Source organism: Tianweitania aestuarii (genome assembly GCF_018457165.1).
GTDB lineage: Bacteria > Pseudomonadota > Alphaproteobacteria > Rhizobiales > Rhizobiaceae > Tianweitania > Tianweitania aestuarii.
Genome location: NZ_JAFMNX010000003.1, coordinates 396,269 through 511,611 on the forward strand (window position 1 = coordinate 396,269; position 115,343 = coordinate 511,611).

Consider the following 115,343-nt stretch of genomic DNA (forward strand, 5'->3'; position numbering starts at 1 on the left):
GAAACAAGCTTGGTTTTCGTAAACGCATTCATTGTTCAAAAGTGAAAGAAGATGGCAAAACGTCAAGAAATTCCAACAGCTACCTACGCAGGTAAGGCGCGATTGGTTCTCTCCGATCTGCGACTAGCTATGCGGCTGTTTGATGAGGCGTTAATCAGAAACAATAAGCAAGAGATCCGCATCCAATGGATCACATGCTTAACACTGGCACGAGCGGTTGGACACGTGCTTAAAAACAAGGATGTCCTTAGGTCGGAATGGCTAAGAAATGCTATTGAGAAAAATTTCAATAAAATAAAAGAAGATGAATTTCACAACCTTATCTATTGGGAGTTTATAAACAAAGAGCGAAACCTCCTTCTTAAGGAGTATGGCTCAGCCTTGAGTCTGGACAATCCCGAGTACAAGGGTGGGGAGCATTCAGAGGTCAGGCATCTGCTTATCGGTGATAGATCATATTCACCCACTGAAGCATTAAAAGCTGCTGCATGCTGGTGGCAGCACCACATTTCCGAAGTCGAAAGCAATGCTCTTGCAGAGAGATTCAAAACAAAAACTCAATCAAGGACACCCTGAATAAGTAAAACACTGAAAGAATATTGATAAATCACAATGCAGAGCTTGGCGCCTTGAAGGCCTTGCCTGGTATGGAGGCTTGGTTGCCCATCGGATCGATAGCTTTGAACTAAGCCGAGAACACGGGGCGCTTCCATGCGGAAATGGTTCGGCCCTAAATTTCAGCGCCGTTGCTGTGCGTTGAACTTTCACAATAAAGCCGATGGCTCTCTCGGATCAGTTCATCCAGATCGATATCTGTGCTCGCCAACGCCTTGAGCCGGGCGTAGAACGCCTCTGCGGTTTCGCGTGGCGCTTCCCGCATTTCGTAGGCCTCCAGAGCTCGCTCGACAATATCGGTGATCGAGCGGTTTTCCCGCTTTGCCAAGCGATGCGCCAGATCGTGAGCCTTGGAGCTCCGGCCGGAGAGGTATGGTTCAGCCATCACTTGTTCCTCGCCAACAGGTGCACGATCAATGAGCGAAACCTGCCGCCCGACCTGCCACTGAGCCGGCTGGCGACCTGCCATTGAGCCGGCCGGCGATTGCCGAAAACGACCGCCGACACTCCGCATCCTCGGTACGATCGGAACAGGCGGGAAGCAGGTTCCCGCCCAGATCAAACGTCCAGGTTGGCGACCGAAAGGGCGTTGTCCTGGATGAAGTCGCGGCGGGGTTCGACGTCGTCGCCCATCAGACGGGCGAAGAGGCTGTCGGCGTCGGTGGCATCGTTGACCTTGACCTGCAGCAGCGAGCGGACGTTCGGATCGAGCGTTGTTTCCCAAAGCTGCTCGGCGTTCATCTCACCGAGGCCCTTGTAGCGCTGCATGGCGAGGCCCTTGCGGCCTGCGGCGAACACGACATCGAGCAGATGCAGCGGGCCGCTGATCGTTTCGTTGATGTCCTTGCGGCGCAGAACCGGCGGGGTTCTGTAGATCTCGCCGAGGCGATCGGCATAGCGATCAAGCGCGCGCGCATCGGCCGAGCTCAAGAGGTTGGCATCGAGTGTGGCCGTTTCCTTCACGCCGCGCACGGTGCGCTCGTAAACGAAACCGCCTGAACCTTCGTTGGACGGATTGATGCGACCGGTCCAGCCGCGCTCGGTTTCTTCCGAGATGGCGTCGAGACGCTTGGCCACTTCTTCCGCCAGCGCGTTGGCGCGGCCGAGATCATCGAGGAGATCGGGCTTGAGCGCGCCGGCGATCGCTGCCTGCTCCACCACCATTCGGTTGTAGCGCGAATGCAGACCGTTGATGAGACCGCGAACCTGCAGCGCATCATTGACCACGGAAGCGAGATCGCCGCCGGCGCGCACTTCGCCGGATTCAAGCGTCAGCGTCGCGTCGTCCAGGCCGCCATCGATCAGATATTCTTCAAAGGCCGGCTGGTCCTTAAGATATTGCGAGCTCTTGCCGCGCGTCACTTTGTAGAGCGGCGGCTGCGCGATGTAGAGATGGCCGCGCTCGATCAGCTCCGGCATCTGCCGGAAGAAGAAGGTGAGCAGCAGGGTGCGGATATGGGCGCCGTCGACGTCGGCGTCCGTCATGATGATGATCTTGTGATAACGCAGCTTGTCGGCGTTGAACTCGTCCTTGCCGATGCCGGTGCCAAGCGCGGTGATCATGGTGCCGATCATTTCGGACGACAGCATGCGGTCGAAACGGGCGCGCTCGACATTGAGGATCTTACCGCGCAACGGCAGGATCGCCTGGTTCTGCCGGGAACGGCCGCCCTTGGCCGAGCCGCCTGCGGAGTCACCCTCGACGATGAAGATTTCGGACTTCGCCGGATCCTTTTCCTGGCAATCGGCCAGCTTGCCCGGAAGCGAGGTGATCGACAGCGTCGACTTGCGCGTCATTTCGCGCGCCTTGCGGGCGGCTTCGCGCGCGGCTGCGGCCTGGATGACCTTGTCGATCAGAACCTTGCCTTCGGCCGGATGTTCTTCCAGCCAGGTGCCGAGCGCCTCGTTGACGAGACCTTCCACCACGGGGCGGACTTCCGAGGACACCAGCTTGTCCTTCGTCTGCGACGAGAACTTCGGATCGGGCACCTTCACGGACAGAACGGCGGTCAGGCCTTCGCGGCAATCGTCGCCGGTGAGCGAAACCTTTTCCTTCTTGGTCAGGCCCGAGCTTTCGCCATAGCCGGTGACCTGGCGCGTCAGGGAACCGCGGAAGCCGGCCAGATGCGTGCCGCCATCACGCTGCGGGATGTTGTTGGTGAAGCACAGCACGTTCTCGTGGTAGCTGTCGTTCCACCACATCGCGACTTCCACCGTGATGCCGTCGCGCTCGGCCTTGATGGCGATCGGCGAGGGGATCAGCGGCTTCTTGGCGCGATCGAGATATTTGACGAATTCCTCGAGGCCACCTTCGTAGAGCAGTTCGGTGGTCTTGACGTCGGCCGGACGGCGATCGGTCAGAAGGATGCGCACGCCCGAATTGAGGAAGGCGAGTTCGCGCAAACGGTGTTCGAGCGTGTTGTAATCGAACTCCACCATTGTGAAGGTTTCGGACGACGGCAGGAACGTCACTTCGGTGCCGGTTTCATCGCCCGCATCGCCCGTGACCACGAGCGGCGAATCCGCCACGCCATGGGTGAACGAAATGTCGTGGATCTTGCCCTTGCGGCGGATCTTGAGCTTCAGCCACACCGAAAGCGCGTTCACCACGGAAACGCCCACGCCATGAAGGCCGCCGGAGACCTTGTAGGAGTTCTGGTCGAACTTACCGCCGGCATGAAGCTGGGTCATGATGACTTCGGCAGCCGAGACGCCTTCTTCGTGCATGTCGGTGGGAATACCGCGACCGTTGTCGGTCACCGTGCAGGAGCCGTCGGCATTCAGCGTCACCGTAACAAGCGTGGCGTGACCGGCCAGCGCTTCGTCGATGGCGTTGTCGACGACCTCATAAACCATGTGGTGCAGGCCCGACCCGTCATCGGTGTCGCCGATATACATGCCTGGCCGCTTGCGCACGGCATCCAGGCCCTTCAGGACCTTGATGGAATCGGCGCCATATTCGGCTGGAACGCCGTTTGCTTCGGGCTGGTCAGACATCAATACTTCCGCTTCGAGGCCGTCAGAAATGACGCGCGCTGGGCGCATCGCAATTCTTGTGGCGAATCGCTCCTGAATGTCATGAGAATATAGGGTTTCGCGTCGCTTTTTCCAAATGAACACGGGACTTTCTCACAGCTGCCTCTATCCTGTTGCGACAGGAGGATCAGCAGACCGCAGCAGCTGTGTGGAATACTGGAACGCGACCCGTCATGAGACGTTGGCGTGCACCGGACTCATGGCTCTTCGTTCGTGCCTCCGACCTAAAGAGCAGTAACCCCCCGCGACGAGTATCATGCACAATCGCATTATCGCCAACGACAGAACGAAGCTGCCGCAGCACATGGCAGAAAGCTTCATGCATGATCTGATCGACGGGTTCGACTGGTCGAAAACGCCGCTCGGACCGGTTTCGTCCTGGCCGGAAGCCATCGGCACGACCGTGCGCTTCATGCTGGCATCCGATACGCCGATGGCGCTTCTGCTCGGACCCGAAGGGGTGCTGCTGTTCAACGATGGTTATGCGGAATTTGCAGGCGCGCGTTACAAGACCCTGATCGGTTTGCCGGCGGTGGATGCCTGGCCGGAAGTCGCCGACTTCAACCGGGATAATGTTGTCCGTTTGAGCAGAGGCGAGACCTTCAGCTACAAGGAGATGAAGCTTCAGCTCAATCGGACGGGCGAACTGACCGATGTCTGGCTTGATCTCGAATATATCCCGATCACGGACCGAACGGGCGAGGTTCTCGGCGGTTTTTGCATCGTCCAGGACATCACGGAACGCATGGAAACCGAGCGCGCGCTTGCCGCCAGCCGGGAAACCATGTCGTTTGCGCTCGATGCGGCCGGTATCGTCGGCACCTGGGATTGGAACATTCCGGACGACATCATCACGGCCGATCGCCACTTCGCCGAGCTTTACGGGGTCGATCCCGTTGTGGCCGCGCGCGGAACGCCGATCGGCACCTTTTTTGACGGCATTCATCCCGCCGATCGCAAGAGCGTGCAGGCGTGGATCGAGACGGCCATTGCTCGATGCGGACCGTTTCGCGGTGAATACCGGGTGCGCGATCGCGACGGCGTCGAGCACTGGGTGCTGGCTGTGGGGCACGTCTTTTGCGGGCCGAGCGGCGAAGCAACGCGGCTTCCCGGAATTTCCGTCGAGATCACCGAGCGCAAAGCCACGGAAATGGCTCTGATCGACAGTGAAGCGCGATTTCGCGCCATTGCCGATACGATGCCGCAGATGGTGTGGTCGACGAGGCCCGACGGCTATCACGACTACTACAATGCGCGCTGGTACGAGTTCACCGGCATGCCGGAAGGCTCCACCGACGGCGAGGAATGGAACGGCATGTTTCATCCCGACGATCAGGAGCGCGCCTTTGCGCAATGGCGGCATTGTCTGGCAACGGGCGACCCTTACGAGATCGAATACCGGCTGCGCCACCGCTCCGGGCAATATCGCTGGACATTGGGGCGCGCCTTGCCGGTGCATGACGCCGAAGGCGCGATCATGCGCTGGTTCGGCACCTGCACCGATATTCATGAAAGCAAGATCGCGGCGGTGGAGCGCGAGATCGTTGCGCAGGAACTCAGCCACCGCATCAAGAACATCTTCGCGGTTCTGACCGGCCTCGTTTCGCTATCGGGCCGCGAACATCCCGAGCTTGCGCCGGTGGTGGGCGAATTGCGTCAGCGCATTGCAGCACTGGGACGCGCGCATGATTTCGTGCGCCCCCACAGCCATGTGTCGCGTGTGGCTGGGGTGGAAACCACGATGCATGCGCTCGTATCCGATCTCCTGTCGCCCTACGCCACCAACCAGAACCGGCTGGTCTTTCGCGGCGAAGATGTGCCGATCGACGATCGTGCCGCCACGCCGCTCGCGCTGCTGTTCCACGAATTGGCGACCAATGCCGCGAAATATGGCGCGCTGGCCAACAGCACCGGCTCGATCGCGCTCGAAACGCGGATCGATGCGCCGAGCGAAACCTATCGCATGACCTGGATCGAAAGCGGCGGGCCGAGCGTGGCTGAAGGCACGACCCCGTCCGGCTTCGGAACCAAGCTGATGGCGCTCAGCGTCAATGCCCAGATGGGCGGAACGCTGAGCCCGACCTTTTCGCCAAACGGACTGCGCATGGAGATCGCGATCCCCTTGCGCAGTTTGACGCGGGTTTATCAGTCGCCGCCGAAGGCCGAGGGTTAAAGCTCGGCCGATTTCGTCCAGAGATTGATCCCGGCGTCCACCGCATAGCGGTCGATCTCGGCGAGTTCTTCACGCGTGAAGTCGAGCTGCTTCAGCGCCCCGACGCAGTCGGCCACCTGGGACGGCCGGCTGGCGCCGATCAGCGCCGACGTCACGCGATTGCCGCGCAGCACCCAGGCAATCGCCATCTGCGCCAGTGTCTGGCCGCGACGCCCCGCGATCTCGTTGAGGGCGCGGATATTGGCAAGGTTTTCTTTGCTCAGCGTATCGGGCTTGAGCGACTTACCCTGCGTCGCACGACCGCCTTCTCCTTTGCCTGAAATGTATTTGTCCGTGAGCAGGCCCTGCGCCAGCGGCGTGAACACGATGGAGCCGGCGCCGACTTCGTCCAGCGTATCGAGCAGGCCATCATGCTCCACCCAGCGGTTGAGCATGGAATAAGACGGCTGGTGGATGAGGCAGGGCGTGCCGAGTTCCCTGAGGATTGCGGCTGCCTCGCGGGTGCGCTTGGAATTATAAGACGAGATGCCGGCATAAAGCGCCTTGCCGGACCGCACGGCGTGATCGAGCGCGCCCATCGTTTCTTCAAGCGGCGTGTCGGGATCGAAGCGGTGCGAATAAAAGATGTCGACGTAATCGAGGCCCATGCGGGCCAGGCTCTGGTCGAGGCTGGCCAGAAGATATTTGCGGCTGCCGAACGCGCCATATGGTCCCGGCCACATGTCATAGCCGGCCTTGGTGGAAATGATCAGCTCGTCGCGAAAGCCGGCAAAGTCGGTGCGCAGGATCTGGCCGAACGCGGTTTCGGCCGAACCGCCGGGCGGGCCGTAATTATTGGCGAGATCGAAATGGGTGATGCCGAGGTCGAAAGCCTGCTGGCAGATCGCGCGCTTGGTCTGATGCGGCGTGTCTTCGCCGAAATTGTGCCACAGGCCAAGCGAGATGGCCGGCAGCTTCAAACCGGAGCGGCCGCACCGGTTGTAGATCATGGCGTCGTAGCGCGTGTCAGCGGGGTGGTAGGTCATGCGTGGTCTCCCAGGGTTCGACCACGCATGGTGCCGTCTGGCGCGCACAAAGGCCAGACGTCAGTGCTTACCCAGCGTTCATCGCCCACGGTCCGTGGAATGCGCCCGGTCTGTCGATGCGCTCGAAGGAATGAGCGCCGAAGTAATCGCGCTGGCCCTGGATCAGGTTGGCCGTGCCGCGACCCTGGCGATACATGTCGAAGTAGGACAAAGCCGATGACAGAGCCGGCACCGGCAGACCAGCCGTGGCGGCGCGGGCGACCACCCGGCGCAAACCGGCCTGCGCTTCGCTCATCATCTCCACGAAGGCCGGCACGAGCAGGAGATTGCTTTCCTTTTCCGCGCCTTCGAACGCTTCGGCGATCGTGGACAGGAACTGCGAGCGGATGATGCAGCCAGCGCGCCAGATGCGGGCGATCTCCGGCAAAGGCAGGTCCCATTTGTAATCGCCGGATGCGCCGCTCATCACCGCAAAGCCCTGCGCATAAGCGGCGATCTTGCCGGCGAGCAAAGCGAGTTCGAGGTCTTCCAGCGGGCCTGCGTCGCGTTTCAGCGTTTCGCCGAGCGCGCCATAGGCCTTTTCAGCGGCTTCGCGCTCATCCTTGCGCGCCGACAGGCTGCGGGCGGCAACCGCGGCTTCGATGCCGGTGGCGGGAATGCCGAGCTGCTGCGCTTCGATCGCCGACCAGCGGCCGGTGCCCTTCTGGCCGGCACGGTCGAGGATGATATCGACGATCGGCTTGCCGGTTTCGGCATCTTCCGTGTCGAGCACGGCGGCCGTGATCTCGATCAGATAGGAGTTCAGGCGGCCTTCGTTCCAGCCGGCGAACACCGGCGCCATTTCCTTGGCCTGCATGCCCAGACCATCGCGCATGATGCCGTAGATTTCGGCGATCATCTGCATGTCGGCATATTCGATGCCGTTATGAATGGTCTTCACGAAATGACCGGCGCCGTTTTCGCCGAGCCATGCGCAACAGGCCTGGCCCTCGTATTTGGCGGAAATGTCCAGCAACACCTGCTCGACGCGCTTGTAGGAGGCTTGGGCACCGCCGACCATGATCGACGGGCCATGACGTGCGCCGACCTCGCCCCCGGAAACGCCCATGCCGATGAAGTTCAGCCCGGTTCCGTCGAGCAGCAGGTTGCGGCGGATCGTATCGTGGAAATTGGCATTGCCGCCGTCGATCAGGATGTCATCATGCGACAAAAGCGGCTTGAGCGCCTCGATCTGGTCGTCCACCGGCTCGCCGGCATTGATCATCAGGATGATGGGACGCGGCGGGCGGATCGCGCCAACGAATTCCTCGAGCGTGGTGCAGGGGATGATCTTGGAGCGCAGCGCGCCCGCTGCTTCAAAAAACGCGCCGGTCTTTGCCGTGGTGCGGTTGAACACCGCAATGTCGTGACCTTTTTCGGCGATGTTGAGGGCGAGGTTGGAGCCCATTGTTCCGAGCCCGATCAGGCCGATTTCCGCTTGCATGGCTATCTCCTTTAGTTCCGGCCAACAGACGCCAGCACGGGTCAAGGTCGGGATGGGGGATGTTGGGCACCATATCCGCTACGTCAACCAGCGGGAGCGGGCAGGAGCTATGCGCGATTGCGAAAGACGCCGTTTTGCAGCGGTTTCAGCGCCGGTCGCGGCTTCGCGCCTCCGGCTCTGCGAGCAGGCCGGAGGCAAGGGCGCGAAAGGCGGCGATCGCCTTGGGCAAAAGCACTTCCCGCTCGTCGCTGGCCGCGATCCAAAGCGCTGCGTTGAAAGCGGCACTCGATAGAAGACGCGCGCTGGCTTCCGCATCCACCGGCTTGAGAAGGCCCTTGTCGATCAGGCCTTCGATCGCCGTGCGTGTGACGGCCAGGCAGTTGTTCTGGCTCGGCCATTGCGATGGATCGCCAAGCACGGCCGGCCCATCGAGCAGAACGATGCGCTGGATTTCGGGGTCCAGGGCCATCTCGATATAAGCGGCCCCTTCCGCCACCAGGCACTCCCAGTCATGGCCCGCTCCTTGAGCAATGGTGTGGGCGCGATGCGCCATTTCCTCGTCGATCTGGTTTACCACCGCAGCGAGCAAACCGCGCTTGTCGCCGAAGTTGTGATAAAGCGCGCCGCGCGTCAGCCCGGCTTGCGCCGTCAGATCGTCCATGGACGCGCCGGCATAGCCCTTGTCGGCGAAGGCTGCGCGGGCAGCCTTGATCAGCTTGGCCCGGGTCGCTTCCATCGACGCTGCGCGCTTGTTTTCAGCCATAACACTCACGGTTCAGATCATACGCGGCGTATGCGAGTTGACATACGCGACGTATGAGATAGGTTTTACATACGAAGCGTATGCGTTGTTAGAGGCATTGCTTCGTCCGTGCAATTCTTATCCCCTCAACCGCTGAGACAAAAATCATGACCAAGCGAGACGCTGTTTTTCCTGCCGAGCGGCAGGACCTTTACGAGCGCAACGGCTATTCCGCAGCGATCCGCTCCGGCGACCTTTTGTTCGTGTCGGGACAGGTGGGAAGCCGGCCGGATGGTGAACCGGAACCCGAACTGGAAGCCCAGATCGAGCGCGCCTTTGCCAATCTCAAGGCAACGCTGGCTGCGGCAGGCTGCACTTTCGACGACATCGTCGACGTGACGACCTTCCATACGGATCCGCAAAAGCAGTTCGACACGATCATGAAGGTGAAGAACCAGGCGTTCCCGACCAAGCCCTATCCCAACTGGACGGCCGTGGGCGTGACCTGGCTGGCCGGCTATGACTTCGAGATCAAGGTCATCGCCCGCATCCCCAAACGGCGGCAAAAGCCGCCTGACGCCATCACGGTGCTGGAGCCTGAGCGGGTCAGCCGCTCTTGCGCTTGCGCCCGTAAAGCTCCAGCCGGTGATGCACGATGTCATAGCCGAGACGCTCGGCGATCTCGGCTTGCAGGGCTTCGATCCGCTCCGAATGAAATTCGATGACGTCGCCGGTGTCGAGATCGATCAGGTGGTCGTGGTGATCGCCGCCGGCCTGTTCGAACCGCGACGGGCCGCCTTCGAAAGCGTGGCGATGAATGGCGCCGAGACCTTCCAGAAGCTTGGTGGTGCGGTAAACGGTCGAGAGCGAAATGCTCGGATCGAGCGCGGAAGCGCGGCGGAAGATTTCGAGCGCATCCGGATGATCCTCGGTTTCGCCGAGGATGCCGACGATGATCCGCCTTTGCTTGGTCAAACGCACGCCGGCGCGCTTCAACTCGCCTTCGTAATCGCGTTTTTGAATCATCTGCGTTGTCATGGCCAGATTATAGCCGACCGGATGCCAGTTGCAAAAATTCTCATCTGAGATTTCCCCGGGAATGATCCGCCCAGCTGCAAATGATCTGCAAGTGCACTGATCAAGCTTTGCTCCTGCTCTAGATGCTGTGATGCGCGACGGGCGATGGAAAGCGGATCATGGATAAACCGGTAGGGGATGCGGGCTGGCGCCAGAACCAGGGCGAACTGTCGCTGGCCGATGTTCATGGCTCTATCCCGGTGCGACGCACCGGCCCGCTATGGAAGCGCGCCTTCGCCTTTATCGGGCCGGGTTATCTTGTGGCCGTCGGTTACATGGATCCCGGCAACTGGGCGACCTCGCTCGCCGGCGGATCGAAGTTCGGCTACACGCTGCTGAGCGTGGCGCTCGTGTCGAACATCATGGCGATCGTGCTGCAATCGCTTTGCGCGCGTCTGGCGATCGCTTCCGGTCGCGATCTCGCTCAGGCCTGCCGCGACGCTTTTCCCCGTTCGGTTTCCTATACGCTCTGGGCGCTGGCGGAGATCGCCATCATCGCCACCGACATTGCCGAAGTGATCGGCACGGCGATCGGCCTCAACCTGATCTTCGGCATTCCGCTCGAGATCGGCGTCGTGATCACCGCGCTCGACGTGTTCCTGATCCTTTACCTGCAAAAGCTCGGCTTTCGATGGGTGGAAGCCTTCATCATCGCGCTGCTGGGCGTGATTGCCGTGTGTTTCGGCATCCAGATCGCCATGGCCGATCCGAACTGGGGCGAGGTGATCCGCGGCTTTGCGCCGACGAGCGAGATCGTTTCCGATCCGGAGATGCTCTACCTCGCGCTGGGCATTCTCGGAGCCACCGTGATGCCGCACAACCTTTATCTGCATTCAGGTATCGTGCAGACGCGTGCTTATGGCGACACGCTGGAAGAAAAGCGCCACGCGTTGCGCTTTGCGACGATCGATTCCACGGTGGCGCTGATGTTTGCGCTGTTGATCAACGCCTCGATCCTGATCCTGGCGGCGGCTGCCTTTCATGCCACCGGGCAAACGGAGGTGGCGGAACTGGGCGAGGCGCATGCGCTGTTGAGCCCGCTCTTGGGCGCGGCCCTTGCGCCGACCCTGTTCGGCATCGCGCTTCTGTGCTGCGGCTTGAACTCGACGGTGACGGCGACGATCGCCGGGCAGATCGTGATGGAGGGCTTTCTTCATATCAAGCTCGCGCCCTGGCTGCGCCGCCTGATCACGCGCGCCATCGCCATCGTGCCGGCGGCGCTGGTGACGATCTGGTATGGCGAAGCTGGCACGGCCGAGCTGTTGATCCTGACCCAGGTCGTGCTCAGCCTGCAGCTGTCCTTCGCCGTGTTTCCGCTGGTGATGTTTACCGCCGACAAGACCAAGATGGGCGCGCTGGTAGCGCCGCGCTGGCTGGTTGTCTGCGCCTACGGGATCGCGGTCATCATCGCGCTGTTGAACGTCAAGCTGCTCATGGATTTCGTGATCGGCGGCTAAGCCCCGCCGGTCCCATCCAGGCAAGGACCTGTTCAGGCAAGGAGCTCTGCGGGCAAAGCGATCTTCAGGCAAAGAAAAACCGCGCCGCTGGGTGACCAGCAGCGCGGTTTCTCGAATTTGGAAGAGCAGTGCTTAGGAGCGAGCTGCGCTCGGTGCTGCGCTCTGAGCACCCTGGCCGCCCTGACCGCCCTGGCCCGGACGAGGCTCGCGGACCTTCTTCTTCGGTGCAGCAATCAGGCCTTCGCGCTGGGCGAGCTTGCGAGCGGCCTTACGGCTACGGCTCACGGCTTCAGCCTTTTCGCGCGCACGGCGTTCCGACGGCTTTTCGAAGGAGCGACGCGCCTTCATTTCGCGGAACACGCCTTCACGCTGCAATTTCTTCTTCAGAACGCGGAGCGCCTGCTCCACATTGTTGTCACGGACGAGAACCTGCAATGACTGACCCCTTGGTCTTTTTGGTCGAATTTTCCGGGCAAACCGACCGGAACAGGACCCATAAGAATCCACGACGGTCGACAGATGGGCTTCACCTAGTGCTAAACGGGGAAAATCGCAACCCTCCAGCCAAAATTTAGCTGCAAAGGGTTCGGTGCGAAGCTTAAGGCGATCAATGGCCGAAGGGAATCCACACAGACTTGATTTCCACCGCTCGTGTGAGGAAGCGCTCAGCCGAGCCTTCGACTGCCATCCAGTCGATCGCCCGCCCGCCGCTCGTCCATACGCGCTTGAGATTGACGGCGCTGTCTTCTTCCGCGTTTCTCGCCGTGTCGGCATCGGCCACGATCCAGAGACCGTCGACATCGGCGTGCCGGGCGAGAACCTTGCTCAGTTCGGCTGCGGAACCGGTGACGATGTTGACCGCGCCGGCGGGCAGGTCCGAGGTTTCGATCACCTGATAAAGATCGGTGGCGAGAAGCGGCCAGCGGGGCGAGGGCACGGCAACCACCGTGTTGCCTGCAGCCAAGGCGGGCGCGAGCATGGCGATAAGCCCGAGCAGCGGCTGAGCGTCAGGCGCGACGATGCCGATCACCCCGACCGGTTCCTTCAGCGACACGGCGATGGTGCGCGATGGCGGGTTGTGAACGCGGCCTTCCTGCTTGTCGGCCTGGCCGGCGCACGCAAACAAACGCTCGATCGAGGCTTCGACCTCCGCACGGGCTGCGTCCGGTGCAACGCCGGTGAGGTTTTGGATGCGGGCGGCGAACTCGTTTATGCGGATCGACAGGTTTTCGGCGAGGTAATAAAGCACCTGCGCGCGGTTGAAACCGGTCGCGCCGCCCCAGCTTTTCGCCGCGGCGCGGGCGGCTGACACGGCATCGCGGATATCCTTGCGGCTGCCGATACCGACTTCGCCGACATGACGGTTCTGCGCATCGGCGATCGCCATGCTGTAGCCGCTGTCCGGCCGCACCTGCTTGCCGCCGATGAAAAGTTTAGGCGTGCGGTCGATTAGCGTTTCGGAGGAACCTTGAACGGGTTGCGGCTGGAAAGGCACGATCGGCGCGCCGGGCGAAGTGTCGGCAGGGGCAAGATAGGCGCGCAGACCAGCATGACCGCCTTCGCGTCCGAAACCGCTTTCGCGCACCCCACCGAACGGAACGGCGGCATCGAGCATGTTCGTGCCGTTGATCCACACCACGCCCGCCTTGAGCTTGGGTGCGACATGCAAAGCAAGGCTGATCGTTTCCGACCAGACGGAGGCGGCGAGGCCATAGCGGGTGTTGTTGGCAAGCTCGATCGCTTCGCCCACATCGCGAAAGGTCATGGTGGCAAGCACGGGGCCGAACACTTCCTCCTGCGCCAGCACGTTGGAGGGCGCGACATCGAGCGCAAGCGTCGGCTGGAAGTAATGGCCGCCGGCGGGCAAATCGCCTTGCGGCTGCCAGCAAGCCGCGCCTTGGGCGCTGCCTTGCGCCACGAGGTTTTGGACGCGGGCAAGCTGGGTGGCATCAACGAGCGGGCCGAGGTCGGTGTTCTTGTCGAGCGGATCGCCGACCCGCAAACCTGCCATGCGCGTCTTCACCTTGGCGATGAAACGCTCGGCGATGCTTTCCTGGATCAACAATCGCGAGCCGGCGCAGCAGACCTGGCCCTGATTGAACCAGATGCCGTCCACCAGACCTTCAACGGCGGAATCGAGATCGGCATCGTCGAACACGATAAAGGCCGACTTGCCGCCAAGTTCGAGCGACAGGGCCTTGTTCGATCCGGCCGTGGCACGGCGGATGCGCTTGCCGACCTCCGACGAGCCGGTGAAGGCGATTTTGGCCACGCCGGGATGCTCGACGATCGCCTCGCCAACTGCCGGACCGCCCTGCACGATGTTGATCACGCCCTTGGGCACGCCGGCCCGCTCGCAGATTTCGGCAAACAGGATGGCGGTGAGCGGCGTGTATTCGGCAGGCTTCAAAACCACGGTGCAGCCGGCGGCAAGTGCGGGCGCGATCTTCCAGGCCAGCATGAGCAGCGGGAAGTTCCAGGGAATGATCTGGCCGCACACGCCAACGGCCCGTTCGCCGGGAAAGTCGCGTGAAAGGCTCTGCGCCCAGCCGGCATGATGGATGAAGTGGCGGATTGCCAGCGGCACGTCGATGTCGCGGCTTTCGCGGATCGGCTTGCCATTGTCGATCGTTTCGAGAACGGCAAACAAGCGGGCATGACGCTGCAGGGCGCGGCCGATGGCATAAAGCACACGGGCGCGATCATAGCCCGATGCGTCGCGCCAGGCGGGCAGGGCATCGCTGGCGGCTTGAACGGCGGCATCGACATCCGCGCGCTCGGCTTCCGCGATCTGCGCGATCAGCTTGCCGGTGGCGGGATCATGCGTGTCGAAGGTCTTGGCGCCGCTCGAAGCGCGCCATTCGCCTCCAATAAACAGGCTGCGGGAAAAATCGCGGCCGGCGAGCCATGTGTCGGCGTCGGCACGGCTTTCGGGAGCCGGGGCATAGTCCATCGCGTCGAAGCGCTCGAGGATGTTCATATCGTTCATCTCAAGCAAGCGCGTGGCGGTGGGTGGCGGAATAGCTTCCGGTGACGTGATGATCGAGCTGGCGCTCGATATCGGTCAGCAGGCTCGATGCGCCGAAACGAAAGAGATCGGGTTCGAGCCAGCGGCGGCCGAGCTCTTCCTTGATCAGCACCAGCCAATCCAGCGCGGTCTTGGTTGTGGAAATACCGCCGGCCGGCTTGAAGCCGATCCGGATGCCGGTGGCCCCGTGATAGGTGCGGATCGCGCGCACCATCGCAAGGCCGACGGGCAGGGTCGCGTTGACGCTTTCCTTGCCGGTCGACGTCTTGATGAAATCCGCGCCGGCCATCATCGCAACGGCTGAGGCGAGCGTCACATTGCGCAGGCTGACAAGATCGCCGGTGCCGAGAATGACCTTGAGATGGGCCGATCCGCAGGCTTGGCGGAAAGCCTGAACTTCGTCGTAAAGCTCCTGCCAGCGTCCGGCGAAAACAAGGCCGCGCTTGATCACCACATCGATCTCGGTTGCGCCATCGGCCACCGACAGCTCGATCTCGCGCACCCGGGTTTCCAGCGGGGCGAGGCCATGGGGGAAGGCGGTGGACACGGCGGCGATCTCGATCCCCGAGCCATGCAGCGCCTGCGCGGCGGTGGCAACGAAGGGATGATAAACGCAAACGGCGGCGGGGCGGATGAGGCGGTCGCCGAGGCCAAGGCCATCGCGCAACTCGGTGCTCAGCGGATGAAGCGCCTTGGCGCAAAGCCGGCGCACGCGCTCGTCCGTGTCGTTGCTGTTGAGCGTGGTGAGATCCATCAAGGCGAGCGCGCGCAGGAGCCAGGCGGACTGGTTGTCGCCTTTGATCGAGCGGCGTTTAACCAGCGTAGCGGCGCGGCGCTCGATGGCGCTCAGATTGACCGCGCGCAATTCATCGAGAAAGCGCGGATCGAAGTGAAGGCCGGGATTGCGCTGGGATTTCTCGGGCTCGGCCGGGTTAGCGGGCGCGTTCGCAGGAACGGATCGGCTCGTCGGCAGATGGTGCAAGGCAGCCGTTGGCTGGCTGCGCGGCGTTGATTCAGGACCTGTGGTGTTCATGAACGCTTCTCCCGATCGAAACCGTCATGCCGATAACACGCCGTTCTCCCGTGCAGCGTGCAAGCCCCTCGTTGAAAGAGGCTCGCACGTTCTGACCCCAAGGAAAAGCCTTGGAGATCGCGTCAGGCAGGAGGCGTCAGGCGCGGTAAAGCGCGCAAAGCTTGTTGCCATCCGGATCAAGCACGTAAGCGAGATGGATTTCGCCGGTGCCCGAATTGCGCGGTCCAGGTGCGTCCTCGACCGGGGTGCCGCCATGGGCAACGGCGACGGCATGGAATTCCTGCACCTGTTCCGGCGAGGTGCACTTGAAGCCGATCGTGCCGCCATTGGCCGCGGTGGCCGGCTTTCCGTCGATCGGCTGCGTCACGGCAAGGGCCGTGCCGTCATGGCGATACCAGAGGCGTTCCTGCCCGGTCTTGTTCTGATTATGCGCGGCAGCGCCGATGCCGAAAACACCCATCACGGCGTTGTAGAAGCGCTCCGAGCGCTCGATGTCGTTTGAACCGATCATCACATGACTGAACATCTGTTTTCCTCCCCGATGGGCTGCAGTGATCATCGCCAATACGATTAAAGGCGCAAGGCGTAAAGCAGACTGCGCCCACCTTCACCCTTCCGCCACCGGCTTCACATCGACGCTTTGCTGCGTGGAATGGCGGCCGCCGGCCTGGAGAACGCCGACGATAGGAGACACGTCGCGATAATCGCGGCCAAGGGCGACGATGATGTGGTCGTCGGAGGCGGGCATGTCGTTGGTGGGATCGAATTCCACCCAGCCGGCTTCGCGGCCGCACCAGGCTTGAACCCAGGCATGCATGGCGTCGGCACCCTCCAGCCGCTCCTTGCCTTCCGGCGGAATGGTGCGGATGAAGCCTGAGACATAGCCGGCGGGAATGCCCAGCGTATGACAGGCGGCGATCATGATATGGGCGAAGTCCTGGCACACGCCGCGCTTGCCGGCAAAGGCCTCGGCGATCGGCGTGTCCACCAGCGTCGCGTCGGGATCATAAGCGAAGTCGCGGTAAATGCGGCGGCAAAGGTCTTCGACCGTGGCACGCACCGAACGGCCGGGTGCCCGGCTCTTTTCGGCGTAAGCGGCGATCTCCGGCACGAAAGGCAGGCGGGCGGTCTGGCTGCGGAAATGATGCGGGGACCGGGAACCAAGCGAGCGGATCGCAGCGATTTCGGCCGCCAAACCGTCGAGATCGGGCGACATGTCGAAGGCCGCCGTTTCGCGTTCCACCGCCACCCGCGCCCGCATCACGAGCTCCAGACTGTCATGCGGTGCGTTGAAGCCGAGTGCCGTCGTGGCGTTGCGGAAGAAGTCGTGGGTGTCGGAGCGCTCGCCGGGCTTTGGCGTGACCGTCAGCGAGCTGTCGATCACGCGCTGGATGCCTGGAAGGGTCGGTGGCGTGACGCGCAGCAGATGGCGGCCGCCGGCAACGGGATAACCGTACTGATAATGCAGGCTGAGGCGGATATCGTAGAGCATCAGCGGAAATAGGTGGAGGTGAGCTGGTTCGACAGGCCGGCGAGATCGTCGCGCAGCGTATCAAGAACGGCGCGGTCGATCGACGCGGGATCGCGCACGGCGAGCGCGGTGTGCAGGCGCAGGGCCTCCAGGCGCAGCGGCGCGCGCGCGGGGGTCTCGCCGCGCAGGGGCAGGAGCTCGATCTGTGTTTTGAGTTCGGCCAACTGAAACAGGATCGAGCGCGGATTGAGCGGATCGAGCGCCAGAAGGTCGATGTGAGACAGCGCGCGAAAGGTCATGGAATAACGGCGGCGATGGGTGATCACGCTGTCGCCGATCTCGAGCAGCATATCGAGCGCGCCGTCGGGTGCGTCGGTGTCGGCGAAGCTGTCGATCAGCCGCGCCATCTGGATCGCGCGCTCCAAGCGGCGACCGATTTCCAGAAAGCGCCAGCCGGTGAAGCGCACCATGTTTTCATGCACGAGGCCGGAAAAGCCGGTGAGCTTGCGCAGGATCACGGTCATGGCGCGCGCCGCATCGTCGCCCGGCTGGATCTTGGGCGCGAACTGGCCGACGGCCTTCGAAAGATCGCGCAGGGCAAGCCAGCCATCGGGCGAAAAGCGGTCGCGCACGCGCGCTGCGGTTTGCTGCACATCGTCGATCGCATGAACGAGCGCGACCGGGATGCCGCGCGTGGGATCGGTGCCGAGCCGGCCGAGATAGGTGGCGGTCATGGCAAGAAGGCCGGAGCGGTCATCCGGGCGTTCGGCCAGCCGGCTGTTGTAGGCACGCAGGATCCGCACCGTGTCTTCGGCGCGCTCCACGTAGCGGCCGAGCCAGAACAGGTTGTCGGCCGTGCGCGACGGCAAAAGACCCTGCGGCGTGCGCACGACTTCGTCGCCTTCGCGGCTCATCAGGGTGACCTGATCGACGGGCTTGGGACTGGTCACCCAGACATCCGCGACGCGGCCGCCGCGCTGCATGGCGATCGCCTGCGGATCGGTGGTCTGAGCGATGCGGGCGAGACCGCCGGGCATGATCGTCCAACCATCCGCCGTGCGGGCGGCGTACACGCGCAGGATCACGGGGCGGGGCACCAGACGGCTGCGCAGGTTCACCGGCATGGTGGACAGCGCGATCGCTTCCTGGCCAACGATGCGGCTGCCGTTCCCTTCCGACAGATCGCGCAAGGCGGCCTGGCGCGCCGATGGCGTCATGACGCTTCCGCGCTTGGTGATGCCGTCTTCCACCGGCAGGCCGGTGGCGAAAGCGGGACCGATCAGAAGATCGTCGAAACGCTCCTGGACGATGCCGGCTTCGGCCTGCTGGCCGCACCACCAGGTCGCGATGTTGGGAATTTTCAGGGTTTCGCCGACGAGCCGTTCGGCAAGGGCGGGCAGAAAGGCGAGCAGCGCGCGAGTTTCCAGGATGCCGGAACCGAGCGCATTGACCATCGCGGCCTGGCCGTCGCGCAAGGCGCCGGCGAGACCCGGCGTGCCGATGCGGGAATCGGCGCGAAATTCCAGCGGATCGGTGAAGGCGGCATCGAGGCGTCGCCACAAAACGCCGAGAGGCTTGAGGCCGGACACTGTGCGCACCGTGATCTTGCCGTCCACCACCGCGAGATCCTCGCCTTCGAGCAGGGGAAAGCCGAGATAACGGGCGATGTAGGCGTGTTCGAAATAGGTGTCGTTGAGCGGGCCGGGCGTGATGATGGCGATCGCCTCATCCCCGCTGCGGCGCAGGCCGGCGAGATGTTCGCGGAAGTCACGAAAGAAGCCGGCTAAACGATGCACGTTCATGGCGCTATGCGTGTCGCCGAAGGCGCGTGTGATCGCAACGCGGTTTTCCAGGGCAAAGCCGGCACCGGACGGCGCCTGCGTGCGGTCGCCCAGAACCCGCCAGCGCCCGTTGCGGTCGCGGCCGAGCTCGAAGCCCACGAAATGCAGGAAATGACCGCCGGCCGGTCGGTGGCCGACCATCGGGCGCAGCCATTCGGGATTGTTTGCGACGAGATCGGGCGGCAGTAGCCCTTCCGCCACCATGCGGTTATCGCCATAGATGTCGGCGCACAGCGCTTCGAGCAGTTCGGCGCGTTGAATGAGGCCGGTGGCGATGGCCTGCCATTCCGCTTCGTCGAGGATCAGCGGCAGATGCGACAAGGGCCATTGCCGCTCGCTCGCGCCGCCTTCGTTGTAGAGCCGGTAGAACACGCCGGCATCGGAAAGATATCGGTCGGCGCGGGCGAAGCGGCGGCTGATCTCGTCCGGTTCCAGACCGTTCAACGCAGTCATCAGCGGTTGCCAGGCCGGACGCACGCTGCCATCCGCCGCCATCATCTCATCGAAGACGTCGGGAAAGGGGCGGTAAGCGCGCGCCAGCCCGGATCTGGGGCTGGATCTGGAAGTGGGCGTGGTCATGGGATGTGATAAAGCATTGATCGTGAGCCTTGTCTCACCACCAACGCTTTATCCTCCTGTTTGTGCGCAGCAATCCACGCGGGCCGCGTCCCTTCCGGCTGGTTTCACTCAGAAATCGGCCGGGCGGCGCAGGTCGAGCGTGTGCGGGAACTCCCGTGAGGGGTGTTCGGGTCGGAACGTGGCCGGACCCGGCGTATGACCATAGGGGATGAAGCGGGCCAGGCGCCGCGCTTCGGCCTCGTTGGTGTTGACGGGAAAGGTCTCGTAGTTGCGCCCGCCGGGATGGGCGACATGATAAACGCAGCCGCCGATCGCGCGTCCCGACCAGCGGTCGAAGATGTCGAAGGTCAGCGGTGCATCCACGGGGCGCGTCGGATGAAGCCCGGCGGCCGGCTGCCACGCCTTGAAGCGCACGCCGGCGACGAAGGTGCCGTTCGTGTCGGTCGGGGCCAGGGGTACGGCGCGGCCGTTGCAAAGGACGCCGTGGCGTTCGGGGTTGAAGCCCTCCGCGCGCACCTGCACCCGTTCAACCGACGAATCGACATACCGCACGGTGCCACCGATCGCGCCGGTTTCGCCCAGCACGTTCCACGGCTCCAGCGCCTGCCGGATCTCGAGGCGCAGGCCTTCCGTTTCCACCTCGCCGCAGAAGGGAAAGCGGAATTCGAGCAGGGCTTCGAACCATTCGGCTTTGACGGGAAAGCCGTGGCTGGTGAGATCGGCCAGCACATCGCGGAAATCGGCCCAGACATAATGCGGCAGCATGAAGCGGTCATGCAGCGCGGTTCCCCAGCGCACGAATTGGCCGTCGAGCGGTGCCTTCCACAGCCGCGCAATGATGGCGCGCACCAGCAGCTGCTGGGCAAGGCTCATGCGGGGTGAGGGCGGCATCTCGAAGCCACGGAACTCCACCAAACCGAGCCGCCCCGTCGGGCCATCGGGCGAAAACAGCTTGTCGATGCAGATCTCGGAACGATGGGTATTGCCGGTGACATCCACCAGCAGGTTGCGGAACAAGCGGTCCACCATCCAGGGCGCGGGCGCGAGACCTTCGCCGGGCATCGGCACCTGCGCGATGGCCGTTTCCAGCTCGTAGAGCGCATCGTGGCGCGCTTCATCCACGCGCGGGGCCTGGCTGGTCGGGCCGATAAACAGGCCGGAAAACAGATAGGACAAAGCGGGATGGCGTTGCCAATACAGAACGAGGCTTTTCAGGAGATCGGGACGGCGCAGGAACGGGCTGTCCATCGGTGTCGCACCGCCGACCACGACATGGTTGCCGCCGCCGGTGCCGGTATGGCGACCGTCGATCATGAACTTGTCGGCGCCGAGCCTTGTCTGCCGCGCTTCCTCGTAAAGCTTGGTGGTGGTGTCGACGCAGTCCTGCCAGTTGGTAGCCGGATGGATGTTGACCTCGATCACGCCGGGATCGGGCGCAACGCGGATCACTTCCAGACGCGGATCGGACGGCGGCGCATAGCCCTCGATATGCACGGGAAGGCCGATCTTTTTCGCGGCTTCTTCGGCTGCGGCGATCAGTTCGAGATAATCTTCAAGCGCTTCCACCGGCGGCATGAAGACGCAAAGGCGGCCATCGCGCGGTTCCACCGAGATGGCCGTGCGCACCACGCCTTCGATGGTGGAGGCGGTCTGTTCGACTTGGGTCTGGCCGACCGTCCCGGCCTCGAAGGAGGCTTCCGGCAAAGCGCGATCGTCGCCTTGCTGGTTGCGGGAGGCAGGCGTCGACAAAGCGCTGCGCGGCGGCAAGGGGGCGCGATCAACGGACGGGTCGGTCGGTACGATGAACGGAAAGCGTGCCGGCGGGATGTGTTCGAGCGCGCCGAGCGGCAGGCGATAGCCCACGGGGGAATCGCCCGGCACAAGCAGAAGCTTGCCGCGCCGCGTCTTCCATTTTTCCGTTTGCCAGCGATGGCCGGAGGCCCTGGCGTTCCAGCGCTGCACCGGCAGGACATAACCGGATGGCGTGTTCAGCCCCCGCTCGAACACGCGCACCATGCGGTTGCGCGCTTCGGCGTCGCTGAGTTCGGAATTGGCGGGATCGACATTGGTGGGCAGGTTGCCCTCGCGAAGGATCCATTCGGCGGGATCTTCGTAAGCCGGCGCAACGGCGTCGGCCGGCAGATCGAGATAAGACGCGATAGCGGCGGTCAGCGCTTCCGCTTCGCGCGGGCCGGCCTTCGTTTCCGCCGCTTCCGTCGCGATCAGGTCGGGATCGGTCCAGATCGGCTCGCCGTCCTTGCGCCAATAAAGCGAGAAGGTCCAGCGCGGCAGGGTTTCGCCGGGATACCACTTGCCCTGACCGTAATGCAGGAAGCCGCCCGGTGCGAAGCGTTCGCGCAAACGTCGGATCAGCTGGTCGGCCTTGTCGCGCTTGGTAGGGCCGACGGCGGCCGTGTTCCATTCCGGCGATTCGAAGTCGTCGATCGACACGAAGGTCGGCTCGCCGCCCATGGTGAGGCGCACGTCCTCCTTTTCCAGCTCCGCGTCGATCTTGTGGCCGAGCTGGTCGAGTTCGGCCCAGGCTTCGTCGGAAAAGGGCTTGGTGATGCGCGCATGTTCGGCCACGCGGGTAACCCGCATGTCGAAGGCGAAATCGACTTCGGCAAAGCTCGCCAGACCGCTGATGGGGGCGGCGTTGCGGTAATGCGGCGTGGCAGCAAGCGGAATATGGCTTTCGCCGGTGAGCAGGCCGGAGGTCGGGTCGAAGCCGATCCAGCCGGCGCCCGGCAGAAACACTTCCACCCAGGCATGCAGGTCGGTGAAATCAACCGCCGTGCCCGCAGGTCCGTCGAGCGAGACAAGATCGGGCTTCAGCTGAACGAGATAACCCGACACGAAGCGGGCAGCAAAGCCGAGATGGCGCAGAACCTGGACGAGCAGCCAGGAGGAATCGCGGCAGGAGCCGGACGCTTTTTGGAGCGTTTCTTCCGGCGTCTGCACGCCGGCTTCCATGCGGATGAGATAAGCGATCTCGCGCGAAATGCGCGTGTTGAGATCAACCAGGAAATTGACGGTGGACGGGGCCTGGCGCTCGATCGTGTCGAGAAAGGCCTGCAGGCGCGGCTCGGCCGTCTCCGGCGTGCGGTAGATCGACAGGTCTTCGATGATGTCGGCGGGATAGGTGAAGGGATAGCTTTCCGCTTCCGGCTCCACGAAGAAGTCGAACGGATTGTAGACGGTCATGTCGGCGACGACGTCGACCTCGATCTTCAGTTCGCGCACCGGCTCGGGAAACACGAAGCGCGCTTGCCAATTGCCGTAGGGGTCCTGCTGCAGGTTGACGAAGTGGTTGTCCGGCGAAACCTTGAGGGAATGCGAGATCACCCGTGTTCGCGAATGCGGCGCAGGGCGCAGGCGGATGATCTGCGGCCCGAGCGTGACCGGCCGGTCGTACCGATAATGCGTGAGATGGTGGATCGCAGCCTTGATCGCCATGCAGTGTTCTCGTTCCCCTGCGGCCTTGCTGGCCGCTTGTTGTTGTGAAACTGCACTAGACCGCGTCGGCAGGGGATCTGGCAAGCCTGGCGATCGTCTTAGGCAGGCGGCGCCAAGTGCCGCATCGTCAAGCAGGCACCGCAAAGCGGACGATCAGGCTTTAAAAGATAGATAATTAGCCGGCTTTGGATGGCGCAAAGCGGGCAACGAGCGCATGGGCATCGCCGGGATAAATGAGACGCACATGCGTCACCGGCTGTTCGGCATCCCAGGTGCGGCGCTCGATCGCCAGGCACGGTGTGCCGGGGGCAAGTTCGAGTGCAGCCAGGGATGCGTCGGCGGACACGGCGCTGATGCGATGTTCGGCAGCGCTCCATGGCACTTCGCCGATCAGCCAGGCGCCGGGCGATTGATGGATGAAGGTGGCGTCCTGCGCTTGCGGAACGGCGGCGAGGCTGATCAGCCGGTCTTCCCAGCAAAACGGGCGATCATCCGCCAGATGCAGGCAGGACAGGGCGAGAACCGGTACGGGCTTGGCGAGTTGCAGCCGCTCGCAATCGGCGCGCGTCGCCTGGCGGATCTTTCGCGTCGCGATCGTGTAGCGATAGGTAAAGCCGGCGGCTTCCACTTCCGCCTTCAGGTCGTGAATGTCGAGCACGGCCGATTGCAGAACTGGCCGCTTCACCACACTGCCGGACTTGCGGCGGCGCTCGATCAGGCCATCGGCGGCCAGATCGGTGAGCGCCTTGTTCACGGTCATGCGCGCGCAGTCATAGGTGGCCGCAAGCTCGGCCTCCGTGGGAATGCGCGTGCCGGGCGGCCATTCGCCCGACAGGATCTTGGCTTCGATCGCCGCGCGGATCCGGCGATGAAGCGGGATGGCGCGCTGTGTCACCAGGAAAGGAGCCGCTCGATCGTGCGGGTGAAGCGTTGGGCGATAACCTCGCGCTTGGCATGTCGGCCGGCTTGAACCTGCTTGTGGCCGTTGACCCAGACGCAATCCACGAGCGGACGGCCGGAAAAGATCCAGGCGTCGAGGATCGCGTCGCCCGCCCGGCCGGCGAGCGCGACATCATCGGCCTGAAGACTGACGAAATCGGCGGCAGCGCCTTCCTGCAGGCCGCTTTCAACGCCAAGCGCCTGCGCGCCGCCACACAGCGCGCGGTTGAACAGGGCGGCACCGTTCGATTTGCCGGGGTCAACCAGCATGTTGCGGCCGCGATGTTTGAGGCGCTGGGCATATTCCATCGCGCGCAGTTCTGCGCCGACGCCGATCTCGACATTGGAGTCCGAGCCGATCGCGATCGCGCCGCCCGCTTCGGCAAAGGCAACGCCTTCGAAGATGCCGTCGCCGAGATTGGCTTCGGTGATCGGGCAAAGGCCGGCCACGGCGCCAGTCCGGGCCATTGCGCGGGTTTCCTGCTCGCTCATGTGGGTCGCGTGGATCAGGCACCAGCGATTATCCACGGCCTGATGATCGAGCAGCCATTGAACGGGTCGCTGGCCGGACCAGGCCAGGCAATCCTCGACCTCCTTCACCTGTTCGGCGATGTGGATGTGGATCGGCTTGTTCGGGCGCAAGGCGGCAAGCCAGTCGAGTTCGTCCGGCGTGGTGGCGCGCAGGCTGTGCGGGGCGAGGCCGGTGACCCCGTTCGGCAGGGCATCGGTCAGCGTTTCGCAGCGTTCAACCAGAGCGGCGAACTGATCGCGGGTGTTGATGAAACGGCGCTGGCCCTCGTTGGGCGCACCGCCGCCGAAGCCGGAATGGGCGTAGAACACGGGCAGCAGCGTCAGGGCGATGCCGGTTTCCCTGGCGGCAGACGCAATGCGTGACGCGAGCTCGCCAAGATCGGCATAAGGCTGGCCGTCCGGCTGGTGGTGCAGATAATGAAACTCGCCGACGCGGTTGAAGCCCGCTTCCAGCATCTCGACATAAAGCTGCGCGGCGACCGCTTCGACATCATCGGGCGTCATGGTCAGCGCGAAGCGATACATCACCTCGCGCCATGACCAGAAACTGTCGGAACCCGGCCCGCGCACTTCGGCCAGACCCGCCATGCCGCGCTGGAAGGCATGGCTGTGGACGTTGGGCATCGCCGGCAGAAGGATGGCATGACGCTCGTCGCCGGCTTGGCGGTCGACGCCGGTTTCGAGCCGCGTGATGCGTCCGTCTTCAAGGCTCAGCCTGACGTCACCGGTCCAGCCGGTGGGCAGAAGGGCGTGGCTTGCATGGATCGTGGTCATCACCGTTCCCCTGTTTTTCTTGCTTGCCAAGCCTGCGCCTGTCTGTTCATTATGTCTATACATAACAACAAGCCGACCGGGAAGTGTGATCATGTCCCCATCAGCCGCTCGACCCACCATCTGGCGCAATGCACGGCTCGCAACCTTGCGGCCGGAGCTCGGCGGCTTGGGCGAAACCGAGGGCGGCGCGGTGGCGGCCGTAGATGGCCGCATCGTGCATGCGGGGTCGCAAGCCGAGCTTCCCACCGGTCTCGGCGATGCGCAGGTCGTCGACTGCGACGGGCGCTGGATCACGCCGGGCCTGATCGATTGCCACACCCATCTCGTTTATGCCGGCAACCGCGCGAACGAATTCGAGATGCGTCTGGCCGGTGCGTCTTATGAAGAGGTCGCACGCGCCGGTGGCGGCATCGTGTCGTCCGTTCGCGGCGTGCGTGCGGCTTCCGAGGACCAGCTGGTGAAGGAAACGCTGCCGCGGCTCGATGCGCTGTTGGCCGAAGGCGTCACCACGGTGGAAGTGAAGTCGGGCTACGGTCTCGACCGGGAAAGCGAGATGAAGTCGCTGCGCGCGGCGCGGCGGCTGGGTTCCGAGCGGCCGGTGACGATCCGCACGACGTTTCTCGGCGCCCATGCCCTGCCGGCGGAAGCCGATGGCGACAAGGACGCCTATATCGCCAAGGTCGCCAACGACATGCTGCCGGCGATCGCGCGCGACAATCTTGCCGATGCCGTGGACGGCTTTTGCGAAGGCATCGCCTTTTCGCCCGAACAGATCGCCAGGGTGTTCGATGCCGCAAAGGCGCTCGGCCTGCCGGTGAAGCTGCATGCCGATCAGCTCAGCGATCTCGACGGCGCCGCTTTGGCCGCGCGCTACGGTGCCTTGTCGGCCGATCATCTCGAACATACGAGCGCGCTGGGTGCGGAAGCGATGGCGCAAAGCGGCACGGTCGCCACTATTCTGCCCGGCGCGTTCTACTTCATCCGCGAAACGAAGAAGCCGCCGATCGACCTGTTTCGCCGTTTCGGCGTTCCCATGGCGTTGGCGACCGACTCCAATCCCGGCACCTCGCCGCTGACATCGCTTCTGCTCACCATGAACATGGGCGCGACCTTGTTTTCGATGACGGTGGATGAATGCATCGCCGGCGTCACCCGCCATGCCGCGCAGGCGCTGGGACTGGGGAACGAGGTGGGAACGCTGGAGGCCGGCAAATGGGCCGATCTCGCGATCTGGGACGTCGAGCGGCCCGCCGAGCTTGTTTACCGCATCGGGTTCAACCCGCTTCATGCCCGCATCTGGAGGGGCCAATGACCACCATAGTCTTGAAGCCGGGCGACGCTTCGCTCGCAGACTGGCGCGCGATCTGGCGCGGTGCCGATGTCGCGCTCGATCCGGCCTGCAAGCCCAAGGTGCAGGCGAGTGCGGACGCGATCGCGCGTATTCTGGCCAAGGGCGAGCCGGTTTATGGCATCAATACCGGCTTCGGAAAGCTTGCTTCCGTGCGCATTCCCGATGGGGATCTGGCGACGCTTCAGCGCAACATCGTGCTCAGCCATGCGGCCGGCACCGGTGCGCCGATGCCGGTGGCGGTGACGCGGCTGATGATGGCGTTGAAGCTGGCGAGCCTGGCGCAGGGCGCGTCCGGCGTGCAGCTGCAAACGCTGGAACTGCTCGAAGCCATGCTGGCGAAGAATGTCATTCCGGTCGTGCCGGCGCAGGGTTCGGTCGGCGCATCCGGCGATTTGGCGCCCTTGTCGCACATGACGGCGGCGATGATTGGCGTCGGCGAAATCTGGCAAGGCGAAACCCGTGTGCCCGCCACGCAAGCGCTGGAAGCGGCTGGCTTGAAGCCCGCCGTGCTCGGCGCCAAGGAGGGCTTGGCGCTGCTCAACGGCACGCAGTTCTCCACGGCCTATGCGCTGGCTGGCCTGTTTGAAGCCGAAACGCTGTTTCAGACCGCGCTGGTGACCGGCGCGCTGTCGACCGATGCGGCGCGTGGTTCGGATGCGCCCTTCGATCCCCGCATCCATGCCTTGCGCAAGCATCGTGGCCAGATCGAAACGGCCGATGCGCTGCGTGCCTTGATGGAAGGCAGCGCCATTCGCGAATCCCACCGCCTGGGCGACGAGCGCGTGCAGGATCCTTATTGCCTGCGCTGTCAGCCGCAGGTGATGGGGGCTGCCCTCGACGTGCTGCGCAAGGCCGCTGACACGCTTGGAACCGAAGCCAATGGCGTATCCGATAATCCGCTGATCTTCGTTGAAGACGACACCGCGCTATCGGGCGGCAACTTCCACGCCGAGCCGGTGGCCTTCGCCGCCGACATGATTGCGCTGGCCGTTTGCGAGATCGGCTCGATCGCCGAGCGCCGCATCGCCATGCTGGTTGATCCCGCTTTGTCGGGCATGCCGGCCTTCCTGACGCCGAAGCCCGGCCTCAACTCCGGCTTCATGATCCCGCAGGTGACGGCGGCTGCGCTTGTTTCGGAAAACAAGCAGAAGGCCTATCCGGCGAGCGTCGATTCCATTCCGACCTCCGCCAATCAGGAAGACCATGTGTCGATGGCAGCCCACGGTGCGCGCCGCCTGATGGGCATGGTGGAGAATGCCAGTGCCGTGATCGGCATCGAGCTTCTGGCCGCAGCACAAGGCTGCGACTTCCACCAGCCCTTGTCCTCGAGCACGCCGCTCGAAGCCGTGCGCACGCTTCTGCGCGCGCAGGTTCCGCATCTCGACGACGACCGCCACTTCTATCCCGACATGGAAGCCGCCAATGCGCTGGTGCGCTCCGGTGCGGTGGTGGAAGCGGCGGCAACCATCACCTTGCCGGGGATAAGCGCATGAACGACTGGCTCACCATCCGCCGCGGCCAGGCGCCGCTTCTCGTCAGCTTTCCCCATACCGGAACCAGCCTCGCCGGCCTCGACGACGATTATGTCTCGCCCTGGCTGGCGCAGCGCGACACCGATTGGTGGATCGACCAACTTTATGATTTCGCGGAAGAGTTGGACGCCACGATCGTTCACACCGCGATTTCCCGCTCGGTGATCGACGTCAACCGCGATCCGTCCGGCACCTCGCTTTACCCCGGCCAGACCACCACCGATCTTTGCCCACGCGAAACCTTCGACGGCGATCCGCTCTACAAGCCCGGCCGCGAACCGGATGCGGCAGAAGTCGCGCGCCGGCTGGAAACCTATCATGCGCCCTTTCAGGCCGCGATTGCGTCGGAACTGGAGCGGCTGGGCCGGCATAATCCGCGCGTCGTGATCTATGATTGCCATTCGATCCGCTCGGTTCTGCCGCGCTTGTTTGAAGGCACGCTGCCCGTGTTCAATCTCGGCACCAATGACGGCAAGGCCGCCGATCCCGCCCTTCAGGCGAAGGTCGCAGAGATCCTGGCGAACACCGGCGAAAGCTTCGTCGTGAATGGCCGCTTCAAGGGCGGCTACATCACCCGCCACCACGGCCAGCCGCAAAACGGCGTGCATGGCCTGCAGATGGAACTGTCCAACCGCGGCTATCTCGATGAGCCCGAGGGCAAGGGTACGGCCGACAACTGGCCGGTGCCCTTTGATCCCGCCTACGCCGCGCCGATCCGCGCGACGCTGAAGACCATCCTTGAAGCGTGCCTTGAATGGGCAAGGCGCGAGGCATAATGTGACTACATGTAGTCACGGAGGCTGATGATGAATACGGTCCAGTTGCGCGATGCCAAGGCAAGGTTGTCTGCTCTGGTAGATGCGGCGGAGCGGGGCGAAGCCACCGTCATTACACGGCACGGCAAGCCGGCAGCGCGGATCGTGCCGATCGAGAAGGTTTCGGAACAGCCAGACGGCGAGAAGCTGAGCTTCGCGGAGTGGCTGCTCTCGATGCCGGGTGAGATGGAGTTCGAACGCGATCGTCGCCCTATGCGCGTGATCGACTTTGACTGACTATCTTGTCGATACAAACGTCATCTCGGAGCTCGCACCCACGAAGAACCGTGCAGAACCTGCTGTGGTCGACTTCATCAAGCGGATGGATGCATCGCTTTATCTCTCGGTCATTACACCGCTGGAGATCCACGCAGGCATTCTTGAACTCGGTCGTCGCGAGCCAGGTCGGCGACATGAAGCGATGACGATCTGGTTCAAGTTGCTCGATAGGCGTTTCATTGATCGACTGCTGCCAGTGTCTCGCGAGATTGCTCTTCTGGCCGCAGAACTCAGCGTCGAGCAACGGATGCAAGGTCTTCAGCCTGACTGGCCTGACACGGTAATCGCGGCAACAGCGCGCCATCACGGCATGACGCTGCTGACCCGCAATACCCGTCATTTCGCCCACACCAACATTACCGTCATCAACCCGTTTGAGACCTTGCCGGAGTAGCTCTGCATGACCACCCGTATCGACAACCAGCGCGTGATCCGCGCCGCCACCGGTTCTGAGCTTTCGGCCAAGAGCTGGCTCACCGAAGCGCCCATGCGCATGTTGATGAACAATCTCGATCCGGGCGTGGCCGAAAAGCCGGGCGAGCTCGTGGTTTATGGCGGTATCGGCCGTGCCGCGCGTGACTGGGAAAGCTTCGATCGGATCGTGGCGAGCCTGAAGACGCTGGAAGACGATCAGACGCTGCTCGTTCAGTCGGGCAAGCCGGTTGGCGTGTTTCAAACGCACAAGGATGCGCCGCGCGTTTTGATCGCCAACTCCAACCTCGTGCCGCATTGGGCGACCTGGGATCATTTCCACGAGCTGGATAAGAAGGGCCTGGCCATGTACGGCCAGATGACCGCCGGTTCCTGGATCTATATCGGCAGCCAGGGCATCGTGCAGGGCACCTACGAGACCTTCGTGGAAATGGGCCGCCAGCATTATGACGGCGATCTGTCCGGCCGCTGGATCCTGACCGCTGGTCTCGGCGGCATGGGCGGCGCGCAGCCGCTGGCCGCAACGATGGCTGGCGCATCCTGCCTAGCCGTTGAATGCCAGCCGAGCCGCATCGAGATGCGCCTGAAGACCGGCTATCTCGACAAACAGGCTGGGGATCTCGACGAAGCGCTGGCGATGATCGACGAAGCGGTGAAGGCCAAGAAGGCCATTTCCGTCGGCCTGCTCGGCAATGCCGCCGACATTTTCCCCGAACTCGTGCGTCGTGGCGTACGCCCCGATGCGGTGACCGACCAGACCTCGGCGCATGATCCCGTCAACGGCTATCTGCCGAAGGGCTGGACGCTGGCTGAATGGGAGAACAAGCGCGAGCGCGACCCCAAGGCGGTCGAACATGCAGCCAAGGAGTCGATGGCGACCCATGTGCGTGCCATGCTCGACTTCTGGAAAATGGGCGTGCCCACCGTCGATTACGGCAACAACATCCGCCAGATGGCGCTGGAAGAAGGCGTCGCAGATGCCTTCGATTTTCCCGGCTTCGTGCCGGCCTATATCCGGCCGCTGTTTTGCCGCGGCATCGGACCGTTTCGCTGGGCAGCCTTGTCGGGCGATCCGGAAGACATCTACAAGACCGACGCCAAGGTGAAGGAGCTCACCCCCGGTAACCACCATCTCCACAACTGGCTGGACATGGCGCGCGAGCGCATCCACTTCCAGGGCCTGCCGGCGCGCATCTGTTGGGTGGGTCTCGGCGATCGTCACCGCCTCGGCCTCGCCTTCAACGAAATGGTCCGCAACGGCGAGCTGAAGGCACCGGTGGTGATCGGTCGCGATCATCTCGATTCCGGTTCGGTCGCTTCGCCCAACCGCGAAACGGAAGCCATGAAGGACGGCTCGGACGCCGTGTCCGACTGGCCGCTGTTGAACGCACTGCTCAACACCGCCTCGGGCGCGACCTGGGTATCGCTGCATCATGGCGGCGGCGTCGGCATGGGCTTTTCGCAGCATTCGGGCATGGTGATCGTTTGTGATGGCACGGAAGACGCCGACCGCCGGCTGGAGCGCGTTCTTTGGAACGATCCGGCCACCGGCGTGATGCGTCACGCCGATGCCGGTTACGATGAGGCGATCGACTGCGCGAAGGAACATGGGTTGAACCTGCCGGGGATCCTCGGCTAGGTCCTTCTCCATGAAAATCTTACGCGCCGCCGATTACCGCCGCATGCCCTGGAAAAACGGCAAGGGAGAAACCACGGAAATCGCGGTTTTTCCCGATGGCGCCGGGCTCGACGATTTCGCATGGCGCGTATCGATGGCCGATGTGGTGGAGGATGGACCCTTCTCCACCTTCCCCGACATCGACCGCACTTTGAGCGTGTTGCAGGGCGAGGGGATCGAGCTTGCCGTGTCCGGTCAGGAGGAAGTCCGCCTCGACCGGGACAGCGAGCCGTTTTCGTTTCCGGCCGACACACATACGGGCGCCAAGCTGATCGACGGGCCGATCACCGATCTCAACGTCATGACGCGGCGCGGCGCCTTTCGCCACACCGTGCGCCATGGTTCGCTGGATGATCTCGGCAACCTCGATTCCGAGGTCAACCTGCTTCTTTGCCACGAAGGCGAGCTTGAAATGATGATCGGCGGTGAGCCGGTGGAGCTGAAGGCGATGGACGCCGTGCTTCTGCCGTGCCGCGTTCGGGTCGATATCGGCGGCAGCCTGTCGGCGTCGATCTTCATCGTCGGCTTCGATCCGATCGACCCGGACTCAGAGCGCAATTGACAGGCTGCACCGGAGCGGGCACCCCTCAGGTTTCTCGCCGCGCCGCCCGGAGTTGTCTATGCGCCGCCTTCTGGCTTCCTGCCTTCTGCTCGTGGCTTCGGCTCTTCTGGTCTTGCCCGTGCCGGCGAAGGCCGATCCGTCGATCCCGAGCTTTTGGGACACGCGCGAGCGGCTGGTGAAGCCGGATATGAGCGAGTTGAAGCGGCTGCGCTTCATCACCACCACGGACTTTCCGCCGTTCTCCTTTATCGATGCATCCGGACGGCTGAGCGGCTTTCATGTCGATCTCGCCCGCGCCATCTGCGCCGAACTCGGCATCACCGATCGCTGCCAGATCCAGGCGCTGCCCTGGAACGAGCACGCCAAGGCGCTGGCTGACGGCGAAGGCGAGGCGCTTTTGTCGGGGCTGGCGGTCAACAGCGACAACCGCGAAACCTACGCTTTTTCGCGACCCTATCTCAGCTTCCCGGCCCGCTTTGTCGGGCGCCAGGGCGATGCGCCGGAAACCACGCGCGCAGCGCTTGAAGGCAAAACGATCGGCGTGATCGCCAATTCCGCGCATGAGCGCATGCTGCGCGATTATTTTCCCGGTGCAACCGTGCAAGGCTTCGATGATTTCGACGCCATGCTGGCGGCCGTGCAGACCGGCATGATCGATATGGCCTTTGGCGACGGCATGCGCATGAGCTTCTGGCTGACCGAAAGCGAGGCGGGCGACTGCTGCGCCTTTGTTGGCGGCCCCTATCTTGCGCCAGAATATCTCGGGCTAGGGCTTGCCATCGCCGTGCCGGTGGATCGCCCGGAGCTGAAGCAGGCGCTGGATTATGCGCTGCATGAGATCGGCACCAAGGGCACCTTTGCCGAACTTTATCTGCGCTATTTTCCCATCAGCTTCTTCTGATCGGCCGGGAGCCTGCGCGCCGTGGCAAAGCGCGCGCATTGACGCTGGGGCTTGGGCCCCTTAAGCGGAGGACGTCGCGGTTTCTGCCGTTTTCAACGGCCCATTCCGCTCTTCTTCCCAGGGATCAACACCATGTCTTCCGTCTTGCCAACGTCCATGCAGCTTTCTCCCGAGGTTCTCGAAGCCGCGGGCGTGAGCAAAGCCTGGCCGTTCGAGGAAGCGAAGAAGATCATCAAACGCTATCAGGGGCGCGATTTCCCTGATGTGGTGCTGTTCGAAACCGGCTACGGCCCATCCGGCCTGCCGCATATCGGTACCTTCGGCGAAGTGGCGCGCACCACGATGGTGCGCCACGCCTTTCATGTCCTGACCGAAAACAAGGTCGCGACCAAGCTTCTGTGCTTTTCCGACGACATGGACGGCATGCGCAAGATCCCGGACAATGTGCCGGACCGCGCCTTTCTCGAGCCGCATCTGCACAAGCCGCTGACGTCGGTGCCGAACCCGTTCGGCGGCGATTACGAGAGCTTCGGCCACCATAACAATGCGATGCTGCGCCGCTTCCTCGATACGTTCGGCTTCGACTACACCTTTGCCAGCGCCACCGACTACTACAAGCAGGGCCGCTTCGATGCGATGCTGCTTCTGGCGGCCGAGCGCTATGACCAGATCATGAAGGTGATGCTGCCCACGCTGGGCGCCGAGCGTCAGGCGACCTACAGCCCCTTTCTGCCGATCTCCCCAAAAACCGGCCGCGTGCTTTACGTGCCGATGAAGAACGTGGATGCCAAGGAAGGCACGATCACCTTCGACGACGAGGACGGCGAGGAAACCACACTGCCGATCACCGGCGGGCGCGTGAAGCTGCAGTGGAAGCCGGATTTTGGCATGCGCTGGGCAGCGCTCGACGTTGATTTCGAGATGTTCGGCAAGGATCACCAGACCAATCAGGTGATCTATGACCGCATCTGCTCGATCCTGAGCGGCAAGCCGCCGGAGCACTTCGTGTATGAGCTGTTCCTCGACGAAAACGGCGAGAAGATCTCGAAGTCGAAGGGCAACGGCATCACCATCGACGAGTGGCTGGCTTACGCGCCCACCGAAAGCCTGTCGCTTTACATGTTCCAGAAGCCGCGCACGGCCAAGCGCCTGTATTTCGACGTGATCCCGAAGGCGGTGGACGAGTATTACACCTATCTTGCCGCGTATCGCCGGCAGGACGCCAAGGCGCAGCTCGACAACCCGGTGTGGCACATCCATTCGGGCAATCCGCCGGCGGTGGAACTGCCGGTGCCGTTTGCGCTGCTGCTCAATCTCGTCAGCGCCTCCAACGCCCAGAACAAGGACGTGCTGTGGGGCTTCATCTCGCGCTATGCGCCGGGTGTAACCGCCGAAACGCATCCGGAACTCGACCGGCTGACCGGCTATGCCATCCGCTACTTCGACGATTTCGTGAAGCCGACCAAGACCTTCCGGGCACCCGACGAGGTCGAGCGTCAGGCTTTGAGCGATCTGTCGGATACGTTGGGCGACCTGCCGGCGGGTGCGGACGGCGAGGCGATCCAGAACGCGGCGCTCAACGTCGCGCGCCGCATCGAGCGCTATCAGGACCACAACAAGAAGAGCCCCGAAGGTGGGCCGGGCGTGTCGGTCGCCTTCTTTGCGATGATCTATCAGGTGCTGATCGGGCAGGAACGTGGGCCGCGCTTCGGTTCGTTTGCAGCCCTTTACGGCATTGGTGAAACGCGCGCGCTGATCGTCAAGGCGCTCGCCGGCGAGCTGAAATAAGCTTCGATCTACTGAACCGGCAAAGGCGGGGCTGGCGGAAACGCGCCCCGGTCTTCGGTATGGGCAGGCACGGCCGGTGCTGACTGCGTTGCCGGCGAAACGGGTGCGATGAGGCTGGGTGCCGATGGCGGCAGCGGCAGTTCGAACGCCGAACGCGTGTTGACCTCGATGGCCGGCAGAACCGGCTTGGCTCCATAGATCCCGCGCCCGGCGTCGCGCGCCTGCTCACCCGCATCCGAAAACACGCCGTCTTCGCTTGCCCGCGCCCAGCCTTGCGCAGCGAGCCACGCGCCGACATCGTCGCCGCCAACGCTGCAGGCCGTTTCAACCGGCTCGGCGGGCGCTGCTTCGGGAACGGTGCAGGTCAGCGCACGGCCGCGCAGAAGCTGGCGGAACTGGGTGCGCGCCGCCGTGCCGCAAGGCCAGGCATTGGCGCCTTCGCCGCAGCTTTCGTCGGGATCCATCGGCTCGATGCCGGTGATCGCGATCTGGTAGCCCTGCGCTTCGATCCGCCCGGCCGCGCTGGCTGTCGGGCGATAAAGCAGCTTCGGCTTCCAGTCATCGGGAACAGCGGTCCTGGTTTGATCGGGCGAGGGCTGCACCGTTTCTTGCGGCGTCGTTTCAGGCTCGAACGGCAACACCGCGCCGCCATCATCCGGCGGGGTCTCGATGCCGGCGGCTGCGGCCATGGCGGCCGCATCGTCATCGTCGAGCCCGGAATCAGGCATGAAGGGCACATCGTCCACCGTCACCGACGGCGAAGCTTCGCGTGCCTTGATATGCAGGCCGGACGCAAAGATCGCGGCGCAGAACAGGATCAGCCCGCCACCCACGAGCGCCGTAAAACTGGTCGTGCCGAGCCGCCGCTGCATGATCTATTGGCTGGCCCACACGATGCGCGCGATCCACTCGATATCCGCCAGTTGAAGCGTGCGATCGGGATGTTCGGGGTTGAGCGAATGAAGCTCAACGAGATCGGCGGTGCGGCGGATCAGGATCTTGGCGGTGACCTCGCCGCCGGTGGTTTTCACCACCACACGGTCGCCCTTGCGCGCCGTTGCATTGGGATCGACGATCAGCCGGTCGCCATGACGATAAAGCGGCAGCATGGAATCGCCCTGCACTTCCAGGGCATAGCCGCCTTCCGGCACGATGGCGGGGGCTTCCACCATGTCCCAGCCTTGACCGACGGGAAAGCCCGCATCGGTGAAAAACCCGCCGGCACCGGCCTGTGCGAATCCGACTAACGGGACACTCTTAGCCGGCTTTGTATCGATCATCGGAACGTCGGCCGACTTTGTGATGAAGCCCATGAACTCGTCGAGCGACGATCCGGTAGCAGCCATGATCTTGGCGAGCGACTCGGTCGAGGGCCAGCGCGGTCGGCCATCCACCGATTGACGCTTGGATTTGTTGAAGGCGGTGGAATCGAGCCCGGCCTTTTTCGCCAAACCGGATGCCGACAACGCATGGCGTGCCGCCAGCGCATCAATCGCCGCCCATACTTTTTCATGCGAGAGCATGGTTCTGCTCGTAGCCTGCAAGAGGAAAAAAGTCCTGATTCGTTCTAGGGGCGTCGGCGCGGCTTGTCCAGCCTGTTACGCGCTCTGCTCAGCGGCCCGTCTTTGCAATGGAACGTAGGCCAGCATGCGAGGCCATGAAGATCGCTTCGGCTTCCGTGGGTTCGCGCGGCGTCCCATCGAGCCCGAGCGCTGCAACCACATCCTGGATCGGCACGAAGGCGCGCTTCTGTTTGTCGTAGATGCCGGCCGTGGTCAGAACGATCGCCGCCGTGACATCGCCGTCGATCACAAAACGATGGCGGCCGATGACCTGGCTGTCGGACCAGGTTTCGAGCGTGGACACGATCTCGAACCGCTTCCACAGCCGGATCTCGCGCACGAACACCGTTTGCAGGCCGCCCAGCATCGGCGCCCAGCCGCGCTCGCGCGCAAGCTTGATCAGACCGCTGCGATTGAAGATGTCGAGGCGGCCAACATCGGCCAGCATCATGTAGCGGGCATTGTTGAGATGCCGGTTGAAGTCGATATCGGATGGCAGGCAGCGGAAACAAAGGCGGCTTTCGCCGCCCATGAGGTAAGGACCCCGCTTGCCCGACGAGGCCAGCGTCCGCGCCAGCCGCGCCCAGACATACATCGTGCCGCCCCTTACGCCGCCTGCTTCTGCGGCGGTGTGGTGTTGTAGGGATCGAAGCGCTCGTAGAAGGTTTCGCCCTTTTCGGCCATGTCGAGAAGCAGCTTCGGCGCCTTGAAGTCCGCACCGTATTTCTTCTGCAGGGTCTTGGCGAGCTTCACGAAGTGCTTGGCACCCATGCCGTCGATGTAAGACAACGCGCCGCCCGTGTAAGGGGCAAAGCCGAAGGCGAGGATCGAGCCGACATCGGCTTCGCGCGGATCGACCACAATGCCTTCTTCCATGACGCGTGCGGCTTCGAGCGCGATCGTCACCAGAAGGCGCTGCTTGATCTCCTCGACATCGACATCTTCCGGCTTCTTCTGATCAAAGAGATCCTTGAGGCCCGGCCAAAGCGACTTCTTCGCCGGCTTGGCGGGATAATCATAGAAGCCCTTGTTGTTCTTGCGGCCCTTGCGATCATGCTTGTCGACCATCGTGTTGATGAGCTCGAGCTGAGCCGGATCGACGGCCTTGTCGCCCAAATCGCGCACCGTCTGCTTCATGATCTTCTGCGCCAGATCGACGGCCGTTTCGTCGGTCAGCGCCAGCGGGCCGACCGGCATGCCGGCCATCTTGGCGGCGTTTTCGATCATCGGCGCCGGAATGCCCTCGATCAGCATCTTGTAGGCTTCCGACATATAACGCAGCACGCAGCGATTGACGTAGAAGCCGCGCGTGTCGTTGACCACGATCGGCGTCTTCTTGATCGCGCGCACGAAGTCCATCGCGACCGCGATCGCCTTGTCTTCGGTTTTCTTGCCAAGAATGATCTCCACCAGCATCATCTTGTCCACCGGCGAGAAGAAGTGGATGCCGATGAAATTGGCGGGACGCTTGGAGTTCTTGGCAAGGCCGGTGATGGGGATGGTGGACGTGTTGGAGGCAAAGATCGCATCTTTCGCGATCACGGCTTCGGCCTGCTCGGTTGCGCCCTTCTTGACCTCGGAATCCTCGAACACGGCTTCCACGATCAGGTCGCAGCCCTCGAGATCCCCATAATCGGCAGTCGGCGTGATCAGGCCGAGAAGCTGCTCCTTGGCATCAGCCGTGGCGCGACCCTTCTTGATCTGCGCGTCCACAAGGCCGGCGGAATGCGCCTTGCCCTTCTCGGCCGCTTCCATGTCGCGGTCGAGCAGCACCACGGGGATGCCGGCCTTGGCCGTGACATAGGCGATGCCCGCACCCATGAAGCCTGCGCCGAGCACGCCGATCTTGGTGAACTGGGTTTCCGGTTGGCCGGCGGGGCGACGCGCGCCCTTGTTGAGTTCCTGCAGGGACACGAACAGCGAGCGGATCATCATCGCCGCTTCGGTGGTCTGCATGATCTCCACGAAATAGCGCAGTTCGATGCGAAGCGCCGTGTCGAAGGGCACCAGCAGGCCTTCATACACGCTCTTCAGGATCGCAAGGACGGCCGGATAATTGCCGGATGTTTCGCGCTTGGCGATGGCGATCGCCGGTGGCCAGAGGTTTGCGCCGGCAGCCGAATAAACCGGGCCGCCGGGCAGCTTGAAGCCCTTTTCGTCCCAGGGCTGAACGGGCTTGAGGCCGTTCTTGATCAGGCTCTTGGCCGTGGCGACCAGCGCGTCCGGCGCGGCGATCTCGGTGATCAGGCCCATACCCCTAGCCTTTTTCGGCGTCAGCGTCTGACCCGAGGTCAGCATCTGCAGGGCGTCCTGCGTGTTCGCAAGACGCGGAACGCGCTGCGTGCCGCCGGCACCGGGGAAGATACCGACCTTCACTTCCGGCAGCGCCATCTTCACCTTGTCGCTGTCGGCTGCTACGCGGCCGTGGCAGGCGAGCGACAGTTCGAACGCGCCGCCCATGCAGGTGCCGTTGATGGCTGACACCCAAGGCTTGCCGGAGGTTTCCAGCTTGCGGAAGATGCGGCTCATCGCGCCGGCGCGGTCGTAAAGAAACGCGACCGCCTTGTCCTTGTCTTGTTCCTGCAGGCGCGCGAACTCGGTGGTCATGGCCTTGAGCATGGTGAGATCGGCGCCACCGGAGAAGGTTTCCTTGCCCGAGGTGAACACCGCGCCCTTGATCGCTTCGGTCTTGGTGACCTCATCGATGATCGCGTCCAGTTCGCGCAGCGCGTCTTCGGTGAAGACGTTCATCGAACGGTCCGGCATGTCCCAAGTAATGACAGCGACGCCTTCAGCGTCAGTTTCGATCGTGAAGTTCACATATGGCATGAGCTTCAAGCCTCCTTCATGTGCTTGGGGGCGCCTGCAATTAACTTATGATAAGTGCAAGGCGCCAATGAACATTTTAACCTGCGACGCAGTTCGATCTTCATGAAATGGCAACGACTTACGTCGCTGTTGGTAGTGTATCGGCCAAGGAGATCATGGTTTTGGACGGATCGTGCCCGGGATGTCAGTCCGGCAGCAAACTCGAATTTGATTTCACGATGGCCTTCCAGCCGATCGTGGATGCGAATACCGCTTCTGTCTGGGGCTATGAAGCGCTGATCCGGGGCACGGCGGGGGAGGGCGCGGGCGCCATTATGGGCCGTGTGCAGCCCGAACAACGCTACAAGTTCGACCAGGCCTGCCGGGTCAAGGCGATCGATCTCGCGGCGCGCTTGTTTCCGCTGTCTGACGGCCGAACGCCGCGGTTGTCGATCAACTTCCTGCCGAACGCCGTTTACGAACCGGCCGCTTGTTTGCGCGCCACGCTGGCTGCGGCGCGAAAGAGCCAATTTCCGCGCGAAGCGATCATGTTCGAGTTCACCGAAAACGAAAGCGTGCGCGACACCGATCACCTGCGCTCGATCATCTCGGAATATCGCCGTCAGGGCTTCACAACGGCGATCGACGATTTCGGCGCCGGTTATGCCGGCCTGTCCTTGTTGGCCGATTTCCAGCCCGACCTGATCAAGCTTGACATGGAGCTGATCCGCGACATCGACACCAACAAGGCGCGTCAGGCGATCATTGCAGGCGTGATGCAGATCGCGGGCGCGCTCGACATCACGGTTCTGGCCGAGGGCATCGAATCGGAAGCGGAGTTCCGGGTGCTCAGGGATGCCGGCGTCGGCCTGTTTCAGGGCTACTGGTTCGCCAAGCCCGGCTTCGAAACGCTGCCCGCGCTGTCGAACGCAGGCAGCCAGGCGCTTCGCCCGGCTGCCTGATCGCCAATCTGCCACGCGCGGGAGCGTTCGCATCATCGGTTCAAACGCGCTCGATGATCGTGGCGGTGCCCATGCCGGCTCCGATGCACAGCGTCACCAGACCGACATTGACGTCGCGCCGCTCCATCTCGTCGAGCAGCGTGCCGAAGATCATCGCGCCGGTGGCACCCAGCGGATGGCCCATGGCGATCGCGCCGCCATTCACGTTGATGTCCTTATGGTCGATGTCGAAGGCCTGCATGTAGCGCAGCACCACGGCGGCGAAGGCCTCGTTCAACTCGAACAGGTCGATGTCCGACAGCTTCATGCCGGCGCGCTTGAGGAGCTTTTCGGTGACATCCACCGGCCCCGTCAGCATCAAGGCCGGCTCCGAGCCGATGTTGGAAAAGGCGCGGATGCGGGCGCGGGGCTTCACGCCCATTGCCTTGCCGGCCTTCTTCGAGCCCAGCAGCACGGCCGCTGCGCCATCCACGATACCGGATGAATTGCCGGCATGGTGGACGTGGTTGATCCCTTCCAGTTCAGGATAACGCTGCACCGCCACCGCATCGAAGCCGCCCATTTCACCGGGCATCACGAAAGACGGGTTGAGCGAAGCCAGCGACTGCATGTCGGTCGAAGGCCGCATATGCTCGTCATGATCGAGAATGGTCATTCCGTTCTGGTCTTTCACCGGAATAACCGAGTTCTTGAAGCGGCCGTCTTCCCAAGCCTTGGCCGCGCGCTTTTGGCTTTCCACCGCGTAGGCATCGACGTCGTCGCGGCTGAAACCGTATTTCGTGGCGATCAGGTCGGCCGACACGCCCTGCGGCATGAACCAGGCCGGCAGGCCGACGGAGGGATCCATGAACCAGGCGCCGCCCGACATGCCCATACCGACGCGCGACATGGATTCCACGCCGCCCGCGATCACGATGTCATCGGCACCCTGCGCGATCTTGGCCGCACCGAGGTTCACGGCGTCGAGACCCGACGCGCAGAAGCGCGAGATCTGCATGCCTGGCGCCTTGATGTCGTAGCCGGCCTCAAAGGCGGCCGAACGCGGGATCACCGAACCGGCTTCGCCCACCGGATCGACGCAGCCGAAGATGATGTCGTCCACCTTCGTCGTGTCGAGCCCGTTGCGGTCGCGCAGTGATTCCAAGACCTTGGCGCCCAGGCGCACGGCCGGCACTTCATGCAGCGAACCATCCTTCTTGCCGCGACCGCGCGGCGTGCGAACGGCATCATAGATAAAAGCGTCGGCCATGGACTGGTCTCCTTAGATAACGGGTTCGACGGCAACGACCGTCTTCACGGAATTGGCGATGAAGCAGGCGTCGTGCGCTTGGGCGTGGAGGTCGGTGAGCTGATTGGCGCTGAGGTCGCCGTCGGTCTCGACGCGCGGGCGCAGAGTGACGCGGGTGATGGCGGTGCGGCCTTGCCCATCCTGTTCCATCACGCCCTCGGCCTGGTCCTCGTAAGACAGGACCTCGACGCCGGCGCGCCGGGCGATGTCGAGAAACCAGAGCATATGGCAGGACGACAGGGAGGAAACGAAGAGTTCTTCGGGATCAACCGACACTTCGCTCGAAAACTGTGCCGGCACATTGCCTGGCGCGCCCGACGCCTGGATGGTGGTGCCGCCGTCAAAGGCGATCTCGTGAACGCGCGTGTAGCGGCCGAGGTTGAAATGATCGTCCTCATCCTGACGCCAGCGGATGGCGGCTGTGTGGGTCGACATGATCAAAAGCCCTCCATAATCAAAGGCCGTCCATGGCTAAAGGCTCCGGGCAATCAGAAGCTTCATGATCTCGTTTGTGCCGCCATAGATGCGCTGCACTCGTGCGTCGCGGAACATGCGCGCGATCGGATATTCGTTCATGTAGCCGTAACCGCCATGCAGCTGCAGGCATTCATCCACGATTCTGCATTGCAGGTCGCTCAACCAATACTTCGCCATGGACGCGGTGGTGGCATCGAGCCCGCCATCGAGATGGCGCTGCACGCAGTCATTATAGAAGACGCGGCCGACGGTGGCTTCGGTCTTTAGCTCGGCCAGCTTGAACTGGGTGTTCTGGAAGTCGATCACCGCCTTGCCGAACGCCTTGCGCTCTTTGACATAATCGATGGTGACGCTCAGCGCCCGCTCGATCATGGCAATCGACTGCGCGCCGATCAGAAGCCGCTCCTGTGGCAGCTGCTGCATGAGCTGGATGAAGCCCTCGCCTTCTTCCGTGCCGAGCAGGTTCGCGGTGGGCACGCGCAGATCGTTGAAGAACAATTCGGACGTGTCGTTGGCCTTGAGGCCTACCTTGTCCAGGTTGCGGCCACGCTCGAAGCCGCTTTCCACCGTGTCGGTTTCCACCACGATCAGCGACGTGCCCTTGGCACCCTGTGCCGGATCGGTCTTGGCCACGACGATGATCAGATTGGCGTTCTGGCCGTTGGTGATGAAGGTCTTGGAGCCATTGAGCGTGTACTGGTTGCCTTGCTTGACGGCCGTTGTCTTCACGCCCTGCAGGTCGGAACCGGCACCCGGCTCCGTCATGGCGATGGCGCCGATCAGCTCGCCGGTTGCCATGCGCGGCAGCCAGCGCTGTTTTTGTTCTTCCGAGCCGTAATGAAGGATGTAGGGCGCGACGATCGCATTGTGCAGCGCGATGCCGAACCCATCCACGCCGACATGGCCGATCGCTTCCGCGATCGCGCTTTCATGCGCGTAGGTGCCGCCCGAGCCGCCATAGGCTTCCGGCATGGAGGCGCAGAGCAGGCCGGCTTGGCCGGCCTTTCGCCACGCATCCTTGTCGACGATCTCGTTTTTCTCGAAGGTCTCGTAATGCGGTGCGATGTCCTCGGACAAAAACCGCACGGACATATCGTAGAGCATCTCGACGTCGTCACGCGCCCATTGTGCCTTTAACAGGCCGAGAATGGCAGCGGGGTTCGACATCGGATCCTCCTTCCTTCTGTCTCTTGCGTTCAATATGGGGTCGCGGCGTGCAACCTATCAAGTGTTAGGTTGCACGATCGCTGTGATCAGAAGGCCTCCGCAGGCAGCGCCATCAGCGTATCGGCACCGGCCGAAATGCGTGCGAGGCGCGTTGCGGTTTCCGGCAGAAGGCGTTCGACATAAAAGCGCGCCGTGACCAGCTTGGTTTCATAAAACGCAGTGTCGCCCGAACCGTCGGCGAGTTTCGCCTGCGCGGCCTTGGCCATCTGGCCCCACATATAGCCGATCGCAACGAGGCCGAAGAGGTGCATGTAATCGGTGGACGCCGCACCCGCATTGTCGGGCTTCTGCATCGCGTTCTGCACCAGCCACATGGTTGCGGCCTGAAGGTCGTTGAGGCCCTTCTTCAGCGCCTTGGTGAAAGGCGCCATGGCTTCATCGGCGCGGTTGTCTTCGCAGAACGCGCCGACTTCCTTGAAAAAGGCCTGCACGGCGCGGCCGCCATTCAGCGCCAGCTTGCGGCCAACGAGATCGAGCGCCTGAATGCCGTTGGCGCCCTCATAGATCATGGCGATGCGGGCATCCCGCACGAACTGGCTCATGCCGTGTTCTTCGATATAGCCGTGGCCGCCGAACACCTGCTGGGCGGCAACCGCATGGTCGAAGCCCTTGTCGGTGAGCACGCCCTTGACCACCGGCGTCATCAGGCTGAGCAGATCGTCCGCCACCTGACGCGTCGTTTCGTCTTCACCGTGATGGGCGAGATCGGATTGCAGCGACGTCCAGAGCTGCAGCGCCCGGCCGCCTTCGGTCAAAGCGCGGATGGTGAGCAGCGTGCGGCGGATATCGGGATGAACGATGATCGGGTCGGCCTTCTTGTCCGGCGCCTTTGCACCCGACAGCGAGCGGCCCTGAATACGCTCGCGGGCATAAGACACGGCGTTCTGGTAGGCCGCTTCGCCAACGGCGAGACCCTGCAAGGCGACGCCGAGGCGCGCTTCGTTCATCATCACGAACATGGCCTTGAGGCCGCCATTCTCGGCGCCGATCAGGAAGCCTTCCGCCTCATCGTAGTTCATGACGCAGGTGGAATTGCCGTGGATGCCCATCTTTTCTTCGAGTGAGCCGCAAGACACCGCATTGCGCTCGCCGACCGAGCCGTCTTGGTTCAGCTTGAACTTCGGCACCACGAACAGCGAAATGCCCTTCACGCCTTCCGGTGCGCCTTCGATGCGGGCGATCACCAGATGGATGATGTTTTCGGCCATGTCGTGCTCGCCGGCCGAGATGAAGATCTTCTGGCCGGAAATCTTGTAGGTGCCGTTTTCGCCAGGCACCGCCTTGGTGCGCAGAAGCCCGAGATCCGTGCCGCAATGCGGCTCGGTCAGGTTCATCGTGCCGGTCCAGGTGCCATCCACCATCTTGGGCAGATAAAGCTGCTTCTGTTCGTCCGAACCATGCGCGATGATCGCGGCGATAGCGCCCTGCGTCAGGCCGGGATACATCATTAGCGCCATGTTGGCGGCCGACATATATTCGCTGACGGCGGTATGCAGCGTGTAGGGAAGGCCTTGGCCGCCGAATTCCGCCGGCACGGCCAGCCCGATCCAGCCGCCTTCGCGATACTGGTCGAAGCCTTCCTTGAACCCCTTCGGCGTGGTGACGGAACCGTCCGCGGCGCGTTCGCAGCCTTGCGTGTCGCCGATCCGGTTCAGCGGCTGAAGCACGCTTTCGGAAAGCTTGGCGCCTTCTTCCAGGATCGCATCCACCACATCGGGGGAGGCGTCGGCAAAGCCGGGCAGGTTCGAGAAACGGTCGAGCCGGAGAACCTCGTTCAGAATGAAACGGGTGTCTTCTACGGGCGCGCGGAAAACGGGCATGCTGTCCTCCAGATCAAGCGCGAAGCGTTGGCGCTTCAGCGCATGCAACACGAAAAAACGCCGGCCCATGGACCGGCGCTTGGAGGATTATCTATCAAACTTTGACGTTTGCGTAAACGTCAAAGTCAAAGTGGCATGAACGCGATCAGTTCGGCTTGCCGGTGGGAATGGCGGCGAGCTTTTCCTTGGTGGTCGCGATCAGGTCGCTGATGGCCTCGATCGCCGAATCAAGTTCGGCCCGCTGCTTCTCCAAACGGCCGAGCTGGCGTGTGGACCGATCCACGACGGCCTTGAACTGACGGATGTTCGTGCCGTTCGGATCATAAAGATCCATCAGCTGCTTCACTTCGCGAAGCGAGAAACCGACCTTGCGGCCAAGCAGGATCAGCTCGAGCCGGCTGACGTCGCGGCGATGATAAAGCCGGGTGCTTCCGACGCGCTCGGGCGTCAGCAATCCCTTGTCTTCGTAGAAGCGCAGCGTGCGCAGCGAGACGCCATATTCCTTGGCGAGGTCGCCGATGCGGCGTGCGTCTTCTTCCATGCCAGCCGTATCGTCGGCGCTCGGCATGTCGAGGTGAGACTCTTTCTCCGCGGTCGCGCGGTTGAAGTGATAAGCCATTGTTTTTGTTCTTCTTGCTGTGGGTTCGCGGGCAAAACCGTGCGGCATCGTTCCGACAGGCTTCTGTTGGATACGCGTGTTTCTGATGCCGATGTGGGGGCGGTCCTGATACCCGCCTATATAGGCCTTCCCCACCGACATGCAACGCGGATGCTGGCACGACTGATTGCAAAGGCGGGACAAGATCGCCTTCAAATATGGTTAACGGGTTCTTTACCACCTCTCGGGAATTGTATCGGTGTCGGCATTCCGTGAGCCGCCTGTACCGAATCGTTTCACGGCGTGTTTCGAGTGCTTGTTGAAGCCTCGATCGAACCGAAAGTTCCGCATCAGCCACGCGGTGACGCAAGGTCCCGGCAATCCTCCTCGTGTTTAGCTCACGCGGTGGCACACCATTTTCAATGGCGGCGGGCGGTTTTATGACCAGCAGGCGATCTTATCTCGAGACTTTGAATTCCGGGCGGCAACGTCGCGGAACATCGTCTCTCGACGAGCTGACGCGCACGCTGGAAGCGCTGGAAACCCAGCTGGAGCGCCCTTCGCCCTTTGCCGATCTGCGCCGCCGCGAACCGCTCGAGACCGCGCGCCCGATCCTGCACACCGAGCGCCGCGCCGACCTGCGCTCCGAAGCGCCAACGCCCCTGCGCCCAGAACCACGCGCCGAATCAGCCTTCGACACCCGTTCCGATCTGGCCCGCGATGTTGGCCGCGACACGGGACGCGACCGGTCTGCCCCGCGCGCGGCCCTTCAATCCGTTGCCCGCGACCTCGAACGCTCGCGCCGGGAAGGCGACAGTGTGGCGGCCGTTGGCCAGATCGCGGCCGAGTTGCACGCGCTTCGCGAAGACATGCGCCAGCAGATGGCCGCTTCGCTCACGCGCGAATTCGATGCCTTGCGCAGCGACGTGCATCGCCTGGCGACCGAAGCCCAGCATGGCGGCTCCAGCGAAGCGCTTTTGGGTGAGGTCGAGCGCCTTTCGGGCGCAATCGCCGACCTGTCGCATCGCAGCGACGACAAGAACGTCTCGCTGCTGCGTCTCGAACTCGACCAGGTGAAGGGCTCGATCGGCGCTTTGGCGCGCGAAGACACGCTGCGCGCCGTCGGCGTGCGTTGGGATGCGTTCGATGACCGTATGTCGCGCTTCGAAGAGCGCGTTGCCGCCCAGTCGCCGCAGGTGCGCGACGATGCGGCGATCGACGCTTTGACCCACCGTCTCGAACAGATCGCCGCTGCCGTGGACGTCCTGCCGGAATCGCTGTCGCTGCGCACGCTGGAAGACAAGGTGCGCACGCTTGCCGGCGCGCTTGATCATTTTGCCCGCAAGCAGGACGCGCAAAGCGAGCAGACCTTCGACATGATCGCTGAGCGTCTCGATGAGATTTCGCGCGCGATCGCTGCATCGCTCACGCGCGGTTCGACCGCGTCCGCCATCGATCCCGCGCCGTTCCAGCGCATCGAAGCGCGCATGGCCTCGCTCGCCTCGCAGATCGAGGAACTGATCGAAGAGCGCCCGGCGCATGAGGTGCTCGGCCAGATCGCAGCGCTGTCGACCCGCGTGGACGAGCTTGCCGCCCGCTCAGCGCTTCCCGAAAAGGCGGTTGAACGCCTCGGCCAGCAGCTCGGCCAGATCGCCGAGCGGCTGGAACGCGAACCGGCAGCGCCCGATGTTTCCACCATCTTCGATGGCCTGGAACACCGCTTCGCCGTTCTGTCGGATGCGCTCGATCGCCGTCAGGCCGATTCGATGGAGCAGGGCAACAAGCTTCTGCGTGACATGGAAGGCCGGCTCGACACGATCGTTCAGCGCCTCGATACGCAGGCCGAAAAGCCGAGCGACCGCGGCGAGATCCTGTCGGTGATGGATGAGCGCTTTGCAGCGCTTGCCGCCCGGCTCGACGAGCGGGTCGCTTATGGTCCGGAAGCCGCGAGCATTCGCGAACTGGAACTGCGGCTGGGCGACATCGCCTCGCGCCTCGATACATCCGCGCGCCAGGTGTCCTCGATGGATGAAGCGGTGATCGGCCGCCTGGAAGCGCAGGTCGCGGAACTATCCGTACGCCTGTCCAATCCGCCGCGCGTTTTGCCCGAACTCGAAGATTTCGCGCCGCGCTTCGACCAGATCGAGCGCTCGCTTGCCGGCCAGCATGATGCGCTGATCGAAGCGGCCCGCAACGCTGCCGCCGACGCCGTGCGCGAACTGGCGGAACGTGAAAGCGACAGCGAGGCCGTTGCCGGTTTGTCAGGCGAACTGCGCTCGCTCGAAGCTTTGACGCGCCAGTCCGACGAGCGCAATTCCAAGACCTTCGAGGCGATCCACGATACGCTGATCAAGATCGTCGATCGCCTCAGCATGATGGAGCAGGGCGAGCACACACAGGCAGCCACCCAGGCCGTCGCGAACGCTGCCGCCCAGCCTGTCGCGAAGCCGGTTGTCGCCGATGCGCCCTCGATCGCGGCCGATGACGCGTTCGATCTCGACCCGTCCGATCTTTCCGTCGGCGAGGTCCCGTTCGGCCAGCGCGAGGCGCAAGCCAAGCCGGTCGATCAACGCGACGACCAGGATGAGGCGCCCGACACGGGGTCCAAGCTCGGCGGCTTCACGCGCGCTCTGCGCAACCGCAAGGACAAGCCGCAGCCGGACGCCGTTGAAAAGCCGGTTGTCGCCCTGCCGAAAGCGGAGGAACCGGAATTCCCCTCGCTCGATCAGCCGCTCGATCCGCGCATCGCCAACCAGCCGCTGGAACCCGGCAGCGGGGCTCCTGATCTCAATGCCATCATGAAGCGGGTGCGCGACGAGCGCGGCATGACCGGCAACAATCAGGACGAGGCGGAAACCGCCAAGTCCGATTTCATTGCCGCCGCCCGCCGTGCCGCACAAGCCGCTGCAGCCGAAGCCGAAGGCCGGAAAACCGGCACGGATGCTGAAGACGCGTCCAGCCGCCGCAAGATCGGCCGCATCCTCGGACTTCGCCGCAAAACCGTGTTGATGGCCACCGCCGCGATGGTCGTGGGCGTCGGCGGTTTCCAGCTGAGCCGCGCGTTTCTGGCCGAAGAACCGCATTATTTCGCCTCCACCGAACCGGTTGGTGGCGAGAACGAAACCGCCCCGGCGCTCACTGCCGCCGCCCCCGCCCCCGCCGCGTCGGCCTCGTCTGCTGCGCCGGTCGGCAATGTCGCCGCTGCGCCTGTCCAAAGCGAAACACCAACTCAGGCAGCACCCGAGCCTGTTCGCCAGGAGATGCCCACGGAACTGGCATCCGCTGCTCCGACGGTTGAGCCGGTCGAACCGCCTGCTGCCACCGCTGTATCGGAACCAACGGAGCCAACGCCCGCTCTCGCTGCCGAAGCTCCGCAGAACAATGTGGATGACCAGCCGCAGGAACCGGCGGCGTCCGAGCCAACTGAGCCTGCGCTCGCCACCGTCGCGTCGATAGACCCGGACAGCCCCGTTGGATCGGCCGTGGTGCGCTCCACCGTGGATGACATGGCGCCGACCCAGGTCGCGCTCGAAGCCGGCGCCGTGCCGATGAATGCAGGCCCGGTTGCCTTGCGCGAAGCCGCGCAGGCCGGTGACATCAAGGCCTTCTACGAGATCGGCACCCGTTACGCCGAAGGTCGCAATGGCGAGCCCGACATGAAGGCTGCCGCCGACTGGTATGTGCGTGCAGCCAATCGCGGCTTTGCGCCGGCGCAGTACCGCCTCGCCAATTTCTATGAAAAGGGCGTCGGCGTCGATCGCGACCTGTCCAAAGCCAAGGCGCTCTACGAAAAAAGCGCCGAACAGGGCAATGCCAGCGCCATGCACAACCTGGCCGTGTTGTATGCCATGGGTGCCGATGGCACGACCGACAACAAGGCGGCCGTGCGCTGGTTCACCGAAGCGGCCGAGCGCGGCATCAAGGACAGCCAGTTCAATCTGGGCATCCTGGCCGCCAAGGGTGTTGGCCTGAACCAGGACCTCGTTGCGTCCTACAAGTGGTTCGCGCTCGTGGCCAAGACGGGCGACAAGGATGCCGAAGCCAAGCGCGATGAAATCGCCCAGTCCTTAAAGCCGGAAGACCTCACCCGTGCTCGCGCCGACACCGACCTGTGGCGCGCCAAGCCGGTCGATCCCCAGACCAACGATGTCGCCATCCCGCCCGAATGGCAGGAAAGCAACGACATCACCGCCAGCATCGACATGAAGCAGGCCGTGCGCAACATCCAGCTCATCCTGAACAAGAACGGCTTCGATGCCGGTCGTCCGGACGGTTTGATGGGCGGCAAGACCAAGACCGCGATCATCGCCTTCCAAAAAGCCAACGGGCTGACGGCCGATGGCGAGGTCAACGAACCGCTGGTGCGCGCCCTTCTGGCCAAGAAATAACGGCGGTTCGGCGTCTGATTGGACAATCACGTCGCAAGGCGGACATCTTGCCTTGCATTCTCCATGGTATTCGCGTTGAACGAACCTGCGGTCCCGCTTTGCCGGGACCGCTTCTATTTTAACGGATAAGAAGCTGAGTGTGACGGGGTGAACATCTATCTCCCCATAGCCGAAATGTCAGTCAACGGGCTCGTTGTGCTGATCATGGGTGCTGCCGTCGGATTTCTATCCGGATTGTTCGGTGTGGGCGGCGGCTTTCTCATCACGCCGCTGCTGATTTTCTACAACATTCCGCCTGCCATCGCCGTGGCGACCGGCGCCAATCAGGTCATCGCCTCGTCCATGTCGGGCGCGCTGGCGCATTTCCGACGACGCACGCTCGACTTCAAGCTGGGCTTCGTTCTGCTTGGCGGCGGTATTTTCGGCTCGAGTATCGGCATCGTCGTGTTCGCCTGGCTGCGCGCGCTCGGCCAGCTCGACCTCTTCATTTCGCTGCTTTACGTGGTGTTTCTGGGCTCCGTCGGCGGCTTGATGCTGGTGGAAAGCGTCAACACGCTGCGCAAATCGCGCTCAGGCGCGGTGTCGCTCAAGAAAGCCGGCCAGCATCACTGGATCCACAAGCTGCCGCTGAAGATGCGGTTTCGCACCTCCAAGCTGTTTGTCAGCGTCATTCCCGTGATTGCACTGGGTGCCGGCATCGGCTTTCTGGCGGCCATCATGGGCGTGGGCGGCGGTTTTATCATGGTGCCGGCCCTGATCTACCTTCTCAAGGTGCCGACCAATGTGGTTGTCGGCACCTCGCTGTTCCAGATCATCTTCACGGCCGCCTTCACCACGATCGTTCATGCCGCGACCAACCAGACCGTGGATGTGGTTCTGGCCTTTCTCCTGATGATCGGCGGCGTCGCCGGCGCGCAATATGGTGCAAAGGCCGGCCAGAAGCTGCGCGGCGAACAGCTACGCCTTTTGCTCGCGCTGATGGTTGTGGCGGTTGCCTTGCGGCTTGCCTTCGATCTCTTCGTGCAACCGGCGGATCTGTATTCGCTCGGGCCGCTCGGGGAGTTCTGAGCGATGAAGCGCGCTTTTTCCGCTGTTCTGATCCTCCTGGCGCTGCTGGCACCCGCGCATGCGCAGACGGAGCCGACGCCAGCGCCGGACGCGGCGCAGCCCCAGCCACAGCCCGAAGCGGCCCCTCAGCCGGAAGCCGCACCAGCCGCACCAGCCGCGCCGCAGCCGGAGGCGCCGCCACCTGCACCGCAACTCGAACAAGGGCCGCCGCAATATAACGAGTCGATCCAGATCGGCTTGTCGACCGACCGCATCACCATCACCACGGACTTTTCCGGCACGGATCTGACCATCTTCGGCGCCCTGAACGATGTGGATCCGCAGCTTGCGCGGCAAAACCGCTATGATGTCATCGTGGTGCTGGAAGGTCCGGCGCGCCCCGTTGTGGTGCGCCGCAAGGATCGCGTCGTCGGCATGTGGATCAACACGCAGTCCGAAACCTTTCTGAACGTGCCGATTTCCTATTCCGTGTCCACCACGCGGCCGTTTCAGGACATGGCGCAGCCCGCCACCTACAAGCGCCTGTCGCTGGGTGCGGACTACATGTATCTGCAGCCGCGCAACCGTGACGACGAGCCGGCCACGATCGAGGAATTCACCGCAGCGCTTCGCGAGCGCAAGCAGGTGACCGGGCTTTATTCAGAGCTCACCGGCGGCGTGCAGTTCCTGTCGCCCAACCTGTTTCGCGCCACGCTGGAGCTTGCGCCCAACGTGCCGATCGGCACGCATCGCGCCCGTGCGTTTTTGTTCAAGAACGGCCAGTTCATCCGCGAAACATCGGCGCAGCTGGCGATCCAGAAATCCGGCGTGGAACAGTCGATCTTCAAGGCAGCCCACGAATACAGCCTGTTTTACGGCATCTTCGCCGTCGCGCTCGCGATCATCACGGGCTGGCTCGGCCGCATCATCTTCAGCCGCGACTGAAGACCCATTTGGGTCTCGGCTTAAGGTGCGTTCGCGGCTGGTCGTCGGCCGCTCAGCCTGGATGGAGATTGCCGGTGGCCACCGCGTAAACGCGCTCTTCGCCCAGCATATAGGCGCGGAAATCGCTCCAGTCGAACAGGTTGCGATAAGCGCGGTCGAGCACGTTGAGCGTGCCGGTAAACGCGCCGAAGGCCGGCATCACCAGCCGGCGTCCGTCGCTGGCAAAGCAGCGGCGGCGCACGGAGCGGCCGCGCTGCACGATGCGCGCGCCGGGATGCAGATGCCCGGCAATCTCGCCAGCGATTGAAACAAGCGTCGGCTCGTGCCGGAAGGTCAAACCGGCAAGGGCAAGGTCCGTCACCGTTTCGCCTTCTACGCCCTGCGGCGCGTCGGGATCGTGATTGCCGGTGATCCAGTACCAGTCGCGGCCCTTTTGCAGGGCGGCCAGCGTTTCGCGGAACGGTTCGGGCATGCGCGCCGCACCCCCGCCGTCATGGAAACTGTCGCCGAGGCTGATCACCATGCGCGGATCATGCTGTTCCACGGTTTGCTTCAGCCGCGCCAGCGTCGCCGCCGTATCATAGGGCGGCAAAAACGAGCCGCGCCGCGCAAAGGCCGAGCCCTTTTCCAGATGCAGGTCGGACACGACGAGCAGCGACAGGTCTTCGAACCACAGCGCGCCGGATCGGTCGCACACGACCTCACGGCCCGCGATCCGTATCCGTCCCCGCATCGCTGCGGGGTTCGGTGTTGCTGCTCTTGTTAGGCTGGTTCGTTCCATTCCGGACCCATCGCATCCCCGATGAGGTCGCCTTCGGCCTCCGCGAGCAGCGTTTCGCTAGCCTCGCCATGAACCCGTTCCCGACCGATCTCCATCATGACCGGCACCGCGAGCGGCGAGATTTGTTTGAGGTCTTTATGCATGATTCGTCCGCGGATGCGCGACAGCATTTCGCCCAAACGCCGGATGTCGAGCAGTCCCGCAGCGGCATCCTGACGGGTCGCCTGCAGGAGGATGTGGTCAAGCTCGTGGCTTCGCAGCACATCATAGATCAGATCGGCCGAGATCGTGACCTGCCGGCCGGTCTTTTCCTGCCCCGGATGCCGCTTCTCGATCAGCCCCGAAACAAGGGCGCAGTTCCGGAAGGTGCGTTTGAGGAGGTAAGACGATGCCAGCCAGTCCTCGAGATCGTCGCCCAGCATGTCCTCGTCGAACAATTCGCTAAGCCGCGGCTTTCCCTTCTTGAACGCCGCGCCGAGATCATCGAACGCCCAGATCGCAAGCGAGTAATCCGTCGCCACGAAGCCGAGCGGGCGCAGCTTAGAGCGTTCCAGCCGCTTGGTCAGCAACATGCCGAGCGTTTGATGCGCCAGCCGCCCTTCAAAGGGATAGGCCACCATGTAGAAGCGGTTGCCGCGCGGGAAGGTTTCCACCAGCAGGTCTTCCGGATGCGGCAGAACGGATTTGTCGGCCTGGATGCGCAGCCAGTCCGACACCTGATCGGGCAGGGCCTTCCAGCGTTCGGGATCGGCGATCATGGAGCGCACGACATCGGCCAGATAGGTCGTCAGCGGAAACTTGGAGCCGCCCCAATAAGGCACCTTGGCTTCGGCATCCGGCGCGTTCGACACGAAGCATTCATTGTCGCGAATGCCCTCGAAGCGCAGAACCTTGCCGGCAAACAGGAACGTGTCGCCTTGGGTCAGGGTTTCGAGGAAATATTCCTCGATCTTGCCGAGCGTCATGCCGCCGCGCGACGCCGTTCCCCGGCCCTTGCCGACATAACGAATGTTGAGCGATGGCGCTTCGATGATCGTGCCGACATTCAGCCGGTACTGCTGCGCAAAGCGCGGATGGCTGATGCGCCACAGCCCTTCCTTGGTCTTCCTGATCTTGGCGTAGCGTTCGTAAGAGCGCAGCGCGTAACCGCCGGTCGCCACGAAATCGATGATCCGATCGAAAGTCGGGCGCTCAAGATGGGCGTAAGGGGCGGCGGTGCGGATCTCGTCGAACAGCTGGTCGGGATCGAACGGCGCGCCGCAGGCCGAGCCCAGCACATGCTGCGCCAGAACATCGAGCGCGCCATCGATCAAGGGCGGCGTATCCTGCGCGCCGAGATAGTTGGCCTCCAGTGCTGCTTCGCATTCCAGCACCTCGAAGCGATTGGCCGGAATGAGGATCGCCTTTGAGGGCTCGTCCATGCGGTGATTGGAACGCCCGATGCGCTGCGCCAAACGGCTGGCACCCTTCGGCGCGCCGACATGCACGACAAGGTCCACGTCGCCCCAGTCGATGCCGAGATCGAGTGTCGATGTCGCAACGATCGCCCGCAGCGCATTCGTTTCCATGGCCTTTTCGACCCGCCGCCGCTGACTGGCATCGAGCGATCCGTGATGCAGCGCGATCGGCAGCGTGTCTTCGTTGACGCGCCACAGTTCTGAAAACAGCATCTCGGCCTGGGAGCGCGTGTTGACGAAAAGGAGCGTCGTCTTGTGCTCCTTGATCGCCTGATAGATCTCGGGGATCGCGTAGCGGCTGGTATGACCGGCCCAGGGTACGCGCTCCTCGGATTCCAGGATCGAGATATCCGGCTTCGCCCCGCCATCCACGGTGATGAGGTCCGACAGGGCGCCGGGCTCTCCCTGGCTGACCAGCCAGCGCCGGAGTTCGTCCGGTTCCGCCACCGTGGCCGACAGCCCGATTACCTGAAGCTCGGGCCGAAACCGCCGCAGCCGCGCCAGTCCCAGCGACAGAAGATGGCCGCGCTTGGAGGTCACCAGCGAATGCAGTTCGTCGAGCACGATGTAGCGCAGATCGGCAAAGAAACGATCGGCATCCGACGAGGCGATCAACAGCGCCAGCTGCTCAGGCGTGGTCAGGAGAATGTCGGGCGGCACCAGCTTCTGGCGCTGCCGCTTGGAGGCCGGCGTATCGCCGGTGCGGTTTTCCAGCGTGACCTTGAGGCCGATCTCGTTGACCGGCTTGGTCAGGTTGCGCTCGATATCCACCGCAAGCGCCTTCAAGGGGCTGATATAGAGCGTATGTACGCCGCGCCCCGGCTCGCCCGGCTTCTTCTTCGGCCGTTCCGCCAGATCGGTCAGGCTCGGCAGAAACCCCGCCAGCGTCTTGCCGGCACCCGTCGGCGCAATCAGCAGAACCGACTTGCCCGCCTGCGCCCGCCCCAGCAGCTCCATCTGGTGCGCCCGCGGCGCCCACCCCTTCTTGCCGAACCATTGAAGAAACGGTTCGGGCAGCCGGGCCGGCAGGGTGGTTTCAGGAAGGGGAGCGAGAATGGGCTTTGTCACCGCCTAGAGATAGGGCGTCCGGAAGCAGCGCGCCATTCAAGAGATGACAAGTTGCGGATCAGGCTTTGCTCTGGGCCTTGGCATAGGCCTTCAGGACATTCTGCATCTTGGTCACATGACCTTTGCCGTCGGCTTCCGCATAGAAGAAATCGAAGACTTCCTGGTCGAGCCGCAGATGTACGGACTTCGATGGAGGGTGCACGATCTTTGCGTTTGCCCAGAATTCCGGCCCGAGGTCTTCGCCTTCTGGCGCATCGGGCGAGTGATAGAGTTCACCGGCCTTCCTCATCCTGGTCAGCTCTGCCAGGGAAGCACGCTTGATATTTTCTTCGGGCATTTCGCCCTCCTTTCCAGGCGGTGATCAGCCGGGTGACGTGGCCACGCTGTGTATGAACCACAACGAAACACTCGTCCTCTACCATGCCTACCGATATCAGCCGGACCTCTCCATAATCGGATCGTCGGTCTATGCTGGTAGTGACGTCGCCTTCAAAGATGCCTGCGGCATAAAGGATGTCTACGCGTCGAGACCGTAGCGTTTCGTCGCGCTTGTTTTCATCCCATTCGAATTCTATGGGCACCCAAAAGCAGTGTGTACAAAAATAAGGTACACATTCAGCGCATTATTTCAAGTCGATCCCGCCACCACCACAAGCCCCTGGATCGCCGCGCCGCGGTCGCTGCGGATCGTGTCTTCCCTCACCGACAGCAGCGTCAAACCGGCTTGGGCCAGTTCGCGCTCCACATACGCGCGGCCATGCGCATAGCGGCGGGATTCCTGGAGCACGAGGTCGTCGCCTTCTGACGCTTCCACGGAAAAGGCGAACAGGCCGTTCGGGCGCAGCATGGCGGTGACTGAGGTGAACACGGCATCAAGCGTGCCGACATAGATGAAGACATCGGCTGCGGTCACGAGATCGACGCTGCGCGGCACGCTGAGCTCGCCGATGTCGCCCTTCACCAGCCGGTCGTAAACGCCGCGCGCCTGCGCCTTGCGCAGCATTTCGGCGGACAGGTCGATGCCTTCCAGATCGCCGCACAAAGGCCGCAGCCGCTCGCCCATCAGGCCGGTGCCGCAGCCGAGATCAACAGCCTTGTCGAAACGGGTGCGGCCAGTAGCCCGCAGGGCGGTGTCCATCAGTTCGGGAACGCAATAGCCGAGCTTGTCCACCAGCGATTGATCGAACCGTGCGGCGTAATCGTCGAACAGCGCTTCCACGAAGTCGGCCGGCGGCGTTTCGGGAATGGGGGCCGCACCCAGCAAGGCGAGCTTCAGCGTCGCGCCGAAGCGATCGGCCGGCTCCAGCCGCAGAGCTTCGCGCCAGGCTTGTTCAGCACCCGCTTCGTCGCCGGCCCTTTCGCGCAGCTCGCCGACGCGAAACCAGCCGGCCGCCCAGTCTGGCGCGAGCTGCAGGGCACTCGTCATCAGCTCGGCGGCAGCCGCCCAGTCCTGGCCTTGCGCCAGCATCTCCGCATAATCGGCACGACGGTCGGCAAGAAGGTCGCCGGATGACAAACCAGAAGACAGGGCCGCAACGACCATCGACAACCGCGCTGTGGGGTGGAGGAGGACGCTCATCGCTGGAGATTGCCGTCTTGGCAAGAGCGTAAGCGCCACAGGCTTCCCGCAATCGGTGCTGCACCTATCTAGAAGGTCATGCGCGGACAAGACCTGCTTCATCCCCGCCCCGAAGGGCTTTATTGCCCGCCCGGCGATTTCTTCATCGATCCCGTGCGCCCCGTGGCGCGCGCGCTGGTAACCCACGGCCACGGCGATCATGCGCGCCCCGGCAACACGGCGGTGATGGCGACGCAGCAGACGCTCGATATCATGGCGATCCGCTATGGCGCCGATTTCGCGCAAACGAGCCAGGTGGCCGAGTGGGGCGTTCCCGTGAAGATCGGCGATTGCACCGTGACCTTTCATCCGGCAGGCCATGTGCTGGGCTCGGCGCAGATCGCGGTCGAATGCGACGGCCTGCGCATCGTCGCATCCGGCGATTACAAGCGCCGTCCCGATCCGAGCTGCCAGGCTTTCGAACTGGTGCCCTGCGATATCTTCATCACCGAAGCGACCTTCGGCCTGCCGGCGTTCCGGCATCCGGACTCCAAGGCCGAAATTGCCAAGCTGCTGCGCTCGGTCGCGCAGTTTCCCGACCGCACCCATATGGTCGGCGCTTATGCGCTGGGCAAGGCGCAGCGCGTCATCAAGGAGTTGCGCGATGCCGGTTATGACGAGCCGATCTATATCCACGGCGCGCTGCAGAAACTCTGCGACTACTACGAGACGCAAGGCATCGCGCTCGGCGAGCTGAAGCCGGCGACGCTGGAAAAAGGCTCAAAACAGGATTTCGCCGGCGCGATCGTGGTCGGCACCCCATCTTCCTTCGCCGACCGCTGGGCGCGCCGCTTCGCCGATCCGGTGGCAGCCTTCGCGTCCGGCTGGATGCAGGTGCGCCAGCGCGCTCGCCAGCGCGGCGTCGAACTGCCGCTGATCATCTCCGATCATTGCGACTGGGACGAGCTGTGCGAAACAATCGACGAAGTGGGCGCAGAAGAAATCTGGGTCACCCACGGCCGCGAAGAAGCGCTGGTGCGTTATTGCGAGCTCAAGCAGCTGCGCGCCCAGCCCCTGCATCTCGTGGGCTATGAGGACGAGGCGGAATGAGAGCCTTTGCCGAACTGCTCGATCGCCTGCTTCTGACGCCGTCGCGCAACCGCAAGCTTCAGCTTCTGGTGGATTATTTCCGTGCCACGCCCGATCCCGATCGTGGTCTGGCGCTGGCGGCCCTGATCGGTGACCTCGATTTTCCCGGCGTGAAGCCGGCCATTCTGCGCGCCATGATCTCGGAGCGCATGGATCCGGTTCTGTTCGGCCTTTCCTATAACTTCGTGGGCGATCTCGCCGAAACGATCAGCCTGGTCTGGCCAACCGGCAACAGCGGCGCGGGCGATGGCTTACCGCTGGCCGGTGTCGTGGACCAGCTCAGCCGCGTCAGCCGTTCCGATGCGCCGAAAGTGGTGGCAGCGCTGCTCGACCAATCCACGGCGTCCGAGCGCTTCGCCATCCTCAAGCTCGTCACCGGCTCATTGCGTATCGGCGTATCCGCGCGTTTGGCCAAGCAGGCGCTGGCCGATCTCGGCCAGGCTGACATCAACGAGATCGAGGAACTGTGGCACGGTCTGCATGCGCCTTATGCCGATCTGTTCGCCTGGCTGGAAGGGGTGGCCGACAAGCCGGTGCCGCAGGCCCAGGCGCTGTTTCGTCCGGTGATGCTGTCGAACCCGATGACCGAAACCGATTATCCCAAGCTCGATCCGGCCGATTACTGCGCCGAATGGAAATGGGACGGCATCCGCGTGCAGGTCGTTGCGATGAATGGGGCGCAGCGGCTTTATTCGCGCACGGGCGACGATATCAGCGGCTCGTTTCCCGATCTCATGCAAGCGGTCAATTTCGAAGGCGTGATCGACGGCGAGCTTCTGGTCGGCGATCCGCAGGGCCGCACGGCGACCTTTTCCGATCTGCAACAGCGCCTCAACCGCAAAAGCGTGTCGGCCAAGGTGCAGGCTCAGTTTCCGGTTTTCGTGCGCTGCTACGATATTCTGCAGGCCGGCGAAGACGACCTGCGCACCCTGTCCTTCATCGAGCGCCGCAAGCATCTCGAAGCCTTTGTCGCCGATCTCGATCCCACCCGGTTCGACGTGTCGCGTTTCGTGCCGTTTTCGTCCTGGGAAGAGCTCGACGAAAAGCGCAAGCGCCCGCCGCATCCGATCATCGAAGGCGTCATGGCCAAACGCTGGGATTCGACCTATGTGCCCGGCCGCCCCAAGGGCCCGTGGTTCAAATGGAAGCGCGATCCCTACACGGTGGATGCGGTGCTGATGTATGCGCAGCGCGGCAGCGGCCGGCGCGCCAGCTTTTATTCCGATTACACTTTCGGCGTGTGGTCCGGCCCGGAAGATGCCCCGGAACTCGTACCCGTCGGCAAGGCCTATTTCGGCTTCACCGATGCCGAGCTGAAGCAGATCGACAAATTCGTGCGCGACAACACGATCGACCGTTTCGGCCCGGTGCGTTCGGTCCGCGCCAATCGCGAAACCGGCCTGGTGTTCGAAGTCGCCTTTGAAGGGCTGAACCGTTCGACGCGCCACAAGTCGGGCGTCGCGATGCGCTTTCCCCGCATCAGCCGGCTGCGCTGGGACAAGCCCACGGCCGAAGCCGACCGAATCGAGGTGCTGCAATCCATGCTGGAAGGCTAGAAAGCCGGTCCGGCAAGCCTGTCACGCAGTGGTTCAGTTCGCTGAAACGCGGATCGAAAAGATATCAACGGCCTTGTTGCTGTTGGAAACGTCGCTGACGATCGCGATCGTGCCATCGGACCCCGGCTCGACCGTCGGCAGATCTACATCGAAGATCACGTCGCCGCGTTCGCCCGTCAGGTCGAAACGCCGCCGTCCGCCGCAATCGCCCAGTTCGCCGAACGAGCAGCTGATCGAGATCTGCGTGGTTTCGCCTTCTTCCGCCTGGCCTTCCACGACGAAAAGGGCGCGGCGTCCGGCCAGCTGCCTCAACACGTCCTGCGGCACGTTGAAGAGGATCGCCGAGCCCGATTGTCCCGAATGAATGCGCAGCGCGCGGTTCGCGCCTTCACCCGTCAGCTCGGCCACCGCATCGCTCGGCGTGCTGAAATCGTCCTGGTCGCCTGGCGTGAACAGGGGAATGGCATCGGGATCGTTGGCCTCCGCGCCAAGACGCGGTGCGCTGCTATTAGTGGGCGGGCTGCCGGCCGCCGGATTGAAATCCTCGGCTTCGCGAACAGGCGACGGATTGGGCACCGACCCGTCGCGCTGATCGGCGGGAATGAATATACCGCTGCCGACCACCCACCAGGCCGCAACCGCCAGAACGGCCAGCCCTGTGATGATCACGAAAAGGAGCGCGAACGGCCGGCGCTTGCGTCGTGTTTTTCGTGTTTCGCCCCGCACCGTCTCATCGAGATCGGCATCGATGCCGTATTCGTCCAGCTGCGGCGCGTCTGGCTCGGCGCTCATCACCGGCTCGCGGCGCTCGGCCGGCGAACGGGGTGGCTGAGAATGGGGTGCCTGCGAGCGAGGTGCCTGAGAACGAGGTGTCTGGGAACGGGTTGGCTGGGGATAGCGCGGTTCGGCGCGCAGTTCGGGTTCCACAACCCGCGGCGCTTCGCTGCGGCGGTCTGGCCCGGGCTCAATACGGGGCTCGGCGCGTGGCGCTTCGGGCTCAACCCGCGCTTCGTCGGGCATGGGAACCGGCGCGGGGCGGGTAGCGGCGAGATGTTCGCCTTCCACGCGCGCGATGGTTTGCTGCAAGCCGGTCCGACGGGCCTGCGCGCTGTCTTCCGACACGTTGGGATTGTTCAAGGCGCGCTCAAGCGCCGCAAAGGCTGACTGGTACACCTTTTCGCGATAAGCGCGATCGCTGAAATCGCCCTTTTCGAGCGCTGATCGAATGGCGCGTTCGAGTGTGTCCACCGGTTCCTCTTGAGCCTTGTTCGTGCGAATCGTTAACGCACCGCCTGAAGAGGTTCAATCGCAGCTGTGCCATGATCCTGCAACCCGCGCGCGATCGGCCCGGGAATGGCCGCTCAATCGTCTTCGATCGACAAGCCGAACGTGTCGGCCACATGTGGCGCCACAAGCCCGGCATGCAGCGCCAGAAGAACAAGCTCGGCATCCAGCCCATCGGGATAATCGACAGCCCGCTCGACCCGCGCCGCAAGCGACTGCGCCATGCCTTCGCCAAGCAGTTCACCCATGCGCCCTTCACCCAAAACGGTGAACGAAACGAGCGCCGCCGCGTCGTGATAGGCGCGTTCGGTCGGCTCGCCGGACGCCGAATGCTTCTGCACCAGCCGAACCGCCGCCAGCTTCACGCCATCCACCACCTGCGCCGGATGCACATCGCAACGCCGCAACCCATCATCAAACGCCCGCAGATCGGACGAGCGCCCGAAGCGGCCGAGAAAGCCGAAAGAAGATCGTCCCGCCATGAAACTCCAACCCCGATGCCTAGGCTTTGATCGCCTGTCACATAGGGCGCAACCCGCCGGCCGCACCGCTTTGTCATATCGATCCTGCGTGAAGGGCGACATGCACGCTTTCACTTGATTCCGCCGCACAATCCAGCTATGAGCCGCCCACGATCGCTGCGAGACACCCATCCGTCCGCCCAAGCGATGCCGCTTTAGCTCAGTTGGTAGAGCATCGCATTCGTAATGCGGGGGTCGCGTGTTCGAGTCACGCAAGCGGCACCATCGACTTCTAAGTCGTTGATTGATGATCGTTTGAAGACGCTAAATCCTTCTTTGTTCAATCTGATCTGATTTGTACGAATGCTCACCAATAGGTGCTGGGCGCGTACCGCAACGTTATCACTGCGGCCTTCGCGGAGTTAGCGTCGAGGTCCATGAAGCAATCACCTAAGCTGATCATGTATATGGTAACTCGCTGCTTTATCAATTTAAGGGGTGGTTAGCTGAAGGATCACTGCCGCTGGAACCGTGGCAGGCGATGAACTAAGAGGTTTGCCTCTGAGCTAAAATTTGAAGCGGTAGATGGAGTAATTGCGATGTTGGAGCCCATCAAGCTTCGGTCTCTCTCAAACGAGGCGCTTGATCGCGTTGTGCTTGCAATCACATCTGGCGAGTTCGAACCAGGCGAGAAGCTGTCGGAGTCCAAGTTGGCACGTCAACTTGGAATCAGCCGGGGTCCGGTCCGCGAAGCGTTGCATCAGCTGGAAGGCAAGCTGGTGCAGCGAGAGCCTCGTCTGGGTGTTCGAGTCATCCAGTTCGATCATGACTCACTTCAGCAGCTTTTTTATCTTCGGGAAGCGCTTGAGGGCATGGCAGCACGCCTTGCAGCGGAACGGGCACCCGATGATTGGGCAGATCGTGCTGAGAGTATGTTGCGCGGTGACGAAGCCAACATTCGAGATACAGGAAGTCGCGCTTACCGTCAGCGCTCAGTGGATGAAGATTTTCACCTCTTCATCGCACGCGCATCCGGGTGCGCTAATATTGAGCGAATTTTGCTCAACGAGGTCAACTACCAGCTGCGAATTGCGCGCTTAAAATCCTCGATGCGGCCCGGTCGCGCCGAAGAAGCACTCCGCCAACATTTCGCGATTGTAGATGCGATCCGCGCTCGCGATCCTGACAAGGCGGAAGCGGCCATGCGCATTCATATCTCATCGGCGCGCGATGGTTCCGTAGCCGTCTTAAGCGAGCCCATGGCTTAAGCGACCTTCGACGGCAAACCACCCACAGCCCTACAAGACCGATCAGCTACATATTTGCAAACTGTTGACAGATTGCAGTTTGCCGCGCATTTTCTGGTCGTTGTCCTTGCCGCGCAGGCAAACTCATCGAGCCAGGAACCTAGAATGAAAAGAAACCAGAAGCTCCGATCTCTCATCGCGCGCCGCGATGCAGTTACGGTTCCCGGTGCAGCGAATGCAATGTTTGCACGCGTGATCGAAGATCTCGGCTTCGAGGCGGTTTATGTTACGGGCGCGGGCATCGCCAATATGCGGTTGGGTGCGCCAGACGTCGGACTGACAACTGTGACCGAGGTTGCGGATACTGTCGCTGCCATTTCGGACGCTGTTGATCTTCCGTTGATCGTAGATGCGGATACCGGTTTCGGAAATGCCGTGAACACTGTGCGGACCATCCGACTTTTGGAGCGGGCTGGCGCGTCGGCAATCCAGCTTGAAGATCAGGTATTCCCCAAAAAGTGTGGCCACTTCAACGGCAAGGATGTCATCCCGGCTTCTGAGATGCTGCAGAAGATAAAGGCAGCCGTGGATACGCGAACCGACCAAGACCTTCTGATAATCGCTCGCACTGATGCACGCGCGATCGAAGGGCTCGATGCGGCGTTGGACCGTGCGGCTGCTTATATCGAGGCCGGTGCGGACATGACCTTTGTGGAGGCACCGGCAAGCCTAGAAGAATTGCGCCGCATCGGCACTGAGCTCGTCGTTCCGCAGGTCGCCAACATCGTTTTTGGCGGGAAAACGCCTGATCCGGGCCGCAAAGCTTTGGCTGAGAACGGTTTCTCGATCGTGTTGTACGCCAACGCCGCTTTGCAGGCCGCATTGCGCGCATCCACGCAGGTTCTGAGCGCCTTGCGCGACGAGGGCAGTCTCGACGGCGTCGCCGATCTGCTTGCCGGTTTTGATGAGCGCCAGCGTTCGGTGAACAAGGATTATTGGGACGGTCTCGAAGCCAAGTACAAGCAAGCGCTTTAAGACAGTCAGCGGTTCAAGACAGCCGCTAGGGAGGAGAAAGCTATGTCGCGCCCGTGGGATGGTATCATCAGCGAAGACGATCTTCGCGCTTATGACGCTGCCGGCTTTGGCCGTCCGACTGGACTGGGTAAACGCCCTGCGCTGGTGATTATCGATGTTCAATATCGCACAACCGGAACGCGTCCGATGCCGTTCTGGGAGGCGATCGGTGAGTTCAAAACATCCTGTGGCGAGATCGCCTGGGATGCGATGGCGAATATCGAGCGGTTGCTTCAGGTCTTTCGCAGCCGCAACTGGCCTGTTCTTTACCCTTATGTCGCGCCCAAGCAGTCCTTTGATACTGGCCGCTTAGGTGACAAGGTTCCGGCGCTGCTCGGCGTTGCCGCAAAGGGCTACGAGTTCCCGCCGCAGATTGCGCCTCGCGAAGGCGACATCCTGTTGCCGAAGAAGCATCCTTCGGCATTCTTTGGAACCCCGCTCGCCAGTTACCTGATAGACCTTGGCGTGGACTCCCTAGTTGTGGTGGGGTGCTCGACTTCAGGCTGCGTGCGCGGCTCCGTGGTGGATGGTTTTGCTTACAACTTCCGTTGCACCGTGCCGCAGGATGCTTGTTACGACCGGTCATTCACCTCGCATGCGGTGAACCTTTTCGACATGGCTTATAAATATGCCGACGTGCTGTCTACCGAAGACACGCTTGCGGCGCTGGAAGCGCTCGCCTGAGCTGAACTTCAATATGCGATCTGATGGAAGACAAGCATGAGCGATGAGCTTGACGTTCTAGTAATCGGCGCTGGGGCCTGCGGGCTCTGTGCCGCGATCCAGGCTCACGACAAAGGCTTGAGCGTAGCCATTATCGAGAAGAACGAGCGGCCGGGTGGCAACTCAGCTCTCTCGACAGGATCAGTGCCTGCCGCCAACAGCCGATTTCAGCGTGAAGCAGGCATCAAAGACAATCCCGAGAAGTACTTTCGTGACCTGATGGGGATTGCTGGCGAAACCGAGGCGGAAAACCTTGTGCGCCGCATGACAGCTGTTTCCGCGGAAACGGTGGAATGGCTGATCGATGATGTTGGCTGCCGAATGGAGCTCATTACCGCTTACAAGCATATCGGGCATTCCGTATCCCGCCTACACGCTCCGCGCTCGCGCCGGGGCCAAGATCTGGTCGATGACCTCGTTGGCGCCGTGGAGCAACGCGACATTCCGCTGGCGGTTGGCAACTCTGCCAAAAGTCTGATCGTCGAGGATGGCCGGGTTGTCGGCGCTGTTGTGGATGCTGGCGACGGCGACGTGATGGAGATCCGTGCCCGCGCGGTGATACTTGCATCAAACGGCTTTGGCAACAATCGCGCGCTCGTGGAGCGCTACATACCAGAAATCGCCAGCGCACAGTATTTCGGCGCCCTCGGATCGGATGGTGAGGCGATCATCTGGGGTGAGGAGCTCGGCGCTGACTTTCGCAATATGGCAGCCTACCAGGGCTATGCCGCCGTGGCCGATCCTCATGGCTCGATCCTCAGCTGGACCACCATCGAAAAAGGCGGCGTTCTCGTGAACGAGAAAGGCGAGCGTTTCGGTGACGAAAGTCTCGGTTATTCCGGCTATGCCAAGCATGTGTTGGCCGAGGGTTCGCGTTCCTGGGCAATTTTCGACCAGCGGATCTTCGAGATCGCCATGCAGGAAGAAGAGTTCGCCGAGCTGTGGGAGCACAAAGGGCTCAAAAAGGCAGACACAGTCGCTGAAGTGGCTTCGGCGCAGGGGTTAGATGGCGCTGCCGCGGAAGCTGCCGTGGCTGCTTACAATGCGGCTGCCGAGCAGGGCGTGGCCGATGCGTTTGGTCGCACGGCTTCCGGCTTGGCGCCGTTGCAAGCGCCATTTTATTCCTGCCGTACCTTGCCAGCGTTGTTCCACACCCAGGGCGGCCTTGCTGTGGATGATGATGCCCGTGTTCTGCGCAAGGATGGTTCGGTAATCGCCGGACTTTACGCCGGTGGCGGTGCTGCTGCGGGTGTTTCGGGCAAAGCCGGCGCCCTCGGCTACGCTTCCGGCAATGGGCTTCTTACGGCGGTGGCGCTTGGCCGACTGGCGGCGCGTGCGGCTGCTGCCGACATAGGGGCGTGAGATGACGCTTTCGGCTGATGTGATTGCGCGACTGCGCTCTGTGGAGCGCTTGCCGGACGGCGTTCAAGCGACGGCTGTTCGCCATTTCACCGATGCGATCGGCGTTGCCCATGGTGCGGCAGGGTCGCAAGCGGGCGCGCATTGGCGGAAATACGCCAAAGCACAAACAGCACAGGGAACGTCCAGCGTAATTGGCCTGTCGCATGGACTGCCTGCCGCAACGGCTGCCTTGGTGAATGGCGGGCTGATCCACAGCCTGGAATATGACGACACCCATACCGGCTCGATCGTCCACGGATCAGCGGTTCTGGCTGCAACTGCCTTAGCGGCCGGAGAAGCGGCTGGAGCGACCGGCGCGGCGGTGATGCGTTCCTATGCGCTGTGGTACGAAGTCTTCATCCGCTTTGGCCTAGCAGCCGCGGGCGGGTTTCAGAACCGCGGTTTCCAGCTGACTTCCGTGGGTGGCGCCTTGTGTGCTGCCGGCATTGCAGCCGATCTGAAAGGGCTCGACGCCGACGCCTCGCAGGCCGCTATCGGAATCGCGTTAAGTCAGGCGTCGGGTGTTTTCGAGTTTTTGACGAACGGGGCAACCGTAAAGTCAATGCATCCCGGCTGGGCGGCTCATGCTGGACTGATCGCCGCCGATCTCGCGGAAGCGGGTATGACCGGGCCTTTCACCGCGCTGGAAGGTAAATTCGGCTTGTTCCGGGTGTTCGCGGGTGATGATGCGGCGCCTCAGCGGTTTGCCGATATGCTTCCCGACATGGGTGAAGTTTGGCATCTCGACAAGGCAGCCTACAAGTTTCATCCCTGCTGCCATTACCTGCACCCCTTTATCGAGGCCGCGCGCTTGATGCAGGCGCAGGGCGTGCGGGCGGACCAGATCGCGAGGTTCGATTGCGGTGTGCCGAAGGGCGCTGCCGGCATCATCGCCGAACCTTGGGCTTCAAAGGTCGCGGCTGCGGGGCATCAAGCGCGCTGGTCGCTGCCGGTAACCGTGGCAATGCAGATGGTCGATGGTCGCGTGGACCTGGCGAGTTTCGAGGAACCTCTTTCGCCGGGTGTTTTGGAACTGGCGGAGCTCAGCGACTGGCACGTGTTGACCGATAGCGCGTTTCCCGCTCTGTTCGATGCTTATCTGCGCCTGACGCTCAAGGATGGGCGTGTGGTGGAAAAGCGGATCGACGATGTTTACGGCAACGGCTCTCGTCCGCCGGCGCAAGCTGACCTGGATGGCAAGTTTGCTGGCAACATGGAGCGGTTTGCACCAGGTGTCGATGCCGCGCCGCTGCTTGCTGCTTTGACGGGCTTGCCGAAGGCAAATGACCTCGGTGAGGTCACGCGCACGCTGCGATCCGTTGTTTCGTTGGAGGAGTGATAGCATGGCAGCCTATGATCTGGTTATCCGTGATGTTGAAGCCGTTCTTCCGGCGTCAGGGCGTACCGCTTGCGATATCGCGATCCGCGACGGCCAGATCGCTGCGATACTTCTGCCCGGCAGCTCTGTTGAAGCGTCAGAAATCCTCGATGGTAAGGGCCTGGTGGCGCTGCCTGGAGTCATCGACTGTCATCTGCATCTCGGTCATGGCAAAGACATATCGCGGCCGCGCGAACCGAAGGATGCAGATGTCGAGACCGCTTCGGCCGCGTTGGGCGGCGTAACGTGCATGATCCCTTTCCTCATGTCATCCGAGCCGCATGCGGCTGATTTCGGTGAGGTGAAGGCGGTAACGGAAGCGGGTGCGCGGATCGATTTTGGCTACCACTTCATTATCTCGACCGAAGCGCAGCTGGCGGAAGTGCCTGACTACATCAGTAAATTCGGCGCGCCGACGCTGAAGATCTTCATGAACAATCGCGGTGGGGAAGGCAAACGCCTCAATCTGCCCGATATCGACGACGGCTTTCTTTTCCGTTTGGCGGAAGCCGCCGCGCAGCATGGCGGCATGGTTGCTCCGCATCCCGAGAACATAGAGATCGCCTGGGTGCTGCGGGACCGCGCCATGAAGGCTGATCCCGACGGCCAAGCTGGGCTGGCCTCTTGGGATGCGTCACGACCGGATTTCGTTGAGGCCGAAGCGGTGCAGCGGGCTTCCTATGTTGCCAATGTTGCCGGCGCGCCGCTTTACGTGGTGCATACGTCGTCTGCGGCCGCGCTGGAAGCCGGCCTCGCGCGCCGCGACGCCGGTGACGAGATCTATTTTGAGACCTGCCCCCATTACCTCACGCATGACATCACCGATCCGATCGGCGAAGTCGCGAAGATTAATCCGCCGCTGCGCAGCCGCGACGATTGCGAGCGGCTGTGGCAGGCTATCGAAGAGGGCGACATCGACACTGTCGCCACCGATCACGTCCATCGCGACATCTCGAGCAAGGCCAACGGGATCTGGGCTGCTTCCCCTGGATGTCCGGGAATGGAAACGCTGCTCCCTGTCATGCTGACCGAAGGCTACCATGGCCGCGGTATTCCGTTGGAGCGATTGGTGGAAGTCCTGTCGGAAACACCCGCGCGTTTGATGGGGCTCGATGTGCGCAAAGGCACGCTTTCGGTGGGCAAGGATGCGGATATCGTGCTGCTTGATCTGAACGCTGAATGGACCCTGACGCGCGACAAGGTCGCATCTTCGGCCGGCTACTCGATCTACGAGGGCAAGACCTTCAAGGGCGCGATCCAACATACGTTTGTGCGCGGTCACACAGTCGTGCGCGACGGGAACCTCACCGAAACCAGCGCCGGCATCGGACGCTATCAGCATCGCAAACTCGGTTTCAGAGGTTAGCAAATGGTGGGCCCTCCCGTTGTCGCTATCATAGGGGCGGGGGGCACGATATCCTCGCTTGCGGTTGATCAGCGAGACTATGTCAATTACCCCGAAACGGGGCGCAAATTGTCGGTTGACGAGGTGTTGGCGCATCTCCCCGAACTGGTCGGCTTCGCTCAGCTCATTCCGCTAAGCTTCCGCTCGGTTGGTTCAAGCGCGGTGGGTCCCGAGGATTGGCTGCGGCTGCACCGAACAATCACCGATGCGGTTGCCGCGCACCCGGAGATCGTTGGTGTGGTGATCCTGCACGGAACCGCTACGCTTGAAGAAACCGCCTTCTTTTTGGATTTGACGCTGCCAGTAGGCCGTCCCGTGGTGTTGGTGGGGGCGCAACGGCCGCTCAACACAGTGTCGTCCGATGCCGCCGCCAATGCGATAGCAGCCGTGCGCGTTGCCGCCGATCCAGGTGCGGCCGGGCGTGGCGTGATGGTTGTTCTGAATGACGAAATCCATGCCGCCCGTGTGGTGACCAAAAGCTCGACCCTCCGGCTTCAAACCTTCAACTCAGGTGCTGCGGGCTTGCTGGGTGTAGCCGACCCGGATCGGATCGTTTTCAACTACCCTGCCGAGGGCGTTGACCGTTTTCGCTTGCCAGTGGACGTCAGCTATCTGACGGAGCTTCCGCGCGTCGACATCTGCTACGCTTATGCCGGAAGTGACGGAACGGCGGTCCGCGCTTTCTTGGCCGCCGGCGCGAAAGGCCTGATTTCTGCAGGTTTCGCACCCGGTATGCCGGCCACGCAGGAACGGGCCGCTATAATCGAAGCGTCGCAAGCAGGCATAGCGGTGGTGCAAGCCAGTCGTGCAGGTCAGGGGCGAGTTGTTCGACGCGATTGGCTTAAGCAGAATGGCTGGATCGCAGCCGGTGCTCTCACCCCGCACAAGGCACGCATTTTGCTGATGCTGGGCCTGCTGGTTGAGCATGATCCGGAACAGCTGCAAACATTCTTCGATAGAGTCTAGGCCAGGAGCCGGAACGATGGAGTTGCGTGATCACGGACGATATGGCTACTCGGCGCTGCCGGAGCGGCCAGACTACCATTGGCCTGGCGGCAAGAGATTGGCGCTTTGCATCTGCAACAATATCGAGATTTTCAGCTACCGATCCGGATTAGGCAGTGATAGCGCCACACTGACCGCGCCGCAAACGCACCGAAATTACGCTTGGCGTGATTATGGCAACCGCGTTGGACAATGGTACCTGTTTGATCTGCTCGAAGAGTGCGGCCTTCCTGCTTCGCACAACGTCAACTCCGCCGTGTTGCGGCAGTATCCGCAGATCCTACAGCGGATCCTGTCGCGCGGTGACGAGATCGTCAGTCATGGCCGCTCGAATGGCGAACGGCAGGACGTTCTATCCGAAAACGAAGAGCGCCAGCTGATCGCCGAGGCGACCGAAGAAATTACATCCTTGGCCGGCTACCAGCCCAAAGGCTGGATGGGACCATACTTCGCGCAAAGCGAGGTCACGCTCGATCTACTTCAAGAAGCCGGTTATGAGTTCATGCTGGATTGGCCGGTTGACGATCAACCGGTGTGGATGCGGACGCGAGGCGGGCACATCTTGTCCGTCCCTTACTCCGTGGAACTGAACGATTCGCCTTCCATGGTGTTTCGCCAGGAAAGCATCGCGTCTTTCGAGTGTATGATCATCGATCAGTTCGATGAGATGCTGTTTCAATCAGCCAAGCGGCCCCTGGTTTTCTCGCTGATTACCCACCCCTTCATCATAGGGCATCCTTACCGGCTGCACGCATTGCGCCGGGCACTGGCGCATATTCTGCTCCACAGAGACGAGATCTGGATCACCACCGTTGGCGGGGTGAACGCCCATATCCGCAGCTTGCCGTCCGGCATTCTGCCGGGCGCGCCCGACTGATCATTTCGCTCGCAAGGGGCTCGCTCACGATCAGGCGGGGCTTGCCCGCAGCGCGATGATGCGGCGGCGAAAGCGGTCGAGCCCTTCCTTGAGCACTTCGCTGTCCCCACCGGCTGATTGTCCGATGCCGTGAAGCTCCTCAACCTCAAAATTGGCACATAGCAGTTGCTGCAGACGCTTCGGACCAATGGGTGTGAATGGACCTTGCAAAGGCACTTGTCCTCTCGCTTCCGACCGAGCCCATTCCGCGCCGTAGCGGGACGCGCGGTTGCGAACGCTAAGCACAAGATGGCCTTCATTGCGCAGCACACGGCGCACCTCTCGCAATATGGCTGCGGGATCGGCCATGTGTTCCAGCGATTGTGCGATCACCACAAGATCAACGCTTTGCGTCGCGAAGGGCAACGACGTGCCGCTGAACAAGGCACCCTCGACCGAGTGGGTGATCCCTTCGCGCGGCAGCCTGTCTTGGATAAAATGCAGATTGTTTTCGTGCAACTCCACGACAGTAAGCGATGCATCCAGGGGCAGCCTTCGTGCGAGTGTAACAGTGCTGGTTCCACCCCAAGGCATGAGTTCGGCCACCTTTGCCTCTGTGGGAAGAGACGGGATCAGATCCAGCTCACGCTCACTCGCTTCGCCTTGGCGCCGCGAGGTATAAACGCCGTTAAGCGGTGACTTGGCCCAAACCGACCACGCGCGATAATCAGCCAGTTGAGCCCAGCTCCATTGTGTAGGATCCCATTGCGCATAGGGATTAGAGTCTCGGGAGACGGCATGGAAGGGATAGGTATTCGCGTTTTCAACAGGGTAGATCGTGTTCTCAGGACGCTCGAACGTTTGAAATGAAACAACGCTGTTAAGCGGACGGCGCGGCGGCTTGCGTGCTGGCGCATCGGGATGTGCGCGACCCAAAGCAATGGCACCCTGACAGTCGAACACCGAAGGCAAATCAAGCATGGCGCGAACGCCTTCAGGATCACCGATGCCGGCGTTCCAGATTGCATGATACCCGCGCAAATGGGCCGAAAGCATCAGATGATATCCGGCCGCCGCAACGCCTTGAACAACGGAAAAGTTGTCATGCGTCCAACCTTTCTGAAAGCACAGGTAAACCAGAGCGGAGCAGGTGCGGAAATGCGGATTGCCGCCGGCCAGCTCGGCTGCCCGCGCGAGTTGCTGCGGATCATCCACGATGATGAAATGCCAATGTTGCTGATTGCAGGAGGAGGGGGCTTCGAGCGCATCCGACAGCATCAGCAGCAACTCCTCGCGAGCAATGCGGCTACCGTCGAAATCGCGGCAAGACAAGCGAGATGCCAGCCGAGACAAAATCGTCTGAGTGTCATTCGCTGAAAGGGTCTGCTGATCGTTTTGGATTTCCATCGGGACACCGCTTGTTGAGGAATGGCAATCACATGCGGATTGACACTGCCCCTAACTGGTGCAAACTGTAAACAGTTTTCGGAATCTGTGCCGAAAGATAATGTCTAGCGCGGGAACGCTAGCGAAACTTCAAATGGGAAAACCGCTATGATCAAGACCCTCTTAGGCTTTGGACTCGCAGCCGTCGCAGCGGCCTTCGCCTCTTCAACGGCTTCGGCGCAGGAGTTTCGGCTTAACTTCGGCCACTATCTGTCTAACTCACCTTTCGTGAAGGTAGAGCAGGATTTTGCTAAACGCGTCGAAGAGCGGACCGACGGACGCGTAAAAATCAATATTGTGTACTCAGGAGGCCTCGGCAAGGACTCCGAGTTGCTAGGCCTTGTCGGCCGAGGTGCCATTGATATGGCTGCGATTGTGCCGGGCTACTATGGAGATCAGCTAGTTTACAGCAAGGCTTTGCAGACGCCGTTTGTTTTCAGCAGCCCTGCACAAGCTATTGAGATCGCTAACTACTCGTTCTCTGAGCTTCAGCCCTTTAAGGATGAAATGGAGCGACTGGGTGTGCATCGCTTGTTCCATCAGCCGGTCGACCCCTACTATCTGACGGGTAAAACGGATGCTTGTAAGTCGCTTGACGGCTTGCAGGGCAAGAAGATTCGTACGTTTGGCAGCCTCATTCCGCACATGATGTCGGCGGTCGGCGCCACGCCGGTCACGGTACCAGCTGGTGATCTTTACGAGGCTGTTGATCGCGGCACGATTGACTACTCCTTCGTCAACCTCGGCAACGTTAATGTGTACAGGCTCTATGAAGCGGGCAAGTTCACGTGTGGACCGGCTATGAACATCGCTGGTCACCTGGTTGTCATCGGCGATCGCACCTGGCAGCGCCTGCCGGATGACATCAAGACGATCATCACTGAAGAATCCGTTCAGGCGCAGAAGGACTATGTTGCCTTCGTTGAATCGTCGGTGGCAACTTCAAGCGAAGCAATCAAGGCGGGTGGCGGTGAGATCATTGCAATCTCGCCAGAGATGCTTGCCGAGTGGAAAGAAAAGACCCCTGATCTCCTGCAAATGTGGGTTGATGAGCTGAAGGGCCGTGGTGAAGGCGAAGGAGCTGCAGCGGTTGCACAGGCCTGGCGTGAGCGGGTCGACCAGTAAACACTCTGAACAGTTCGTAGCAAAAGTGATGGAGAGCGCGTTGAATCAACTTATCCGACGACTTGCCGTGTTCTCCGTAGCCATCGGCAGCATTGCCTTGTTGCTGTCGATGTTTCTTAGCGTCGGCGATGTGGTCGGAACGCAGATGGGGCAACCAGTCCCTGGTGCGCTTGAATTCACAGAAAGCACGATGGTTCTTGTGGTATTCGGCGGCATTGCTTGGGCGCAGATACGTCGTTCCCACATTCGCGTCGAGCTTGTTTACCTGCAAGTTGGACCGCGCATGCGCTCTGCGATGGATATCATTGCGTCCATAGCGGGCATCCTCTTCTTCGGTTTGATCATTTGGCAAGGCGCAGTAGAAGCTCTCTATAGCTGGCAGATACAAGAAGCGACGTCCGGTCTGTTGCGCTTTCCCCTTTGGCCCGCTCGCTGGATCCTAGTGTTCGGCTCGACCATGATGGTCCTTCAGCTGCTGCTGGACCTTTGGTACGACCTGACGCACTTCGGAAACCCTCATCCGGTTGAGTTCGGCTGACCTGCGGTTCTTGACCGTTTTTGTTCCCAGACCCTCGCCGGAAGGCAAACAAGATGTTTGATCCAGCAACTGCTGCAATTATTGCCATTGGGCTGCTCTTTTTACTCATGCTTGCCGGTGTGCATATCGGCGTTGCGATGGGGCTGTGCGGCTTGCTCGGTATATACCTGTCGATGGGTGAGTTCGCGGCGCTGGCACAAGCTGGATCGGTGCCGTTTTCCACCGTCAACAGCTTCACGCTGGCCGTGATCCCGATGTTTATCTTAATGGGTTCTCTGGCAACACAGGCGCGGCTGACGACAGACCTCTATGCCGCGGCTCATAACTGGTTTGCCAAACTGCCCGGTGGGTTAGCGATGACCACCACGATGGCGTCCGCAGCATTCGGTGCTGCGTCTGGATCAACGATGGTGAATGCCGCCGTATTCACCAAAATGGCCATGCCCGAGATGACGGATGCAGGCTATGACAAGCGCCTAAGCTCAGGCTCGATTGCGTCGGCCGGCGTCTTATCCGCAATGATCCCGCCGTCCGTTCTTATGGTGATCTACGCCATTACAACCGAGCAATCAGTGGGCAAGATGCTAATTGCGGGCATAATCCCGGGTCTCATGACCGCCTTTATCTTCTTGGGTGGCATCTATGTGTGGGCGAAACTGAAGCCCCATCATGCACCTATGCCAGAACACTCCGTATCCTTCTCGGACAAAATCGGATCCTTGAAGAACACCTGGGGCATCCTGCTTCTCTTCGCTCTGGTGATCGGCGGTATCTATGGCGGCTGGTTCATTCCAACCTATGCTGGTGCAGTGGGAGCCTTTGGAGCTTTCCTGATCGTCTTTATGAAGCGTCGCGCTGACTTCGCGACCCTGCGCGAAACGTTTCTGGAAGCGATCCTGTCGTCCGCAACCATCTTCCTGGTTGTGATAGGCGGCATGCTGTTTGCCCGCTTTTTGACCTATACCGGACTTGTTTCGGAGGTTTCTGACTGGCTGATCACACAAGAACTTCCGCCTTTCGCTTACCTCATGGCCTTTGCGGTTCTGTTTCTGATCTTGGGCTGTTTCATTGAACCCATCGCCATCATCGTGATGACGCTGCCGGTCATGTTCCCTGTGATGATGAATGTTGGTTATGATCCGATTTGGCTCGGGGTCGTCGTGATCAAGATGTGCGAGATCTCCTTGATTACGCCGCCCGTTGGACTGAACGCGTTTGTAGTGCGTGCATCGTCCCCGGTCCCGCTACGGCTCGAACAGGTGTTTGCTGGTGTGTTGCCCTTTATCCTGATGGAAGTCGTTGCATTGGCTCTGTTGATTGCCTTTCCGAGCTTGGTGACCTTTCTTCCGTCGCTGATCTCGTAATTGCGGGTAGGACAATGAACGAAGCAAAGTCTTGTTCTGTTGAGAAGCACGAGGAAGTCGCAGAAGCGCTCAAGGCGCTTGTTCAACACACAACCCAACTGATATGGTCGGACTTGCCTGTTGATGTTCAACAGCGTGCCGCCACCGTCTTTTGTGATGACTTCACGTCGCTGATCGCGGCGCGGGAAGAGCCTGAACTGCAAGCCTTGAGCCAGCAAGCAGCGCGCGTAAGCGGCCCAGCCGAGGCGACGGTCCTGAACGGCGCGCGCCCTGCGCTCCGCCTGGATCGCTATTCGACGGCGCTGGTCAATGGCACGGCAGCAGACTGGGCTGAGTTGGACGGTGGCTACCGTGCGGTGGTTTGTCATGCCGCGCTCTACTGCATTCCCGCTTTGCTCGCAGAAGCCGAAGCAACAAATGCCAGTTTGCAGGACCTGTTGTTGGCGCTTGTTGTTGGCTACGAAACGGTCGCCCGCACCGCTCACGCGTTCAGCTTTCCCGGCTTGGTGCTGCATCCCCATGGCGGGCTCGCGACCGTCGGATCGGCGGCAGCGGTTGCCAAGCTGCGTGGATCCAGCGCTGACGAGACTTTCCGGGCGATCACTACCGCCGCGACCTTGTGCTTGCCGGGACCGTTCAACCATGCGGTGTCAGGCGCGCTGATCCGCAATGTGTGGCCTGGACTATGCGCGCAGAACGGCATCCGCGCTGTAGATTGGGAACCTCTGGGGATCACCGGCAGCCCTTGGTCGATGACCGAAGTGTTCGCCGACATCTTCGGTGGCATTGTCGATGCTCGTGCATTTGATCAGGCGCTAGGAGAGGGCTGGAAGATCACGCAAGGCTACCACAAAATGCATGCCTGCTGTCAGTACGCCCATTCCACCGTGGAGGCGATGCTTTCAGCTCTCGAACAGCGAAAGGTGGAGCCAGAGAGCGTCGAGCAAATCGTGGTCGCGACACACTGGAAGGGTCGCCGTCTGGATCGACCACAACCGGAAACCAGCTTGGCAGCCAAGTTCTCCATCCAGCATATTGCTGCCGCTACCCTCGCTCAGGGCCACGCAGGCGCAACAGCGTTTAGTGCCGACAGCCTCGTCGATCCGGACATGGTGCGTCTGCGTGATATTGTTTCGATTGATGCTTTTCCAGAAGACCTGCCATGGCCGAATGACCGCCCGTCGCATGTTAAGGTGGTGTTGAGCGATGGCAGCCATCTGGAAGGAACCTGCCTCAGCGCACCCGGCGGCGCGGATCAGCCGTTCAGTACGCAAGTTCTGCGCGACAAGATCCTGGGCAATCTTGCTCCGGCTTATCCCGGGGGGGCGGAATTGATTTCCGCCGCTTTGGATCTCGATCAGGCCATTCTTGCCGCGCCTTGGCGCACGACGCTTGCGCAGATGGTCGGCTGACAAGTCTTCAGCCGATCGAGCGATTGCTTTGCCCGATCAGCGTCTTTCAACAAGGGAGCACCTGATCAAGCTTCAGAAGCGCTGCCACCGGAAGAAAACAATAGCGTTAGACGGGCACGGAGTGCTTGATCGATGTGGGCGCGAGCGGCAGCTTCGGCTCCCGCTGCATCGCGGTTCAGTATCAAATCTAGCATCACCTGGTGCTCGACCAACGCCGCTTCTGAGCGTCCTTCTACTGAAAATGTCGTGCTCGGTAAAAGCGCAAGGGAGTCGTTCAGGTCGCCCAGCATGCGGCGCAGATAGCGATTATGAGCGGCTTCGTAGATCGATTCATGAAACAGTGCATTGATGCGCGCGGCGGTCGCCGGGTCGCTCCGTTGCTGCTCGAACAAAGAGGCGATGTGCGTGAGCCCAGCTAGCTCGCCAGATGACGCATTTTCTGCCGCGAAAGCTGCGGCGCTGCCTTCCAGGCGAGCGCGAAGGGCATAAAGTTCGATCACCTGCGACCGATCCAAGGAGGCGACGGTTAGACCGCTGGCGCCTGGTTGCACGAGGCCTCGAACCTGCAAGCGGGCAAAGGCTTCACGTACGGGTGTGCGGCTAACGCCAAGTACCGAGGCGATGTCTTCTTCCCGCAGGCGCGCACCCGACAGAAGTTGACCCGTGCGGATACGCTCCACGAGTGTGCGATAGACCCGATCGCCGCGATTTTCCTGCGTTTCGTTCTTCAAGCCGCCCACATGCTTCAGCCGCATTCCGCGTTTTGCGGATGTCAGTTCCTACAACATAGCAGCATAGGGCAACACCCTTGTCATCAATGGTATACTTTTGTATACATAAACATGTAAGGCAGTCGGAGTGAACCTTGATGGATGCGCTGGACGTACTCGTCGTCGGTGGTGGGAATGCTGCTTTGTGCGCCGCAATCGCAGCGCGCCGCTCGGGTGCATCAGTGATGGTGGTGGAGGGCGCGCCGAAATTTTACCGAGGTGGGAACACCCGACACACCCGCAACATGCGCTGCGCTCATGACACGGCTACGCAGCACCTGACCGGTCCCTACACGGAAGACGAGTTCCTGGACGACCTACTTCGGGTCACCGAAGGCAACACGGATGAGCAACTCGCTCGCCACATGATCTCGCTGTCTAAGCCGATGCTGGACTGGATTGGGGAACAGGGCGTTCGCTTTCAGCCTTCCCTTGGGGGCACGCTCAGCCTCGGCCGCACCAATTCCTTCTTTCTCGGTGGTGGCAGGGCCATGCTGAATGCACTTTACCTCACTGCTGAAAAGCTTGGTGTTCAGATCCAGTATGATGCTTCGGTGGTTGCACTCGACGTTGAGGATGGGCGCTTCAAATCGGCCACGATCCGGACGGTCGAAGGCGACAAGGTGGTCGAAGCCCAGTCTCTTGTTGCAGCAGCCGGTGGGTTCGAGGCAAATATTGAATGGCTCAAGGAAGGCTGGGGCGACATCGCCGATAACTTCCTGATCCGAGGCACGCCTTACAATCGTGGCGACGTTCTAAAAATGCTGATGGCAGCCGACGTCGAAACGATTGGCGATCCCACGCAGTGCCATGCCGTCGCGATTGACGCGCGCGCTCCGAAGTTCGACGGCGGCATCATCACGCGACTTGATTGCGTGGTGTTCGGCATCGTGGTGAACCGGAACGCTGAGCGTTTTTATGATGAAGGACAGGACTTCTGGCCGAAGCGCTATGCCATTTGGGGACGTCTAGTCGCGCAGCAGCCCGATCAAATCTCCTGGATTATCTTCGACGCTAAATCCCTGAAGATGTTCATGCCGTCGCTTTATCCGCCGATCGCCGCGCAAAACGTGGCTGATCTCGCCGATAAGCTGGGGCTTCCGGTTGAAGCACTGGAAAAGACAGTGCGTGATTTCAATGCGGCGGTGCGGCCCGGAACATTTGACCACACGATCCTCGACGACTGCCACACGGAAGGGCTTAACCCACCGAAGACCCATTGGGCGCGCCGTCTGGAAACGCCACCCTTCTACGCTTACCCGGTGCGGCCCGGCATCACCTTTACTTATCTCGGCACTCGGGTGGACCGCGAAGCGCGTATGCGCATGAAAGGTGGTTTGGGCGCCGAAAACATGTTCGCTGCTGGCGAAATCATGGCCGGCAATGTGCTCGGCAAGGGCTATGCCGCCGGCATAGGTATGACGATCGGCAGCGTCTTCGGAAAGCTCGCGGGAGAAGGAGCAGCACGTCATGCACGCGGCTGACCACTACAAGGAAGCCGAAAGGCTTATGACGATCTGCAATTCCTGCCGCTATTGCGAAGGATTGTGCGCGGTGTTTCCGGCCATGGAGCTGCGGCGTAGCTACGAGAACCGCGATCTCGATTACCTTGCCAATCTCTGTCATGGTTGTGGCGCGTGTTATGTGGATTGCCAGTTCTCGCCTCCGCATGAGTTCAAGGTTAACGTGCCACGAACCTTGGCGCAGCTTCGTGGCGTGTCATATCGCTCGCATGCATGGCCAGGCTTCATGCGCCCAATGTTTGACCGCAATGGCTTAGCAATTGCGGTGGTTACAGCGCTTAGCATAGCGGGGTTCATTCTTGGCTTTGCGCTGTGGCATGATCCGCGCGTGCTGTTTTTAGGTGAGGGTCAGTTTTACCGACTGATGCCACACAACGTGATGGCCCCACTTTTTGGGGCTGCCTTCCTGTTCAGCCTTCTTGCGCTCGGCATGGGTTTCCGCAGTTTTTGGTGCGATATTGGTGCGCGCAGTGTTTCAGCAGGGTCTGGCGGCTCCCTCCTGCAGGCAAGCCGCGATGCAGCAGCTTTGCGGTATCTCGATGGCGGCGGTGTCGGCTGTTACAATGAAGATGAGCGCCCGACCGATAACCGCCGGCTCTTCCACCACCTGACATTCTACGGCTTCCTGCTGTGTTTCGCCTCCACCTCGTCGGGCACGATCTACCATTATGCTTTTGACTGGCCTGCACCCTATGGCTTGTTAACGCTGCCCAAACTGTTTGGCATACCTGGCGGTATCGGTCTTGTGGTTGGCTCTCTCGGCCTCATCCACGCGAAGCTTGTGCGTGACCGCGCGCTGATGGATCCTACCAAATTCGGCATGGACACCGCTTTCCTTCTGATGATGCTGGTGACGGGACTAACTGGCCTCCTTCTGATGGTGTTGCGCGAAACGCCGGCGATGGGCATTACCCTTGCGGTTCATCTCGGAGCTGTTTTCGCTCTGTTCTTGACGATGCCTTACGGAAAGTTCGTACACGGCATCTATCGCTTCGGCGCGCTTGCGCTTTACGCGGCGGAGCGCAGACTGGACCGGGCAGCAGTGCCAGGTGCAAAACGGCCATCGTGATAGCGATCTAATCGGCACGAAAACATCAACACTGATCGCTGGCTGCTTTGCGCGTCCACAGCACGCCGGATTAGAGTTCGATCTGTTTGTCTGTGCTGTATTAACGGTAATACATCGGCAACAAACTCAGCGACGACACTTTAATGTTTCCAAGGCTAGCGAAAGGTCACCCTTCGCACATCCCGGCATCCCGGATGCATGTTTGAATGAGCAACAGGAAAGTGCGTGCCAGTTAGGTTCCCTCGCGCGTATACGCGTAAGGCCCCACCTTCGATGCGCGTCCGCCGTCATAGGTTCAATAACCAATATCAGCGGTGCATCGTTAGTAGGGGAGGGGCGCAGTGTCCGACACCAGCAGACATCATACAATGCCTAGCAGAAAGCACGAGCTAGCTCAGTGGCTTAGTGCAACAAGGGGCAACTCGCTGCCACCCAGTCCAACCCACTAACTACTAATTCGTAATGCGGGGGTCGCGTGTTCGAGTCACGCAAGCGGCACCATTTCTCCTTACTTCTCAAGTTCTCTGCAGTATGTGGGTCGTTGCAAGCTAATCAATGGCGGGACAGCTATGCGCGCCATCTCTGTCGTGTTGCTTTGCTTGCGTTATCCTCAAACGAACATTGATCTGCACATTCCACGTGCAGGAAGAGGCATCGCAAATGAACCAAAACGTAGGGGCGAGCCAATCTTGCTTTGCGTTCCGGACCTAAAACACCTTTCCTGTGTTTAAGATGAAGTTTGGATCGATTGCATGCTTGATCCTGGCCATTAGCGCGAGTTCTTCCGGTGTGCGGGACAACCCGAGATAGGGCTTCTTCAGGAGACCGATTCCATGTTCGGCGGAAATCGTCCCGCCTTCAGCCGCAATAAAGCCGAACACGAGCTCGGTGATCTCTTTATGTGGCTGATCCTGGCCGGCAGACGGGATGTGGCAGACGACGTGAAGGTTGCTGTCGCCGATATGACCGTAGCTGAGCGCGATCGCGTCGGGCCAGCGGTCGGTCATGGCCGCTTCGATCGCATCCGCCACCTTTCCGGCTGCACTCGTGGGCAGGCCGACGTCGAAGGCGGTGAGGGGGCCCATCAGCTTGCCGTATTCGGATACGCTTTCGCGCACCGCCCACAAGTCGCGTGTCTCGCGCTCGGAAGACGGCAGGACGGCATCTGTGACAAAGCCCGCTTCGAGGGCGCTCGAAAGGACATCCTGCAGCAGGGCTTCGTTTTCCGTTGCGTCACGACCTCCGCTCTCGATGAGCACATACGCGCCGTGCGGTTCGTTGAAGGCACGGCGCAGATTGGGCAGACCCTGCGTCATGAAATCATAGAAACTCGGCCACATCACCTCGAAGGACGTCAGCGCGCTTCCCATTTGCTGACGGGCGCTCTTGAGAAGCTCGAGCAGGGATGGAAAATCCGGGCAGCCGCAAAAGGCACTTGCCAGCATTGCGGGCCTAGCCTGCAGGCGCAGCACGGCGCGGGTGATGATACCCAGCGTTCCTTCCGAGCCGATGAAGAGCTGCTTCAGATCGTAACCGGCATTGTTCTTCAGCATCTTGTTGAGCGAGGTGACGACCGTGCCATCAGGCAGGACGACTTCAAGGCCGAGTACATGCTCGCGCGCCATACCGTAGCGGATGACCCGATTTCCGCCGGCGTTGGTGGACAAGTTGCCGCCGATCAAGCAAGAGTCGCGCGCACCGAGATCAAGGCCAAGAAAAAGGCCTGCGTCCTCCGCTGCCTTTTGGGCCGTGCTCAGCGGCACCCCGGCTTGCACGGTCATCGTCGCCATCACGGTATCGACCTCCTCGATCCCGTTCATCCGGTCGAGCGAAAGCGCGACGCCGCCCTTGATCGGTCGTGCGCCGCCGGCGAGCCCGGTCATGCCGCCTTGGGGTGTGACGGGAACCTTGAACGCGTTGCAGATACGCATGGTCGCCGCCACTTGCTGGGTTGATCGCGGACGAACAAGCGCAAGCGGTAACACTGGAGACATCCCCGCCCAGTCATTGTGGTACCTTGCCGGGATATCGTTGCCGAAGACGACCTCAGCTCCGAGTTCTGCGCGCAGGGCATCGACAATCGTCTCGGTCATGACGGCTCCATTTACCGGATCGGCACCGACCATTGTTGATCGGTGATGAGACCAGCCTCTCTTCAATGGTTTAAGTTTAAACTTGTTGCGCTTCAAGCGCTTCGCTAACTTGTGGCCAGCGGGCGCAAAGCCGACAGCACTTGCACCCTTATTCAGACTGGGGATTGGCCATGCGCTTTGCCTACTTCGCCTTCTTCGACAATGCCGATGGCGCACAGCTTGCCGTCAGCAAGGCTGATCTGAAAACGGTGGCGGAGATTGTTAGGCAGACGCCGGGCCTGACCTCGGCAAACCTTTATACGCCCGAAGTGACGAAGGACCTGTTCAATGCGGATGAACAGTCGCCCGTGTTCGGGATGCAGCTTCATTTCAACGAGCTTTCAGAACTGGAAGATGCGATCGCGCCGTCCGGTCACCTGCAGCAGCTTACAGCGCCCGGCGTGCTGTCAAGCATAGAAGGTGCCAAGGCGACGCAGCAGGCCATGTATGTCAGGCATTTTCCTGTCGACGACGCCGCGCTCGACATCGGGAAGAACGGCAATCCCTGCTCCTATGTCGTTCATTACCAGGGGCCGGCACAGGATCTGAACGTGTGGATGCACCACTATGTCTCACACCATCCGCAGGTCATGCGCACCTTTCCCGGCATCAGGAAGATCGAGGTTCTTTCGCGACTGGACTGGACTGGCTTCCTGCCTTGGCAGCGGATCGATTACATGCAGCGCAACCGCGTGATGTTCGACAGCCCCGCCGCCCTGCAGGCCGCTCTGCAATCGCCGGCACGCTTCGCGATGCGCGAGGACTTCAACATGTTTCCTCCCTTTGAAGGCGGTAACTCTCACTTTCCGATGGAAACGCGGATCATTACGCCCTGAGCGGTCAAGGCCTAACCGTCCTGAGATGGTCGCGGTTCAAGTCTGCTACCGAGCGACAGCCAAGCAGCGCCATCGTGCGGCGAGTTTCTTCTTCGAGGATGGCAAGGGCGCGCGCCACACCAGCCTCTCCGCCAGCGGCCAGTCCGTAAAGCGTTGCGCGGCCTGTCATCACGGCATCGGCGCCCATCGCCAGCGTCTTGACGATATCCGTGCCGCGCAGAATGCCGCTGTCTGCCAAAATGACAAGCTGTCCCTTCAGCCGATCCGCGATGTCCGGCAAAACCGCCATAGGGCTCGGCGCACCGTCGAGCTGACGCCCGCCATGGTTACTGACTACGATGCCGTCCGCACCGGCATCAGCGGCACGCTGTGCATCGGGCGCGCTCAGGATGCCCTTGACGATCAGCAGCCCCTTCCAGATGCGTCTCAGATGCTGAATGTGGCTCCAGTGGAGGTGCGGCTCGATCTGTTCGCGTGACCAGATCGCTGTACGCGCAAAGCTCTGCTGGTCGGGCGGAAGGAAGTCGAGGAGATTGCCGAAAGCCGGGATGCCCCGGGCCATGACCGACAGGGCCCAGCGCGGATGAAACAGTATGTCGAGCTTGTTGCGTATGGTCGGGTTCATTCCGGATCGATAATTGCGGCGGTCCCACTCTCGATTTCCGAAGGTCGCTGCGTCCGTGGTGACCATGAGCGCCTGACAACCGGCGGCCTGGGCGCGGGCAACAAGCTCGTCCATGAAGGCCTGTGAGCGGAAGACGTAAAGCTGCATCCAGTGGGTGAGGTCCGGCACGGCCGCCAGTGCTTCGAAGCGCTCGTTGGACACAGTGCTTTGCGTGAAGACAACGCCCGCCTTGGCTGCAGCCTGTGCAAGCAGCCTGTCGCCTTCGAAACGCAAAAGGGCGTTGAAGCCGGTCGGCGCAATGACAAGCGGTAGTCGCATCGGCGTGCCGAACAGGGTGGTGGAAAGGTCCGGCGCGCCGACGCCGGTCAAGGTCGAGGGGCGGAACTCGATGTTTGAAAAGGCATCGCGATTGCGACGAAGCGTCTGCTCGTTCTCGGCGCCCCCTTCGAGATATTCCCTCACGAAGGCCGGAAGATTGCGATGAGCCATGCCCTGCAGGTCGGCGATCGTGACAGCGCGGCTCAGGTTGCGGCCGCTGTAGTGTCGGCGGCCGGCCAGTGGCATCACTCCACCTGGTATCCGGCCTCAGCGGCAACTGGAGACCATTGAAGATTGATGTCATCCGGCGGCACCGCCGTCAGCAGGCTCTTGGTGTAGGGGTGTTGCGGGTCAGCAAAAACGGTCTGCGTCCGGCCGCTTTCCACGACCTCGCCGCGATACATCACCATCACCCGGTCGCAGAGGTAGCGAACAACCGACAGATCATGGCTGATGAAGAGCATGGAGAAGCCGTGCTCGTCGCGCAGCTTCAGGAGCAGATCAAGAAGCTGCGCCTGAACCGATACATCCAGGCCGGACACGATTTCATCGGCCACCAGGATCTTGGGCAATGTACACAGGGCGCGCGCGATGTTGACGCGTTGCTTCTGGCCACCCGACAGCTGTGACGGAAAGCGCAGGGCAGCGTCTGCCGGAAGCCCGATTTCTTTCAGAAGCTCGGCGGCGCGATCGGCGCGTTCGCGTTGGCTGTTGTGGAGGCCCGTAGCCTCGTTTGCCTGCGTCACGATGCTGCCGATGCGGCGGCGCGGATTAAGCGCGGATTGCGGATCCTGGAACACCATCTGGATGTAATCGCGCCGAAAGGCGCGCTCGGCTTGGCCATTTGCAGTCACGTCGCGACCGTCGAGCGTAATCCGGCCGGCCGTCGGATTGTCGAGGCCAACCACAAGGCGGGCAAGCGAGCTCTTGCCGCTGCCGCTTTCGCCGACGATGCCCACGAACTCCCCTTCGTCGAGCGTGAGATTGACGTTGTTGACCGCCTTGAAACTGCTGCGTTTGCCGAAAGGGCTCCAGGCTGTGGTGTAGGTCTTCGTCAGCTTCTCAGCCGTGAGATGGGCCTTGGCGGAAGTCGCTGCCCGGCCGGGTGCGAACGGCGGCGGCACGATCTCCGGCGTTTTCTCCACGCGGATGCAGGCTGCGATGTGGTCGGGGCCGATGGGCAGGAGCGGTGGTTCGGCTTGGGTACAAGCCTCGATGGCATTGGGACAGCGAGAGGCGAAGCGGCAACCCTTGAGTTCCTTCAGAACCCGAAGGCCAGGCATCCGCTCGGGAAGGATGAAGAGGCCACGACGCGGCCCGCTGATCGTCGGGTTGGCCAGTTGTAGGCAGCGCGTATAGGGATGGGCCGGCGCCGAAAACAGCTGCTTGGCGGGACCGTACTCGGCCGGCCTGCCGGCATAAAGAACCATGATCTCGTCGCTGATCTGTGAAGCGAGCCGGAGATCGTGGGTGATGAAGATCACCGCAGTCCCGTCACGCTTCTGCATCTCGCCGATCAGCTTGACGATGCGTGCTTGGATAGTGACGTCGAGCGCGGTGGTCGGCTCGTCGGCAATCAGCAAACGCGGGCGGCTTGCAAAGGCCATCGCAATCAGGATGCGCTGACACATGCCGCCGGACAGCTGATGCGGGAATTTTTCCAGAAGTGCAGCGCCGTGAGGCAGATGAACGGCCTCGAACTCCTTGAGCGCACGGTCGCGCCAGCTTTCGCCGGGTGCAAGGCCGATGCGGTGCAGGTGCTCCTTCATCTGCTGGCCGACGCTGAGAACGGGATCGAGGCCCGACAGCGGCTCTTGAGGAATGAAGGCGATGTCGCGACCCAGCAGGGCACGCCTGCGTTCAGCCGGCATGCCAACGAGATCTTCGCCGCCGAACTGAAGGGTTCCCTTGGTCACGGCAAAGCCATGCGGCAGGAACTGCGAGATGGTGCGGCCGATCATCGATTTGCCGGCGCCAGACTCGCCGACAAGGCCGAGGATCTTGCCGGGTTCGAGCGAGAAATTGAGATCGGTCAGGACCGGAAAGCTTTCTTTGCCTCCGAGTGACTCGACACAAAGACCGCGCGCAGACAGAATTGGGTAGGCCATCAGGTGCGCTCCGTCTGCGTCAGGCGCGTATCGAGCGTACGCCGCAAGCCATCGCCCAGGATGTTGAAGCCGAACACGGCAAAGAAGATCGCGAGGATCGGGGCGATCATGTTGAACGGCGCTTCATAGATGTTCTGCCGCGCATCGGCGATCATCTGGCCCCAGGCTGGTGTTTCGGAGCCGACGCTCATGCCGACGAAGGACAGGATGGCTTCGACGATAATGGCAACGCCCATCTCAAGGCTCATCAGCGTGATCAGCAGCGGCATCGTTCCCGGCAGGATCTCGCGGGTTATGGTGCGCCAGTGCGAAAAGCCGACGAGCTGGGCGGCGGAAACATAGTCGCGGCGTCTCAGCACGATGACCTCGCTTCGCAACACGCGGCAAAAGCGCGTCCAGTCCACCAGGATGATCGCCAGCACGACATTGCGCAGGCCCGTGCCGAGACCGACCATAAGGATCAGCGACAGGATCACTGGCGGGAACGACAGCCAGATCTCAACGATGCGGCTGATCAGCCAATCAACCCAGCCGCCAAAATATCCCGCAACGTGGGCGAAAAAGGCGCCGATGATCATCGCACCGACCGAAGCCGAAAACGCAACCGTCAGGGCAACCCGGGCGCTGAAGATGAGGCGCGACAGCACGCAGCGCCCAAGACTGTCGGTGCCAAGCGGATAAAGCGCATCGCCTCCATCGGCCCATGCAGGCGGCGCCAAGATCGCGAGAAGATCCTGCTCGTTGGGATCGTTGGGCGCCAGCCAGGGCGCGAAGAGGGCGCAGATTGCGAGGATGGCGATGATCACCAACCCTGTCTGTACGCGGCCGGATTTCAGCCAAAGGGGTATCGGTCGCATGTCAGCGCACCCTCAGTTTCGGGTTGAGGATGAGGTAGAGGCTGTCCACCACGATGCTGATCACCAGAACGGCGACGCAATAAGTCAGCCCCGCGCCCTGGATGATCGGCAGGTCCGCGTTGCGGATCGCATCCACCATCAGATTGCCCATGCCGGGATAGGAATAGATGATCTCCACGAGCAAGGTGCCACCGAAGAGGAAGCCGAACTGGACGCCCATCAGGCTGAGCGTAGGCAAGATCGCGTTCTTCAGCCCGTGGCGAACCAGAAGGCGCTTTTCGGACAGGCCGCGCAGCCGCGCTTGGTGAATGTAGTCGTCCTGATAGGCATCGAGCAGGCTGGAGCGCAGCACGCGCATCAGAGCTGGCGACAGCGCGATGCCAAGCGCCAGGCTGGGCAGGATCATATGCTGCATGGCATTGAGGAGCGTCGCTATGTTGCCGGTGATCAGGCTGTCGAACAAAAGGAAGCCGGTAACCACAGGTCGCTCGAAGCCGGGGCTTAGGCGACCGGTAAACGGCAGCACTTCAAAGAAGACACCGAAGATCAGGAGCAGGAAGAGGCTCCACAGGAACTCGGGCAGAGACAGAAGCAGGATCGACACGAAGTCCATCACCGCTTCGGCGCGCGTGCCGCGGACGTAGAACAGGAACAGTCCACCGGCGATCCCGAGCACGGTGCCAACCATCATCGCAAGTAAGGCAAGCTCGATCGTGGCGGGCAGCGTGCTGCCGATCAACGATGTCACGTCCTGGCGAAAATGGATGGAGCGACCGATATCGCCTTCGAGAAGCTTACCGAGCCAGATGCCGAACTGCTCATAGATCGGCCGGTTCAAGCCCATCTCCGAGCGCATCGCCTCCACCTCCTGCGTCGTCGCATTCGGCGGCAACGACATCGCAGCCGGATCGACGGGCAGGATCCGCAGGATGCCGAACAGAAGCATCGAAACAACAAACAGGATGGGAATGGCGGTCAGTACGCGCATTACCAACAGCTTGGCAATGGTCGCAAACATGCGCATGCCCCGTATCTTGGAATGTCAGGGAAGGGTCCGAATTTCTCCCGGACCCCTTAACCACTTGCCTGCCCTAAGATCAGGACCAGGACATCGTGTTGCCGAGGACCCAGGCATTGCCGTATTTGACGTAGTTCAGGTCCTGCTTGCGCACGAGCGTCTGGACGCTCTGCAGAAGCGGGACGTTGGCACCCGTCTCGACGATCTCCTTGGCGAGATCCTTGTAGCCGGTGATGCGCTTTTCGTAATCCGGCTCGACGAACAGCTTGAGGATCTTGTCGCCGATCTCCTGGCCCTTCCAGGCACCAAAGGGCATCTTCGGGTTCATGAGATAACCTGAGAAGATCTCCGGATCGCCGGTGGCGTTGTCGAAGCTGTAGAGCGTGGCCTCGGGAAGCTGTCCGCCGCGGTTCAGTTCGAAATATTTAGAATATTCGATCTGCTGCAGTTCAACCTTCAGCCCGACCTTCTGCCACATCTGCACGAGTGCGCGGGCGATGTCGAAGTCGCTGGGAAACTGGCCGTTGGTGGCGGCAAGCGTGAAGGTCGCCGGCTTGTCGTCCGAATATCCTGCATCCGCCAGGAGCTTCTTGGACAAGTCTGGATCATAGGCGAAGTTGTAGTCCGGCAGGTAGCCCGGCGTGCCAGGGGTTGCTGGGACCGAAAGCGGAACGGCCGCGCCGCCATAGAACGCCTTGGACAGCGCTGCCTTGTCGATCGCGTGATGGGCGGCAAGACGGATGGCCTGGTCGGCGAAACCCTTGTCGTTGCGCATCTGCAGCAGGATGAGGCGGGTGAACGGGTTGATCTCGGACACGAGCCCCTCGACCTTGCCCAGGCGCTCTGCCTCGCGGACGGGAATGTTGACCGTAAGGTCCACCTGGCCCGCCTGGATGGCCGCTGCGCGGGCCGACGGATCCTTGATGATGTCGATCGTGACCCGCTTGATCTTCGGCTTCGTGCCGAAATAATCCTCGTTGCGTTCCAGCACGATGCGGGAGTTCATCTGGTAATCGACCAGCTTGTAGGGGCCGGTACCGATCGGCTTCTTGGCAAATTCCTCTGCGCCGACGGATTCCACGTAAGCCTTCGGCACGACATAGCTACCAAGGAAGGCCAGCCACTGCGGCGCTGTTGGCGTTGCTGCGGAAAACCTCATGACGCCGGATGTCGGCGACAGGATTTCAATATCGGTGAGGGTGCGCCATGAATTGGCGATATCCAGCTTCAGGCCGGACTTGATGCGATCGACGAAGGTGTACTTGATGTCCTCCATCGTCATGAGGTCACCGTTGTGGAACTTCACGTCGTTGCGGATCTCGAACGGCATCGACATGCCATCGGGCTGCGGTTCCCACGTGGTGATCAGATTGGGGATCAGCTTGAGGTCCGGCGCCTGATCGAGCGGCTGATCGTACACCATCTTGAACAGCGGTTGCGCGTCCGGAACGAAGCGCAGGTTCGGGTCCCATGATGGGACGTCCGACGGCCAGCCGATGGTCACGCTATCGGTCTCGGCCGCATAGGCGATGTCGGCGCGCGACAGCACCGAGCCACCGACGGCTGCCAGCCCAAGCATCTGCAGGAGATTTCGGCGGTCAATTGAGAAAGTCATCAGTTTCCCTCTGGTTGCCAAAGGCGCATGGCCGATGGGGCTGCGACGGCTGTTGAAGACGCAAACCTGAATGCTGCCGAGGATTCTACTGATGATTTTCAGCCGTTCTGCGCGGCGATCCTTAACAACAAGAGGATGGTAGAACTGGAAATGAACTACTTCAAGCCTAAAATTTCTGCGTGTTTTGCTAGCAATTCGATGGAAGATTACGCAGGTGCGCAGAGCAGTGTTACTGGTTGCCACGAGTAATTGCTGTTCTGGTTGACCCCCGAAGATCACATCGTCAAAACTAGGCGGCCACGCGTAATTTCGCCCTTTTCCATCAGCCGATGCGCTTCAACGGCTTGGGACAGCGGCATTGTGCGGGCCACCTGAGGCTCGATCGCTCCTTGGGCAGCCAAGTCCATCATCGCCTGGAGCGCTGTGCGGCCGTCGGAAATCATCACGCGTTTGACGGTCACGCCGAATTCGGCGCCGCGATCGAGAATGGGGTCGGCAACCAGCCAGGCAAGCGTGCCGCCGCGCTTGAGGACTTTGTAGGATCTGTCGTGAACGGCGCCGCCCATGAGGTCGAACACGATGTCTTGTTCGGACAGGATCTCGGAAAAGTCTTCCCTGTCATAGGCGATGGCAAAGGTTGCACCGAGGCCAAGCACATAGTCGCGATTGGTTGAGCGACAGGTAGCGGCAACCTCAGCGCCAAGATGTTGGCAAAGCTGGACAAGAAGCCCGCCCACCGCGCCGGCACCGGAATGCACCAGCACCTTGTCGCCCGGCTTCAGACCGGCTGCCTGCACACAAAGCCAAGCGCTGTGGCCTGCATTGGTCATCGCGACCGCCTCCACCATGCTCAATCGCTCGGGAACAACCACCGCGTTCTCAACATCGACCGCGATCAACTCAGCATAGCCACCCTGTGCAATCACTGACGCCATGACAACGACGCGATCGCCAATCTTGAAGTCCGTGACGTCGCTTCCCTTGCCAATCACCGTTCCACCACCGTCGCGGCCGGGCACGCTTGGCATTGCAAGCATGAAGTGGTTCTGCAGGAGCCCCTGGCGAAGCTTGCAATCAAAGGGCGTTACACTGGCCGCCTCGAGCCTGACCAGAATCTGGCCGGGTCCTGCAACGGGATCGGGAATGTCTGTGTAGATCATGACCTCGGCGGGGCCATGCTCGCGGTACTGAATAGCCTTCACGCGTTACGCTCCTTCAACGGGTTGACCGGGCAGATCCAGCCGGACACCGGCGGCCGGAGCTTGGATCGAAGTAGGCTTCACGATCGTTGCCCGGCCAGGATACTCATGCCGGGATCGATCCGAATACGTCGTACATTATTGTGCTAGCACCCGATCAAACACCTTGCTACTTTATGCTTAAAATAAGCGGAAGGTACACTGTGCACTCCACATCACCTTATGACGCATTTCGCAGCAAGGCTTTGAGCCGGCCGGATCTTCCCTTTCTAATTGCGCCTGCATCGGCGGGGCTGCCCTATGCCCCGGATGGTTTCCGGCTGACCTATGGGGAGATACACGACGCCTGTTCCGAACTCGGCGATCGCGTTCGCGCGGCGGGCTACAAGGCTGGCGATCGCATCGCCCTGCTTCTTGAGAACCGCCCTGAATTCTTTGTTCATTGGCTGGCCTTAAACAGCATTGGCGTCTCGATCGTGCCTTTGAACCCGGATATGCGACCCGAGGAACTGCACTTTCAGCTGCAGGTGTCCGGTGCAGATCTTGTTGTTGCCTTGCCCGAGTATAGTGACCTCGTGGTCAAAGGGCTGAGTGAGACAGCCACTGCTATTCTGCCCGGTGAGCCAATCCCTCCATGTGATCGCAAGCAAGAAGCACAGACCGACCTAAAGGAAGCAGATCGTGAATGCGCGCTGCTATTCACGTCCGGCAGCAGCGGCAAGCCCAAGGCCTGCATTCTTTCAAACCTGTATTTCATGACCCTTGCAGACTGGTACGTCACGCAAGGGGGCATTGCAGAGATGGGTGAGGATTGCGAAGTCGCGCTCACGCCATTGCCGTTCTTCCACATGAATGCACTCGGCTGCACGGCCGTCGGCATGATGATCAAGGGCGGTGCCGTGGTTCCGCTGGATCGTTTCCATGCCCGCCGGTGGTGGCGCACCGTTGCCGATAGCGGCGCAACGATCGTCCACTGCCTGGGGGTCATCCCCGCTATCCTGCTGCAGCTTCCCGAAGATCCATGTGAGCGCAGTCACAAGGTTCGCTTTGCGCTGGGACCCGGTGTTGATGCGCGCCACAAATCGGTTTTCGAGGCTCGCTACGGCTTCCCGATCGTGGAGGCCTGGGCCATGACCGAAACGGGCGGTGCTGCGGCAACGACAACAGCCAGCGACCCTTATGAACCTGGCAAACGGTGCATCGGTCGGCCACGCTCCACCATGGACTACAGGCTCGTCGATGACGTCGGGCAGGAGGTGGAGATAGGCGAGCCCGGCGAACTCTTGGTGCGCACCAAGGGCGAAAATCCTCGGCATGGCTTTTTCTCCGGGTACTTCAGCGATGCGCCAGCCACGGAGGAGGCGTGGGCTGGCGGCTGGTTCCACACCGGCGATCTCGTTTCAGCAGATGCCAAGGGCCTTCTCTACTTCTTTGATCGAAAGAAGAGCGTCGTGCGCCGATCGGGTGAAAACATCGCCGTTCTGGAAGTCGAGGCAGCCCTCGCCAACTACCCCGCGATCAAGGCGGTGGCCGTCGCTCCTGTCGCCGACGATCTGCGTGGCGAAGAAGTTTTTGCATTGGTAGTGCTTAAGGACGCTGAAGGAGACGCCGGGCGTGACAAGCTCGCAAACGACGTTCTCGTTCATGCGGCGCAATCACTGTCTTATCACAAGCTCCCGGGATACATCGCTTTCGTTCAGGCTCTGCCGGTTGGATCAACGCAAAAGCTTCAACGCGGCGTGGTGAAGGAACAAGCGGCCCTGGCGCTGTCCGAGGGCGCCTGCGTGGATCTAAGGTCGAGCAAGGCTGCGATCCGCAAGCACGAACAGCTCGCCACTTCCGATCAAAGCTAGAAACGGGCGCAAGCTCAAACATAGGAGATCACGCGATGCAGCCGGAAAAAATCCTTTACGAAACGAGCATGACGGCCCATGGCGGTCGCGAAGGCAAAGTCGAAAGCGCCGACGGAACCTTCTCGACGAATCTCAGCGTGCCAAAAGGTCTAGGCGGCGCTGGTGGCGACGGTTCAAACCCCGAGCAGCTTTTCGCAGCCGGTTATGCCGCCTGTTTTCTTGGCGCCGTTAAGCTCGTCGCTCGCACAAACAAGGTCGCGCTATCCGAGGATACAAGCGTTACCGCAAAGGTTGGCATCGGTCCGGTCGTAACCGGCTATGGCTTGGCCGTTGAACTGACGGTCTTGCTGCCAGGAGTGGACAGGGCAGTTGCCAAAGATATTGTTGCCGGCGCGCATGAGCGCTGCCCTTACTCCAACGCGACCCGCGGCAATATTGACGTCGTGCTGACCGTGGCTTAAGCGGCCGCATGGGTCCCGGCTTGCGCGGTGGACGGAAAGGCTATGATGGTGTGGTGCTCGCCGCACCCGTCACCGTGCCTTACATGCGCTTCAGCATCGAGAGCACCGCCTGGTGGGTTGGCAGGGCGCTAGCCGCCTTGTCGCAAGCGTCCGGGATCGCGCACCAGAACTTCGACGGCTTCTCGCTCGCAAGCTTTTCGACGGCGCCCGATACCGCCATCGGCTTGACCCAGCACTTCGGACTGTCGCCCCGCTTCGTCGATTTCATTCCCATGGGCGGTGCATCCGGCATCGTTTCGATCCGCCACGCCGCGCGCGCTGTCCAGGCGGGTGATGCAGATATCGTCGCCTGCGTGGCTGCCGATACCAATCACGTAAACTCGTTCAGGCATTCGCTCGAGAATTTCTCGCGGTTCTCGCAGGACGCCGTTTACCCCTATGGGACCGGCGGGCCGAATGTCAGTTTCGCTCTCATTGCTGCAAACTACATGCGCAAATACGGTGCCGCGCGAGCAGATTTCGGCAAGATTGCTGTAGCCCAACGCTCGAACGCGCTGAAGAACCCGCATGCCTTGATGAAGAAGCCGCTCAGCATGGAGCAGTACATGAATGCGCGCGCCATAGCGGAGCCTATTCATCTGTTCGACTGCGTCATGCCCTGTGCCGGCGCGGAAGCCTTCCTTGTGATGCGCGAGGAAACGGCCAGGGCGGAGGGGCTCCCTTATGCCCGTCTCCTATCCGCGATCGAGCGTCATCACGCTTTTGCGCAGGATGCGATCCAGGAGCGCGGCGGCTGGGTGCAGGACATCGATGAACTCTATGCGATGGCAGGCGTCCGGCCGCAACAGATCGACGTGCTGCAAACCTATGACGACTATCCGGTTATTTCGATGATGCAGTTCGAGGATCTCGGCTTCTGCCGTAAGGGTGAGGGGCCGGATTTCGTGCGCCAGCACGATCTGACGATCGGGGGCAGCTTTCCGCACAACACCAGCGGCGGACAGTTGTCGGCCGGCCAGGCAGGTGCCGCAGGCGGCCACCTCGGCATCGTGGAAGCGGTCCGCCAGGTAACGGGCAGGGCCGAAGGCACTCAGGTGGCGAATGCGAAGCTTGCGCTGGCATCGGGCTTCGGCATGATCAACTATGATCGCGGGCTTGCCTCCGGCGCGGTGATCCTGGCGGGAAACGAGCCATGACGCAGCCTTTGCAGCCGCCGCGACGCAAGAATCCGCTTGAGCGCACACGGCTGCCCCTCCTGCCGCCGGCCAAGCGCAGCCGCCGCGCGCATGACCTCACCCGGGCTGCCGCCGAAGGCCGTTTTGCGCTTCACGCCTGTGAGAGTTGCGGCACCTATTCCTATCCGCCACGCGAGGCTTGCCCCGCGTGCTTGTCCGACCGGCTCGTCTTGCGTGATGCGCCGGATGGCGGCGAACTGCTTTCCGCGACAAAGGCAGAGGTCCCGGCCGATAATTATTTCCGGGAACGTGCGCCGTGGAGTGTCGGACTTGTCCGGATGGATGGCGGGCCCACGGTTCTTTGCTTCCTGAACCCGCGATGCCGGCCTGGCGATTTAGTGCGGCTGCAGCTACGGCTCGACAGGGCGGGCCAAGCCGTTTTCTATGCGTTTCCAGCGGGCAAAGGACAAGCAATGTCGGAGCGTGAACTGTCTGAAGATCCGCAATGGCGCGAGCTTGGCGCCGACCCGCAACACCGCCGCATTCTGATCACCGATGGACGCAATCCCGTCCTGATGCCGCTCGTCGCCGCGTTGCACGGAGCGGGCGCTGGCGAGATCATCATTGGCCTCAGTGAAAGCTGGAAGCCGTTCGCGCACAGGGATGCGCTGGCCGCGATGGATAAGGTGACGATCGTTCCTCTCGACCTCACCGATGAGCGCTCGGTGATCGATCTGGCGCGCGATCATGCGGCAAAGATCGAGATTTTGATCAACACGGCCGACTATCTGCGTCCCGGCCCGCTGGGGGGAGCCTCTTCGCTGAATGCCGCGCGCGAGGCCATGGAACGACTTTACTTCGGCCAGTTGCGCCTTGCCGAAGCCTTCGCACCGGTGATGATCGCACGCGGAGCGGATGGCGACGCCGGGGCTGCCGCCTGGGTCAACCTCTTGTCGATCTATGCGCAAGTGCACGATCCAGCCTATGCCACCTATAGCGGCGCACAGGCGGCAGCCGTCGCGTTGTCGCAAGGCTTGCGCGCTGAACTTGCCAAAGGTGGCGTCAGGCTTGCCAATGTGTTCGCAGGTCCAACGGACAGCGAGTGGTACCAGACATCCGCGCAACCGAAAGTCAGCCAGTCGGCGATTGCCGCCGCGCTTGTTGATGCCTTGAAGCGTGGGATGGAGGAGACGTATGTCGGTGATACCGCGAAGGATCTCCATGCGCGAAAGCAACGAAACCCCAAGGCGCTCGAGCGTGAGTTGGCAGCGGGGCTGGAGGGATGATCCCGATGCATGCTGATAGCCCGCTCAGTGGCTTCGCCCTGGCCCTTGCCACCGGCGCAGTGAGCATCGTCGACCTGACGCAAACGCTGTCACCGGACTTCCCGACCATCGTCATGCCGCCGGAGCTTGGCCAATCCATGCCGGTGCGTATCGAGCGCATCTCTCACTACGATGCTGCCGGCCCTGCCTGGTACTGGAACAACATCTCGTTCGGCGAGCACACGGGGACGCATTTCGACGCGCCGATTCATTGGTTCACCGGCCGCGATCTGGCGAACAACGCGGTGGATACGCTTCCCACGGCCCACATGATTGCCCCGGCCTGTGTGATCGACTGTTCAAGGGAAAGCGCTGACAACGGCGACTTTCGTTTGACGCGAGATATGGTTCTCGCCTGGGAAGCCATGCATGGGCAGATCACAAGCGGCTCATGGGTGCTGATGCGGACAGATTGGTCGCAGCGCGCTGGCGCAGCCTATGCCAATTTGGCCGACGACGGTCCGCATACGCCTGGACCGGATGCAGAGGTGATGCGCTTCCTGGTCGAGGAGCGGGCGGTCCTGGGCTTCGGCACCGAAACGATCGGCACGGATGCCGGACAGGGCGGGCACTTCCAGCCACCTTATCCCGCGCATCACTATCTTCATGGTGCCGGCCGCTATGGGCTGCAGTGCCTGTGCAATCTCGACCAGCTGCCGCCTATGGGTGCCATGATCGTTGCCGCCCCGCTCAAGATCCAGAACGGTTCCGGCAGTCCGCTGCGTGTTCTGGCGCTGGTGCCGAGCTCTGGTCGCTGAGAAAGAAACAAGCCGTTGCGCATCTTCTGGCAAAGCTTCATCGACCATACCACATCCGCCGCCTACATGACGCGCCTGCAGGACTATCTGAATGCAATCGCCGAGCCGGGAACGGTGATTGAGGTTCACGGTATCAGTCCGCCGGATCGCTCGTTCGGCCGCTTGTCCGAATTTCGTTGTGCGATCCTTGCGATCGACAACGGCATCGCTGCGGAAGAAGCCGGCTACGACGCCGTTGTTCTCGGCCACTTCCAGGATCCGGGCCTTCTTGAGCTCAAGTCTGCCGTATCTATCCCGGTGATCGGGACCGGGGAGGCAACTTTGCACTTCGCGGCCCAGCAAGGCCGCCATCTCGGTCTCGTCACCCTGGACGACGTTTTCCGCACCATGCATTTCGAACAAGGCGATCTCTACGGACTTTCCGGCAGAATCAGCCATGTTGCAGGCCTGAATGCCGACCCGTCCGATTTCTCGGCCTGCTTTGCCGGCGATCTTGACGCCAAAGCTCGCATGATTGAGGCCTTCCGCCTTGTTGCCGAGCCGATGGTTGCTGGTGGCGCCGATGTGATCGTCCCGGCCGGTGTGTTGCCGGGGCTGTTGATCGGCAGCGAGCATGGGCTGTGCTTCGGCCATGCGCCGGTGGTTAACTGTGCGGCCGTTGCGCTGAAATCAGCGGAGATGCACGTTCGGCTACAAGCGCTCAATGGGTTTGAGCCGAGCCGCGGCCCCTTCTGTGCCAAGGCGCCGCCTCAAGCGATCGCAGATTTTCGTAAGCTGGTCGCCGAGGGGCGCGGTGCTTCCCCGCTTCTCAGGCCTGGCCAGCGGTAGCGTTCCACCCAGGAGGTCACTGCGGGCGTCTGCTGATCTCACCCTTCCGCAGCGTGTGCGGCGGCTACGCCGGCTGCGATGCTGGCGCCGAGGAACATCGTGTCGCTGGCTAGGAGAAAGAAGCTGACGCCGGCCTGGGCCCATTTGCCGACGTCGTCCGGCGAAGGGCGAAAGATGCCGACGGTTCTGCCGGCAGCGCGTACGGTTGACGTTATCTTTCGAATTGCGGCCTCGAGCTTCTCAGTTCCGGATGGGCCGGTAGCGTCGATCGAAACGGAAAGATCGCCAGGGCCGATGAAGATGACGTCGATGCCTTCCACCGCAACGATTGCCTCAATATTGGCCAGACCTTCGGCAGTCTCGACCTGAATGGCCAGCACCAGGTCCTCGTTGGCTGCCTGGAGGTAATTAGGAATGCGGTAGCCGTAAGCGGCGGCGCGCCCAGGGCCAACTCCGCGTTCGCCAATCGGCGGGTATCGCGTTGCCTGCACGGCAGCTTCAGCCTGGGCGGCGGTGGAAACCCGTGGCACAAGCACGCCAGCCGCGCCCGCGTCGAGAACGGACGCGATCCATTCCGGCGTATGGCCGGGTACGCGAACCATCGCAGGAACTTGGTGAACATCGGCTGCGCGGATCAGATCCTCGATCCGCTCGCGGCTGATCTGCGAATGCTCCCAATCTATGCAAAGGAAATTCAGGCCTGCCGCAGCCGTTACCTCGATCGCGACGGGGTGGGGAATGGAAGCGAAGGTTCCCACAACGCGCTCATGCTGAAGGCATTTTTGCCGAAAACTGATCATCAGATCTTTGAGGCCTTTGCGGAATGAAGCGGCTACTTTGGTTTAAGCCTTGTGTCGCGCCCAAACATGCGTTGGCCGGTTGCCCGATGTCCAGCGCCGATGCTGACAGGCAGCCATATAACAGTATACGGAAATTAGGATGCGAGAGGTCGAGAATGGCTTTTCTGGTGCGTCTTTTAAGTTTAAAGCTTGAAGCAAGAGTAAATCAGTATACACTTCAGACTGAGAAATCATGATCACAGCCACGCCTAGCCTCGTTGAGACCGTTTACCAGACGCTCCGCTCACGCTTGCAGCTGAGCGAAGTGGGGGTGTTCGACCGCTTGGTCGACACTGATGTGGCCCGTGAATTCGGGACGTCACGCATGCCTGCCAGGGAAGCGCTGCTTCGGTTGGTATCGGAAGGGTTCCTTGAAGGCACCACGCGTGGGTTCGTTGTGCCGCGCCTGACACCTGAAGACTTGACAGATCTGTTCGAGCTTCGGCGCCAGCTTGAACCCCGTGCCGCCGCCGCCGCCGCGCGCGACCTGACAGATGAGGCAAAAGCGACATTGAGCGGAGCAATGACCGTTATCCGCGAGGCTCATGCAACAGGCGACGTGGGTGCGATGGTGCGCGCGAACCTCGACTTTCGCAGGGCTTGGACGGGCTGCCTTACCAATCGCCGGCTGGCATCGGCCATTTCGCGCTACATCGACTATTTCCAGGCTATCCGGCTGCAGACTTTTGCCGACCTCGCCACGCGTGGCGGTTATGTCGCTGCAATGGGCGATCTGCATGACGCCTTCCTTGCACGAGACTCGCTGGCGGCCGCTGATCGGATGATGCTTTTCCTGTTCGCCGCCGAAACCGCATATCGCACCGCGCTGGAAACCATCGAGGGTGAGGCTGCCGAAAACCATAAGCCCTCCGGCCGACGCCGGTCCGGAGCAAAACACACGAGGGAACAATGATCAGACAGCATCCATTGAAAGGCCCCAACAAGCTCAAGCTTGGCGTCTTTTCGGCCAATGCCGATGGTGGTCTTGCAATCACGGACGTGCCGGAGCGCTGGACGGCGCAGTGGGATGATGTGCTCAGCGTGGCGCAGATCGCCGATCGCAAGGGCCTCGACTTCTTTCTGCCGATTGCACGCTGGGCCGGATTCGGAGGCAAGAACCGTGTGCGCGAATGGTCGTTCGAGACCTTTACCTGGGCTGCCGCGCTTGCCGCGTCGACGGAACGGATCGGCCTGTTCATGACCGTACATGTGCCGATGGTGCATCCGCTTTACGCCGCCAAGGCTCTGGCGACGGTGGATCATGTGAGCCACGGTCGTGCAGGTCTCAACATCGTGTGCGGCTGGAATCCCAAGGAATTTGCCATGTTCGGCACGCCTCCGGTGGAAAAGGGTTATGATCAGGCGGCGGAATGGATCGAGGTGATCGAGCGGGCCTATCAAGCCGACGAGCCTTTCGACTTTGATGGCAGCTACTACAAACTGAAGCAGGTCGTCAGTCGGCCGGCCAGCCTGCAAGCGCCCCGACCGGTTACGATGAATGCCGCGTTTGGCGATCCGGGGCGCAACTTTGCTGCCGCGCATTGCGATTATCTTTTCACGACATTTAGCGAGATCACCGAAGCCGGGCGGCATGTGCACGACATCCGCGGTCGGGCGCAACAAGCCGGTCGCGATGTCGGTTGCTACACAGTTTGCCACGTGGTTTGCCGTGATACCCAGGTGGAAGCCGAGGATTACTACGAGCGGTATGCGATGACGCAGGCTGACACGGCGGCTGTGGACGCTCACATGGCCGGCAAGAAGGAGTTCTCCAAGTCGCATGATGCGGCATCCTACGAGCGCTATCGCAAGCGCTTTGCGGGAGGTGCCGGTTCTTATCCGTTGGTTGGTACGCCCGAAAAGATCGTGGAGGACATGATCGCGATCTCAGAACAGGGCTATTCCGGTATCGCACTATCCTTCGTGAACTACCTTTATGAGCTGCCTTATTTCTGTGACCGAGTGCTGCCGTTGTTGCGGCAAGCAGGCTTGCGAACGTGATCGGGACGCCTGAGATGAGAACGGATCTTGCCGATCTGACAACAGGCGGAGCGTTACCGATGCCGGCTTTCCTGTCCTTCAGGGATGGCATGGCGCGGCTTGCTTCGGCCGTGCACATCATTACCACGGATGGCCCAGCGGGCCGTTACGGCTTCACTGCGACTGCCGTGTGCAGCGTCAGTGATGCGCCGCCGACATTGCTGGTTTGTGTCAACACTGCCGCCTCCTCGCTGAATGCGCTGCTCGCTAACGGCAGCCTTTGCGTCAATACGCTGGCTTCCGATCAGCAGCTGGTGGCGCGCGCCTTTGGCAATGGACAACCGATGGCGGACCGTTTTGCAACTGGCGAGTGGACGATGGAAGCTGGTGACTTGCCTCGGCTGGCTGATGCCTTGGTTCGCTTTGAGTGCTCGATCCGTAGCGTGGCGGAGCAGGGCACACATCAGGTGCTCTTTTGCGCCGTCAACACCATTGCCCCGGGCGCACCAGGCGACGGATGCTTGGTGTATTTCGACCGGCGTTATCATGGGTTGCCGCCAAGCGGTTGAGCCTACGGGCACCAGCCCGCGAAGCTCGCACCGATGGCGGTTGCCCAGTCTAGTTCAGCGCTTCGACCATTCGGGTCACTGCCGTTTGAAACAGCGTTTGTTCACGGAACACACACATGCGCATGAAGCCTGCGGAGGATTGCCCGAACAGGTGACCTGGAGCCAGTCCAACGCGGCTTTTCTCCAAGATCGTGGTGCAGGCTTCCCGCGCATCTGGTACACCTTCCAGACGCATAAAGGCGTACATTCCGCCTTTTGGCTTTTCGGAAAGGAGAATGGAGGGGACATCAGCCAAACTCGAATAAAGCACATCGAGGTTTTGCTTGATCCGGCCACGAATATCCGAGACCAGCGGCTCCCCTTGCTCGAGGGCTGCCACCGCACCGGCTTGAACGAAAGCCGCAGTGCCGCTGTTGATATACTGCGTCATGGCAGAAAGCTGGTCGACCACGCTTTTCGGATGCGTCAGCCAGCCGATCCGCCATCCGGTCATAGCCCATGCCTTCGAAAAGCTATTGATCGTGATGATGCGGTCCTCATCGTTCGCGATGGGGAGCATTGAGGGGGCAACATCGCCCTCAAAATAGAGACGCCCATAGACCTCGTCGGAGATGATCCAAATACCGGTCTTACGGCTGAACTCGAGCAAGGCCGCCATTTCTTGAGAAGAAGCCGTCCAGCCTGTTGGATTGGCTGGCGTGGACAAGAAGATCGCCCGTGTGCGCGCGTCGCAGGCAGCGAAAAGCTTATCCAGGTCGAGGTGCCAGTCGCCATCGAAGTCCAGCGCCACCGCGCGAGGCTCTGCGCCGACCAGGTGGATTGCGTTGTGGATGTTTGGCCATTGTGGCGCGACATAAACGACGTTGCTGCCGGCATCTGCAATCAAGGCCAGAGCGATGTACAACGCCTGCATGCCGCTGGGCGCGACTGTTGAACGCATGACATCGATCGATTGGCCATGCAGCTGCGTCTGGTAAGCGCTCAATGCATTGCGAAGCCTAGGGTGGCCGCGCATGTCGGGGACATAGAAGGTTTCGCCTTGGTCGAGCGAAGCTTTCGCCGCATCGCGGATGAAAGCCGGCGTCACGAGGTCACCTTCGCCATACCAGAGTGCAATTACGTCTTCGAGCTGGCCAGCCTTGACTGCCAACTGTGCGATGTTTTCCGTGCGAAGATCCTTGATTTGGTCGCGAATTCCGCTGAACGCGGTTTTGCCGCCATTTTGCGCAGCCATCACATCATGGATGATAGACATGTTCGGTCCCTTCGTTGTGGCTTCGAGAAAGCGGTCAAGGTGCTCAGCCGGTGTCATGATCGGACAAGGCAAGTCTTACCGGAGAAGCTTTAGGGTTGAAGCTGTTTTGTTGTCAAAGCACCCGTTTAAAGCACGACTGGTTGCTTGGTTTGACGAAGCTGACTTCTCATGATCGTATGATCAAATTTTGCGGATTAGCAAGAACGAGAAGGAACACGCTCGGTCGCCATGCTTACGTCACCATCGAAGAACCGCGTCGATAGCGCTGGACTGCGTGCAGTCAAGAAGCGCTCGACAACGCAGGACCTTGTTTATGAGCAACTGCGTGACGCGCTTATTGCCGGCATGTTTGAGGCGGGACATGGCTTCACGGTTGCTGCACTGGCAGACCAGTTTGGAACGTCGCACATGCCGGTGCGTGAAGCATTGCGGCGGCTGGCGGCGGAGAACGCTTTGTCGATTGGCACCTCGGGAACAGCAATGGTGCCCCTGACATCGGCGGCGGGTCTGGACCATCTGGGACAAGCACGTTGTATTTTGGAGGGAACTGCCGCACGGCTTGCTGCAGAGCTGATCAGCGACGAGGCCGTAAAGAAGCTGAAAGCAACCGCGGCCATCCATGTCGAAGCACTGCGAGACGGCGCATCTGGCCAGATGCTGGCCTCCAATCGTGCATTTCACTTTGCTATCTATGAAGCGGCAGGCAACCCGGTCATGGTGAACCTGATCGAGAACCTATGGCTTCAATACGGGCCTTATGTGCGCCTTCTGTCTGACCGCATGACTGACCTTTTGCGCAGCGATATCGGCGGGCAATATTCCAAACACCACGTGGATGTTCTGTCTGCCCTTTGTCGGCGCGACAGTCAGGCAGCGGAACAAGCCCTTATTGCGGATATAAAAGCGACCCAGGCCCTTGTGTGCAAGTTCTGCTGATCAGCAGGGTTCGCTCAGCTGCGCATTTGATCAAATAAGGGCTTGCATCCGCGTTTCGATCTCATATCGTTGGGTCACATGCCCGCTAGAGGCTTAACGGCTGGTTGTTGATCGGCCAATAAGGGAACGATAACGATGGGACTGAATGGCTCGTTGAGGACGATCCGTGCGTGCGTTGCCACGCTTGCAATTGGAGCGGCTTTGCCTTTGCATGCTGCCGAATTCAAATTCGCTGGCCCCTTGGACGCCTACACACTGGACCCGCATGCTGTGTCCAACACGCTCGTGTTTGCCGTCCTACACAACGTCTACGAGTCGCTGGTTCAACGCAGCCCCGATCTTGCTCTGGAAGGCGTGCTTGCGACCGAATGGAATCAGGTCGACGATCTCACCTGGGAATTCAAACTCCGCCCAAATGTTAAGTTCTCCAATGGCAATGTGTTCAACGCGGACGACGTTGTCTTCTCGTTTGATCGCGCAAAGAAGGGCGGCGTGTCTTCCCACCTTTCGGACGTCGCGCGCATCGAGAAGGTAGATGATCTCACCGTTCGGCTAATTTCAAACAAGCCGAGCCCGATCCTGCCGAACCAACTCGTCAATTGGATGATGGCTGACCAGGAGTGGGCGAGTGAGAACGGCGCAGAAGCGCCTGGTCAGGCAGACAACTCCGCCGAAGGCTTCGCCAATCGCAACGCCATGGGCACCGGACCTTATGTGATCGCGTCGCGCGATCCCGGCGTTCGCACGGACTTCAAGGCAAACCCGAACTGGTGGGGCGAAATCAAGGGTAACGTCGATAGCGCGACGTTCTTCGTGATTGCCAATCCCTCGACCCGGGTGTCGGCGCTTATGTCCGGAGAAGTTCAGATGATCGACGGCGTTCCACCGCAGGATACGCAGCGCATCGAGCAAACCGACGGATTGAAGATCGCGGCGAAGCCGGACCTGCGTACCGTCTACCTGCAGCCAGATGTTGCACGCGACGAACTCATCCATGGCAGCGCCAAGGGCAATCCGTTCAAGGATCCCAAGGTCCGCGAAGCCATGGACCTCGTGATTGACCGAGAGGCGATCCAGAAGCGCATCATGCGCGGCTATTCCACGCCGGTCGGACTGCCGATCGCAAAGGAAGTCGAGGGTTCGAGCGACGAGCTTAATACGCCAACAAAACCGGATATTGAGCGCGCAAAGGCTCTGATGGAAGAAGCCGGTTACGGCGACGGCTTCGAGGTTACACTCGACTGCACCAATGATCGCTTCATCAACGACGAGGCGACCTGCTTGGCGATTGGTTCCTTCCTGTCGCAGATTAACATCAAGGTTACGCCGCGGGTCCAGCCAACGGCGCGCTGGGCGCAGCAGATCAATCCGCCCGGGTACAACACGTCTCTGACCTTGTTGAGCTATTCGCCCTATTCCTATGATGCGCACCAATTCCTGACCGCTCTAGCCACGACACGCAATCCGGACTCTGGCTTGGGCGCGTTCAACATCGGTGGCTATTCCAACCCGGAACTCGATAGGCTGACTGTGGAGATCGGCACGGAAAGCGATCAGGAAAAGCGCCGCGCGCTCCTGAACGAGGCGCTGACGATCCTGAAGAACGACCATTCCTTCATTCCTATCCATCAGTTGCAAATCTTGTGGGCGCTCAAGGAAGGCGTTGAGGTGGTTCAGTTGGCCGACCTCGCTTACCCCTTGGCATGGTTCAAGGTGCCGGAATGAGCGCTGATGCGGATTTCGCCCGCCGCCTGGCTGAGCTCGTTGCCTTTCCGACGGTGAGTTCGGTTTCCAACCTAGCGCTGCTGGACCATGTCGAGTCCCTGGTTTTGCCGCAGGGTGCGAAGGTACGTCGCTTCGCCGAGCCATCGGGCGAGAAGGCCAACCTACTAATTTCGATTGGTCCCGAAGTTGAGGGCGGTCTGGTCTACAGTGGGCACACCGACGTGGTTCCTGTCACGGGACAGAACTGGTCGGGCGATCCCTGGACGTTGCGCGAGATCAACGATCGCCTGATCGGGCGCGGCGCCACTGACATGAAGGGGTTTCTCGGTTGCTGCCTTGCAGCCCTGCCGCAGATTGCCGCGATGAACCTGAAGAAGCCGGTGCATCTTGCTTTCTCCTATGACGAGGAAGTCGGCTGCACGGGTGTGGGTCCCATGGCGGAATGGGTAGGTGCTAACTTGAAGCCACGCCTTGCCGTCATTGGTGAGGCCACCAGCATGGAACTCGTCAACGCCCACAAAGGCGGCTGCATCGGCTGGACCCATGTTCTGGGAAAGCCGGGGCACTCCTCGCAGCCCGAGCGTGGGGTTAACGCAGTGATGATTGCGGCGTCGTTGATCGAGGAAATTTCCGCCATTTACGCTGACATGCGCAGTGGACCAAGGTTCGAGGCGCTGGATCCGCCCTATTCCACCATCCAGGTCAACCAGATCGAGGGTGGCAGCCACGGCAACATTCTGGCCGAACATTGCAAGTTCTTCTGGGAAATGCGGCTTCTTCCCGGCGAGAGCTTCGATGCCGTTCTCAACCGCATGTTCGGCTTCGCGAACAAGCTCGAGCAGGGCATGAAAGCGGTTGATCCCGCAGCCAATATCCGCTTCGACATTCAAGCACGCATCCCCACGCTCGCACCAACGGGAGACGCTGCCTTGGAAGCGGAGTTGTTAGCGCTGCTCGGATGCGAACAGCCGCTTGCCGTCTCCTATGGCACCGAAGCCGGTATTTTCCAGGCCGCCGGTGTTCCGTCTGTGGTGATCGGACCCGGATCCATCGCGGATGCTCACCAGCCGGATGAAGGAATTGCGACTGAACAACTGCAAGCCTGTACCGATTTCCTGATCAAGCTGGCAGATACGGCAACGCGATGATCCTGCATTTCGTCGAGCGCGTCCTGCAGACCATCCTTGTTCTGCTGGTGATCAGCTTCGTTGCGTTCATGCTCATCAGTACGCTCGGCGATCCACTTGGCGTTCTGTTGCCGCCTGATGCTACCATTGCCGAACGTAATGCGTTGATCGCGCGTTTAAACCTGGACCAGCCGCTGCTGCAGCGCTTCTGGTCCTTTGTCATGGGTATTCTTCAAGGCGATTTCGGTCTCTCCTACCGTACTCAGCAAGATGTCGGTGCGATGATCGCCGAACGGCTGCCAGCCACTGTCGAACTCGCCTTCGTGAGCTTGTTGATCACCATCGTTTTGGCTATTCCGGCCGGTATTTTGTGCGGTGTTAAGCCAAAAACCTTGGTTTCGCGCGCCATCATGCTCGTTTCGATTGCAGGCATCACCCTGCCGAACTTCGTGATCGGCATTCTGCTGATCGCCGTATTTTCTGTGCATCTCGGCTGGTTTCCATCCTTCGGACGCGGCACGGTTGTTGAGCTCGGAAACTGGACCACAGGCCTGCTGACGGTTTCAGGATGGCAGGCGATCATCCTGCCGGCTTTTACGCTTGCCTCTTTCCAGATGACCTTCGTTATACGCATGCTGCGCACGCAGCTCATGGAAGTCGGCCACAGCGAACACATCCGCTTTGCCCGGGCGCGCGGTTTGAGCGAAACGCGGGTCTGGTTCGTTTACGCTATCCGCAACGCACTTCTTCCAACTGTGACGATGCTCGGCCTGCAGCTCGGCAACATCATCGCTTTTTCGGTGGTGACGGAAAGCGTGTTTGCCTGGCCAGGTCTGGGCTCGCTGTTCCTCCAGTCGGTGCAGTCAGCCGACATTCCGGTGATCGCCATCTACCTCATCTTCGTAGGCGCCGTGTATATGCTGATCAACCTGGCCGTGGAGCTCTCCTATCCCCTTATTGATCCGCGCTTGAAACGGAGGAGCGCATGATCGTCGCGCGCTCTTTGTTTTCCACCTTCCGCAGCGCACCCGGCGCGACCCTAGCCACGTTGGCGATCGCAGCGCTTTTTGCCTACGCGTTCCTTGTGCCCCTGTTTACTGCCGATCCGTTTCAGCTGGCGGGCATGTCGATCATGGACTCGTTCACGCCGCCCCTTTGGATGGACGGTGGCAATCCCGCTTTTCCGCTAGGTGCGGATGATCAGGGCCGCAACATCATCACGGCCATGGCCTATGGACTGCGAACGTCGATAGTTGTTGGTGTTTCGGCCGTTCTGATTGGGCTCGTGCTCGGCGGCGCCTTAGGTCTTCTTGCCGGCTTTGTAGGCGGACGCACCGATGCGGTCATCATGCGCATTGCCGATGTGCAGCTGGCTTACCCGGCTTTGCTGCTCGCCATGGTGATCGACGGTATCGCCACCGCCGTTGTTGGCCGAGAGCGAAGTGCAACACTCGCCATCGCCATCGTGATCTTTGCCATCGGTATTGCGTTCTGGGTCCAGTTCGCCCGCACCATCCGCTCGTCCGTTCTGGTGGAGCGAGATCAGGACTATGTGGCGGCAGCGCAGATCACCGGCAGGAGCAAGCTAGCAATCGTGATGTGGCATATCCTTCCCAATGTGATGGCGCCGGTGCTCGTCATAGCCACCATCAATCTCGGCATTGCCATCATCACCGAAGCCACTCTGAGCTTCCTTGGCATCGGCATTCCGCTGACCCATCCGTCGCTCGGCGCGCTGATCCGCAATGGCAACGCCTTCCTGCAATCGGGCGAATGGTGGATCTCGGCTTGGCCCTGCCTGGTGCTGGTGGTGCTGGTTATTGCCGTCAACGTACTGGGCGATCACCTGCGCGATCACTTCAATCCCAAGCTGCGGGGGCGGTCATGATGGAACAACCGCTGCTTTCCGTCCGACACCTCTCGATCGGCCTTAGCCGTCAAGGCACGCAGCTGCCGGTTCTAAACGATGTGTCCTTCGATGTGGCGCCGGGTGAAGTGCTGGGTGTTGTAGGCGAAAGCGGTGCAGGTAAGTCAGTTGCGGGTGCGGCGATCATCGATCTGCTTGTGCCGCCCTTGCGGAGAACGGCCGGCGAAATTGCTCTTCGCGGCGATCGCCTCGATCTCATGTCGCCGCGCCAGATGCATCGTGTCCGAGGCAAGCGGGTAGGCTTCATCTTTCAGGATCCGATGACGAGCCTCAATCCGGTTCTGTCGATTGGCAAGCAGCTCAAAGATACGATGCGCACGCATCTGAGGCTTGGGTCCTCGGAACTCCACGGTCGCGCGCTGGACTGGGTCACCCGCGTCGGACTTCCCAACCCCGAGCGCATTCTGAAGGCTGCGCCGCATGAACTGTCCGGCGGCCAGCGGCAGCGCATCGTGATTGCGTTGGCCCTTTGCGCCGAGCCGGAGATCGTGATTGCCGACGAACCGACCACGGCGCTCGACGTGTCGGTGCAAGCGCAGATGCTCGACCTCATGCGCTTGCTGCATAAGGAAACCGGCACGGCCATGGTGCTGATCACCCACGACCTGGGTGTCGTGGCTAAGATGGCCGACCGTGTCGCTGTCTTCTATGCTGGCCGGTTGATCGAGATAGCATCGACAAGAGCACTGTTTCAATCACCGCGACACCCTTACACAGCCGGCCTGATTGGCGCGACACCGGCACCTGACGGACAAGGCGGGATGCAGGTTGTGGCGATACCGGGCGCAATGCCCGGCGTGGACGCGCTGCCGCCTGGTTGCGCCTTTCACCCGCGCTGCCCGCGCGCTCAGGCTGATTGCCGCACGGTCGTTCCACCTCTCGTGGTGCTGGGCACAGGCGAGGCGGCCTGCCTCCACCCTCTTCCGGAAAGGACTGCTGCATGAAGCTGGAGGGGGTGGACGTCAAGGCCGTCTCGAAGACCTTCGGTGGCAAGGCCGGTGCATTTGAGCGTCTGCTTGGCCGCACGCCGCGTGGCCTCCGAGCGGTTCGCGATGTCAGTTTTTCCATTTCGCGCGGCGAGGTGCTGGGCCTGGTCGGTGAATCGGGCTGCGGAAAGTCCACCTTGGCGCGCGTCATTGGTGGGTTGCTGGAACCCACAGGAGGCGACATCGCCTTTCGTGGCGTGAAGCCCCGCTTGCAGATGGTATTTCAGGACCCGTTCTCGTCCCTCAACGGGCGTTGGCGCGTGGATGACATCATCGCCGAGCCGATCCGCACCCACAGACTGCGCCCGAAGGGGGAGGTTGCCGGGCGTGTCGCCGAATTGCTTGAACAGGTTGGCCTCTCACCAGCAGACGGCGTGAAGTATCCGCAGGCTTTTTCGGGTGGCCAGCGCCAGCGCATTTCCATTGCCCGCGCCTTGGCCGGCGAACCCGACTTTCTCATCCTGGACGAACCTACAAGCGCACTGGACGTGTCGGTTCAAGCGCAGATCCTCAACCTCTTGCGCGATCTTCAGTCCAGGCTGGGGCTCACCAGCCTGTTCATCACGCATAACCTTTCGGTCGTGCGCCTGATGGCCGACCGTGTCGGCGTGATGTATCTCGGCGAACTGGTGGAACTGGCTTCCGCCGATGACATCTTCACCAATCCCAAGCATCCCTATACGCGCCTGCTAATCGATGCCGCCCCAGATCTCGACCCGATCGACCGGACGCTGCACCCTATTCCGGGTGAACTGCCCGATCCCTCACGGCCGCCATCCGGCTGCTCGTTCCGCACGCGCTGTCCCTATGCCCAGCCGCTGTGTGCCGAAACACCGCCGCCCTTACGTTGGGAAGCGGCCCGCGAGGTGCGCTGCCATTTCGATCTGACGCCCAAGAGCCTGTCGGTGCCGGCATGAGCCGGGCCCAGGCAATCGAGCGGGCCCAAGCGACCATCGGCGATGGTTCCTTCCAAGATCGCCTGGCGCGGTTCGTCGCCATTCGATCCGCGAGCCGTGTTCTCAGTGCCAAGCCTAACTTGGAGCGTTTCCTCGTGGACGAGCTGATCCCGTTGTTTGCTGCAATGGGGTTTACGACACGTTTGCTGACCCATCCCGATGCTCCAGGTCCATGTCTTCTTGCCGAACGCTTCGAAGGTGCCGATCTGCCGACGGTTCTGCAATACGGTCATGGTGATGTGGTTGCGGGATTGGACGGATGGAGCGAGGGGCTCTCCCCGTTCGAGCTCAGCGAGCGCAACGGTCGCTGGTATGGCCGTGGCACCGCCGACAACAAGGGCCAGCTCAACGTCAATCTCACAGCCTTGGAAGCACTGCTGGCAACCCGCGGCAAGCTTGGCTTCAATCTCAAATACCTGATCGAAATGGGCGAAGAGTCTGGCTCTCTTGGGTTGCGTGAGATCTGCCGTGTGCATGCGGCGGCACTTGCCGCCGACGTGCTGATTGCGTCTGACGGCCCGCGCTTGGCGGGCGACAAGCCGACGATTTTTCTTGGGGCGCGCGGCGGCGTTTCCTTTTACATCGAGATCAAGGCGCGCGAAAACTACTATCATTCCGGCAATTGGGGCGGATTGCTCAGCAATCCAGGTGTCGAGCTTTGCCATGCGATTGCCGCTTTGATCGGCCGCAAGGGCGAGATCAAGGTTGCCGGCCTTACGCCGAGCGCCATTCCCGACAATGTTCGCGCCCATCTTTCGCGGTTGAAGGTGACGCCGCAACCGGACGATCCGGCGATCGAGGACTGGTGGGGTGAGCCGGGGCTGACGGCGGAAGAAAAGGTTTTCGCTTGGAGCAGCTTCGAGATCATGGAGATGGCGTGCGGTAATCTGGCCGAGCCGCTCTATGCCATTCCACCAAGTGCCAGAGCGCGCTTGCAGCTGCGCTTTCCCCTCGGCGTTGATGTCGAGGCCGTAGTGCCGGCCGTGCGACAGGCACTGGGCGATGCCGGCTTCGGCAATGTGATCGTGCATGAACCGCATGACGCGATCTTCCTGGCGACCAGGCTTGATCCGGATCATGACTGGGTGAGAGCGGTTGCGACGTCGATTGAACGCACGGTCGGACATCAGCCGGCCATTCTGCCCAGCCTCGGCGGATCGCTGCCCAACGACATCTTTGCCCGGGATCTCGGCTTGCCCACTGTGTGGGTGCCGCATTCCTATCCCGGCTGCGCCCAGCATGCGCCCAACGAACACCTGCCGATTGCGATCGCCGAAGAGGGCTTGCGGATCATGGCAGGAATCTATTGGGATATCGGCGACGGCGCGAGTTGAGGGCGATGTCGGTCTTGGCGGAAGCGCAAGCCTGATGAGCCAGAGTGGCAGCGGCTAAGCCGCTGCCACTTGGATGGCTATTATTTCGCGGCGGGAATGTCGAGAACCGTAACGGTTGAGCTAACAGGTTCAGGCGCCGCGCCCAGCCATTTCTGATGAATTTCCGCTAGCGTGCCATCCTTCTTCAGATCGGCAAGAAGCCTGGTTGACGGCTTCAAGACGCTCTGATCGCTTTGGCATCATGATGCCAAAGCGATCGCCAGTCTTGATCCGGTCGCGCAAGGCAAATTGGACATCTGCTTCGTCAGCAAGTCATATCGCTGTTATGGTGACCTTGCGTAAACGCTTGGCTCTGACGCGGTCGCAGCATTCCGCCGCGCGGGTCAATAAGCTCAATAATGGATAAGCGAGCTCAGGTAACCGGCTGTTAGTAGGGGCGCAGCGTCCAACACCAGCAAGCGCTGTACAACTGTGAGCGAGAAAGCAAGAGCTAGCTCAAAGGCTCACCGCAACAAGGGGCAACGCGATGCCACCAAGTCCAACCCACTAACGGCCAATCCGTAATGCGGGGATCGCGTGTTTGAGTCACGCAAGCGGCACCATCACTCATTGTCATCCCTGAAGTGAAACAGAACGGTTGTTCGCTTGGTTTATTCCGGCGGATGCACTTGGTGCGACGGCATGACAGCTTTGCGCATCGTGACGTTTTGCCGACCCACGGCACCTCTTCCCGTCGGGATGGCTAAACCTGAAAAATCTGCGAGTGCGGAATTCTCGGTAGATTTCGACCACCTTTTGCCTAATAGCGCTGAGTTGTGTCGCCTTGGCGTGCTCGCTGAACGCTTCGTCATTGACGATGCTGACACCTCACCCATGGTGGCCCAAGCGATGTCACCGAACCCACGGAGCTTTCTTTCATGCGCGCGATGATGTTCGAGGCGTTCGGCGCCCGGCCCGAGATCCGCACCTTGCCCGACCCGACGCCAACGCCGGGGGGCGTGGTCATCAAGGTTGAAGCCACCGGGCTTTGTCGCAGCGACTGGCACGGCTGGAAGGGACATGACAGCGACATCGAACTGCCGCATGTGCCCGGCCATGAGCTTGCCGGCACCGTTGTTGCGCGCGGCAGCCTCGTTTCTCGCTTCCGCGAGGGTGACCGCGTCACAGTTCCCTTCGTGTCCGGTTGCGGCGGCTGCGGGGAGTGCAGGAGCGGCAACCAACAGGTTTGCGAACATCAGTTCCAGCCCGGCTTCACCCATTGGGGCTCGTTTGCGGAATATGTGGCGATCGACTTCGCCGATCAGAATCTGGTTGTTCTGCCGGAAACGATGGACTACGCCACCGCCGCGAGCCTCGGCTGCCGCTTCGCGACATCGTTTCGTGCCGTTGTCGATCAGGGGCGCGTGCGTGGCGGCGAATGGGTTGCCGTGCATGGCTGCGGCGGGGTTGGCTTGTCGGCCATCACCATTGCGGCGGCCATGGGTGCGCAGCCGATCGCGATCGACATTTCAGCCGAAAAGCTGGCCTTCGCGAAGCAGCTGGGTGCTGTCGCGACGGTTCACGCAGGCGAGGTGGCCGATGTGGTGGACGCGGTGCGCACGATCAGCGGCGGCGGCGTGCATCTGTCGCTTGATGCGCTCGGCGCGCCGACCACATGCTTCAACTCCGTCCGCAACCTGCGCCGCCGCGGCCGCCATGTTCAGGTGGGTCTGCTTTTGGGCGATCACACGGCGCCATCGATCCCCATGGCACAGGTGATCGCGCACGAGCTCGAGATCCTCGGCAGCCATGGCATGCAGGCCTGGCGCTACGACGCCATGCTGTCCATGATCACCGCCGGCACGCTGCAACCCCAGAAGCTGATCGGGCGCCATATCAGCCTGGACGATGCGGTGGACGCTCTCGTGGGCATGGAAGCCTCGCCGGATCTGGGGATCAGCATCATTTCGAGGTTCTGATCCCCCGCGACTGACGGAATGTTGCGCCACGCCCATGAGCATGGAGCGCATTCGTAGGACCGCAGCCCTGCCAGAGCCAAGTGCAGTCCAATACAGGGAGAGGGCTCCGCTTTTCAGGAACAGGGAAGTCGGCGTTGGTCCGGGTTTGCTGCATGGTAGCTCGCTCCTGACGAAAATCTGATCCGCTTCATATTCGTCCAAGCTCGTGCGGCTGGTTGCGACGTCGTCCTGTCCGCCGGCTGGGACCTCGTAATGCGGGGAGGCTAGTTTTCGAGCCACGCAGCTTCCGAGCCTCGGATTTGTGCATGCTTGTGGGGCTATAACCTACGGAATTCAGCGATCCAACGGCAGCCAAGCCTTTCAAAGGTCTGCGGAGCGGAAGAAGAGCTTGCTTCTGAAGCGCGACCGCAAGACCTAAGTGAGAATGAAGGGTTTCTTCCGAAGCAGGTGAAAAGATACAGAGCTTGATCGGACTTATCCGAGAACAACGACGTTGAACGTCTGACTTACATCAGAGGGCGGTCGCTGATCGTTTCTTCATCCAGTCTGGCGGCGCAGATCGACTGCAGCATATGCTGGCTGATACGAATGTCTTCTCCCAGCAGCTGCCTTGCAAAGGCTGCATCTTTATTGCGAAGCGCCTTCATGATGGCCGGGTGACGGTTTTCTTCTGGTGGTGCGGTGGGTGCGCCATAGCGGCCGGCGATGCTGTGGGTCAGAAGGCGCATGTAAGGGCCCATCTGCAGCCAAAGCACGCTGATGAAGCGCGAGAGCACGTCGGATCGAGCCAAATCGTAAAGGCTGAAGTGGAAGATGTGATTGCGGTGCAGCATCTCGTAAACTTCGCCGGATGCCGCCGCGGCCTCATGATCACGCATCAAAACGCTCAACCGATCGAGATCGGCATCCGACGCCTTCAGGGTAGCGAGCTCCACGGCCAGCCCCTCGATCTCGATCCGCGCACGGCAGATATCATCCAGCCGCTCACGCGAAACTTCGGGAACACGTGCCGTACCGGTGCGCGTGATGTCCACGCCGTTGTCGACGGCAAGGCGCCGCAGCGCCTCGCGCACGGGCATATGCGATGTCCCCATTTCCTGCGCCAGACTGTCGATTGTTATCGACTGGCCTGGCTCAAACTGCCCCCACATCAGTGCACTGCGAAGCTGTTCGTAGACATGGTCGCCCACGGTTGTTCGGGTAACCACGGGCGATAAGTTCGGCCGCGCAGGGTGCTGGCGCTTTGTTTTTGCGGGCATTCAGGCCTTCAAGGTTGCGCGTTGAACGGAGATCACGGCTCGGAACGTGTCCGCGCGGTGACTTCAAGCTCGACCTTCATGCTTTCCTCGGCGAAGCCACACAAGATGGTTGTGTTGGTTGGGCGGTTTTCGGTGAAGGTTTCGCCCAGGATGCGGCTGACCGGAATGACATCGGCGCGGTCACGGATGAACACCCGAACACGCACGACGTCGCTCATGCTCGCGCCAGCCTTTGCCAGCGTGTCGGCAATCGTGCGCAGCGACTGGCGTGTCTGCTCGACGGCATCGTCCGAGATCGACCCATCCTCGAAATTGAACCCTGCCGTACCCGAAACGAAGATCCAATCGCCATCGACGACGGCACGCGAATAGCCGGCTAGCTCCTCGAACCGCGATCCTGAGCTGATGGTCCAGCGCTTTGCCATTATTTTATCCTTCAAGCATCTTGATCAAACGATCTGATCGCGTCTAACTTTGATCAAACGATATAAGAAAGCAACGGGGAACCAGATGACAGTTGCTTGGCAAGCCTCACGCCGTACCGGCGGGGAACTGCGCATCGAGAACGTCGTGCGTAGCTTTGCCGCGATCCGAGCGGTTGATGACGTGTCTTTCACCGTCAAGGCGCGAGGCATCACCGGCCTCATCGGGCCCAATGGCGCGGGAAAGACGACGCTTTTCAATTCGGTCGCAGGGACACTGCCGATCAATTCCGGCTCAGTGATGCTGAACGGCATCCGGATTGATGGTCTGGCACCGCACCGGATCTTCGGTCACGGGCTGCTGCGAACCTTTCAGATCCCGCGCCCCTTCGCGGAAATGACTGTTCTGGAAAACGTGATGGTCACGCCAGCAGGCCAAGCAGGCGAGCAGTTCTGGAACACCTGGTTGCGTCCAGGCCTCGTCGCGCGTGAGGAAAAAGCCCTGCGCGACAGGGCGCGCGCCATTATCGAGTTCTGTGGCCTGACGAAAGTCGAGCGGCAATTGGCCGGTGCGATCTCGGGCGGCCAGCAGAAGCTGGTTGAACTGGCGCGCGTGCTGATGGGCGACCCAGCCATCATCCTTCTGGACGAGCCTGGAGCAGGGGTAAACCCTGGGCTGCTGGACCATATCGTCGATCGCATTGCCGAGCTGCGTAAGCAGGGGCTGACCTTTCTCATCATCGAGCACAACATGGATGTGATCATGTCGCTCTGCGACCATGTGGCGGTCATGGCCGCCGGACGCCTGATCGCGCAAGGGCGACCCTCCGAGGTCACGGCGGACTCGAAGGTCATCGAGGCCTATCTTGGTGGGGGTGTCGCATGAGCATGCCACTTCTCACGGCCAGCGATCTGGTTGGCGGTTATCGTCCGGGCCTGCCCATCCTGCATGGTGCCGGGATCCAGGTTTCCGCAGGCGAGTTCGTTGCCCTGATCGGTCCGAATGGTGCGGGCAAATCAACTTTGATGAAGGCCATCGCCGGCATCGTGCCGATCTGGTCTGGGCAGGTGGAGTTGGCCGGGCGTGTCGTCACCAACACGCCGCCGCACCGTCTGGCCGAAGCCGAACTGGCCTTCGTGCCGCAGACCAACAATGTCTTCACCAGCCTGACGATCGACGAAAATCTGCGCCTGGGTGCGGCAGCCTTGTCGCGCGGGCAGGCGGGCCAGGCACTGGCTCGATCCTACGAAGCCTTTCCCGATCTGACACGCTTCCGGAACGTGCCTGCCCGCGCTTTGTCGGGCGGGCAACGGCAGATGCTGGCGGTCGCCCGTGCGCTGCTGACGAGCCCCAAGCTCTTGATGCTGGATGAGCCCAGCGCCGGACTATCGCCACTGATGGTCTCCGACGTCTTCAGCCGCCTGAAGGCGCTCGTGCACGACGGCGTCGCAATCCTGATGGTGGAGCAGAACGTCAAGGCCGCCTTTTCGGTCGCCGACCGCGCATATGTGCTGACGGAAGGCCGCAATCGACTGGACGGCACTCCGGAGCATCTGAGCGCCATGGACGAAATCGTGGAACTCTATCTGGG

The 115,343-nt window shown here is 61.5% G+C and carries 99 protein-coding genes, 1 tRNA gene and 1 pseudogene (2 of these 101 running past the window's edge); 56 read left to right on the top strand and 45 right to left on the bottom strand.

Annotated elements, in window-relative coordinates; genetic code table 11:
- Nucleotides 1-32 carry the 5' end (the start) of a DNA-3-methyladenine glycosylase gene (locus JYU29_RS13740; protein ID WP_213985375.1) on the bottom strand. 535 nt of this gene lie to the left of the window's left edge, so the window shows 32 of its 567 coding nt (coding positions 1-32); the start codon lies at nt 30-32; the stop codon falls past the left edge of the window.
- Nucleotides 33-51: 19 nt separating this feature from the next.
- Here JYU29_RS13740 and JYU29_RS13745 point away from each other — a divergent pair, with 19 nt between their 5' ends.
- Entirely contained in the window at nt 52-576 is a 525-nt protein-coding gene (locus tag JYU29_RS13745) for a hypothetical protein (RefSeq protein ID WP_213985376.1), read from the top strand.
- A gap of 154 nt (nt 577-730) precedes the next feature.
- Here the strand turns inward: JYU29_RS13745 and JYU29_RS13750 are convergent, their stop codons facing one another.
- Together JYU29_RS13750 and gyrB are read right to left on the bottom strand one after the other, a co-directional pair.
- On the bottom strand, nt 731-1,000 hold the full coding sequence (locus JYU29_RS13750) for a type II toxin-antitoxin system VapB family antitoxin (protein WP_213985589.1): 270 nt from the start codon (nt 998-1,000) through the stop codon (nt 731-733).
- Between the two features lie 173 nt (nt 1,001-1,173).
- On the bottom strand, nt 1,174-3,612 hold the full coding sequence (gyrB, locus tag JYU29_RS13755) for a DNA topoisomerase (ATP-hydrolyzing) subunit B (RefSeq protein WP_213985377.1): 2,439 nt from the start codon (nt 3,610-3,612) through the stop codon (nt 1,174-1,176).
- Between the two features lie 295 nt (nt 3,613-3,907).
- On the opposite strand from gyrB, the gene JYU29_RS13760 reads away from it, so the two are divergent.
- A complete protein-coding gene (locus JYU29_RS13760; RefSeq protein ID WP_213985378.1) occupies nt 3,908-5,824 on the top strand; it encodes a PAS domain-containing sensor histidine kinase in 1,917 nt (638 codons plus the stop codon).
- Here the strand turns inward: JYU29_RS13760 and mgrA are convergent.
- The 3 genes from mgrA to JYU29_RS13775 form a co-directional block, all read right to left on the bottom strand.
- On the bottom strand, nt 5,821-6,849 hold the full coding sequence (mgrA, locus tag JYU29_RS13765) for an L-glyceraldehyde 3-phosphate reductase (RefSeq protein ID WP_213985379.1): 1,029 nt from the start codon (nt 6,847-6,849) through the stop codon (nt 5,821-5,823). The two genes, JYU29_RS13760 and mgrA, sit on opposite strands and share 4 nt — an antisense overlap.
- A 67-nt stretch (nt 6,850-6,916) precedes the next feature.
- Nucleotides 6,917-8,332, bottom strand: coding sequence for an NADP-dependent phosphogluconate dehydrogenase (gndA, locus tag JYU29_RS13770; protein WP_213985380.1), 1,416 nt, complete (start codon nt 8,330-8,332; stop codon nt 6,917-6,919).
- 145 nt (nt 8,333-8,477) lie between these two features.
- On the bottom strand, nt 8,478-9,095 hold the full coding sequence (locus JYU29_RS13775) for a TetR/AcrR family transcriptional regulator (protein WP_213985590.1): 618 nt from the start codon (nt 9,093-9,095) through the stop codon (nt 8,478-8,480).
- 146 nt (nt 9,096-9,241) lie between these two features.
- On the opposite strand from JYU29_RS13775, the pseudogene JYU29_RS13780 reads away from it, so the two are divergent.
- Nucleotides 9,242-9,631 (top strand): annotated as a pseudogene (locus JYU29_RS13780) (RidA family protein); the annotation flags it as partial.
- A 49-nt stretch (nt 9,632-9,680) separates the two neighbouring features.
- Here JYU29_RS13780 and JYU29_RS13785 read toward each other — a convergent pair.
- Nucleotides 9,681-10,100, bottom strand: a complete 420-nt coding sequence (locus JYU29_RS13785; RefSeq protein ID WP_213985382.1) for a Fur family transcriptional regulator — start codon at nt 10,098-10,100, stop codon at nt 9,681-9,683.
- Nucleotides 10,101-10,270: 170 nt separating this feature from the next.
- Here JYU29_RS13785 and JYU29_RS13790 point away from each other — a divergent pair, with 170 nt between their 5' ends.
- Entirely contained in the window at nt 10,271-11,608 is a 1,338-nt protein-coding gene (locus JYU29_RS13790; protein WP_213985383.1) for an Nramp family divalent metal transporter, read from the top strand.
- 132 nt (nt 11,609-11,740) lie between these two features.
- Here the strand turns inward: JYU29_RS13790 and rpsU are convergent, their stop codons facing one another.
- The 9 genes from rpsU to JYU29_RS13835 form a co-directional block, all read right to left on the bottom strand.
- Nucleotides 11,741-12,043 (bottom strand): 30S ribosomal protein S21, encoded by a 303-nt coding sequence (gene rpsU, locus JYU29_RS13795; RefSeq protein WP_213985384.1) that lies wholly within the window; start codon nt 12,041-12,043, stop codon nt 11,741-11,743.
- Nucleotides 12,044-12,215: 172 nt separating this feature from the next.
- On the bottom strand, nt 12,216-14,588 hold the full coding sequence (locus JYU29_RS13800) for an aldehyde dehydrogenase family protein (RefSeq protein WP_213985385.1): 2,373 nt from the start codon (nt 14,586-14,588) through the stop codon (nt 12,216-12,218).
- Nucleotides 14,589-14,598: 10 nt separating this feature from the next.
- A complete protein-coding gene (gene deoC / locus JYU29_RS13805) occupies nt 14,599-15,669 on the bottom strand; it encodes a deoxyribose-phosphate aldolase (RefSeq protein ID WP_213985386.1) in 1,071 nt (356 codons plus the stop codon).
- 136 nt (nt 15,670-15,805) lie between these two features.
- Entirely contained in the window at nt 15,806-16,195 is a 390-nt protein-coding gene (locus JYU29_RS13810) for a VOC family protein (protein WP_213985387.1), read from the bottom strand.
- A gap of 81 nt (nt 16,196-16,276) precedes the next feature.
- Complete coding sequence (locus JYU29_RS13815; protein WP_213985388.1) at nt 16,277-17,161, bottom strand: transglutaminase family protein; 885 nt, start codon at nt 17,159-17,161, stop codon at nt 16,277-16,279.
- Nucleotides 17,161-19,560: a circularly permuted type 2 ATP-grasp protein gene (locus JYU29_RS13820; RefSeq protein ID WP_213985389.1), complete on the bottom strand. Its 2,400-nt coding sequence runs from the start codon at nt 19,558-19,560 to the stop codon at nt 17,161-17,163. Before JYU29_RS13820 ends, JYU29_RS13815 begins: the two co-directional genes overlap by 1 nt.
- 108 nt (nt 19,561-19,668) lie before the next feature.
- Nucleotides 19,669-23,016 (bottom strand): transglutaminase family protein, encoded by a 3,348-nt coding sequence (locus tag JYU29_RS13825; protein ID WP_213985390.1) that lies wholly within the window; start codon nt 23,014-23,016, stop codon nt 19,669-19,671.
- Nucleotides 23,017-23,191: 175 nt separating this feature from the next.
- Nucleotides 23,192-23,911, bottom strand: a complete 720-nt coding sequence (hutC, locus tag JYU29_RS13830) for a histidine utilization transcriptional repressor HutC (RefSeq protein WP_431192863.1) — start codon at nt 23,909-23,911, stop codon at nt 23,192-23,194.
- The gene (locus JYU29_RS13835) at nt 23,908-25,260 is read right to left on the bottom strand and encodes a formimidoylglutamate deiminase (RefSeq protein WP_213985391.1); all 1,353 of its coding nucleotides are present in this window, start codon (nt 25,258-25,260) and stop codon (nt 23,908-23,910) included. Before JYU29_RS13835 ends, hutC begins: the two co-directional genes overlap by 4 nt.
- Before the next feature lie 91 nt (nt 25,261-25,351).
- Between JYU29_RS13835 and hutI the strand changes: the two genes are divergently transcribed.
- From hutI to JYU29_RS13880, 9 genes are all read left to right on the top strand, one after another.
- Entirely contained in the window at nt 25,352-26,572 is a 1,221-nt protein-coding gene (gene hutI, locus JYU29_RS13840; RefSeq protein WP_213985392.1) for an imidazolonepropionase, read from the top strand.
- A complete protein-coding gene (gene hutH / locus JYU29_RS13845; RefSeq protein WP_213985393.1) occupies nt 26,569-28,104 on the top strand; it encodes a histidine ammonia-lyase in 1,536 nt (511 codons plus the stop codon). The genes hutI and hutH overlap by 4 nt, the downstream gene beginning before the upstream one ends.
- Nucleotides 28,101-28,919: an N-formylglutamate deformylase gene (hutG, locus tag JYU29_RS13850; RefSeq protein WP_213985394.1), complete on the top strand. Its 819-nt coding sequence runs from the start codon at nt 28,101-28,103 to the stop codon at nt 28,917-28,919. The genes hutH and hutG overlap by 4 nt, the downstream gene beginning before the upstream one ends.
- Before the next feature lie 27 nt (nt 28,920-28,946).
- Nucleotides 28,947-29,195: a type II toxin-antitoxin system Phd/YefM family antitoxin gene (locus JYU29_RS13855; RefSeq protein WP_250157443.1), complete on the top strand. Its 249-nt coding sequence runs from the start codon at nt 28,947-28,949 to the stop codon at nt 29,193-29,195.
- A complete protein-coding gene (locus tag JYU29_RS13860) occupies nt 29,188-29,631 on the top strand; it encodes a type II toxin-antitoxin system VapC family toxin (RefSeq protein ID WP_213985395.1) in 444 nt (147 codons plus the stop codon). The genes JYU29_RS13855 and JYU29_RS13860 overlap by 8 nt, the downstream gene beginning before the upstream one ends.
- A gap of 6 nt (nt 29,632-29,637) precedes the next feature.
- Nucleotides 29,638-31,308: a urocanate hydratase gene (gene hutU, locus JYU29_RS13865; protein WP_213985396.1), complete on the top strand. Its 1,671-nt coding sequence runs from the start codon at nt 29,638-29,640 to the stop codon at nt 31,306-31,308.
- A gap of 10 nt (nt 31,309-31,318) precedes the next feature.
- Entirely contained in the window at nt 31,319-31,909 is a 591-nt protein-coding gene (locus JYU29_RS13870; RefSeq protein WP_213985397.1) for a HutD family protein, read from the top strand.
- 58 nt (nt 31,910-31,967) lie between these two features.
- A complete protein-coding gene (locus JYU29_RS13875; protein ID WP_213985398.1) occupies nt 31,968-32,810 on the top strand; it encodes a transporter substrate-binding domain-containing protein in 843 nt (280 codons plus the stop codon).
- A gap of 132 nt (nt 32,811-32,942) precedes the next feature.
- Complete coding sequence (locus JYU29_RS13880) at nt 32,943-34,598, top strand: lysine--tRNA ligase (RefSeq protein WP_213985399.1); 1,656 nt, start codon at nt 32,943-32,945, stop codon at nt 34,596-34,598.
- A gap of 8 nt (nt 34,599-34,606) precedes the next feature.
- Here the strand turns inward: JYU29_RS13880 and JYU29_RS13885 are convergent, their stop codons facing one another.
- From JYU29_RS13885 to JYU29_RS13900, 4 genes are all read right to left on the bottom strand, one after another.
- A complete protein-coding gene (locus JYU29_RS13885; RefSeq protein ID WP_213985400.1) occupies nt 34,607-35,470 on the bottom strand; it encodes a thermonuclease family protein in 864 nt (287 codons plus the stop codon).
- 3 nt (nt 35,471-35,473) lie between these two features.
- A complete protein-coding gene (locus tag JYU29_RS13890) occupies nt 35,474-36,121 on the bottom strand; it encodes a S24 family peptidase (protein ID WP_213985401.1) in 648 nt (215 codons plus the stop codon).
- Nucleotides 36,122-36,209: 88 nt separating this feature from the next.
- On the bottom strand, nt 36,210-36,755 hold the full coding sequence (locus JYU29_RS13895; RefSeq protein ID WP_213985402.1) for a thioesterase family protein: 546 nt from the start codon (nt 36,753-36,755) through the stop codon (nt 36,210-36,212).
- A gap of 11 nt (nt 36,756-36,766) precedes the next feature.
- Nucleotides 36,767-38,989 carry an FAD-dependent oxidoreductase gene (locus JYU29_RS13900; RefSeq protein WP_213985403.1) on the bottom strand — a complete coding sequence of 741 codons (2,223 nt, stop codon included), beginning with the start codon at nt 38,987-38,989 and terminating at the stop codon, nt 36,767-36,769.
- A gap of 155 nt (nt 38,990-39,144) precedes the next feature.
- On the opposite strand from JYU29_RS13900, the gene JYU29_RS13905 reads away from it, so the two are divergent.
- A complete protein-coding gene (locus JYU29_RS13905) occupies nt 39,145-39,930 on the top strand; it encodes an EAL domain-containing protein (RefSeq protein WP_250157485.1) in 786 nt (261 codons plus the stop codon).
- A 40-nt stretch (nt 39,931-39,970) separates the two neighbouring features.
- Here the strand turns inward: JYU29_RS13905 and JYU29_RS13910 are convergent, their stop codons facing one another.
- The 5 genes from JYU29_RS13910 to JYU29_RS13930 all read right to left on the bottom strand — a co-directional run bounded on the left by JYU29_RS13910 (nt 39,971) and on the right by JYU29_RS13930 (nt 45,310).
- Nucleotides 39,971-41,179, bottom strand: a complete 1,209-nt coding sequence (locus tag JYU29_RS13910; protein ID WP_213985404.1) for an acetyl-CoA C-acetyltransferase — start codon at nt 41,177-41,179, stop codon at nt 39,971-39,973.
- 12 nt (nt 41,180-41,191) lie between these two features.
- On the bottom strand, nt 41,192-41,653 hold the full coding sequence (locus JYU29_RS13915; RefSeq protein WP_213985405.1) for an OsmC family protein: 462 nt from the start codon (nt 41,651-41,653) through the stop codon (nt 41,192-41,194).
- Nucleotides 41,654-41,689: 36 nt separating this feature from the next.
- On the bottom strand, nt 41,690-42,862 hold the full coding sequence (locus tag JYU29_RS13920) for an acyl-CoA dehydrogenase family protein (protein WP_213985406.1): 1,173 nt from the start codon (nt 42,860-42,862) through the stop codon (nt 41,690-41,692).
- Nucleotides 42,863-42,948: 86 nt separating this feature from the next.
- Nucleotides 42,949-44,742 (bottom strand): acyl-CoA dehydrogenase C-terminal domain-containing protein, encoded by a 1,794-nt coding sequence (locus JYU29_RS13925; protein ID WP_213985407.1) that lies wholly within the window; start codon nt 44,740-44,742, stop codon nt 42,949-42,951.
- A 145-nt stretch (nt 44,743-44,887) separates the two neighbouring features.
- Nucleotides 44,888-45,310, bottom strand: a complete 423-nt coding sequence (locus JYU29_RS13930) for a MerR family transcriptional regulator (RefSeq protein WP_213985594.1) — start codon at nt 45,308-45,310, stop codon at nt 44,888-44,890.
- A 470-nt stretch (nt 45,311-45,780) separates the two neighbouring features.
- On the opposite strand from JYU29_RS13930, the gene JYU29_RS13935 reads away from it, so the two are divergent.
- The 3 genes from JYU29_RS13935 (at nt 45,781) to JYU29_RS13945 (ending at nt 51,720) form a co-directional block, all read left to right on the top strand.
- Nucleotides 45,781-49,728 carry a peptidoglycan-binding protein gene (locus JYU29_RS13935; protein ID WP_213985408.1) on the top strand — a complete coding sequence of 1,316 codons (3,948 nt, stop codon included), beginning with the start codon at nt 45,781-45,783 and terminating at the stop codon, nt 49,726-49,728.
- Nucleotides 49,729-49,875: 147 nt separating this feature from the next.
- Nucleotides 49,876-50,796 carry a sulfite exporter TauE/SafE family protein gene (locus JYU29_RS13940; protein ID WP_213985409.1) on the top strand — a complete coding sequence of 307 codons (921 nt, stop codon included), beginning with the start codon at nt 49,876-49,878 and terminating at the stop codon, nt 50,794-50,796.
- 3 nt (nt 50,797-50,799) lie between these two features.
- On the top strand, nt 50,800-51,720 hold the full coding sequence (locus JYU29_RS13945) for a TIGR02186 family protein (protein WP_213985410.1): 921 nt from the start codon (nt 50,800-50,802) through the stop codon (nt 51,718-51,720).
- A gap of 52 nt (nt 51,721-51,772) precedes the next feature.
- On the opposite strand, the gene pdeM is transcribed toward JYU29_RS13945, so the two are convergent.
- Genes pdeM through JYU29_RS13970 form a run of 5 tightly spaced genes read right to left on the bottom strand, consistent with a single transcriptional unit; the run spans nt 51,773 to nt 56,605 of the window.
- Nucleotides 51,773-52,453 carry a ligase-associated DNA damage response endonuclease PdeM gene (pdeM, locus tag JYU29_RS13950; RefSeq protein WP_213985411.1) on the bottom strand — a complete coding sequence of 227 codons (681 nt, stop codon included), beginning with the start codon at nt 52,451-52,453 and terminating at the stop codon, nt 51,773-51,775.
- A gap of 29 nt (nt 52,454-52,482) precedes the next feature.
- Nucleotides 52,483-55,026, bottom strand: coding sequence for a ligase-associated DNA damage response DEXH box helicase (locus JYU29_RS13955; protein ID WP_347879902.1), 2,544 nt, complete (start codon nt 55,024-55,026; stop codon nt 52,483-52,485).
- 58 nt (nt 55,027-55,084) lie between these two features.
- Nucleotides 55,085-55,363, bottom strand: a complete 279-nt coding sequence (locus JYU29_RS13960; protein ID WP_250157444.1) for a BrnA antitoxin family protein — start codon at nt 55,361-55,363, stop codon at nt 55,085-55,087.
- The gene (locus tag JYU29_RS13965) at nt 55,299-55,607 is read right to left on the bottom strand and encodes a BrnT family toxin (RefSeq protein ID WP_347879903.1); all 309 of its coding nucleotides are present in this window, start codon (nt 55,605-55,607) and stop codon (nt 55,299-55,301) included. The genes JYU29_RS13960 and JYU29_RS13965 overlap by 65 nt, the downstream gene beginning before the upstream one ends.
- A 47-nt stretch (nt 55,608-55,654) precedes the next feature.
- A complete protein-coding gene (locus tag JYU29_RS13970) occupies nt 55,655-56,605 on the bottom strand; it encodes a class I SAM-dependent methyltransferase (RefSeq protein WP_250157445.1) in 951 nt (316 codons plus the stop codon).
- A 78-nt stretch (nt 56,606-56,683) separates the two neighbouring features.
- Between JYU29_RS13970 and JYU29_RS13975 the strand changes: the two genes are divergently transcribed.
- Both JYU29_RS13975 and JYU29_RS13980 read left to right on the top strand, forming a co-directional pair.
- A complete protein-coding gene (locus JYU29_RS13975; RefSeq protein WP_213985413.1) occupies nt 56,684-57,694 on the top strand; it encodes a ligase-associated DNA damage response exonuclease in 1,011 nt (336 codons plus the stop codon).
- Nucleotides 57,691-59,289 (top strand): cisplatin damage response ATP-dependent DNA ligase, encoded by a 1,599-nt coding sequence (locus JYU29_RS13980; RefSeq protein WP_213985414.1) that lies wholly within the window; start codon nt 57,691-57,693, stop codon nt 59,287-59,289. The genes JYU29_RS13975 and JYU29_RS13980 overlap by 4 nt, the downstream gene beginning before the upstream one ends.
- Nucleotides 59,290-59,322: 33 nt before the next feature.
- On the opposite strand, the gene JYU29_RS13985 is transcribed toward JYU29_RS13980, so the two are convergent.
- Both JYU29_RS13985 and JYU29_RS13990 read right to left on the bottom strand, forming a co-directional pair.
- Nucleotides 59,323-60,537, bottom strand: a complete 1,215-nt coding sequence (locus tag JYU29_RS13985) for a hypothetical protein (protein ID WP_213985415.1) — start codon at nt 60,535-60,537, stop codon at nt 59,323-59,325.
- Between the two features lie 113 nt (nt 60,538-60,650).
- The gene (locus JYU29_RS13990; RefSeq protein ID WP_213985416.1) at nt 60,651-61,055 is read right to left on the bottom strand and encodes a hypothetical protein; all 405 of its coding nucleotides are present in this window, start codon (nt 61,053-61,055) and stop codon (nt 60,651-60,653) included.
- A 188-nt stretch (nt 61,056-61,243) separates the two neighbouring features.
- On the opposite strand from JYU29_RS13990, the gene JYU29_RS13995 reads away from it, so the two are divergent.
- The 9 genes from JYU29_RS13995 (at nt 61,244) to JYU29_RS14035 (ending at nt 70,144) form a co-directional block, all read left to right on the top strand.
- A tRNA-Thr gene (locus tag JYU29_RS13995) sits at nt 61,244-61,319 on the top strand.
- Nucleotides 61,320-61,633: 314 nt separating this feature from the next.
- Entirely contained in the window at nt 61,634-62,302 is a 669-nt protein-coding gene (locus tag JYU29_RS14000; RefSeq protein WP_213985417.1) for a GntR family transcriptional regulator, read from the top strand.
- A gap of 144 nt (nt 62,303-62,446) precedes the next feature.
- Nucleotides 62,447-63,316: an isocitrate lyase/PEP mutase family protein gene (locus tag JYU29_RS14005; RefSeq protein ID WP_213985418.1), complete on the top strand. Its 870-nt coding sequence runs from the start codon at nt 62,447-62,449 to the stop codon at nt 63,314-63,316.
- 42 nt (nt 63,317-63,358) lie between these two features.
- On the top strand, nt 63,359-64,039 hold the full coding sequence (locus tag JYU29_RS14010; RefSeq protein WP_213985419.1) for an isochorismatase family protein: 681 nt from the start codon (nt 63,359-63,361) through the stop codon (nt 64,037-64,039).
- Nucleotides 64,040-64,075: 36 nt separating this feature from the next.
- The gene (locus tag JYU29_RS14015) at nt 64,076-65,440 is read left to right on the top strand and encodes an FAD-dependent oxidoreductase (RefSeq protein ID WP_213985420.1); all 1,365 of its coding nucleotides are present in this window, start codon (nt 64,076-64,078) and stop codon (nt 65,438-65,440) included.
- A 1-nt stretch (nt 65,441) separates the two neighbouring features.
- A complete protein-coding gene (locus JYU29_RS14020; RefSeq protein ID WP_213985421.1) occupies nt 65,442-66,818 on the top strand; it encodes an MmgE/PrpD family protein in 1,377 nt (458 codons plus the stop codon).
- 4 nt (nt 66,819-66,822) lie between these two features.
- Complete coding sequence (locus JYU29_RS14025) at nt 66,823-68,223, top strand: dihydroorotase (protein WP_213985422.1); 1,401 nt, start codon at nt 66,823-66,825, stop codon at nt 68,221-68,223.
- A 3-nt stretch (nt 68,224-68,226) separates the two neighbouring features.
- Nucleotides 68,227-69,228 (top strand): asparaginase, encoded by a 1,002-nt coding sequence (locus tag JYU29_RS14030; protein WP_213985423.1) that lies wholly within the window; start codon nt 68,227-68,229, stop codon nt 69,226-69,228.
- 16 nt (nt 69,229-69,244) lie between these two features.
- Nucleotides 69,245-70,144, top strand: coding sequence for a polysaccharide deacetylase family protein (locus JYU29_RS14035; RefSeq protein ID WP_213985424.1), 900 nt, complete (start codon nt 69,245-69,247; stop codon nt 70,142-70,144).
- Nucleotides 70,145-70,174: 30 nt separating this feature from the next.
- On the opposite strand, the gene JYU29_RS14040 is transcribed toward JYU29_RS14035, so the two are convergent.
- Nucleotides 70,175-71,530 carry a nitroreductase family protein gene (locus JYU29_RS14040; protein ID WP_213985425.1) on the bottom strand — a complete coding sequence of 452 codons (1,356 nt, stop codon included), beginning with the start codon at nt 71,528-71,530 and terminating at the stop codon, nt 70,175-70,177.
- Between the two features lie 147 nt (nt 71,531-71,677).
- Between JYU29_RS14040 and dctP the strand changes: the two genes are divergently transcribed.
- Genes dctP through JYU29_RS14060 form a run of 4 tightly spaced genes read left to right on the top strand, consistent with a single transcriptional unit; the run spans nt 71,678 to nt 76,008 of the window.
- Nucleotides 71,678-72,694 (top strand): TRAP transporter substrate-binding protein DctP, encoded by a 1,017-nt coding sequence (gene dctP, locus JYU29_RS14045; RefSeq protein ID WP_213985426.1) that lies wholly within the window; start codon nt 71,678-71,680, stop codon nt 72,692-72,694.
- Nucleotides 72,695-72,734: 40 nt separating this feature from the next.
- The gene (locus tag JYU29_RS14050; RefSeq protein WP_213985427.1) at nt 72,735-73,232 is read left to right on the top strand and encodes a TRAP transporter small permease subunit; all 498 of its coding nucleotides are present in this window, start codon (nt 72,735-72,737) and stop codon (nt 73,230-73,232) included.
- A gap of 53 nt (nt 73,233-73,285) precedes the next feature.
- Nucleotides 73,286-74,596, top strand: coding sequence for a TRAP transporter large permease (locus JYU29_RS14055; protein WP_213985428.1), 1,311 nt, complete (start codon nt 73,286-73,288; stop codon nt 74,594-74,596).
- 14 nt (nt 74,597-74,610) lie between these two features.
- Nucleotides 74,611-76,008, top strand: a complete 1,398-nt coding sequence (locus tag JYU29_RS14060) for an MmgE/PrpD family protein (protein WP_213985429.1) — start codon at nt 74,611-74,613, stop codon at nt 76,006-76,008.
- A gap of 65 nt (nt 76,009-76,073) precedes the next feature.
- On the opposite strand, the gene JYU29_RS14065 is transcribed toward JYU29_RS14060, so the two are convergent.
- Entirely contained in the window at nt 76,074-76,763 is a 690-nt protein-coding gene (locus JYU29_RS14065) for a GntR family transcriptional regulator (RefSeq protein WP_213985430.1), read from the bottom strand.
- A 113-nt stretch (nt 76,764-76,876) separates the two neighbouring features.
- Between JYU29_RS14065 and tcuA the strand changes: the two genes are divergently transcribed.
- Nucleotides 76,877-78,262 carry an FAD-dependent tricarballylate dehydrogenase TcuA gene (tcuA, locus tag JYU29_RS14070; RefSeq protein ID WP_213985431.1) on the top strand — a complete coding sequence of 462 codons (1,386 nt, stop codon included), beginning with the start codon at nt 76,877-76,879 and terminating at the stop codon, nt 78,260-78,262.
- A complete protein-coding gene (gene tcuB, locus JYU29_RS14075) occupies nt 78,249-79,370 on the top strand; it encodes a tricarballylate utilization 4Fe-4S protein TcuB (protein WP_213985432.1) in 1,122 nt (373 codons plus the stop codon). The genes tcuA and tcuB overlap by 14 nt, the downstream gene beginning before the upstream one ends.
- Nucleotides 79,371-80,077: 707 nt before the next feature.
- Here tcuB and JYU29_RS14080 read toward each other — a convergent pair.
- The gene (locus JYU29_RS14080; protein WP_250157446.1) at nt 80,078-81,496 is read right to left on the bottom strand and encodes an FAD-binding oxidoreductase; all 1,419 of its coding nucleotides are present in this window, start codon (nt 81,494-81,496) and stop codon (nt 80,078-80,080) included.
- Between the two features lie 137 nt (nt 81,497-81,633).
- On the opposite strand from JYU29_RS14080, the gene JYU29_RS14085 reads away from it, so the two are divergent.
- Nucleotides 81,634-82,338: a hypothetical protein gene (locus JYU29_RS14085; protein WP_213985433.1), complete on the top strand. Its 705-nt coding sequence runs from the start codon at nt 81,634-81,636 to the stop codon at nt 82,336-82,338.
- Between the two features lie 4 nt (nt 82,339-82,342).
- Here JYU29_RS14085 and JYU29_RS14090 read toward each other — a convergent pair whose 3' ends face one another.
- The 5 genes from JYU29_RS14090 to JYU29_RS14110 form a co-directional block, all read right to left on the bottom strand.
- On the bottom strand, nt 82,343-83,527 hold the full coding sequence (locus JYU29_RS14090) for an alpha-hydroxy acid oxidase (protein WP_213985434.1): 1,185 nt from the start codon (nt 83,525-83,527) through the stop codon (nt 82,343-82,345).
- Nucleotides 83,527-85,389: a dipeptide ABC transporter ATP-binding protein gene (locus JYU29_RS14095; RefSeq protein ID WP_213985435.1), complete on the bottom strand. Its 1,863-nt coding sequence runs from the start codon at nt 85,387-85,389 to the stop codon at nt 83,527-83,529. The genes JYU29_RS14090 and JYU29_RS14095 overlap by 1 nt, the downstream gene beginning before the upstream one ends.
- Nucleotides 85,389-86,246: an ABC transporter permease gene (locus JYU29_RS14100; RefSeq protein ID WP_213985436.1), complete on the bottom strand. Its 858-nt coding sequence runs from the start codon at nt 86,244-86,246 to the stop codon at nt 85,389-85,391. Before JYU29_RS14100 ends, JYU29_RS14095 begins: the two co-directional genes overlap by 1 nt.
- A gap of 1 nt (nt 86,247) precedes the next feature.
- Complete coding sequence (locus tag JYU29_RS14105; RefSeq protein ID WP_213985437.1) at nt 86,248-87,270, bottom strand: ABC transporter permease; 1,023 nt, start codon at nt 87,268-87,270, stop codon at nt 86,248-86,250.
- 73 nt (nt 87,271-87,343) lie between these two features.
- On the bottom strand, nt 87,344-88,879 hold the full coding sequence (locus tag JYU29_RS14110; RefSeq protein ID WP_213985438.1) for an ABC transporter substrate-binding protein: 1,536 nt from the start codon (nt 88,877-88,879) through the stop codon (nt 87,344-87,346).
- Between the two features lie 27 nt (nt 88,880-88,906).
- On the opposite strand from JYU29_RS14110, the gene JYU29_RS14115 reads away from it, so the two are divergent.
- Nucleotides 88,907-89,128: a hypothetical protein gene (locus tag JYU29_RS14115; protein WP_213985439.1), complete on the top strand. Its 222-nt coding sequence runs from the start codon at nt 88,907-88,909 to the stop codon at nt 89,126-89,128.
- A gap of 26 nt (nt 89,129-89,154) precedes the next feature.
- Here the strand turns inward: JYU29_RS14115 and JYU29_RS14120 are convergent, their stop codons facing one another.
- Complete coding sequence (locus JYU29_RS14120; protein WP_213985440.1) at nt 89,155-90,081, bottom strand: NADP-dependent oxidoreductase; 927 nt, start codon at nt 90,079-90,081, stop codon at nt 89,155-89,157.
- A gap of 86 nt (nt 90,082-90,167) precedes the next feature.
- Here JYU29_RS14120 and JYU29_RS14125 point away from each other — a divergent pair, with 86 nt between their 5' ends.
- Genes JYU29_RS14125 through JYU29_RS14150 form a run of 6 tightly spaced genes read left to right on the top strand, consistent with a single transcriptional unit; the run spans nt 90,168 to nt 96,478 of the window.
- Complete coding sequence (locus JYU29_RS14125) at nt 90,168-91,931, top strand: AMP-binding protein (protein ID WP_213985441.1); 1,764 nt, start codon at nt 90,168-90,170, stop codon at nt 91,929-91,931.
- Between the two features lie 35 nt (nt 91,932-91,966).
- Nucleotides 91,967-92,392: an organic hydroperoxide resistance protein gene (locus JYU29_RS14130; protein WP_213985442.1), complete on the top strand. Its 426-nt coding sequence runs from the start codon at nt 91,967-91,969 to the stop codon at nt 92,390-92,392.
- An 8-nt stretch (nt 92,393-92,400) separates the two neighbouring features.
- Nucleotides 92,401-93,588 carry a thiolase family protein gene (locus JYU29_RS14135; RefSeq protein ID WP_213985443.1) on the top strand — a complete coding sequence of 396 codons (1,188 nt, stop codon included), beginning with the start codon at nt 92,401-92,403 and terminating at the stop codon, nt 93,586-93,588.
- Nucleotides 93,585-94,853, top strand: coding sequence for an SDR family NAD(P)-dependent oxidoreductase (locus JYU29_RS14140; RefSeq protein ID WP_213985444.1), 1,269 nt, complete (start codon nt 93,585-93,587; stop codon nt 94,851-94,853). The genes JYU29_RS14135 and JYU29_RS14140 overlap by 4 nt, the downstream gene beginning before the upstream one ends.
- A gap of 5 nt (nt 94,854-94,858) precedes the next feature.
- Nucleotides 94,859-95,650, top strand: a complete 792-nt coding sequence (locus tag JYU29_RS14145; RefSeq protein WP_213985445.1) for a cyclase family protein — start codon at nt 94,859-94,861, stop codon at nt 95,648-95,650.
- A 15-nt stretch (nt 95,651-95,665) separates the two neighbouring features.
- Nucleotides 95,666-96,478: an aspartate/glutamate racemase family protein gene (locus JYU29_RS14150; RefSeq protein ID WP_213985446.1), complete on the top strand. Its 813-nt coding sequence runs from the start codon at nt 95,666-95,668 to the stop codon at nt 96,476-96,478.
- A 38-nt stretch (nt 96,479-96,516) separates the two neighbouring features.
- Here JYU29_RS14150 and JYU29_RS14155 read toward each other — a convergent pair whose 3' ends face one another.
- Nucleotides 96,517-97,278: an HpcH/HpaI aldolase family protein gene (locus JYU29_RS14155; RefSeq protein ID WP_213985447.1), complete on the bottom strand. Its 762-nt coding sequence runs from the start codon at nt 97,276-97,278 to the stop codon at nt 96,517-96,519.
- Nucleotides 97,279-97,510: 232 nt separating this feature from the next.
- Between JYU29_RS14155 and JYU29_RS14160 the strand changes: the two genes are divergently transcribed.
- From JYU29_RS14160 to JYU29_RS14170, 3 genes are read left to right on the top strand one after another with little or no spacing between them, the layout of a single operon-like run.
- Entirely contained in the window at nt 97,511-98,230 is a 720-nt protein-coding gene (locus JYU29_RS14160; RefSeq protein ID WP_250157447.1) for a GntR family transcriptional regulator, read from the top strand.
- Nucleotides 98,227-99,318: an LLM class flavin-dependent oxidoreductase gene (locus JYU29_RS14165; protein ID WP_213985449.1), complete on the top strand. Its 1,092-nt coding sequence runs from the start codon at nt 98,227-98,229 to the stop codon at nt 99,316-99,318. Before JYU29_RS14160 ends, JYU29_RS14165 begins: the two co-directional genes overlap by 4 nt.
- Before the next feature lie 59 nt (nt 99,319-99,377).
- Nucleotides 99,378-99,866 carry a flavin reductase gene (locus JYU29_RS14170; RefSeq protein ID WP_213985450.1) on the top strand — a complete coding sequence of 163 codons (489 nt, stop codon included), beginning with the start codon at nt 99,378-99,380 and terminating at the stop codon, nt 99,864-99,866.
- Nucleotides 99,867-99,915: 49 nt separating this feature from the next.
- Here the strand turns inward: JYU29_RS14170 and JYU29_RS14175 are convergent, their stop codons facing one another.
- Nucleotides 99,916-101,121 carry a pyridoxal phosphate-dependent aminotransferase gene (locus tag JYU29_RS14175; protein ID WP_213985451.1) on the bottom strand — a complete coding sequence of 402 codons (1,206 nt, stop codon included), beginning with the start codon at nt 101,119-101,121 and terminating at the stop codon, nt 99,916-99,918.
- A gap of 228 nt (nt 101,122-101,349) precedes the next feature.
- Here JYU29_RS14175 and JYU29_RS14180 point away from each other — a divergent pair, with 228 nt between their 5' ends.
- From JYU29_RS14180 to JYU29_RS14220, 9 genes are all read left to right on the top strand, one after another.
- Nucleotides 101,350-102,057 carry a GntR family transcriptional regulator gene (locus JYU29_RS14180; RefSeq protein ID WP_213985452.1) on the top strand — a complete coding sequence of 236 codons (708 nt, stop codon included), beginning with the start codon at nt 101,350-101,352 and terminating at the stop codon, nt 102,055-102,057.
- Nucleotides 102,058-102,327: 270 nt separating this feature from the next.
- Nucleotides 102,328-103,782, top strand: a complete 1,455-nt coding sequence (locus tag JYU29_RS14185) for an ABC transporter substrate-binding protein (RefSeq protein ID WP_213985453.1) — start codon at nt 102,328-102,330, stop codon at nt 103,780-103,782.
- On the top strand, nt 103,779-104,930 hold the full coding sequence (argE, locus tag JYU29_RS14190) for an acetylornithine deacetylase (RefSeq protein WP_213985454.1): 1,152 nt from the start codon (nt 103,779-103,781) through the stop codon (nt 104,928-104,930). The genes JYU29_RS14185 and argE overlap by 4 nt, the downstream gene beginning before the upstream one ends.
- Entirely contained in the window at nt 104,927-105,898 is a 972-nt protein-coding gene (locus tag JYU29_RS14195; RefSeq protein ID WP_213985455.1) for an ABC transporter permease, read from the top strand. The genes argE and JYU29_RS14195 overlap by 4 nt, the downstream gene beginning before the upstream one ends.
- Nucleotides 105,895-106,797: an ABC transporter permease gene (locus JYU29_RS14200; RefSeq protein ID WP_213985456.1), complete on the top strand. Its 903-nt coding sequence runs from the start codon at nt 105,895-105,897 to the stop codon at nt 106,795-106,797. Before JYU29_RS14195 ends, JYU29_RS14200 begins: the two co-directional genes overlap by 4 nt.
- On the top strand, nt 106,797-107,780 hold the full coding sequence (locus JYU29_RS14205; RefSeq protein ID WP_213985599.1) for an ABC transporter ATP-binding protein: 984 nt from the start codon (nt 106,797-106,799) through the stop codon (nt 107,778-107,780). Before JYU29_RS14200 ends, JYU29_RS14205 begins: the two co-directional genes overlap by 1 nt.
- Nucleotides 107,777-108,739: an ABC transporter ATP-binding protein gene (locus JYU29_RS14210; RefSeq protein ID WP_213985457.1), complete on the top strand. Its 963-nt coding sequence runs from the start codon at nt 107,777-107,779 to the stop codon at nt 108,737-108,739. The genes JYU29_RS14205 and JYU29_RS14210 overlap by 4 nt, the downstream gene beginning before the upstream one ends.
- Nucleotides 108,736-110,112 (top strand): M20/M25/M40 family metallo-hydrolase, encoded by a 1,377-nt coding sequence (locus tag JYU29_RS14215; RefSeq protein WP_213985458.1) that lies wholly within the window; start codon nt 108,736-108,738, stop codon nt 110,110-110,112. The genes JYU29_RS14210 and JYU29_RS14215 overlap by 4 nt, the downstream gene beginning before the upstream one ends.
- A gap of 917 nt (nt 110,113-111,029) precedes the next feature.
- Nucleotides 111,030-112,070: a zinc-dependent alcohol dehydrogenase family protein gene (locus tag JYU29_RS14220; protein ID WP_213985459.1), complete on the top strand. Its 1,041-nt coding sequence runs from the start codon at nt 111,030-111,032 to the stop codon at nt 112,068-112,070.
- Nucleotides 112,071-112,576: 506 nt separating this feature from the next.
- On the opposite strand, the gene JYU29_RS14225 is transcribed toward JYU29_RS14220, so the two are convergent.
- Together JYU29_RS14225 and JYU29_RS14230 are read right to left on the bottom strand one after the other, a co-directional pair.
- A complete protein-coding gene (locus JYU29_RS14225) occupies nt 112,577-113,329 on the bottom strand; it encodes a GntR family transcriptional regulator (RefSeq protein WP_213985460.1) in 753 nt (250 codons plus the stop codon).
- A 32-nt stretch (nt 113,330-113,361) separates the two neighbouring features.
- Complete coding sequence (locus tag JYU29_RS14230; protein WP_213985461.1) at nt 113,362-113,754, bottom strand: RidA family protein; 393 nt, start codon at nt 113,752-113,754, stop codon at nt 113,362-113,364.
- An 85-nt stretch (nt 113,755-113,839) separates the two neighbouring features.
- Here JYU29_RS14230 and JYU29_RS14235 point away from each other — a divergent pair, with 85 nt between their 5' ends.
- Both JYU29_RS14235 and JYU29_RS14240 read left to right on the top strand, forming a co-directional pair.
- Complete coding sequence (locus JYU29_RS14235) at nt 113,840-114,637, top strand: ABC transporter ATP-binding protein (protein WP_213985462.1); 798 nt, start codon at nt 113,840-113,842, stop codon at nt 114,635-114,637.
- Nucleotides 114,634-115,343: the 5' portion of an ABC transporter ATP-binding protein gene (locus JYU29_RS14240; protein WP_213985463.1), read on the top strand. The gene runs 22 nt beyond the window's last position; only the first 710 of its 732 coding nucleotides appear in the window; its start codon is at nt 114,634-114,636; the stop codon falls past the right edge of the window. Before JYU29_RS14235 ends, JYU29_RS14240 begins: the two co-directional genes overlap by 4 nt.

Excerpts from the sequence above, each read along its gene's own strand:
- JYU29_RS13745 (WP_213985376.1), top strand. The coding sequence starts at position 52 with ATGGCAAAACGTCAAGAAATTCCAACAGCTACCTACGCAGGTAAGGCG.
- JYU29_RS13750 (WP_213985589.1), bottom strand. The coding sequence starts at position 1,000 with ATGGCTGAACCATACCTCTCCGGCCGGAGCTCCAAGGCTCACGATCTG.
- gyrB (WP_213985377.1), bottom strand. The coding sequence starts at position 3,612 with ATGTCTGACCAGCCCGAAGCAAACGGCGTTCCAGCCGAATATGGCGCC.
- JYU29_RS13760 (WP_213985378.1), top strand. The coding sequence starts at position 3,908 with ATGCACAATCGCATTATCGCCAACGACAGAACGAAGCTGCCGCAGCAC.
- mgrA (WP_213985379.1), bottom strand. The coding sequence starts at position 6,849 with ATGACCTACCACCCCGCTGACACGCGCTACGACGCCATGATCTACAAC.
- gndA (WP_213985380.1), bottom strand. The coding sequence starts at position 8,332 with ATGCAAGCGGAAATCGGCCTGATCGGGCTCGGAACAATGGGCTCCAAC.
- JYU29_RS13775 (WP_213985590.1), bottom strand. The coding sequence starts at position 9,095 with ATGGCTGAAAACAAGCGCGCAGCGTCGATGGAAGCGACCCGGGCCAAG.
- JYU29_RS13785 (WP_213985382.1), bottom strand. The coding sequence starts at position 10,100 with ATGATTCAAAAACGCGATTACGAAGGCGAGTTGAAGCGCGCCGGCGTG.
- JYU29_RS13790 (WP_213985383.1), top strand. The coding sequence starts at position 10,271 with ATGGATAAACCGGTAGGGGATGCGGGCTGGCGCCAGAACCAGGGCGAA.
- JYU29_RS13800 (WP_213985385.1), bottom strand. The coding sequence starts at position 14,588 with ATGAACATCCTCGAGCGCTTCGACGCGATGGACTATGCCCCGGCTCCC.
- deoC (WP_213985386.1), bottom strand. The coding sequence starts at position 15,669 with ATGAACACCACAGGTCCTGAATCAACGCCGCGCAGCCAGCCAACGGCT.
- JYU29_RS13810 (WP_213985387.1), bottom strand. The coding sequence starts at position 16,195 with ATGTTCAGTCATGTGATGATCGGTTCAAACGACATCGAGCGCTCGGAG.
- JYU29_RS13815 (WP_213985388.1), bottom strand. The coding sequence starts at position 17,161 with ATGCTCTACGATATCCGCCTCAGCCTGCATTATCAGTACGGTTATCCC.
- JYU29_RS13820 (WP_213985389.1), bottom strand. The coding sequence starts at position 19,560 with ATGACCACGCCCACTTCCAGATCCAGCCCCAGATCCGGGCTGGCGCGC.
- JYU29_RS13825 (WP_213985390.1), bottom strand. The coding sequence starts at position 23,016 with ATGGCGATCAAGGCTGCGATCCACCATCTCACGCATTATCGGTACGAC.
- JYU29_RS13835 (WP_213985391.1), bottom strand. The coding sequence starts at position 25,260 with ATGACCACGATCCATGCAAGCCACGCCCTTCTGCCCACCGGCTGGACC.
- hutI (WP_213985392.1), top strand. The coding sequence starts at position 25,352 with ATGTCCCCATCAGCCGCTCGACCCACCATCTGGCGCAATGCACGGCTC.
- hutH (WP_213985393.1), top strand. The coding sequence starts at position 26,569 with ATGACCACCATAGTCTTGAAGCCGGGCGACGCTTCGCTCGCAGACTGG.
- hutG (WP_213985394.1), top strand. The coding sequence starts at position 28,101 with ATGAACGACTGGCTCACCATCCGCCGCGGCCAGGCGCCGCTTCTCGTC.
- JYU29_RS13855 (WP_250157443.1), top strand. The coding sequence starts at position 28,947 with ATGATGAATACGGTCCAGTTGCGCGATGCCAAGGCAAGGTTGTCTGCT.
- hutU (WP_213985396.1), top strand. The coding sequence starts at position 29,638 with ATGACCACCCGTATCGACAACCAGCGCGTGATCCGCGCCGCCACCGGT.
- JYU29_RS13870 (WP_213985397.1), top strand. The coding sequence starts at position 31,319 with ATGAAAATCTTACGCGCCGCCGATTACCGCCGCATGCCCTGGAAAAAC.
- JYU29_RS13875 (WP_213985398.1), top strand. The coding sequence starts at position 31,968 with ATGCGCCGCCTTCTGGCTTCCTGCCTTCTGCTCGTGGCTTCGGCTCTT.
- JYU29_RS13880 (WP_213985399.1), top strand. The coding sequence starts at position 32,943 with ATGTCTTCCGTCTTGCCAACGTCCATGCAGCTTTCTCCCGAGGTTCTC.
- JYU29_RS13885 (WP_213985400.1), bottom strand. The coding sequence starts at position 35,470 with ATGCAGCGGCGGCTCGGCACGACCAGTTTTACGGCGCTCGTGGGTGGC.
- JYU29_RS13890 (WP_213985401.1), bottom strand. The coding sequence starts at position 36,121 with ATGCTCTCGCATGAAAAAGTATGGGCGGCGATTGATGCGCTGGCGGCA.
- JYU29_RS13895 (WP_213985402.1), bottom strand. The coding sequence starts at position 36,755 with ATGTATGTCTGGGCGCGGCTGGCGCGGACGCTGGCCTCGTCGGGCAAG.
- JYU29_RS13900 (WP_213985403.1), bottom strand. The coding sequence starts at position 38,989 with ATGCCATATGTGAACTTCACGATCGAAACTGACGCTGAAGGCGTCGCT.
- JYU29_RS13905 (WP_250157485.1), top strand. The coding sequence starts at position 39,145 with ATGGTTTTGGACGGATCGTGCCCGGGATGTCAGTCCGGCAGCAAACTC.
- JYU29_RS13910 (WP_213985404.1), bottom strand. The coding sequence starts at position 41,179 with ATGGCCGACGCTTTTATCTATGATGCCGTTCGCACGCCGCGCGGTCGC.
- JYU29_RS13915 (WP_213985405.1), bottom strand. The coding sequence starts at position 41,653 with ATGTCGACCCACACAGCCGCCATCCGCTGGCGTCAGGATGAGGACGAT.
- JYU29_RS13920 (WP_213985406.1), bottom strand. The coding sequence starts at position 42,862 with ATGTCGAACCCCGCTGCCATTCTCGGCCTGTTAAAGGCACAATGGGCG.
- JYU29_RS13925 (WP_213985407.1), bottom strand. The coding sequence starts at position 44,742 with ATGCCCGTTTTCCGCGCGCCCGTAGAAGACACCCGTTTCATTCTGAAC.
- JYU29_RS13930 (WP_213985594.1), bottom strand. The coding sequence starts at position 45,310 with ATGCCGAGCGCCGACGATACGGCTGGCATGGAAGAAGACGCACGCCGC.
- JYU29_RS13935 (WP_213985408.1), top strand. The coding sequence starts at position 45,781 with ATGACCAGCAGGCGATCTTATCTCGAGACTTTGAATTCCGGGCGGCAA.
- JYU29_RS13945 (WP_213985410.1), top strand. The coding sequence starts at position 50,800 with ATGAAGCGCGCTTTTTCCGCTGTTCTGATCCTCCTGGCGCTGCTGGCA.
- pdeM (WP_213985411.1), bottom strand. The coding sequence starts at position 52,453 with ATGCGGGGACGGATACGGATCGCGGGCCGTGAGGTCGTGTGCGACCGA.
- JYU29_RS13960 (WP_250157444.1), bottom strand. The coding sequence starts at position 55,363 with ATGCCCGAAGAAAATATCAAGCGTGCTTCCCTGGCAGAGCTGACCAGG.
- JYU29_RS13970 (WP_250157445.1), bottom strand. The coding sequence starts at position 56,605 with ATGAGCGTCCTCCTCCACCCCACAGCGCGGTTGTCGATGGTCGTTGCG.
- JYU29_RS13975 (WP_213985413.1), top strand. The coding sequence starts at position 56,684 with ATGCGCGGACAAGACCTGCTTCATCCCCGCCCCGAAGGGCTTTATTGC.
- JYU29_RS13980 (WP_213985414.1), top strand. The coding sequence starts at position 57,691 with ATGAGAGCCTTTGCCGAACTGCTCGATCGCCTGCTTCTGACGCCGTCG.
- JYU29_RS13990 (WP_213985416.1), bottom strand. The coding sequence starts at position 61,055 with ATGGCGGGACGATCTTCTTTCGGCTTTCTCGGCCGCTTCGGGCGCTCG.
- JYU29_RS14000 (WP_213985417.1), top strand. The coding sequence starts at position 61,634 with ATGTTGGAGCCCATCAAGCTTCGGTCTCTCTCAAACGAGGCGCTTGAT.
- JYU29_RS14005 (WP_213985418.1), top strand. The coding sequence starts at position 62,447 with ATGAAAAGAAACCAGAAGCTCCGATCTCTCATCGCGCGCCGCGATGCA.
- JYU29_RS14010 (WP_213985419.1), top strand. The coding sequence starts at position 63,359 with ATGTCGCGCCCGTGGGATGGTATCATCAGCGAAGACGATCTTCGCGCT.
- JYU29_RS14015 (WP_213985420.1), top strand. The coding sequence starts at position 64,076 with ATGAGCGATGAGCTTGACGTTCTAGTAATCGGCGCTGGGGCCTGCGGG.
- JYU29_RS14020 (WP_213985421.1), top strand. The coding sequence starts at position 65,442 with ATGACGCTTTCGGCTGATGTGATTGCGCGACTGCGCTCTGTGGAGCGC.
- JYU29_RS14025 (WP_213985422.1), top strand. The coding sequence starts at position 66,823 with ATGGCAGCCTATGATCTGGTTATCCGTGATGTTGAAGCCGTTCTTCCG.
- JYU29_RS14030 (WP_213985423.1), top strand. The coding sequence starts at position 68,227 with ATGGTGGGCCCTCCCGTTGTCGCTATCATAGGGGCGGGGGGCACGATA.
- JYU29_RS14035 (WP_213985424.1), top strand. The coding sequence starts at position 69,245 with ATGGAGTTGCGTGATCACGGACGATATGGCTACTCGGCGCTGCCGGAG.
- JYU29_RS14040 (WP_213985425.1), bottom strand. The coding sequence starts at position 71,530 with ATGGAAATCCAAAACGATCAGCAGACCCTTTCAGCGAATGACACTCAG.
- dctP (WP_213985426.1), top strand. The coding sequence starts at position 71,678 with ATGATCAAGACCCTCTTAGGCTTTGGACTCGCAGCCGTCGCAGCGGCC.
- JYU29_RS14055 (WP_213985428.1), top strand. The coding sequence starts at position 73,286 with ATGTTTGATCCAGCAACTGCTGCAATTATTGCCATTGGGCTGCTCTTT.
- JYU29_RS14060 (WP_213985429.1), top strand. The coding sequence starts at position 74,611 with ATGAACGAAGCAAAGTCTTGTTCTGTTGAGAAGCACGAGGAAGTCGCA.
- JYU29_RS14065 (WP_213985430.1), bottom strand. The coding sequence starts at position 76,763 with ATGCGGCTGAAGCATGTGGGCGGCTTGAAGAACGAAACGCAGGAAAAT.
- tcuA (WP_213985431.1), top strand. The coding sequence starts at position 76,877 with ATGGATGCGCTGGACGTACTCGTCGTCGGTGGTGGGAATGCTGCTTTG.
- tcuB (WP_213985432.1), top strand. The coding sequence starts at position 78,249 with ATGCACGCGGCTGACCACTACAAGGAAGCCGAAAGGCTTATGACGATC.
- JYU29_RS14080 (WP_250157446.1), bottom strand. The coding sequence starts at position 81,496 with ATGGTCGGTGCCGATCCGGTAAATGGAGCCGTCATGACCGAGACGATT.
- JYU29_RS14085 (WP_213985433.1), top strand. The coding sequence starts at position 81,634 with ATGCGCTTTGCCTACTTCGCCTTCTTCGACAATGCCGATGGCGCACAG.
- JYU29_RS14090 (WP_213985434.1), bottom strand. The coding sequence starts at position 83,527 with ATGCCACTGGCCGGCCGCCGACACTACAGCGGCCGCAACCTGAGCCGC.
- JYU29_RS14095 (WP_213985435.1), bottom strand. The coding sequence starts at position 85,389 with ATGGCCTACCCAATTCTGTCTGCGCGCGGTCTTTGTGTCGAGTCACTC.
- JYU29_RS14100 (WP_213985436.1), bottom strand. The coding sequence starts at position 86,246 with ATGCGACCGATACCCCTTTGGCTGAAATCCGGCCGCGTACAGACAGGG.
- JYU29_RS14105 (WP_213985437.1), bottom strand. The coding sequence starts at position 87,270 with ATGCGCATGTTTGCGACCATTGCCAAGCTGTTGGTAATGCGCGTACTG.
- JYU29_RS14110 (WP_213985438.1), bottom strand. The coding sequence starts at position 88,879 with ATGACTTTCTCAATTGACCGCCGAAATCTCCTGCAGATGCTTGGGCTG.
- JYU29_RS14115 (WP_213985439.1), top strand. The coding sequence starts at position 88,907 with ATGGCCGATGGGGCTGCGACGGCTGTTGAAGACGCAAACCTGAATGCT.
- JYU29_RS14130 (WP_213985442.1), top strand. The coding sequence starts at position 91,967 with ATGCAGCCGGAAAAAATCCTTTACGAAACGAGCATGACGGCCCATGGC.
- JYU29_RS14135 (WP_213985443.1), top strand. The coding sequence starts at position 92,401 with ATGGGTCCCGGCTTGCGCGGTGGACGGAAAGGCTATGATGGTGTGGTG.
- JYU29_RS14140 (WP_213985444.1), top strand. The coding sequence starts at position 93,585 with ATGACGCAGCCTTTGCAGCCGCCGCGACGCAAGAATCCGCTTGAGCGC.
- JYU29_RS14145 (WP_213985445.1), top strand. The coding sequence starts at position 94,859 with ATGCATGCTGATAGCCCGCTCAGTGGCTTCGCCCTGGCCCTTGCCACC.
- JYU29_RS14155 (WP_213985447.1), bottom strand. The coding sequence starts at position 97,278 with ATGATCAGTTTTCGGCAAAAATGCCTTCAGCATGAGCGCGTTGTGGGA.
- JYU29_RS14160 (WP_250157447.1), top strand. The coding sequence starts at position 97,511 with ATGATCACAGCCACGCCTAGCCTCGTTGAGACCGTTTACCAGACGCTC.
- JYU29_RS14165 (WP_213985449.1), top strand. The coding sequence starts at position 98,227 with ATGATCAGACAGCATCCATTGAAAGGCCCCAACAAGCTCAAGCTTGGC.
- JYU29_RS14170 (WP_213985450.1), top strand. The coding sequence starts at position 99,378 with ATGCCGGCTTTCCTGTCCTTCAGGGATGGCATGGCGCGGCTTGCTTCG.
- JYU29_RS14175 (WP_213985451.1), bottom strand. The coding sequence starts at position 101,121 with ATGTCTATCATCCATGATGTGATGGCTGCGCAAAATGGCGGCAAAACC.
- JYU29_RS14180 (WP_213985452.1), top strand. The coding sequence starts at position 101,350 with ATGCTTACGTCACCATCGAAGAACCGCGTCGATAGCGCTGGACTGCGT.
- argE (WP_213985454.1), top strand. The coding sequence starts at position 103,779 with ATGAGCGCTGATGCGGATTTCGCCCGCCGCCTGGCTGAGCTCGTTGCC.
- JYU29_RS14195 (WP_213985455.1), top strand. The coding sequence starts at position 104,927 with ATGATCCTGCATTTCGTCGAGCGCGTCCTGCAGACCATCCTTGTTCTG.
- JYU29_RS14200 (WP_213985456.1), top strand. The coding sequence starts at position 105,895 with ATGATCGTCGCGCGCTCTTTGTTTTCCACCTTCCGCAGCGCACCCGGC.
- JYU29_RS14205 (WP_213985599.1), top strand. The coding sequence starts at position 106,797 with ATGGAACAACCGCTGCTTTCCGTCCGACACCTCTCGATCGGCCTTAGC.
- JYU29_RS14210 (WP_213985457.1), top strand. The coding sequence starts at position 107,777 with ATGAAGCTGGAGGGGGTGGACGTCAAGGCCGTCTCGAAGACCTTCGGT.
- JYU29_RS14215 (WP_213985458.1), top strand. The coding sequence starts at position 108,736 with ATGAGCCGGGCCCAGGCAATCGAGCGGGCCCAAGCGACCATCGGCGAT.
- JYU29_RS14220 (WP_213985459.1), top strand. The coding sequence starts at position 111,030 with ATGCGCGCGATGATGTTCGAGGCGTTCGGCGCCCGGCCCGAGATCCGC.
- JYU29_RS14225 (WP_213985460.1), bottom strand. The coding sequence starts at position 113,329 with ATGCCCGCAAAAACAAAGCGCCAGCACCCTGCGCGGCCGAACTTATCG.
- JYU29_RS14230 (WP_213985461.1), bottom strand. The coding sequence starts at position 113,754 with ATGGCAAAGCGCTGGACCATCAGCTCAGGATCGCGGTTCGAGGAGCTA.
- JYU29_RS14235 (WP_213985462.1), top strand. The coding sequence starts at position 113,840 with ATGACAGTTGCTTGGCAAGCCTCACGCCGTACCGGCGGGGAACTGCGC.